Annotated in this window: 100 protein-coding genes and 2 pseudogenes (2 of these 102 only partly in view); 38 read left to right on the plus strand and 64 right to left on the minus strand. The window is 69.7% G+C overall.

Translation table 11 applies throughout. The features are described 5' to 3' along the window. Nucleotides 1–1,946, plus strand: partial view of an ExeM/NucH family extracellular endonuclease gene (locus BKK80_RS28820; protein WP_071072279.1) — the 3' portion only. Its footprint begins 523 nt before the window's first position; only the last 1,946 of its 2,469 coding nucleotides appear in the window; the start codon falls outside the window, past its left edge; its stop codon occupies nt 1,944–1,946. Beyond that, nucleotides 1,934–2,578: a rhombosortase gene (gene rrtA, locus BKK80_RS28825; protein WP_236903816.1), complete on the plus strand. Its 645-nt coding sequence runs from the start codon at nt 1,934–1,936 to the stop codon at nt 2,576–2,578. The genes BKK80_RS28820 and rrtA overlap by 13 nt, the downstream gene beginning before the upstream one ends. Nucleotides 2,579–2,606: 28 nt before the next feature. On the opposite strand, the gene BKK80_RS28830 is transcribed toward rrtA, so the two are convergent. Then, nucleotides 2,607–3,017, minus strand: a complete 411-nt coding sequence (locus BKK80_RS28830; protein WP_071040115.1) for a hypothetical protein — start codon at nt 3,015–3,017, stop codon at nt 2,607–2,609. Nucleotides 3,018–3,119: 102 nt separating this feature from the next. Then, entirely contained in the window at nt 3,120–6,707 is a 3,588-nt protein-coding gene (locus BKK80_RS28835; RefSeq protein WP_071072281.1) for an indolepyruvate ferredoxin oxidoreductase family protein, read from the minus strand. 98 nt (nt 6,708–6,805) lie between these two features. On the opposite strand from BKK80_RS28835, the gene BKK80_RS28840 reads away from it, so the two are divergent. Further along, nucleotides 6,806–7,768 carry a LysR family transcriptional regulator gene (locus tag BKK80_RS28840; protein ID WP_071019442.1) on the plus strand — a complete coding sequence of 321 codons (963 nt, stop codon included), beginning with the start codon at nt 6,806–6,808 and terminating at the stop codon, nt 7,766–7,768. A 109-nt stretch (nt 7,769–7,877) separates the two neighbouring features. Here BKK80_RS28840 and BKK80_RS28845 read toward each other — a convergent pair whose 3' ends face one another. Further along, on the minus strand, nt 7,878–8,333 hold the full coding sequence (locus BKK80_RS28845; RefSeq protein WP_071019439.1) for a DUF2127 domain-containing protein: 456 nt from the start codon (nt 8,331–8,333) through the stop codon (nt 7,878–7,880). A 604-nt stretch (nt 8,334–8,937) separates the two neighbouring features. On the opposite strand from BKK80_RS28845, the gene BKK80_RS28850 reads away from it, so the two are divergent. The 3 genes from BKK80_RS28850 (at nt 8,938) to BKK80_RS28860 (ending at nt 12,674) form a co-directional block, all read left to right on the plus strand. Next, a complete protein-coding gene (locus tag BKK80_RS28850) occupies nt 8,938–10,611 on the plus strand; it encodes a putative bifunctional diguanylate cyclase/phosphodiesterase (protein ID WP_071073400.1) in 1,674 nt (557 codons plus the stop codon). A 30-nt stretch (nt 10,612–10,641) separates the two neighbouring features. Beyond that, entirely contained in the window at nt 10,642–12,111 is a 1,470-nt protein-coding gene (locus BKK80_RS28855; protein ID WP_084085553.1) for an HDOD domain-containing protein, read from the plus strand. Nucleotides 12,112–12,371: 260 nt separating this feature from the next. Beyond that, entirely contained in the window at nt 12,372–12,674 is a 303-nt protein-coding gene (locus tag BKK80_RS28860; protein WP_236903818.1) for a tautomerase family protein, read from the plus strand. A gap of 138 nt (nt 12,675–12,812) precedes the next feature. On the opposite strand, the gene BKK80_RS35920 is transcribed toward BKK80_RS28860, so the two are convergent. The 4 genes from BKK80_RS35920 to BKK80_RS28875 all read right to left on the minus strand — a co-directional run bounded on the left by BKK80_RS35920 (nt 12,813) and on the right by BKK80_RS28875 (nt 15,796). Continuing rightward, a complete protein-coding gene (locus BKK80_RS35920; RefSeq protein ID WP_197523988.1) occupies nt 12,813–13,190 on the minus strand; it encodes a cytochrome c in 378 nt (125 codons plus the stop codon). Between the two features lie 348 nt (nt 13,191–13,538). Next, nucleotides 13,539–13,967, minus strand: coding sequence for a hypothetical protein (locus BKK80_RS28865; protein WP_071072286.1), 429 nt, complete (start codon nt 13,965–13,967; stop codon nt 13,539–13,541). 272 nt (nt 13,968–14,239) lie between these two features. Continuing rightward, the gene (locus BKK80_RS28870; RefSeq protein ID WP_071072288.1) at nt 14,240–14,947 is read right to left on the minus strand and encodes a pirin family protein; all 708 of its coding nucleotides are present in this window, start codon (nt 14,945–14,947) and stop codon (nt 14,240–14,242) included. A gap of 84 nt (nt 14,948–15,031) precedes the next feature. Continuing rightward, nucleotides 15,032–15,796, minus strand: coding sequence for an SDR family NAD(P)-dependent oxidoreductase (locus BKK80_RS28875; protein WP_071019427.1), 765 nt, complete (start codon nt 15,794–15,796; stop codon nt 15,032–15,034). A gap of 153 nt (nt 15,797–15,949) precedes the next feature. Between BKK80_RS28875 and BKK80_RS28880 the strand changes: the two genes are divergently transcribed. Continuing rightward, on the plus strand, nt 15,950–16,867 hold the full coding sequence (locus tag BKK80_RS28880; RefSeq protein WP_071019426.1) for a LysR family transcriptional regulator: 918 nt from the start codon (nt 15,950–15,952) through the stop codon (nt 16,865–16,867). Between the two features lie 264 nt (nt 16,868–17,131). On the opposite strand, the gene BKK80_RS28885 is transcribed toward BKK80_RS28880, so the two are convergent. Both BKK80_RS28885 and BKK80_RS28890 read right to left on the minus strand, forming a co-directional pair. Beyond that, entirely contained in the window at nt 17,132–17,437 is a 306-nt protein-coding gene (locus BKK80_RS28885; RefSeq protein ID WP_071022444.1) for a panthothenate synthetase, read from the minus strand. 378 nt (nt 17,438–17,815) lie between these two features. Continuing rightward, the gene (locus tag BKK80_RS28890) at nt 17,816–19,147 is read right to left on the minus strand and encodes an aminotransferase-like domain-containing protein (RefSeq protein WP_071072290.1); all 1,332 of its coding nucleotides are present in this window, start codon (nt 19,145–19,147) and stop codon (nt 17,816–17,818) included. A gap of 91 nt (nt 19,148–19,238) precedes the next feature. On the opposite strand from BKK80_RS28890, the gene BKK80_RS28895 reads away from it, so the two are divergent. Further along, a complete protein-coding gene (locus BKK80_RS28895) occupies nt 19,239–19,997 on the plus strand; it encodes a sulfite exporter TauE/SafE family protein (RefSeq protein ID WP_071072292.1) in 759 nt (252 codons plus the stop codon). A gap of 174 nt (nt 19,998–20,171) precedes the next feature. Here BKK80_RS28895 and BKK80_RS28900 read toward each other — a convergent pair whose 3' ends face one another. Next, on the minus strand, nt 20,172–20,546 hold the full coding sequence (locus BKK80_RS28900) for a hypothetical protein (RefSeq protein WP_071072294.1): 375 nt from the start codon (nt 20,544–20,546) through the stop codon (nt 20,172–20,174). A gap of 60 nt (nt 20,547–20,606) precedes the next feature. Between BKK80_RS28900 and BKK80_RS38040 the strand changes: the two are divergent. Next, nucleotides 20,607–20,714, plus strand: a pseudogene (locus BKK80_RS38040) (addiction module antidote protein); the annotation flags it as partial. A gap of 50 nt (nt 20,715–20,764) precedes the next feature. Here BKK80_RS38040 and BKK80_RS28905 read toward each other — a convergent pair. Further along, complete coding sequence (locus BKK80_RS28905; protein WP_071040568.1) at nt 20,765–21,244, minus strand: YbhB/YbcL family Raf kinase inhibitor-like protein; 480 nt, start codon at nt 21,242–21,244, stop codon at nt 20,765–20,767. 337 nt (nt 21,245–21,581) lie between these two features. Between BKK80_RS28905 and BKK80_RS28910 the strand changes: the two genes are divergently transcribed. The 4 genes from BKK80_RS28910 to BKK80_RS28925 all read left to right on the plus strand — a co-directional run bounded on the left by BKK80_RS28910 (nt 21,582) and on the right by BKK80_RS28925 (nt 27,471). Next, a complete protein-coding gene (locus BKK80_RS28910) occupies nt 21,582–22,325 on the plus strand; it encodes a DUF3348 domain-containing protein (protein WP_071040124.1) in 744 nt (247 codons plus the stop codon). 10 nt (nt 22,326–22,335) lie between these two features. Continuing rightward, a complete protein-coding gene (locus tag BKK80_RS28915; protein WP_071072296.1) occupies nt 22,336–25,998 on the plus strand; it encodes a DUF802 domain-containing protein in 3,663 nt (1,220 codons plus the stop codon). Beyond that, nucleotides 25,995–26,642, plus strand: a complete 648-nt coding sequence (locus tag BKK80_RS28920) for an OmpA family protein (protein ID WP_071019411.1) — start codon at nt 25,995–25,997, stop codon at nt 26,640–26,642. The genes BKK80_RS28915 and BKK80_RS28920 overlap by 4 nt, the downstream gene beginning before the upstream one ends. A gap of 139 nt (nt 26,643–26,781) precedes the next feature. After that, nucleotides 26,782–27,471: a DUF2894 domain-containing protein gene (locus BKK80_RS28925; RefSeq protein WP_071022436.1), complete on the plus strand. Its 690-nt coding sequence runs from the start codon at nt 26,782–26,784 to the stop codon at nt 27,469–27,471. Here BKK80_RS28925 and BKK80_RS28930 read toward each other — a convergent pair. The 5 genes from BKK80_RS28930 to BKK80_RS28950 form a co-directional block, all read right to left on the minus strand. Next, nucleotides 27,468–28,004, minus strand: a complete 537-nt coding sequence (locus tag BKK80_RS28930) for an SRPBCC family protein (RefSeq protein WP_071019408.1) — start codon at nt 28,002–28,004, stop codon at nt 27,468–27,470. The genes BKK80_RS28925 and BKK80_RS28930 overlap by 4 nt on opposite strands. Before the next feature lie 152 nt (nt 28,005–28,156). Then, a complete protein-coding gene (locus BKK80_RS28935) occupies nt 28,157–29,713 on the minus strand; it encodes an efflux transporter outer membrane subunit (RefSeq protein WP_236903821.1) in 1,557 nt (518 codons plus the stop codon). 31 nt (nt 29,714–29,744) lie between these two features. After that, entirely contained in the window at nt 29,745–32,936 is a 3,192-nt protein-coding gene (locus BKK80_RS28940) for an efflux RND transporter permease subunit (RefSeq protein WP_071019405.1), read from the minus strand. 323 nt (nt 32,937–33,259) lie between these two features. Next, nucleotides 33,260–34,492 carry an efflux RND transporter periplasmic adaptor subunit gene (locus BKK80_RS28945; RefSeq protein WP_071072298.1) on the minus strand — a complete coding sequence of 411 codons (1,233 nt, stop codon included), beginning with the start codon at nt 34,490–34,492 and terminating at the stop codon, nt 33,260–33,262. Between the two features lie 149 nt (nt 34,493–34,641). After that, the gene (locus tag BKK80_RS28950; protein ID WP_071019400.1) at nt 34,642–35,577 is read right to left on the minus strand and encodes an alpha/beta hydrolase; all 936 of its coding nucleotides are present in this window, start codon (nt 35,575–35,577) and stop codon (nt 34,642–34,644) included. Between the two features lie 278 nt (nt 35,578–35,855). Here BKK80_RS28950 and BKK80_RS28955 point away from each other — a divergent pair, with 278 nt between their 5' ends. Next, nucleotides 35,856–36,782 carry a LysR family transcriptional regulator gene (locus BKK80_RS28955; protein ID WP_071019399.1) on the plus strand — a complete coding sequence of 309 codons (927 nt, stop codon included), beginning with the start codon at nt 35,856–35,858 and terminating at the stop codon, nt 36,780–36,782. A 34-nt stretch (nt 36,783–36,816) separates the two neighbouring features. Here the strand turns inward: BKK80_RS28955 and BKK80_RS28960 are convergent, their stop codons facing one another. Then, a complete protein-coding gene (locus BKK80_RS28960; protein WP_084545802.1) occupies nt 36,817–37,326 on the minus strand; it encodes a RidA family protein in 510 nt (169 codons plus the stop codon). Nucleotides 37,327–37,420: 94 nt separating this feature from the next. On the opposite strand from BKK80_RS28960, the gene BKK80_RS28965 reads away from it, so the two are divergent. Further along, entirely contained in the window at nt 37,421–38,092 is a 672-nt protein-coding gene (locus BKK80_RS28965) for a helix-turn-helix transcriptional regulator (protein ID WP_071019396.1), read from the plus strand. 48 nt (nt 38,093–38,140) lie between these two features. Here BKK80_RS28965 and BKK80_RS28970 read toward each other — a convergent pair whose 3' ends face one another. Then, nucleotides 38,141–39,139 (minus strand): isopenicillin N synthase family dioxygenase, encoded by a 999-nt coding sequence (locus BKK80_RS28970; RefSeq protein ID WP_071073402.1) that lies wholly within the window; start codon nt 39,137–39,139, stop codon nt 38,141–38,143. Nucleotides 39,140–39,787: 648 nt separating this feature from the next. Between BKK80_RS28970 and BKK80_RS28975 the strand changes: the two genes are divergently transcribed. The 4 genes from BKK80_RS28975 (at nt 39,788) to BKK80_RS28990 (ending at nt 43,271) form a co-directional block, all read left to right on the plus strand. Next, the gene (locus BKK80_RS28975) at nt 39,788–40,813 is read left to right on the plus strand and encodes an ABC transporter substrate-binding protein (RefSeq protein WP_071040131.1); all 1,026 of its coding nucleotides are present in this window, start codon (nt 39,788–39,790) and stop codon (nt 40,811–40,813) included. 14 nt (nt 40,814–40,827) lie between these two features. Beyond that, entirely contained in the window at nt 40,828–41,844 is a 1,017-nt protein-coding gene (locus BKK80_RS28980; protein ID WP_084085560.1) for an isopenicillin N synthase family dioxygenase, read from the plus strand. Then, the gene (locus tag BKK80_RS28985; protein ID WP_071072300.1) at nt 41,841–42,272 is read left to right on the plus strand and encodes a glyoxalase/bleomycin resistance/extradiol dioxygenase family protein; all 432 of its coding nucleotides are present in this window, start codon (nt 41,841–41,843) and stop codon (nt 42,270–42,272) included. Before BKK80_RS28980 ends, BKK80_RS28985 begins: the two co-directional genes overlap by 4 nt. Before the next feature lie 87 nt (nt 42,273–42,359). Then, nucleotides 42,360–43,271 (plus strand): LysR family transcriptional regulator, encoded by a 912-nt coding sequence (locus BKK80_RS28990; RefSeq protein ID WP_071019388.1) that lies wholly within the window; start codon nt 42,360–42,362, stop codon nt 43,269–43,271. Between the two features lie 153 nt (nt 43,272–43,424). Here the strand turns inward: BKK80_RS28990 and BKK80_RS28995 are convergent, their stop codons facing one another. From BKK80_RS28995 to BKK80_RS29025, 7 genes are all read right to left on the minus strand, one after another. Next, nucleotides 43,425–44,438: a zinc-binding alcohol dehydrogenase family protein gene (locus tag BKK80_RS28995; RefSeq protein ID WP_071072302.1), complete on the minus strand. Its 1,014-nt coding sequence runs from the start codon at nt 44,436–44,438 to the stop codon at nt 43,425–43,427. Between the two features lie 136 nt (nt 44,439–44,574). Then, entirely contained in the window at nt 44,575–44,910 is a 336-nt protein-coding gene (locus BKK80_RS29000; RefSeq protein WP_071019382.1) for a Na+/H+ antiporter subunit G, read from the minus strand. A gap of 13 nt (nt 44,911–44,923) precedes the next feature. Next, nucleotides 44,924–45,199: a K+/H+ antiporter subunit F gene (locus tag BKK80_RS29005; protein ID WP_071019379.1), complete on the minus strand. Its 276-nt coding sequence runs from the start codon at nt 45,197–45,199 to the stop codon at nt 44,924–44,926. Continuing rightward, a complete protein-coding gene (locus tag BKK80_RS29010; protein WP_071019378.1) occupies nt 45,184–45,687 on the minus strand; it encodes a Na+/H+ antiporter subunit E in 504 nt (167 codons plus the stop codon). The genes BKK80_RS29005 and BKK80_RS29010 overlap by 16 nt, the downstream gene beginning before the upstream one ends. A 3-nt stretch (nt 45,688–45,690) precedes the next feature. Next, entirely contained in the window at nt 45,691–47,229 is a 1,539-nt protein-coding gene (locus tag BKK80_RS29015; protein ID WP_071072305.1) for a monovalent cation/H+ antiporter subunit D, read from the minus strand. Beyond that, nucleotides 47,226–47,657 (minus strand): Na+/H+ antiporter subunit C, encoded by a 432-nt coding sequence (locus tag BKK80_RS29020; protein WP_084085562.1) that lies wholly within the window; start codon nt 47,655–47,657, stop codon nt 47,226–47,228. Before BKK80_RS29020 ends, BKK80_RS29015 begins: the two co-directional genes overlap by 4 nt. Next, complete coding sequence (locus BKK80_RS29025) at nt 47,657–50,527, minus strand: monovalent cation/H+ antiporter subunit A (protein WP_071072307.1); 2,871 nt, start codon at nt 50,525–50,527, stop codon at nt 47,657–47,659. Before BKK80_RS29025 ends, BKK80_RS29020 begins: the two co-directional genes overlap by 1 nt. Nucleotides 50,528–50,744: 217 nt before the next feature. Between BKK80_RS29025 and BKK80_RS36780 the strand changes: the two genes are divergently transcribed. Continuing rightward, nucleotides 50,745–50,894 carry a hypothetical protein gene (locus BKK80_RS36780; RefSeq protein ID WP_205683729.1) on the plus strand — a complete coding sequence of 50 codons (150 nt, stop codon included), beginning with the start codon at nt 50,745–50,747 and terminating at the stop codon, nt 50,892–50,894. A 106-nt stretch (nt 50,895–51,000) separates the two neighbouring features. Here BKK80_RS36780 and BKK80_RS29030 read toward each other — a convergent pair whose 3' ends face one another. Then, the gene (locus BKK80_RS29030; protein WP_071072309.1) at nt 51,001–52,239 is read right to left on the minus strand and encodes a serine hydrolase domain-containing protein; all 1,239 of its coding nucleotides are present in this window, start codon (nt 52,237–52,239) and stop codon (nt 51,001–51,003) included. 240 nt (nt 52,240–52,479) lie between these two features. Between BKK80_RS29030 and BKK80_RS29035 the strand changes: the two genes are divergently transcribed. Next, nucleotides 52,480–53,196 (plus strand): DNA alkylation repair protein, encoded by a 717-nt coding sequence (locus BKK80_RS29035; RefSeq protein WP_232346398.1) that lies wholly within the window; start codon nt 52,480–52,482, stop codon nt 53,194–53,196. A 59-nt stretch (nt 53,197–53,255) separates the two neighbouring features. Here the strand turns inward: BKK80_RS29035 and BKK80_RS36785 are convergent. Together BKK80_RS36785 and BKK80_RS29040 are read right to left on the minus strand one after the other, a co-directional pair. Beyond that, nucleotides 53,256–53,339, minus strand: a pseudogene (locus BKK80_RS36785) (IS5/IS1182 family transposase); the annotation flags it as partial. Between the two features lie 13 nt (nt 53,340–53,352). Next, nucleotides 53,353–54,240 carry a DUF3626 domain-containing protein gene (locus BKK80_RS29040; protein WP_084545804.1) on the minus strand — a complete coding sequence of 296 codons (888 nt, stop codon included), beginning with the start codon at nt 54,238–54,240 and terminating at the stop codon, nt 53,353–53,355. A 217-nt stretch (nt 54,241–54,457) separates the two neighbouring features. Between BKK80_RS29040 and BKK80_RS29045 the strand changes: the two genes are divergently transcribed. Then, on the plus strand, nt 54,458–56,053 hold the full coding sequence (locus tag BKK80_RS29045; protein ID WP_205683730.1) for an acyl-CoA synthetase: 1,596 nt from the start codon (nt 54,458–54,460) through the stop codon (nt 56,051–56,053). Between the two features lie 27 nt (nt 56,054–56,080). On the opposite strand, the gene BKK80_RS29050 is transcribed toward BKK80_RS29045, so the two are convergent. Beyond that, complete coding sequence (locus BKK80_RS29050; RefSeq protein WP_071019364.1) at nt 56,081–57,154, minus strand: NAD(P)-dependent alcohol dehydrogenase; 1,074 nt, start codon at nt 57,152–57,154, stop codon at nt 56,081–56,083. 323 nt (nt 57,155–57,477) lie between these two features. On the opposite strand from BKK80_RS29050, the gene BKK80_RS29055 reads away from it, so the two are divergent. Next, a complete protein-coding gene (locus BKK80_RS29055; protein WP_335582960.1) occupies nt 57,478–58,092 on the plus strand; it encodes a GNAT family N-acetyltransferase in 615 nt (204 codons plus the stop codon). A gap of 7 nt (nt 58,093–58,099) precedes the next feature. On the opposite strand, the gene BKK80_RS29060 is transcribed toward BKK80_RS29055, so the two are convergent. Beyond that, nucleotides 58,100–59,344, minus strand: coding sequence for an MFS transporter (locus tag BKK80_RS29060; RefSeq protein ID WP_071072311.1), 1,245 nt, complete (start codon nt 59,342–59,344; stop codon nt 58,100–58,102). A gap of 269 nt (nt 59,345–59,613) precedes the next feature. Between BKK80_RS29060 and BKK80_RS29065 the strand changes: the two genes are divergently transcribed. Both BKK80_RS29065 and BKK80_RS29070 read left to right on the plus strand, forming a co-directional pair. Further along, nucleotides 59,614–59,940, plus strand: coding sequence for a hypothetical protein (locus BKK80_RS29065; RefSeq protein WP_071040139.1), 327 nt, complete (start codon nt 59,614–59,616; stop codon nt 59,938–59,940). Between the two features lie 208 nt (nt 59,941–60,148). Then, entirely contained in the window at nt 60,149–63,670 is a 3,522-nt protein-coding gene (locus tag BKK80_RS29070; RefSeq protein WP_071072313.1) for a pyruvate carboxylase, read from the plus strand. 33 nt (nt 63,671–63,703) lie between these two features. Here BKK80_RS29070 and BKK80_RS29075 read toward each other — a convergent pair whose 3' ends face one another. The 6 genes from BKK80_RS29075 to BKK80_RS29100 all read right to left on the minus strand — a co-directional run bounded on the left by BKK80_RS29075 (nt 63,704) and on the right by BKK80_RS29100 (nt 68,936). Next, the gene (locus tag BKK80_RS29075; RefSeq protein WP_071072315.1) at nt 63,704–64,807 is read right to left on the minus strand and encodes a TIGR02281 family clan AA aspartic protease; all 1,104 of its coding nucleotides are present in this window, start codon (nt 64,805–64,807) and stop codon (nt 63,704–63,706) included. Nucleotides 64,808–64,941: 134 nt separating this feature from the next. Continuing rightward, entirely contained in the window at nt 64,942–65,343 is a 402-nt protein-coding gene (locus tag BKK80_RS29080) for a Zn-ribbon domain-containing OB-fold protein (RefSeq protein ID WP_071019353.1), read from the minus strand. A gap of 4 nt (nt 65,344–65,347) precedes the next feature. After that, nucleotides 65,348–66,514 carry a thiolase domain-containing protein gene (locus tag BKK80_RS29085; protein ID WP_071019350.1) on the minus strand — a complete coding sequence of 389 codons (1,167 nt, stop codon included), beginning with the start codon at nt 66,512–66,514 and terminating at the stop codon, nt 65,348–65,350. Nucleotides 66,515–66,721: 207 nt separating this feature from the next. Further along, on the minus strand, nt 66,722–67,636 hold the full coding sequence (locus BKK80_RS29090; protein WP_071019348.1) for a glutaminase: 915 nt from the start codon (nt 67,634–67,636) through the stop codon (nt 66,722–66,724). A 141-nt stretch (nt 67,637–67,777) separates the two neighbouring features. After that, complete coding sequence (locus tag BKK80_RS29095) at nt 67,778–68,470, minus strand: LrgB family protein (RefSeq protein ID WP_071019345.1); 693 nt, start codon at nt 68,468–68,470, stop codon at nt 67,778–67,780. After that, complete coding sequence (locus BKK80_RS29100) at nt 68,463–68,936, minus strand: CidA/LrgA family protein (RefSeq protein WP_157128602.1); 474 nt, start codon at nt 68,934–68,936, stop codon at nt 68,463–68,465. The genes BKK80_RS29095 and BKK80_RS29100 overlap by 8 nt, the downstream gene beginning before the upstream one ends. A gap of 183 nt (nt 68,937–69,119) precedes the next feature. On the opposite strand from BKK80_RS29100, the gene BKK80_RS29105 reads away from it, so the two are divergent. Further along, entirely contained in the window at nt 69,120–70,010 is an 891-nt protein-coding gene (locus BKK80_RS29105) for a LysR family transcriptional regulator (RefSeq protein WP_071072317.1), read from the plus strand. A 254-nt stretch (nt 70,011–70,264) separates the two neighbouring features. On the opposite strand, the gene BKK80_RS29110 is transcribed toward BKK80_RS29105, so the two are convergent. Then, on the minus strand, nt 70,265–71,533 hold the full coding sequence (locus tag BKK80_RS29110; protein ID WP_071019339.1) for a glutamate carboxypeptidase: 1,269 nt from the start codon (nt 71,531–71,533) through the stop codon (nt 70,265–70,267). 125 nt (nt 71,534–71,658) lie between these two features. Then, a complete protein-coding gene (locus BKK80_RS29115) occupies nt 71,659–72,390 on the minus strand; it encodes a BON domain-containing protein (protein WP_071019338.1) in 732 nt (243 codons plus the stop codon). A gap of 703 nt (nt 72,391–73,093) precedes the next feature. On the opposite strand from BKK80_RS29115, the gene BKK80_RS36790 reads away from it, so the two are divergent. Both BKK80_RS36790 and BKK80_RS29120 read left to right on the plus strand, forming a co-directional pair. After that, nucleotides 73,094–73,237 carry a hypothetical protein gene (locus BKK80_RS36790; protein WP_157903363.1) on the plus strand — a complete coding sequence of 48 codons (144 nt, stop codon included), beginning with the start codon at nt 73,094–73,096 and terminating at the stop codon, nt 73,235–73,237. Nucleotides 73,238–73,426: 189 nt separating this feature from the next. Continuing rightward, nucleotides 73,427–74,143, plus strand: a complete 717-nt coding sequence (locus BKK80_RS29120) for an MgtC/SapB family protein (protein ID WP_418235902.1) — start codon at nt 73,427–73,429, stop codon at nt 74,141–74,143. Between the two features lie 56 nt (nt 74,144–74,199). Here the strand turns inward: BKK80_RS29120 and BKK80_RS29125 are convergent, their stop codons facing one another. Then, the gene (locus BKK80_RS29125; protein WP_071019332.1) at nt 74,200–75,174 is read right to left on the minus strand and encodes a Bug family tripartite tricarboxylate transporter substrate binding protein; all 975 of its coding nucleotides are present in this window, start codon (nt 75,172–75,174) and stop codon (nt 74,200–74,202) included. A 434-nt stretch (nt 75,175–75,608) separates the two neighbouring features. On the opposite strand from BKK80_RS29125, the gene BKK80_RS29130 reads away from it, so the two are divergent. Beyond that, entirely contained in the window at nt 75,609–76,694 is a 1,086-nt protein-coding gene (locus BKK80_RS29130; RefSeq protein ID WP_071040146.1) for a calcium:cation antiporter, read from the plus strand. Between the two features lie 53 nt (nt 76,695–76,747). Then, on the plus strand, nt 76,748–77,437 hold the full coding sequence (locus tag BKK80_RS29135) for a uracil-DNA glycosylase family protein (RefSeq protein WP_071072319.1): 690 nt from the start codon (nt 76,748–76,750) through the stop codon (nt 77,435–77,437). Here the strand turns inward: BKK80_RS29135 and BKK80_RS29140 are convergent. From BKK80_RS29140 to BKK80_RS29150, 3 genes are all read right to left on the minus strand, one after another. Continuing rightward, nucleotides 77,392–77,730 carry a carboxymuconolactone decarboxylase family protein gene (locus BKK80_RS29140; RefSeq protein ID WP_071019324.1) on the minus strand — a complete coding sequence of 113 codons (339 nt, stop codon included), beginning with the start codon at nt 77,728–77,730 and terminating at the stop codon, nt 77,392–77,394. The two genes, BKK80_RS29135 and BKK80_RS29140, sit on opposite strands and share 46 nt — an antisense overlap. Before the next feature lie 128 nt (nt 77,731–77,858). Then, complete coding sequence (locus BKK80_RS29145; protein ID WP_231908102.1) at nt 77,859–78,995, minus strand: OpgC domain-containing protein; 1,137 nt, start codon at nt 78,993–78,995, stop codon at nt 77,859–77,861. A gap of 216 nt (nt 78,996–79,211) precedes the next feature. Beyond that, complete coding sequence (locus BKK80_RS29150) at nt 79,212–80,141, minus strand: LysR substrate-binding domain-containing protein (RefSeq protein ID WP_071019318.1); 930 nt, start codon at nt 80,139–80,141, stop codon at nt 79,212–79,214. Nucleotides 80,142–80,407: 266 nt separating this feature from the next. Here BKK80_RS29150 and BKK80_RS29155 point away from each other — a divergent pair, with 266 nt between their 5' ends. After that, nucleotides 80,408–81,199 carry a crotonase/enoyl-CoA hydratase family protein gene (locus BKK80_RS29155; protein WP_071019314.1) on the plus strand — a complete coding sequence of 264 codons (792 nt, stop codon included), beginning with the start codon at nt 80,408–80,410 and terminating at the stop codon, nt 81,197–81,199. A 60-nt stretch (nt 81,200–81,259) separates the two neighbouring features. Here BKK80_RS29155 and BKK80_RS29160 read toward each other — a convergent pair whose 3' ends face one another. Further along, entirely contained in the window at nt 81,260–81,826 is a 567-nt protein-coding gene (locus BKK80_RS29160) for a winged helix-turn-helix transcriptional regulator (RefSeq protein ID WP_071019312.1), read from the minus strand. 208 nt (nt 81,827–82,034) lie between these two features. Here BKK80_RS29160 and BKK80_RS29165 point away from each other — a divergent pair, with 208 nt between their 5' ends. Continuing rightward, nucleotides 82,035–82,889: an alpha/beta fold hydrolase gene (locus tag BKK80_RS29165; protein ID WP_071072321.1), complete on the plus strand. Its 855-nt coding sequence runs from the start codon at nt 82,035–82,037 to the stop codon at nt 82,887–82,889. 50 nt (nt 82,890–82,939) lie between these two features. Here BKK80_RS29165 and BKK80_RS29170 read toward each other — a convergent pair whose 3' ends face one another. The 3 genes from BKK80_RS29170 to BKK80_RS29180 form a co-directional block, all read right to left on the minus strand. After that, nucleotides 82,940–84,334, minus strand: a complete 1,395-nt coding sequence (locus tag BKK80_RS29170) for a dihydrolipoyl dehydrogenase (RefSeq protein WP_071072323.1) — start codon at nt 84,332–84,334, stop codon at nt 82,940–82,942. Nucleotides 84,335–84,579: 245 nt separating this feature from the next. Then, complete coding sequence (locus tag BKK80_RS29175) at nt 84,580–85,311, minus strand: glutathione peroxidase (RefSeq protein ID WP_071019301.1); 732 nt, start codon at nt 85,309–85,311, stop codon at nt 84,580–84,582. 374 nt (nt 85,312–85,685) lie between these two features. Then, nucleotides 85,686–87,434 carry an FAD-dependent oxidoreductase gene (locus tag BKK80_RS29180; protein WP_071072325.1) on the minus strand — a complete coding sequence of 583 codons (1,749 nt, stop codon included), beginning with the start codon at nt 87,432–87,434 and terminating at the stop codon, nt 85,686–85,688. Between the two features lie 518 nt (nt 87,435–87,952). Here BKK80_RS29180 and BKK80_RS29185 point away from each other — a divergent pair. Then, the gene (locus BKK80_RS29185; protein WP_083384471.1) at nt 87,953–89,008 is read left to right on the plus strand and encodes an EAL domain-containing protein; all 1,056 of its coding nucleotides are present in this window, start codon (nt 87,953–87,955) and stop codon (nt 89,006–89,008) included. Nucleotides 89,009–89,106: 98 nt separating this feature from the next. Here the strand turns inward: BKK80_RS29185 and BKK80_RS29190 are convergent, their stop codons facing one another. Beyond that, nucleotides 89,107–89,823, minus strand: coding sequence for an aspartate/glutamate racemase family protein (locus BKK80_RS29190; RefSeq protein ID WP_071072327.1), 717 nt, complete (start codon nt 89,821–89,823; stop codon nt 89,107–89,109). Between the two features lie 3 nt (nt 89,824–89,826). Further along, nucleotides 89,827–91,107, minus strand: a complete 1,281-nt coding sequence (locus BKK80_RS29195; protein ID WP_071072330.1) for a D-amino acid dehydrogenase — start codon at nt 91,105–91,107, stop codon at nt 89,827–89,829. A 338-nt stretch (nt 91,108–91,445) separates the two neighbouring features. Between BKK80_RS29195 and BKK80_RS29205 the strand changes: the two genes are divergently transcribed. The 3 genes from BKK80_RS29205 to BKK80_RS29215 are packed head-to-tail and all read left to right on the plus strand — an operon-like array spanning nt 91,446 to nt 93,723. Further along, nucleotides 91,446–92,282: a transporter substrate-binding domain-containing protein gene (locus BKK80_RS29205; protein ID WP_071040153.1), complete on the plus strand. Its 837-nt coding sequence runs from the start codon at nt 91,446–91,448 to the stop codon at nt 92,280–92,282. Nucleotides 92,283–92,291: 9 nt separating this feature from the next. After that, the gene (locus BKK80_RS29210) at nt 92,292–92,951 is read left to right on the plus strand and encodes an amino acid ABC transporter permease (protein WP_071019285.1); all 660 of its coding nucleotides are present in this window, start codon (nt 92,292–92,294) and stop codon (nt 92,949–92,951) included. Between the two features lie 4 nt (nt 92,952–92,955). Beyond that, on the plus strand, nt 92,956–93,723 hold the full coding sequence (locus BKK80_RS29215) for an amino acid ABC transporter ATP-binding protein (RefSeq protein WP_071019282.1): 768 nt from the start codon (nt 92,956–92,958) through the stop codon (nt 93,721–93,723). Nucleotides 93,724–93,798: 75 nt separating this feature from the next. On the opposite strand, the gene BKK80_RS29220 is transcribed toward BKK80_RS29215, so the two are convergent. The 13 genes from BKK80_RS29220 to poxR form a co-directional block, all read right to left on the minus strand. Further along, nucleotides 93,799–93,990, minus strand: coding sequence for a 2-hydroxymuconate tautomerase (locus BKK80_RS29220; protein WP_071040154.1), 192 nt, complete (start codon nt 93,988–93,990; stop codon nt 93,799–93,801). A gap of 184 nt (nt 93,991–94,174) precedes the next feature. Then, nucleotides 94,175–94,963 carry a 2-oxo-3-hexenedioate decarboxylase gene (dmpH, locus tag BKK80_RS29225; RefSeq protein WP_071019277.1) on the minus strand — a complete coding sequence of 263 codons (789 nt, stop codon included), beginning with the start codon at nt 94,961–94,963 and terminating at the stop codon, nt 94,175–94,177. 85 nt (nt 94,964–95,048) lie between these two features. Further along, nucleotides 95,049–95,855 (minus strand): 2-oxopent-4-enoate hydratase, encoded by an 807-nt coding sequence (dmpE, locus tag BKK80_RS29230; RefSeq protein ID WP_071019274.1) that lies wholly within the window; start codon nt 95,853–95,855, stop codon nt 95,049–95,051. Nucleotides 95,856–95,863: 8 nt separating this feature from the next. Then, the gene (locus tag BKK80_RS29235) at nt 95,864–97,318 is read right to left on the minus strand and encodes a 2-hydroxymuconic semialdehyde dehydrogenase (protein WP_071072333.1); all 1,455 of its coding nucleotides are present in this window, start codon (nt 97,316–97,318) and stop codon (nt 95,864–95,866) included. Nucleotides 97,319–97,639: 321 nt separating this feature from the next. Beyond that, on the minus strand, nt 97,640–98,572 hold the full coding sequence (locus tag BKK80_RS29240; RefSeq protein WP_071019269.1) for a catechol 2,3-dioxygenase: 933 nt from the start codon (nt 98,570–98,572) through the stop codon (nt 97,640–97,642). Between the two features lie 86 nt (nt 98,573–98,658). Continuing rightward, nucleotides 98,659–98,964, minus strand: coding sequence for a 2Fe-2S iron-sulfur cluster binding domain-containing protein (locus BKK80_RS29245; protein WP_071019266.1), 306 nt, complete (start codon nt 98,962–98,964; stop codon nt 98,659–98,661). Nucleotides 98,965–99,036: 72 nt separating this feature from the next. Next, nucleotides 99,037–100,107, minus strand: a complete 1,071-nt coding sequence (locus BKK80_RS29250) for an NADH:ubiquinone reductase (Na(+)-transporting) subunit F (RefSeq protein ID WP_071019263.1) — start codon at nt 100,105–100,107, stop codon at nt 99,037–99,039. 25 nt (nt 100,108–100,132) lie between these two features. Continuing rightward, nucleotides 100,133–100,492, minus strand: a complete 360-nt coding sequence (locus tag BKK80_RS29255; RefSeq protein WP_071019260.1) for a phenol hydroxylase subunit P4 — start codon at nt 100,490–100,492, stop codon at nt 100,133–100,135. A gap of 41 nt (nt 100,493–100,533) precedes the next feature. After that, the gene (locus tag BKK80_RS29260) at nt 100,534–102,048 is read right to left on the minus strand and encodes an aromatic/alkene/methane monooxygenase hydroxylase/oxygenase subunit alpha (protein ID WP_071019257.1); all 1,515 of its coding nucleotides are present in this window, start codon (nt 102,046–102,048) and stop codon (nt 100,534–100,536) included. Between the two features lie 67 nt (nt 102,049–102,115). Next, nucleotides 102,116–102,388, minus strand: a complete 273-nt coding sequence (locus tag BKK80_RS29265) for an MmoB/DmpM family protein (RefSeq protein ID WP_071019255.1) — start codon at nt 102,386–102,388, stop codon at nt 102,116–102,118. 10 nt (nt 102,389–102,398) lie between these two features. Next, nucleotides 102,399–103,394 carry an aromatic/alkene monooxygenase hydroxylase subunit beta gene (locus BKK80_RS29270; protein ID WP_071019249.1) on the minus strand — a complete coding sequence of 332 codons (996 nt, stop codon included), beginning with the start codon at nt 103,392–103,394 and terminating at the stop codon, nt 102,399–102,401. A gap of 93 nt (nt 103,395–103,487) precedes the next feature. Then, a complete protein-coding gene (locus tag BKK80_RS29275; RefSeq protein ID WP_071019247.1) occupies nt 103,488–103,712 on the minus strand; it encodes a phenol hydroxylase subunit in 225 nt (74 codons plus the stop codon). 767 nt (nt 103,713–104,479) lie between these two features. Then, nucleotides 104,480–106,186, minus strand: a complete 1,707-nt coding sequence (poxR, locus tag BKK80_RS29280) for a phenol degradation transcriptional regulator PoxR (protein WP_071019244.1) — start codon at nt 106,184–106,186, stop codon at nt 104,480–104,482. Between the two features lie 178 nt (nt 106,187–106,364). Here poxR and BKK80_RS29285 point away from each other — a divergent pair, with 178 nt between their 5' ends. Further along, on the plus strand, nt 106,365–107,267 hold the full coding sequence (locus tag BKK80_RS29285; protein WP_071019242.1) for a patatin-like phospholipase family protein: 903 nt from the start codon (nt 106,365–106,367) through the stop codon (nt 107,265–107,267). A gap of 23 nt (nt 107,268–107,290) precedes the next feature. Here the strand turns inward: BKK80_RS29285 and BKK80_RS29290 are convergent, their stop codons facing one another. Next, nucleotides 107,291–107,830 (minus strand): isochorismatase family protein, encoded by a 540-nt coding sequence (locus BKK80_RS29290; protein WP_071072335.1) that lies wholly within the window; start codon nt 107,828–107,830, stop codon nt 107,291–107,293. A 379-nt stretch (nt 107,831–108,209) separates the two neighbouring features. Between BKK80_RS29290 and BKK80_RS29295 the strand changes: the two genes are divergently transcribed. Continuing rightward, nucleotides 108,210–109,427 (plus strand): CaiB/BaiF CoA transferase family protein, encoded by a 1,218-nt coding sequence (locus BKK80_RS29295; RefSeq protein ID WP_071072336.1) that lies wholly within the window; start codon nt 108,210–108,212, stop codon nt 109,425–109,427. Between the two features lie 168 nt (nt 109,428–109,595). On the opposite strand, the gene BKK80_RS29300 is transcribed toward BKK80_RS29295, so the two are convergent. Together BKK80_RS29300 and BKK80_RS29305 are read right to left on the minus strand one after the other, a co-directional pair. Then, on the minus strand, nt 109,596–110,609 hold the full coding sequence (locus tag BKK80_RS29300; RefSeq protein WP_071019233.1) for a tripartite tricarboxylate transporter substrate binding protein: 1,014 nt from the start codon (nt 110,607–110,609) through the stop codon (nt 109,596–109,598). Nucleotides 110,610–110,682: 73 nt separating this feature from the next. Beyond that, on the minus strand, nt 110,683–111,865 hold the 3' portion of the coding sequence (locus BKK80_RS29305; protein ID WP_071072339.1) for an acyclic terpene utilization AtuA family protein. It continues 620 nt past the right edge of the window; 1,183 of the gene's 1,803 nt are visible here — the last part of the coding sequence; the start codon falls outside the window, past its right edge; it ends in the stop codon at nt 110,683–110,685.

Below are 111,865 nucleotides of genomic sequence, written 5' to 3' on the forward strand. Positions count from 1 at the left end.
TCTCCGATCTCGGCCAGTACAACGGCCAGGGCGGTACCACCCCGCCGGTGCAGGCGGTGTGCGGCGCGACGGCAACCGCCATCGCCGATATCCAGGGCAGCGTGGCCCCCTCGCCGATGGCGGGCAAGAGCGTCGAGGTGGAGGCCGTGGTGACGGCCGACTACAGCGGCGCCAACGGTTTCAACGGCTTCTTCGTGCAGCAGGCCGACGCCCAGCGCCGCAAGCTGCCCGGCGTGTCCGAGGGCCTGTTCATCTATGCGCCCGGCGTGACCGCGCGCGCCGGTGACCTGGTCCACCTGGTCGGCAAGGTCGAGGAGAAGTACGGCCAGACCCAGCTCACGCTCGCCACCGGCGGCTTCGCCAGCTGCTCCAGCGGCCACAGCGTCACGCCGGTCGACGTCACCCTGCCGCTGGCCGGCACTCAGGCGCTGTCCGCCTACGAAGGCATGCTGGTGCGCCTGCCGCAGACGCTGACCGTCAGCGAGACCTATGAACTCGGCCGCTACGGCAGTGTGCTGCTCAGCAACGGCCGCCTGCCGCTGCCCACCAACGTGGCCCCGGCCCAGGGCGGCGCCGCCGCGCAGGCCGCCGCCAACGCGCTCAACCGGCTGGTGCTGGACGACGGCTCCAACCAGCAGAACCCGGGCAGCGTGCCCTACCCGGCGCCCGGCCTGTCGGCCGCCAACCCGGTGCGCGCCGGCTACACGGTCAGCGGCGTGCAGGGCGTGCTGGAGATGCGCTACAGCGCCTGGCGCCTGCAGCCCGTTCCCGGCGCCACCGCGCCCGCCTTCAACGCGGCCGGCAACCCGCGTACCGGCGCGCCGGCGCGCCACGCGCAGGCCGACGTGCGCGTGGCCTCCTTCAACGTGCTGAACTACTTCAACGGCGACGGCAAGGGCGCGGGCTTCGACGATCCGAACAACCGCGGCGCCAAGACGCAGGCCGAATTCGAGCGCCAGGAGGCCAAGATCGTGGCCGCCATCCGCGCCATCGATGCGGACGTGGTCGGCCTGATGGAGATCGAGAACGACGGCTACGGCGAACTGAGCGCGATCAAGCGCCTGACCAGCCAGCTCGGCGCCGACTGGCGCTTCGTCGATCCGGGCGTGGCCAAGCTGGGCGGCGACGCCATCACGGTGGCGCTGATCTACAACAGCCGCAACGTGGAACCGGTCGGTGTGCCCGCCACCCTCGCCATCGACGATAAGAACCGCCAGCCGCTGGCGCGCACCTTCCGCCGCATCGGTGGCAGCCACAACGTCACGGTGGTGGTCAACCACCTGAAGTCGAAGGGCTGTACCGGCGCCACCGGCAAGGACGCCGACCAGGGCGACGGCCAGAGCTGCTGGAACCCGACGCGCCTGCGCGCCGCCGGCCTGATCGCCGACTGGCTGGCCACCTCGCCGACCGGCGTGGCCGACGCGGGCAAGCTGCTGATCGGCGACCTCAACAGCTACGCCAAGGAGGACCCGGTGCTGCTGTTCGCCGACAAGGGCTACGCCGACCTGGTCGCCAGGTTCGTCGGCAAGGATGCCTACAGCTATGTGTACGGCGGCGAATCGGGCTACATCGACCATGCGCTGGCCACCGCCGGCCTGGCCGAGCGCGTGCGCGCCGTGCACGAATGGCATATCAACGCCGACGAGCCGATCGCGCTGGAATACTCCTTCGCCTACAAGAGCACCGAGCAGCAGCAGACCTACTATGCGCCGGACGCCTATCGCTCCTCGGACCACGACCCGGTGATCGTCGACCTGTCGCTGAAGACCACGGCAGCCGGCAGCGCCGGCACCGAGGGCAATGGCAGCACCAGCGGTAATGCCGGCAGTGCTGGCAGTGCTGGCAATAGCGGCGACTCGGGCGCCGGCTCGCTCGACCCGCTGATGTGGCTGACCCTGGCCGCCGGCGTGGCCGCGCTGGCACGCCGCCGCTCGTGGCGCGCCTGAGCGCCACGCACGACCGCGCCGGCCGCGCGGGTGTCCCTGCAACGGGATGCCCGCGCCGGACCGGCTGGCTGGCGCGCAGTCCGGTGCATCCCGGCTTCCTGGCGATCGCCGTGCTGCTGCTGGCACTGCAGGCCGGCGGTCCGGCGGTCGCCGCCGCGCTGCGCTACGAACGCGCCGCCATCGCCGGCGGCGAACTGTGGCGGCTGCTCTCCGGCCACTTCGTCCATCTCGGCTGGGCCCACTGCCTGCTCAATGCCGGCGGCCTGCTCGCGCTGGCCGCCATCCTGCCGGCGCCGCTGCGCGCCGGGCGCTGCTGCCTGCTGCTGGGCGGCGCCATCGGCATCGCGCTGTTCGCCGCCTTGCCGGACCTGCAACGCTACGCGGGCTTCTCCGGCATCAACTACGGCCTGGCCACGCTGGCCCTGCTGCCGCGCTGCCGCGGCGAGGCGGTCGCCGTCCTGCTGCTGGCAGCGCTGGTAGCCCGGGCCGCCTGGCAATGGCTGGCCGACGGCGGCGCGGCCGATGCCGCGTGGCTGGGCGCGCCGCCGCTGGCAGCGGCCCATTTCGCCGGACTGGCCGGCGGCGCCGTGCTGGCGCTGGCCGGACCGCTCCGGCGCGCGGCGCTACGCTGACCGCCCCTGCAGCACCGCCCTGCCCCCGTCAAGCCAGCGCGCCGGCGACCGAGCCGGCGGCATGGGACGGCGGGGCGGACACGCCGCGCGTATCCATGCCGGCCAGCTGCCGCGCACCATCCGTGTAGACGTCATAGCGCCGGCCGCGGGCGCCGTCGCTGTACACATCGGGGTGGCGGGCGGGATCGGACGACACGCCGCTGCGGTCAAGGCCGGCCACCTGCCGCGCGCCCTCGGCATAGACATCGAAGCGGCCACGGCGAGCGCCATCGGTAAAGACATCGCGCCTTGTCATCGAGGCTTCCGGGGCCATCGCGGCCGGCATGCCGGCGCCGGTGGCAGCATCGCGCATGGCGGCATGGGCCGCCCCGCCCAGCGGCAGGACGGCGCCGGTCACGAGGGCGGTGGCGAACAGGGTCTTGGCGAACAGGGCTTGCATGGCAGTCTCCGGCAACGGGGGAATGAGCCCATTCGTCGCGCCGGCCAGCGCCCCCTTACAGGCTGCCGCGAAAAAATCTCGGGCAAGCCCCGGGCCGCCGGCTCAAGCGACCGCCTCGCCACGCGCCGCCGCCGGCCGGGCCTGGTAGTCCGCCTGCAGCGCCGTGCGGCGCTGTGCGGCCTGCTCCATGCTGAGCGCCTTCACGTGGCCGTAGCCGCGGATCTGGTCCGGCAGTTCCGCCAGTTGCACGGCAATATCGAGGTTCGCCGCCGACAGGGTGGCGGCAAAGCCATCGCACAGGGCGATATAGTCCTCGACCAGCCGCCGCTCCGCGCGCCGCTCCTCGGTCCTGCCGAAGGGATCGAACCAGGTGCCGCGCAGCCCTTTCAGGCGCGCCAGCAGGCGGAACGCCGTCAGCATGCCGGGACCGAAGCGCCGCTTGAGCAGGCGCCCCTGCGCATCCTTGCGCGCCAGCAGCGGCGGCGCCAGGTGGAAGGCGAGCTGGTAATCCTTGCCCGGTTCGCCCTCGAACTGCGCGCGCAGCTTGTCGAGGAAGGCCGGGTCGGTATACAGGCGGGCGACTTCGTACTCGTCCTTGTAGGCCATCAGCTTGGCCAGGTTGTGCGCCACCGCGCGGGTCAGCGCCAGCCTGCCGCCGCCCGGCAGCGCGGCCTCGGCGGCGCGCACGCGCTCGACCACGGCGCGGTAGCGGGCCGCGTAGGCCGCATCCTGGTAGGCCGTCAGCAGCGCCTCGCGCCGGCGCAGCAGGCCGTCCAGCGTTTCCGGCAGCGGCAGCACCTTGGCCGGCGCCGCCGCCGGCAGGCGCGCGCGCACCGCCGCCTCGCCCAGGTGGGCCAGCGCCCGGCCCCAGGTGAAGGCGGCCAGGTTCTTCTCCACCGCCACCGCGTTCAGCTCGATGGCGCGCACCAGGCTGGCCTGCGCCAGCGGGATCCAGCCCTTCTGCCAGGCGAAGCCCAGCAGCAGCGGATTGGAGTAGATCGCGTCGCCCAGCAGGGTGACCGCCCAGGCATTGGCGTCGAGGAAGGCGCAGGCCTCGCCCACGGCGGCGCGCACCTCCTGCTCGGCGGAAGCGCCGGGAAAGGTCCAGTTGCGGTTGCCGATGAACTCGGCGGTCGGCGTGTTGGCGCTGTTGACGGCGGCGGCGGTGACGCCCTGCCGCATCTTCGACAGCACTTCCGGCGATGCCGACACGATGGCGTCGCAGCCGATCAGCAGGCGCGCTTCGCCGGTGGCGATGCGGGTCGCGTGCAGCCCGGCTGGCGCCGGCGCGATCTGCACGTGGCTGAGCACGGCGCCGCCCTTCTGCGCCAGGCCGGCCATGTCGAGCACGGTCACGCCCTTGCGTTCCAGGTGGGCCGCCATGCCCAGCAGGCCGCCGATGGTGACCACGCCGGTGCCGCCGACCCCGGTGACGAGCACGCCGTAGGGCCGCTCCAGCGCCGGCAGCACGGGCTCGGGCAGCTCGGCCGCGTCCACGCCCGCGCCGTCCTTGCCGGCGGCCGCGCGCGGCTTGCGCACCTGCGCGCCCTCGGCGGTGACGAAGCTGGGGCAGAAACCGTTGACGCAGGAGAAGTCCTTGTTGCACGAGGACTGGTTGATGCGGCGCTTGGTGCCCAGGTCCGTCTCCAGCGGCTCCACCGACAGGCAGTTGGACTTGACCGAGCAATCGCCGCAGCCTTCGCACACCGCGTCGTTGATGAAGGCGCGCCGGGCCGGGTCGGCCATGGTGCCGCGCTTGCGGCGGCGGCGCTTCTCGGTGGCGCAGGTCTGGTCGTAGATCAGCACCGTGACGCCCTCGGTGTCGCGCAGGCGCAGCTGGATGGCGTCGAGCTGGTCGCGGTGGTGCACCGTGACGCCGGCCGGCAGCATGCCGCCGTCGCCGTACTTGAGCGGCTCGTCGGTCACCACCACGATCTCGCGCGCGCCCTCGGCCGCCACCTGGTGGGCGATCTGCGGCACCGTCAGCACGCCGTCGACCGGCTGGCCGCCGGTCATCGCCACGGCGTCGTTGAACAGGATCTTGTAGGTGATGCGCGCCTTGGCGGCGATGGCCGCGCGGATCGCCAGCAGGCCCGAGTGGAAGTAGGTGCCGTCGCCCAGGTTGACGAAGACATGCTTCTCGCTGGTGAAGTGCATCTGGCCGGTCCAGGCCACGCCCTCGCCGCCCATCTGGCTGAAGGTATCGGTATTGCGGTCCATCCACATCGCCATGTAGTGGCAGCCGATGCCGGCCAGCGCGCGCGAGCCCTCGGGCACGCGCGTCGAGGTGTTGTGCGGACAGCCCGAGCAGAACCAGGGCTTGCGCTCCACCGTCAGGCGCGGCCGCGCCGCCTCGCGCTCCTTGGCCTCGATCAGGGCCACGCGCGCGGCGATGCGCTCGCGCACGTCGGCCGGCAGCTCGGCCTTCTCCAGGCGGCGCGCGATGGCCTTGGCGATCAGCGCCGGCGACAGTTCGTAGTGCGCCGGCAGCAGCCAGTTGCCGCGCGGCAGCGACCACTCCCCGCCCTGGTTGCCGCGCTCGTCGAACTTGCCGTAGACCTTGGGGCGCACGTCCTCGCGCCAGTTGTACAGCTCTTCCTTGAGCGCGTACTCCAGGATCTGCCGCTTCTCCTCCACCACCAGGATCTCTTCCAGCCCGGTGGCGAACTCGCGCGCGTCCTGCGCATCGAGCGGCCACACGCAACCGACCTTGAACACGCGGATGCCGATGCGGCGGCAAGTGTCGTCGTCCAGGCCCAGGTCCACCAGCGCCTGGCGCACGTCCAGATAGGCCTTGCCGGCGGTCATGATGCCGAAGCGCGCCTGCGGCGAATCCAGCACCACACGGTTGAGCTTGTTGGCGCGGATATAGGCCAGCGCCGCATACCACTTGTGGTCCAGCAGGCGCGCTTCCTGCGCCAGCGGCGGATCCGGCCAGCGGATATTGAGCCCGCCCGCGGGGACGGCGAAGTCCTCCGGCAGCACCACCTGCACGCGCTCGGGATCGATCTCCACCGAGGCGGTCGACTCCACCACGTCGGTCACGCACTTCATCGCCACCCACAGCCCCGAGTAGCGGCTCATGGCCCAGCCGTGCAGCCCGTAGTCGAGGTATTCCTGCACATTGGCCGGATACAGCACGGGGATGCCCGCCGCCAGCAGCACGTGCTCGGACTGGTGCGCTACCGAGGAAGACTTGGCGGCATGGTCGTCGCCGGCCAGCACCAGCACGCCGCCGTGCGGCGACGAGCCGGCCGAGTTGCCGTGCTTGAAGACGTCCATCGAACGGTCCACGCCCGGGCCCTTGCCGTACCACATCGAGAACACGCCATCGCGCGTGGCGCCGGGGAACAGGTTGACCTGCTGGGTGCCCCACACGGCGGTGGCGGCCAGGTCCTCGTTGATGCCCGGCTGGAACACCACGTCGCTGGCGGCCAGGTGCGGCTTGGCCTTCCACAGCGCCTGGTCCAGGCCGCCCAGCGGCGAGCCGCGGTAGCCGGAGATATAGCCGGCGGTATTGAGGCCGGCGGCGGCGTCGCGCGCCTTCTGCAGCAGCGGCAGCCGCACCAGGGCCTGGGTTCCGCTCAGGTAGACGCGGCCCTTCTGCAGGGTGTACTTGTCGTCGAGGCTGGCGGCCGCCAGGGTGTCGGCGAGCGCTTGCTGCTCGTCGGGCGAGAGGGGACGGTTCATGTGCATTGTCTCCGGCTGCACGGGTTGTCCGGCGAGTGTAGGATTGCCCCTCGCTATCGTAAAATCACGAAATCTCAGCCCTGGTATCCGAAAAACACATGGCAAGCCGGCAATCCCCTCCCCCCGCCAAGGACGCCAAGACGCGCGAGACCCCGCTCTCCAAGGAGGTCACGCTGCGCCAGTTCCGCTACTTCCAGGCGGCGGCGGAAACCGGGCAGTTCTCCATGGCGGCCACGCGCGAGCACGTCTCGCAGTCGGCCATCACCAATGCGGTGCTGGCGCTGGAGCAGCAGCTCGGCGTGCGCCTGTTCGACCGCCTGCCGCACGGCGTGGCGCTGACCGCGGAGGGCAACCACCTGTACCAGCGCGTCACCCATATCCTCGACTCGGTCGAGGACGCCCTGCGCGAACCGCGCTACCAGGTGCGCGAGCTGGCCGGCACGGTGCGCTTCGCCGCCTCCTACACCGTGCTGGGTTACTTCCTGCCCAGCCTGCTGGCGCGCTTTCGCGCGCACTATCCCGACGTGGTGTTCGACCTGTGCGACATGGACCGCCCGCAGATCGAGGCCGCGGTGCTGTCCGGCGACATCGAGCTGGGCGTGGTGCTGCTGTCGAACGTGACGCGGCCCGAGCGCTTCGCCCACCGCACCCTGCTCCGCTCGCGCCGCCAGCTATGGGCGCCGCCCGGCCATCCGCTGCTGCAGGGCGGCGCGCCCACGCTGAAGCAGATCGCGGCCTGGCCCTATATCCTGCTGACGGTGGACGAAGGCGAGGAATCGACGCTGCGCTACTGGCGCAGCAAGCGGCAGACGCCCGCGGTCGCCTTCCGCACGGCGTCGATGGAAGCCATGCGCGGCCTGGTCGCGCATGGCTTCGGCATCACGGTGCTGTCCGACATGGTGTTCCGGCCCTGGTCGCTGGAGGGCAAGGAGATCGAAGCGCGCCCCATCGCCGACGTGATCCCCGACATGGAAGTCGGCCTGCTGTGGCGGCAGGACGCCACGCTGGCCAGGCCGGCCGAGGCGCTGCGCGACTTCCTGATCTACGCCTGCGGGCGGTGATTGGCGGTGATTGGCGGTGATTGGTGTGGATTGGCGGTGATGGGCGGTGATGGGGGTGCCGAGGCGGTGCGGCAGGCCGCACATGGCAGCCGCCGCGCCCGGCCCGCATTCAGTTCTGGCGCCGCAGGCCCTGGGCCAGGTACAGCACCACGGCGGCGTTGGCCAGCGCCAGGCCGATGTGCAGCAAGGTCGGATGCACCACCGCCTGGTACAGCTCCAGCGGGATATAGATGCCGCCCGACCACACGCCCAGCCAGCTCGCCCAGGCGCGCTCGCGCCACAGGCCGTAGGCCTCGGTGAAACGCATCGCGGCATAGGCCAGCGCGGAACCGCCGATGGCCCACAGGCGCGCGTCGCTGGGATGGTCGAACAACTCCAGGAAGACACGCGGATAGTGCATGCCGGGGTTGAGGTGCAGCTTGCGCACGACCTCTTCGGCCGCCGACTGCGCGCCATGGTGGAGCAGCGCGATCAGGCCCAGGCCCGCCAGGATCACCAGCGCGCCCTTGGCGGCCTCGAACAGGGCCACGCCCTTCAGGCCCAGATGCCGGCTCGGCTTTGCCATCGGATTCCCTTCTCTTCTCTGTTGACGGTTGACGGTCGACTGCAGTCAACGGTTGCGATGGCGCTATTGTGCAGCATCCGGCGGGGCGGGGCGCGGCAGAGCCTTGCGTGCGCACCCGCCCGCCGGCGCGCCACAATCCGACAGGCCATGGCATCACCGCAACGTCAAGCGACGCTGAGAAAAAGTCTGCGAGTTGTCAGCGCCTCAATTGCGGCAATGGCTGACTAGACATCTGTAACGCCGACGAGGCGACTGTCTGCGGCCCCCGCGCCCGATTCCTCGGTCCGTCCCCGCCGCAATGGCCCTGCGCATGGAACAGAATTGCCAGATACGGGGAAAAAGCGACCCAGGCAGCACACAACACCCAGTCGCCATACATCCGCCTAAAGCTATTGGGCAACTATCCGTATACCTATGAGTCGCTCTCCTCTTAGTGTCTTCGGCACAAAGAGCAGTCTCCTTTCGGCCTTTTCCTACGCTTTCCGACATGTTACCCGGAGCTTTATCGCAGGACAGCTACGATTTAGCTACAGAGTTGCCGTCCATCTTTGGTGCGGAAGAGAGTCGGCTCGTTGGCGAGGAACCCCGCAGGTTCGAAGGCGCATTGTCCACCTTTGCCGTCAGTGCGCTGCTAGAAGCCTCTGCCGGGCTGGCCGTTCAGGTGAACGAGCAAGGTCACATCGTTGCGGCGTCGCTGAAGTCCGCCGATGTCCTGGAATATTCCCGCGACAGCCTGTTGCAATGCCGCCTGGCCGACCTTGTCACGGGGCAAGACCAGGATCATTTTCTCCGGGCCTTTCATCTGGCTTGGGAACACGGTTCAGCCTCGACCCAGCCGTTGCAGTTCTCCAAGGGCCTGACCGGGTCAGCCTGGCTGGAACTGCGCCTCGTCGTACTCAATACCGAAGGTGCTGCTTCGCTGGTCGTCTATGGTCAGGATGTCACGGCCTGGAAGCAGAACACTGACGAACTGTCTCGGGAGATTTTGCGTGACCCCTTGACTGGTCTGGGTAACCGCCTCATGGTGCGCGAGGAATTGCAGTTGGCGATTGAGCGCACCCAATCCCAGAACACCCACATTGCTGTGGCCATCCTGGACCTGGATGGGTTCAAGAAGATCAATGATTCGCTCGGTCACGATATCGGGGATGAACTGCTGCGACAGATCAGCAAGCGGTTGAAAGCTGCCGTACGTGAACACGATATCGTCTCGAGAGTCGGTGGTGATGAGTTCGTCATCGTGCTGCCCAATCTTTCGACCGAGAAAGAAGCACGAAGCGTGGCAACGCGGATATTGACCACTATCCAGCAACCCATCCCTCTGGCAGGCCATCAACTGCAGATGTCCACCAGCATCGGGCTGGCCTTGTATCCCCAGCACGGAAGCAGCGAAGCCGACCTGATGAAGAATGCTGACGCTGCCATGTACCGGGCGAAGGAGCAAGGCAAGAACGCCTACTGTGTTTACAACTCTGAGATCGGTATTCAGAAGGAACACGCCTTGGCGATGGAGCTGAGCATGTTCCAGGCCATTCGGAACGGTGAGTTCGACTTGCACTATCAGCCCATCTGCAGGGCCATGACTCGGGAAGTGATCGCTGTCGAGTCTTTGATGCGCTGGACGCACGATGAGCAGGATGTTCCTCCGGCCGAGTTCATTCGGCTCGCCGAAGAAAACGGCCTGATTCATCTGTTAGGCGGATGGGCTCTGCGTACGGCGGCGATGCAATTATCGCAATGGGATAGTGTCGGTCTGCGCCTGGACTACTTGACAGTGAACGTTTCACCGGTTCAATTCTTGCACCCTGGCTTCCCGGCAACTGTGTACAAGGCAGTCCAGGACTCGGGTATCGAACCCCATCGGCTGGTGCTGGAAATCACTGAGGGGGCACTGATTCGTGACCCCAAGAAAACCGAAGCCGTGTTTGAGGAGCTGAAAGCCTTCGGTGTCAAGTTTGCGATTGACGATTTTGGTACGGGATACTCGAACCTGCGAAATCTGAAGCGGTTCCCTTTGACCAGCCTGAAGGTCGACCGAAGCTTCGTCAGCGAGGTTTGCGAGTCGTCGAATGATCAAGCCATCGTGTCACTTATCCTGCTGCTGGCAAAGGAACTCGGCCTGACGATCGTCGCCGAGGGCGTAGAAACCGAAGCGCAACTGAGCTTCCTGGTGGAGCGAGGTTGCACCTACATCCAAGGCTGGCTGGTGTCAAGAGCGCTCCCTCCTCACGTACTAGAAGAGCGCATTCATAGTGGAAAACTTAAGCTGGGCTCCTGATTCCAGCATTTCTTATATCGGGGGAAACGGATGACAAGTAAGAACCCAATTTTCAAGACATTGTGGTCGCGCATCAATGAGCGAGGTGACTTTCCCACTCTCCAGCGCAACATCAGCAGTATTGTTTCTGCGATGCACAATGAAGAGGCCAATACCTCTCAATTGGTATCCGTGGTGCTATCGGACTTCACCCTGACCCAGCAGGTGATTCGACTCGCCAACTCAGCCATGTATGCAGCTTTTGGCGGCAATGTGACGACTGTGACGCGCGCATTGTCCGTGCTGGGCGTAGACGCCATTGGACACCTGGCGCTGGGGTTGCAGCTCTTGGAGAACTTCAGCGGACTTGCGGAAACACGCGAAGCGGCTGGAAGCGAACTGCACCGCGTCTTGGTGGCCAGCGAATTTGCACGCAAAATCACGATCAGCAAGGGCCCGAAGGAGGCGGAAGAAGCCGTTGTGTGCACTTTGCTGCGGAATCTTGCGCGACTTCTTGTGGTCTTCTACTTCCCCGAGGAGTGGGTCGAGATTCAAAAGTTGTCGGCGACAGAGGGCATGGCCATCTCTGCCGCATGTGAGCAGGTTCTAGGAGTCAGCCTTGAAGAACTCGGCGAAGAAGTGACGCGACGCTGGAGCTTACCCCCGGCGATCGCTCAAAGTATCCAGCCCAAGCCGCTTGATGTGTCTACGCCTTTAGGCACGCATGTCGCCTGGCTTAATGCTGTGGCCACCCTCTCCAGCGACGTTGCCGAACAATTGCTGGAGCGGCGAGAAGCGGATTCGATTGGCGAAATGCTCACAGAACATGCAGCTTGGCTGGGGGTCGAGGATTCGCTCATGACGGATTCCGCGCTCGACAGTGCTTCGTATCTGACTCAACTGGAACAGGAAGGCATATCGACTCCGACTGCAGGTGGCCCGGTCCCATCCCAAGGAAAACCCGCGGATTCCGAGGCACGGCTGGAACGCAGTCTCGATGAAGTGGCCACAGTGGCATTGACAACACCCGCAGGTGCCTTGACCCCTCTCGTTCTTGAGTCATGGATGCACGCCATGGGCTTCGAGCGGTGCTTCGGCATGTTCCTGAATTACGCGACCAAGCGCTACGAAGCAAAGCTTGGTTTTGGCGCAGATATCCCGGCCAAGCTCTCCAGACTCTCGTTCGAACAAGGCTTTTTCCCGGATGTTTTTCATTTGGCGTTGACACAAATCGCCGCCATTTTTGTAGAAGACGCTGCCAGCAGTCCTATTATCAGTCGACTGCCCGAGTGGTATGTCCGGGAATTCGCGAAAACACGATCATTCATTCTGCTGCCCCTGCAGCTTCGCAATCGAGCAATCGGGCTTTTTTATGGTGATTGGGGACAGACGCCCTGTCCGGCAGTGTCGCGCCAGGAGCTCTCCAAGATGTACAAGCTGGGTGAAATACTGATGCAGAGCTTTGAGCGGGCAGTGCCGGCTGCGCCGCCCCCCGCCTATGCACAAGGTATCGGGGCCTGACGCCCGCACTCTCCCACTTTCCCACTCTCCTACCCGCGCCAACTCACCAACTGCCGAATCGTGTCCGGGTCGGTGACGGACCGACAGCGCGTCAGGACGGTCATGCGGCATCACCCCGGTTTCGGCATTCTGCACCGGATGCCGATATCGGCATAAGGTACACCGTCACGGCGCGGCGTCCCGTATGCCTTTTTCCAACCGCCATCTCACCAGATCATCCGCGCCTGGTCTATCGCGACCTGCCCTCCTTCTATGCCGGCGTGGTGTTCGAGGCCGTGCCGAAGTCCGCGTTCTATATCGGGGGCAAGCCAGCCAATGACTTCGTGCGCATTGCCGTCGATCACATCGCACGCCAGATCAACGACGACGAGACGAAACAGAGATTCCTCGCCGCCGTTGCAAAGCAACTGGCACCGTACATCGCGGAAAGAGGCTTGCGCTGGGAAATGCACGTCGACGAGACACCCTTCAGCCTGTGGACCATCCAGGGCATTCGCCCGCCGGTACCCGGCACGCCGCAGGGTGAAACATGGCGGACGGAGAACAGGCCGTCCGCCTATTGAGCCAGGACGGGGCGGACGGTGCTGGTGGCGGCCGCTGGGCGGGCATGGAATCAGGCTCCTTGATGCGCTCCTCGCAGTCGGCGCTGCCGCCAACCCTGAAATGGCTCGTGGAATCGCGCCCTGCCTCTCATCCCGGAATCATCGGTTTTTTGAGATCACACCACTCATGTATTGATTTAAATCGCGCAGGTCCTTGACGCTCCAAGCGTGGGGCGGCAGCTTTACACCATTCTCCTTCAAAGTCCTGGGGATCAAGTCTCCATTTGGACGGAGGATTACCGATGATACGATCACGCCAGGATAATCGACCAGCCGTTTCCTGAAAGCGGATGTTGTCAGATCAGGCGTAGGGGGATTGCTCTTATTTGCCAATGGCCCTGTCCCTTTGAGATCCGCGCCGTGACACACAGCACATCTCTGCATATAGAGACTTTTCCCATTGACATTTTCCGCGAAGGATAGCGATGCCTGAATCAGCGATGAAATTCCTAGCGAAGCGATGACTAATATTTTCATTCTTATGCAGCCGTTTTACAAATCAGGTCGAATCGATGGCAAACCCTCTAGGTGCCACTGCCACGCACCCCGCACACAGGATGCTGCAATGGCCCGACGGTAAGGCAAAGAGCATAGCCGCGCACGGACTCACGGCGCGAGCGTGATCTTCCCAGTGAGATCCGCCATGCGCGGTGACAGCCCCCTTCGATCAGAACGCAGGCATTGCGTCCTGATACGCCATGGTTCCCTGCATCAGGCGCCACCGGTAGATTGCGTGCGGATTCCCTTGCAGGTACTGCCATCACGCACGCGAGCGTGCGCGAAGCTCCGTGATGCCGTGCCTGATCTCGGGTTGCCCGCCTGCTGTCAGGCCATTTCACTGGCAGCTTCGCCAGCCAGCGCGACTTCCGTCGCGTCGGTCGCGGTGCTTTGCGCGATCGCGTGGTCGACTTCCGAAACCATGTCGCCCAGACCGATGACAACCGTGATATTCGGCGTCCAGTTCTTGCGGTCGGTGCTGGCCTCGGCAAACGTGGTCACCGTTGCCGTGTAGCCCTGGGCCCGTAGGTCAGAGGCCAGCCGCTGCGCGCGCGGCTCCAGCGCTGCCTGGGGGTTGTCTTCGTCGATATCGAGTACCAGCCTGGTCTCGAATTCTTCCTTGCCCTTCTGGATTGCCGTCTGCATTGCCTTGAGCTGCTTGTTCGCGAGCGCGACGAGCTTGCTGTACCTGGATTCTTCCTGGCTGGCGCGCAGTGCCTTGGCAGCGTTGATGATTTCGGTGCGATCCACGAACATGATGGCCTTTCGAGGTGAGGGAGAGAAAGCGCACGCGCCGCGCGGGCTTGGCTTCAGGAGCCAGCTTTTGCAGGGTGCGACGATAACTGTATAAATATACAGTACCCGCCGGCTAACCGGCAAGGGATGGTGCTGTGGAAGGTCACCTTGAGGGGAGCCGACTGGTGCCTTCCGACCCATCTCTGCCATCGGCAAAGCCCGTACCAACGTCTACAGTTCATCTCAAAACAGCCACCTAAACTGCCACCTAAACTCTCGCTGACGCGTTTTCTCTAGCGTAAGAGTTCCACAATCACGACATCTGTGTCGTCTTGCGCTCTCAACATGAGCCACGTTTCACCCCGAATGGCAATGCCATCGCGTCGCGTCAGCCTGATCGGCCCTACGTCCAGTCGCCCATGATCTGCGACCAAATAAGCAGAACCAGGCATCGGCAAAACGTACTGCATCGCCGTGCCTTCACGCAGCGTCGCGATACGCACGCGCGCGTCGGCGTGAATGGGCAAGGCGCCGGCGCGGACATCCTCCGGGTCCCCGCTCGCCAGCGTAACGAATCGGCCCTCGCGACATCCGAGCGAACAGGCTCGCGTCGAGCAGCGCGGCGTACTGGCCGGTGTGCGCGGGCGCAGCCAGATCTGGAACTGCCGTGCGGGTAGATTCTCCTCGTTGCGCTCGGCGCGATGGAGCGCCGCTCCGGCACTCATCACATGGATGGAATTAGCGACCAGACGCGTGCGATTGCCCGCGTCGTCTTCGTGCGTGATTGCGCCCGAACGCACCCACGTGACGATCTCGACGTCGCGGTGAGCCTGCAGGCCGAGGTCCGAGTGCGGCGCGAATTCAACGTCGTTCCACCCGTGGAGCGGACCGAGTTGTCCCTGGTCGGCGCGCCCGGATCCGCCCACGCTGAAATGCTGGCGCGTGTCGACACAGCCGCGCCGGACTGTGGCAAGTGCAAGAAAAGGCCGATGTTCAGTCATGACGGAGCTCGGTTCGAGTACGCTGGGTGCGGATTACGATGGTCAAATACCGCGTCCACCGCACCCCACGCACCCTGGCCACGCTCAGATCTGCTGCTGGCCGCCGTCGACAAACAATTCGATGCCGTTGACGAAGCTCGCATCGTCCGAGGCCAGGAACAACGCCGCGCTTGCGATCTCGCCGGGATCGCCGAGGCGCCCCATCGGGATCTGGGCCGCCAGATAATCGGCAAGCCCCTGGCGCTGGGCAGCATCGTCACCGGCAAGATCGAGCAGGCCGGGCGTGCGGGTCGCACCCGGGCTGATCGTGTTCACGCGGATCTGGCGGTCCTTGAGATCCAGGATCCAATTACGCGCGAAAGCGCGTACCGCAGCCTTCGAAGCCGAGTACACGCTGAATGCCGCCGTGCCCGCGCTGCCGGCCGTCGATCCTGTGAGAATCACCGATGCCCCCTTGGCGAGCAACGGTAGCGCTTTTTGCACCGTGAACAGCACGCCCTTCACGTTGCGATTGAAGGTGTCATCGAAATGTTCTTCGGTGATGCTGCCGAACGACAGCATCGAGCCGCCGCCGGCGTTCGCGAACAGTACATCCAGACGGCCCTGTTCTTCCTTGATTTGCGCATACAGCGCGTCGAGTTCGCCCAGCTTCGTGGAATCGACACGCACGCCGGTGGCTTTGCCGCCGGCTTCGTGGATGCTTTTCACTGCGGCATCGAGTTCGGCCTGACGGCGGCCCGTGAGATAGACGTGTGCCCCTTCGGCTGCAAAGCGCTGGGCGGTGGCGAGGCCGATGCCGCTGCTTGCGCCGGTGACGAGTGCGATCTTGTTGTCGAGTTTGCGTGCCATGGTATTGCTCCTTTCGTTCAGGCCAGTGTTTGCGTTGGTGTTGGGGTGTTGGGGTGTTGCGTGCTGCGATGTGAGGAGAATATCGACGGCCCGATCTTTTCGAAATAGAATTGATTGCAATCCAACGTTGCAAAAATGAAAAGATGAGGAAAAATGGCGAAGCTGCCTGATTTCGAAGGACTCGCGATGTTCGCGAAGGTCGCCGAGGAGGGATCGTTCGCGGCTGCGGCGCGCGCGATGGGCGTGTCGGTGGCGACGGTCTCGCGCGCTGTGGCCCGTCTGGAAGACCGGCTGGGCGCGCGGCTTTTCAACCGCACGTCGCGCCAACTGTCGCTCACCGAGTTTGGCCGGACGATCTGCGAGAAGGCCGGCGAGATCTATCGCCAGGCAGAGGAGGCGGAAAGCGCCGCGCGCGAGATGTCGGTGCAGCCGCGCGGCCTGGTGCGCGTCGCCGTGCCGATGTCGTTCGGGCTGCGCTGGGTCGCGCCGCTCCTGCCGGGCTTCTTTCGCAGGTATCCGGAGGTGTCGATCGACCTCCATCTATCCGATGCGTCGGTCGACCTGGTTGCCGATGGCTTTGACGCCGCGCTGCGCATTGCTGCGTTGCCGGATTCGTCGCTGGTGGCGCGGCGGCTGTGCGCGGTGACGCAATTCGTGGTGGCGTCGCCGGAATATCTACGGCGTGAAGGACGGCCCACGCATCCGCGCGAACTGATAGACCGGCCATGTCTCTCGTACGCATATCGCGCGCGTAGCGATGTGTGGCGCTTCACGAACGACGCGGGCGACGAGGAACCGGTGATGCCGACCGGCCCGCTGCGCGTGACAAATTCCGATGCACTGTTGCCCACGCTGCTCGAGGGCGTTGCGATCGCGGAACTGCCCGAGTTCATCGCGGGCGAATATCTGGCCGACGGCCGTCTTGAGGCGATTCTCACCGACTGGTCGCTGACGAAAGGCGGTCTTTACTTCGTCACGCCCTCGGCGCGCGCGCGGCCCGCGAAAGTCGCGGTGCTGTCGGATTACTTTGCCGAACACCTTTCCGAGCCAACATGGCGATGGCCCAAATGATGCAGCGGCGCAGTGGATCAGCCGGCGTTCATCATTGCATTTATGAAATGATGAATCTCAAACAATTCCATTTCGCGAATAAGTTCGCGAATAAGTTCACGAATATGGTCGGATCCGCATAGATCCGTATTCTCCTTTCCACCGGTTGCACGACCTCATGTCGCAAGCCACTCAGGCAAAAGGAAGGAGAATCACAATGAACACGCAAGCCACCCCGAATACGCCTGGTATCGCCACAGCCGCCTTCCTCAATGCGCTGAACAGCTATTTCCACTTCGATCCGAGATTTTCCAACCCGGCTTTCTTCAGGTCTTCCGGAGCCATCACAACGCGAAACTCGCAGTCAGCGTTGAACATTAGAAACCACGGCTCTACGAGTGCAGGAATCAGCGACGGCTCATCGAGGTTGACGACCAGGATGGCTCCGCGTGCTCCGTTTTGCTCGGTGAAATAGGCGGCTTCCGGCTTTGTTTCTTCTAGTATTCTCGCCATCACTTCTCCGATGGTGCCTTCGCGCACAAAAGCATTAAATGGCTCGTGGGGAATTCGTATGTTGAGAAGCATGCGCATGATCATCTTCCTTGCTTGCTTGAGGCCCTCAATGGGCTCTTCAAGCATAAGGGTTCCCCGACGTTGTTTTAGTGGGCCAGGCAACACAAGGCTAGACTCCTCGCTCATTCGTGCGGAACAGTACTGAGCTTCTAAAACCAGGGAACTGACGCGGGCGATAGACAGCGGCCGACGTCTGCCGTTTGTCGCGAACTGACGCTTGACTGTCAGCCCACGCTCGCCGGCGAACGCCGCAGTTGGTTGGTCGCGGTCGGATACCAGCCGTGAAACGGCGACCGTCTCTGGCCGACCCGTCCCGGCCGTTGGACAAGCCGCAGCAAGCGGCGGCTCCCCGACCGCCAGCGGCTGCCGGCTGGTCATAGAGCAGATATCGAATTTTCAGTAAGACAACGCCGCAACGGTCTTTGCGACCGTCTGCAGCGACTGCCGCAGCGCTTCCCGCGACACCGAAGCCAGCGCGAGGCGTATGGCGTGTGGTACATGCTTTGAAGTCGAGTAGGGATGTGCAGGGGAAACCAAGACCTGCTCGCGTATCAATGCTTTGCAAAGCGCGTCGGCACGCACCTCTTCGGGCATGGGTAGCCACGCGAAGTATGAGGCTGGATGACGCAGAGGTTTTAAATGTCCAAGGATCTCCGTGACCAGGGCTTGCCGTCGACAAGCATCAACGCGCTTCTCTGCTTCCAGCCGGGCTACGGTGCCGTCCTCGATCCAGCCGCAAGCAATTGCCGTCATCATGGCGGGAGTTTGCCAGGTCGTTGCGCGGATCGTGCGTTCCAGAGAGGGAATCCACTGCAGCGGCGCGTGAATCATTCCTACCCGCAGTCCCGCGGCAACGCTCTTGGAGAGGCCTGACACATAAACAGTGAGCTCAGGTGCAAGCGCGGCAAGAGGCGGCGGCGAACTATCCTCGAGGAATGCGTATGCGCCATCCTCGATGAGCATCAGCCCATGTTTTCTGGCGATCGCAACCAACTCACGTCTTCTCTGCGCGGCAATGACCCATCCAAGCGGGTTATGCAGCGTGGGCATGGTGTAGAACGCTCGTACTCTACGACGTTTGCACAACTGCGCCAGGGCATCGAGATCGGTACCCCGGCCAGCCGCGGGAACGGCCACTAATTCGATGCGGCAGGTCTCGGCCGCGAGCTTGAAACCTGGATAGGTCAGCGCGTCTGCCGCGACGACATCGCCGGGCTCGAGCAACGCCATACTCGTCACGCTCAGACCGTGCTGCGCGCCACTGACGAGTACAGTGTTTTCCATCGAAGCCGAGATGCCGCGACTGCTTAGGTGCTCCGCCATGATTCTCCGCTCATGGGCACGGCCGCCGTGCGGTTGATAGCGCAGGAGCGCTTCAACATCGCCCACACTCGCGAGCTGGCGCAATGCCGCCCTCAGCAGTTCCGTCTGACCCGGTACCGATGGACTATTGAAACTAAGGTCGATGGTCGGAGCACTCCAAGCGGGTAGATCCACGCCGTGGCCGCGCGGGAGCGCTTCCTTCACAAACGTCCCGCGGCCTACCTCGCCGCTCACCAACCCCATCGACTCCAGCTCGGCGTAGACGCGTGTAGCTGTGACCAGTGCAAGTCCTTCGCGCGCGGCCAGCTTGCGATGGGTGGGCAACTGAGTGCCGGGCCGCAGGCGTCCCTCGCGGATATCGGCTGCCAGCCGGTCGACTATCTCCTTGTAGCGAAGCTTAGGCATCGGGCAATGTTTGCATGACAATTTTTTGGATGTATTGATTATCAGCGCTACGCTCCGCCCAACAACGTCCGCACGTGTGGGAAAACACATCATGGAACTGAACGCCATCACCACCCTTGTCACCACTCTAGGGGTGTTTCTCATCTGCTTCATGAAGGGGGCGTTCGGTGGCGGCTTCGCCATCGTGGGCATCCCGATCCTCTCGCTGGTGATGGATCCCGTCACGGCGGGCGGCTTGCTCGCCCCATTGTTTATCGCTATGGACATCGCCGGATTGCGCTACTGGAAGCCGTCTACTTGGTCGAAGCCGGATTTGCGCCTGCTGGTACCTGGGCTGGTGGCGGGCATCGGCGTTGGCTACCTGCTGTTCCGCTTCCTCGATCACCGCGCGATCTCGATCGTGATGGCGGCGGTGACGCTGGCCTTCGTGGGGTTGTGGCTGCTGCGCGGCGGCGAGGTGACGGTGCGCCCGAGATCGTCGCCCAAAGCTGTCGCCGCAGGTTTTACCTCGGGCATCACCACGATGGTCGCGCACTCGGGTGGTCCCCCGCTAGCGATGTATCTGCTGCCGCTCGGCCTGAGTAAGTATGTCTATGCGGGAACAACAAGCATGTTCTTTATCGTCGGCAACCTTGTCAAGGCGGTACCCTGGCTCGCGCTGGCGCGCCCCACAGGCCCGGTGTGGATGCTGATGGGCATTAGCCTGCTCGCTGTGCCGACAGGCGTCTGGCTCGGGTGGCGCCTGCATGACAGACTCGATCAGCAGCAGCTTTATCGGGCATGCTATGGCTTGCTCGTCCTCACAGCGGCAAAACTCATGTGGGATGGAGTTGCGGGCTACGCGAGTTGAGGGTCTTCCGCGCGGCGCCGAATTTCGCCCACGCGACTGTTGAGCATACTCCCGCTGCCTCTAGTCCACTGAACTCCAATTCGTCTGGAGGGAGAATAGGACGACGGCAAACACCTAGCGAGAAGGAACGGAGACGGGCATCCACGAGTGGAACTGAGACGACTGCGGCTGGGCTTACTGCCCTGCTTCGATACATTGTTGGCGCGCCGCGGCCTCCTGGATCGCATCGGAGATGCGGGCTGCCTGCTCCGCCAGCGTGCGCGCTGCGGCGGCCACGAGACCTTGCAGCGCGTCGGTGGTCGTCTTATCCAGCATCGCCGGTTCGCCCGCATCATTCGCGGCCTCGTCGTTGATCAGGGCACGCGTGACGGCCTCGATGCCGTAGGCGATCGCCTGCGTCGTGTTCAGCAGATCGATCAGATCATTGGCGCAGGGAAGCGGCGTGCCGTTCGCGCGCGCGTCGGGCGCTACGCCGGCCAGTTGGTGCACGCTGGCGCTGCGCGCGAACTCACGGGGGCAGTTCATCGGCTTGGCGGTGGACTTGGCCATGGTTCACCTCCGCCGGCGTGATGACGGCCTGGCAGACCGCTTCGGCGTGGCGCTCGTGGAAAAGAGGCGGGCAACGATGCCGCTTTCATCGCGCGTGCGCTTGGCGACGTGGCCCGCGCCCGTGGCATGAGCCAGGTGGCCCGCGATGCGGCTGCATCCCGAATTGGCGGGCACCTGACAGCCAGGGGAGGCTCGCCCCGCCTCCGCGCTCCATTCAATCAATGCTTCTGCGCCTTGTAGGTGCCGACCAGCTCCGCCTCGGCCAGCACATGGCCCTGCATGGCGCGTTCCAGCGCGCTGCGGTCGGGCGTGCCGAGGTCCGGCAGCACCACGTCCAAGGCGTACAGGCGATGGAAGTAGCGATGCCTGCCCACCGGCGGGCAGGCCGCGCCGTAGCCGGTGCGCTGCCAGCCGTTGCTGCCCTGGCGCGTGCCGGGCGGCAGCCCGGCGGCGGACACTGCTTCGGGCAGCCCTGCGGTGTCGGGCGGCAGGTCGTACAGGATCCAATGCACCCAGGTCATGCGCGGCGCGGCCGGGTCGGGCGCGTCCGGGTCCTCGATGATCAGTGCCAGGCTGCGCGTGCCGGCGGGCACACCGGACCAGTCCAGCGGTGGCGATACGCCGGCCCCGTCGCAGCTGAAGCGCTGCGGCAGGACGGCACCGGCATGAAACGCGGGAGATGTGAGGGTAAGCGGCATGGCAAGCCTCGTCTGGGCAGGAAGCGAAGCCACCAGCAGCGGGCCCAGTATCAGGACAGCGAGGCGCGATCGGCGCGGCATGGCGGCTCCCGGGCGGTGCGCCGCCGGCATGCGGCGGCACTGATTCACCCTAGGGCGGCGCGCAGCGTCCTGCAAGCCCGGCACGCGCCGCGGGCGGTGCCGGAGCCGGCCGCCGCCCGCGGCGCGCCATGGCGCCTGCCCGCCACTTGGCGCCGGCCCAACCACCGCCGCGCGCACTTTCCCGCGCGGCTGCGCGCCCGCGCTTTGGCCGCCCGGCGCCGTGCGTGTAAACTGTGCGATTTTTCATTCCGGCGGTATGTCGCAAATGCCCCGGCGCACCGGTCTCAGCGGCCCCACGCTCATACGCGTGCTGGCCCGCCTGACCGACGCCGCAGCTCCCGAATCGAAGCGGTCGCTCTCGGACCAGCTCAGCCAGTGGCTGGGCTGGACCGAAGCCATTGCCTTGTCCACGGCCCTGAAAGCCCCTGCGGCCGAAACGGCGGCCGGCGCGCGCGCGCCGTCTGCGCAGTGCGATGCCGAGGCGGCGGAATGTGCGCGCGTGCGCACGGCGCTGGCCGAAGCCGTGCGGGAGGACGGCGCGCTCGCCGCCCGGCGCCGCGCGCCCGCCCGCACGGCGCTGCCGGAACCCGGCGGCACGGTGGCCTATGCGGTCTACCGCCAGCGCTATCTCACGTTGCAGCAGACCATGGAGACCGGCATCGCCGGCCTGCGCGGCCGCCTGCGCACCGCCCTCGCGGCCGGCGCGCCGGGCATGGCCAAGCTGGCCATGGTCGACGCCGTCATGGAGCGCGTGATGAGCGCACACGAGCGCAGCCTGCTCGCCGCCGTGCCGGGGATGCTCGAGACACACTTCACGCGGCTGCGCCAGGGCGAGGAAGTCCGGCTGGCCGCCGCGCTCGCCGAAGGCCGGCCCGCTCCCGTGGCGGCGGGCGCGTGGCAGAGCGCGTTCCGCCGCGATATGCAGAGCGTGCTGCTCGCCGAACTGGAAATCCGCTTCCAGCCCATCGACGGACTGCTGGCCGCGCTGCGCGCCAGCTAACCAGGACATCATGACCCGAACCCTCATTCCCTCGATCGTCTTCTTGGCAGGCCTGGCCGTGTTGGGCTGGGTCGGCGCCGGCTACGCGGCCAGCAACCTGCCGGCCCTGGCCGTCACCCTGCTGATCGCCGCCTGCTACGTGACCGGTGCCGTCGAGCTGCGGCGCTACCGCCAGGCCACCGATTCGCTGGCGCAGGCCGTGGCCGGGCTGGACACGGCCCCGGCCAACCTCGGCGACTGGCTGCAGCGCCTGCATCCGAGCCTGCGCCATGCCGTGCGCCTGCGCGTCGAGGGTGAGCGTGCCGCCCTGCCCGGCCCCGCGCTGACCCCTTACCTGGTCGGCCTGCTGGTGCTGCTGGGCATGCTGGGCACCTTCCTCGGCATGGTCGCCACGCTGCGCGGCACCGGCATGGCGCTCGACAGCGCGACCGACCTGCAGGCCATCCGCGCCTCGCTGGCCGCGCCGGTCAAGGGCCTGGGCTTCGCCTTCGGCACCTCGGTCGCCGGCGTGGCCACCTCCGCCATGCTGGGACTGCTGTCCGCGCTGTTCCGCCGCGAACGCATCGAAGCCGCGCAGGCGCTCGACGCCCGCGCCACCACCACCCTGCGCGCTTACTCCCAACAGCACCAGCGCGAGGCATCGCTGCAGTTGCTGGAGCGCCAGGCCGAGGCGATGCCGGGCCTGGTGGAAGGACTGCAAGCGATGATGCGTGCCGTCGCGCAGCAGAACCAGGAACTGGGCGAGCGCCTGGCCGCCAGCCAGGCGGCCTTCCACGACCGCACGGAGTCCACCTACAAGCAACTGGCCGCCTCGGTCGAGCAATCGCTCAAGGACAGCGTCGCCCACAGCGCCCAGGCCGCCGGCGCGGCGATCCAGCCGGCCGTCGAAACCACCATGGCAGGCCTGGCCCGCGAAGCCGAGACCTGGCGCGACACCGTGACGCACGCCGTGCAGCAGCAGCTGGACGGCCTGTCGGAGCGCTTCGCCACCACCACCGGCGCGGTGGCCGGCCTCTGGCAGCAGGCGCTCACCGAACACCAGCGCGCCGGCACGGCCCAGGCCGAAGCGCTGCGCAGCTCGCTCGACGGCTTCGCCGCCACCTTCGCGCAACGCTCGGCCGGACTGGTCGAGCAGGTCTCGGCGCGCCTGGACCTGGCCGCGGACAAGGCCGCGCAGGCCTGGGAACAGGCCCTGACCAGCCAGCGCGGCCACAGCGAGGCGCTGGCCGCCGACCACCGCGAGGCCCTGGCCGGGACGGCCGCGGCCTTTGCCGGGCAGGCCGAAGCGCTGCTGCGCACGGTCGACCGCTCGCACGCCGAACTGCAGGCACAGCTCGCCAGCCAGGACGCGCAACGGCTCGATGCCTGGACCAGCGCCCTCGGCACGGTCGCCGACGGTCTGCGCCAGCAATGGGAGCAGACCGGCACCCAGGCCGCCGCGCGCCAGCAGGCCATCTGCGACGCCCTGGCCCAGAGCGCCCGCGACATTTCCTCGCAGGCCGAGGCCTACAACAGCAAGACCGTCGCCGAGATCGACCGTCTGGTCCTGGCCGCCGCCGAAGCCCCCAAGGCCGCGCTGGCCATGCAGGCCGAACTGGCCGCGCGCGACGAGCAGCGCCTCGCCACCTGGACGGACTCCCTCGCCACCATGGCCCAAGCCCTGCGCCAGGAATGGGAACAGACCGGCACCCAGGCGGCCGCGCGCCAACAGGCCATCTGCGACGCCCTGGCCCAGAGCGCCCGCGACATTTCCTCGCAGGCCGAGGCCTACAACAGCAAGACCGTGGCCGAGATCGACCGTCTGGTCCTGGCCGCCGCCGAAGCGCCCAAGGCCGCGCTCGCCATGCAGGCCGAACTGGCCGCGCGCGACGAGCAGCGCCTCGCCACCTGGACCGAGTCCCTGGCGACCATGGCCCAGGCCCTGCGCCAGGAGTGGGAGCAGACCGGCACCCAGGCCGCCGCCCGCCAGCAGGCCATCTGCGATGCGCTCGCCCAGAGCGCCCGCGACATCTCCTCGCAAGCGGAGGCCTACAACAGCAAGACCGTCGCCGAGATCGACCGCCTGGTCCTGGCCGCCGCCGAGGCTCCCAAGGCCGCGCTGGCCATGCAGGCCGAACTGGCCGCGCGCGACGAGCAGCGCCTCGCCACCTGGACCGAGTCCCTGGCGACCATGGCCCAGGCCCTGCGCCAGGAATGGGAGCAGACCGGCACCCAGGCGGCCGCGCGCCAACAGGCCATCTGCGACGCCCTGGCCCAGAGCGCCCGCGACATCTCCTCGCAGGCCGAGGCCTACAACAGCAAGACCGTGGCCGAGATCGACCGCCTGGTCCTGGCCGCCGCCGAAGCCCCCAAGGCCGCGCTGGCCATGCAGGCCGAACTGGCCGCGCGCGACGAGCAGCGCCTCGCCACCTGGACGGACTCCCTGGCGACCATGGCCCAGGCCCTGCGCCAGGAATGGGAACAGACCGGCACCCAGGCGGCCGCGCGCCAGCAGGCCATCTGCGACGCCCTGGCCCAGAGCGCCCGCGACATCTCCTCGCAGGCCGAGGCCTACAACAGCAAGACCGTGGCCGAGATCGACCGCCTGGTCCTGGCCGCCGCCGAAGCGCCCAAGGCCGCGCTCGCCATGCAGGCCGAACTGGCCGCGCGCGACGAGCAGCGCCTCGCCACCTGGACGGACTCCCTCGCCACCATGGCCCAGGCCCTGCGCCAGGAATGGGAGCAGACCGGCACCCAGGCCGCCGCGCGCCAGCAGGCCATCTGCGATGCGCTCGCCCAGAGCGCCCGCGACATCTCCTCGCAGGCCGAGGCCTACAACAGCAAGACCATTGCCGAGATCGACCGCCTGGTCCTGGCTGCCGCCGAGGCTCCCAAGGCCGCGCTGGCCATGCAGGCCGAACTGGCCTCCCGCGACGAGCAGCGGCTGGCCAACTGGACCGGCTCGCTGGATGCCATCGCCCAGGCCCTGCGCCAGGAATGGGAGCAGACCGGCACCCAGGCCGCCGCGCGCCAGCAGGCCATCTGCGACACGTTGGCCGACACGGCACGCGGCATCGCCGCCCAGGCCCAGGCCCACCATGACAGCTCGGTCGCCGAGGTCGCGCGCTTGATGCAGGCCGCTGCCGAAGCCCCGCGTGCCGCCGCCGAGACCCTCGGCGAGCTGCGCCAGAAACTGTCCGACAGCATGGCACGCGACCAGGCCATGCTCGAAGAGCGCGCCAGCATGCTGTCTACGCTGGAAACCCTGCTGCAGGCGGTCGGCCAGGCCTCCACGGAACAACGCGCGGCGGTGGAAAGCCTGGTCGCCGGGGCGTCCTCGCTGCTGGAACAGGCCGGCGCGCGCTTCGCCGGCCAGGTCGAGTCCGAAGGCAGCCGGCTGGAAGCCATGGCGGCCCAGGTCACCGGCAGCGCGGTGGAAGTCGCCAGCCTGGGCGAAGCTTTCGGCGTGGCCGTGCAGCTGTTCAGCGAATCCAGCGACAAGCTGGGCGCCCAGCTCCAGCGCATCGAGGCCGCCCTGGACAAGTCGATGGCACGCAGTGACGAGCAGCTCGCCTACTACGTGGCGCAGGCGCGCGAAGTGGTCGACCTGAGCGTGATGTCGCAGAAGCAGATCCTCGACGACCTGCAGCAGCTCGCCGCCACGCAGGCGGCCAACGGCGCCGAGGCGGCATGAGGGAGGACATCGACGCCGGCGTGGAACCGGCCGCCCCGATCTGGGCCGTCTTCGGCGACCTGATGTCCGTGCTGCTGGGCGCCTTCGTGCTGGTCCTGCTGGGCGCCATCGGCATGCAGCTCGAACTGACGGCACGGCTGGAAGACGAGGTCCGGCACCGCCAGGAGGAAATGCAGCGCCGCGAGTCGCTCGAGAAGGCGCTGGCGGTGCCGCTGGCAGCCGGCCGCGTGACCCTGGTCAACGGCCGCATCGGCATCAGCGGCAGCGTGCTGTTCGCCCTCAACTCCGACCAGCTCCAGCCCGAAGGCCGCGACCTGCTGAAGAGCCTGGCGGGGCCGCTGTCGGCCTACCTCAGCGCGCGTGACGAGATCCTGATGGTGAGCGGCTTCACCGACGACCAGCAGGTCAAGGAAAGCAACCGCCGCTTCGCCGACAACTGGGAGCTGTCGGCCCAGCGCGCGCTGACGGTGACGCGCGCGCTGATCGAGGCCGGCGTCCCGCCCGCCTCGGTCTTCTCGGCCGCCTTCGGCGCCGAGCAGCCGGTCACCTCGAACGCCGACGCCGAAGGCCGCGCGAAGAACCGCCGCGTCGAGATCGCGCCGATCCCGCGCGGCTCCACCGGCGCGGCGAAACCTCGTGGCTGACGGCATCATGGACCGTGGCATGGCGGAGCCCGCACAGGGTGCGGCGCACGCGGCGCCGGCCGGCCCGTCAGCCACCGCCCCGCACGATGCGCCGGCCCAGGCACCGACCCCGGCGGGCAACGATGCGCCGCCGGATGCCATGCAACAACTCGAAGCCTGGCAGGCATGCGGCGCTGACCGCCTCGACCCGGTACGCTTCCGCCTGATGCAGGCCCTGGCGCGCCGTGCCGCGCCCCACCAGGGCGCAGCGCGGCGCGTGCTCGACGACAAGCTGGCGGCCCGGCTCTCTGCCTATCGCCTCGCGCTCGAAGCGGCGGGTACCAAGGCGGCGGCATCGACCGATTCCATCCCATCCTCCACGCCCGGCACCGCTGCGGCGGCACCGCCGGCCGCACCGCGCCTGCCCGCACGCGGTGCGCTGGCGGCACTGGCCGACCAGCTCGCCGGCCGCGCCCGGGCCAGAAGCACGGCAGAGCCCCCCGCGACCGCAAGCGCACGGATCGCCACGCCGGCCCGGCCGCCAGTCCCGGCCGAGCCGGAACTGATCGACTACTTCCGCGACACCTGGACCCGCGTCAGCGCCAACCAGCGCGTGCAGCAATCGCTGCAGCAGGTGCCCGAGCATGCCGGCCCGCTCAATTCCCACTACCTGATCCACCGCTCGCTGACGCTGATGCAGGAATTGTCGCCGGAATACCTGCACCAGTTCCTCTCCTATGTCGACGCCCTGACGCTGCTCGAACAGATGCAGCGGGTCGACGCCGCGCCAGCGGCGGAGGCGCCCGCGGGCGCGGTGGTGCGCAAGAAGACGCGGGCCAAGGCGCGCTAGCCTCCCATCCCCTCCAGCCGCGCCTTCAGCCGCACCACCGCCTCGGCCGACTCGGCCTCGACGCGGCGGCGCAGCACCAGCTGATTGAGAATGGCGAAACCGAGCGTGGGCGAACGGTAGCGGAAGTCGCGCGAGAAGCGCGTCTGGTCGCCCTCTTCCCGCAGCGTGTAGGCCACGGTGCCGGCCGGACGGCCTTCGATGGTGCCGGCGATGGCCCAGAAAGCCGGGCGCTGGCGCGCCGTCACGGTCCACACCACGACGCCGCTGCGCCCTGCCACCCGGAAGGTTTCGCTCACCTGCTCGCCCGGCTGCAGCGGATGGCCGGTGGCCCCGGACACGGCCAGCGACGATGGATGCCAGTCGGGCCAGTGGGCGGGCGTGGTGACATAGTCGAACACGTGCTGCGCCGAACGCGCGATCACGACCTCGTTGTGGACCTGGGTGGTCAGGTCCCAGGGCAGCGGCAGCAGGCAGGCGGCAGCGGCCGCGCACAGCACGGCCACGCCGAGCACCCAGGCCTTGCGCAGGGGCATGGTCGGCGCCTCCGGGGCTGGCGCCCCGCGGTGGGGCGCGATGTGTTCAGTGTAGGCGGTGGTGTTGGTGCCGGTGGGCTGGATGCGCGGGTATCGCACCGAGGGCTTGCGGCGGGGGGCTCGCTTGCTGGAGCACACCGGCGGCTTCGCTTTTACACGGCGCCTTGCTGATCCACCCCTCCTCCCAACCCGCTCCCCGTGCGCGCAGAGGGAGCCACGACATCATGCCTGGCCGATGGTGTTGGCGTCTCGGCCTGCCCGTTCGGCGCACCCCAGCCGCCGCCGAGCGCGCGCACCAGCGATACCGTGGCGGCGGCGCGCAGGCCGGCTACCTGGTTGGCTTCGCGCTGGGCCTGCAGCACGGTGCGGTCGGCGTCGATCACGGTCAGGTAGTCGACCGCGCCCGCGTCGTAGCGGCTGCGCGAGATGCGCTGCGCGCGGCGCGCGCCGGCCAGCGCGCTGTCCAGTGCCTGCGCCTGCTGGCTCAGCCAGCGGGTGTCGGCCAGGCTGTCCTCGACTTCGCGGAAGGCCACCAGCACGGTCTGCCGGTAGCGCGCCACGCTCTCTTCGTGCTGGGCGCGCGCGGCCGCCAGGTTGGCGCGGTTGCGGCCGCCGTCGAAGATGGGCGCGGCGATGGTGGAGCCGACCAGCGGACCGATCCCCCATACCGCGGACGACCAGCGGAACAGGTTGGACAGATCGCCCGACTCGAAGCCGAACAGGCCCGTCAGCGTGATGCGCGGGAAAAACGCGGCCTTGGCCACGCCGATGCGCGCATTGGCGGCGGCCATCAGGCGTTCCGCCTGGGCGATGTCCGGGCGGCGCTCCAGCAGGTCCGACGGCAGGCCGGCCGGGATCGCCACAGGCTGGGCGTCGAAGGGCCGCGACGGCATCGCGAAAGCCGACGGCGGCAGCCCGGTCAGCACCGCCAGCGCGTGCTCCTGGGTGGCGCGGCGCCGTTCGATGGCGGCCAGGTCGGCCCGTGCCGTGCCCAGTTCGGCCTCGGCGCGCGCCGGGTCCAGGTCGGTGGTTTCGCCCGCGTCGAAGCGGCGCTTGAGCAGCTTGAGCGCGTCTTCGCGCAAGGTCACCGTGGCCTGCAGCAATTCGCGCTCGCTGTCGAGCGTGCGCAGCGCGAAGTAGGCCTGTGCCACGTCGGCCTGCAACGCGAGCTGCACCGAGCGGAACAGGTCTTCGGCGGCTTCGCCCTCGGCGCGCGCGGCCTGGGTATTGCTGGCCACGCGGCCGAACAGGTCGAGCTCGTAGCTGGCGAAGGCGCGCGCGCGCAGCAGGGTCTGCGCCGGCACCTTGGTGCCGTCGGGCAGGCCGTTGGCGGCGGCCGAGGTCTGCGCCCGGGTCGGGTCCAGGCCCACGCTGAGCTGCGGGTAGAGGTCGGCCTCGGCCACGCCGGTCAGCGCGCGCGCCTGCTTCAGGCGCGCCGCCGCGGCGGCCAGGTCCTGGTTGGCGCTGGTGGCGGCGGTGATCAGCCGGTCCAGTTCCGCATCGGAGAAGACCCGCCACCATTGGCCGCGCTCGGCGCCTTCGGCCGGCGTGGCGGTCTTCCATTGCGCGCCCTCGGCGCGTGCGCCCTCGGCCTCCTTGAAGGCCGGTGCGGCAGCGCTCTCGGGCACCCGGTAGGCCGGGGCCAGCGAGCAGCCGGCCAGCACCAGCGCGGCGGCCAGCGTGGCCAGGCGGGGCATCCAGTTCTGCATGGCAGTTATCCGTGTTGTCATGTCATCTCCCTCACTCGGCCGATGCCGCTGGGGCCAGCGCGGCGGGCGCCTGCTGCGCCGCCCGGCGCCGCTCGCCGCGCGTGGCCCACAGCCGCAGCGCCACGTAGAACACCGGCGTCAGGAACAGGCCGAAGAAGGTCACGCCCAGCATGCCGGCGAACACCGCCACGCCCATCGCATGCCGCATCTCGGCGCCGGCGCCGGTGGAGATCACCAGCGGCACCACGCCCATGATGAAGGCGAACGAGGTCATCAGGATCGGGCGCAGGCGCAGCCGGCTGGCCTCGATGGCGGCGGCCACGATGCTGCGGCCCTGGTGTTCCAGTTCGCGCGCGAACTCCACGATCAGGATGGCGTTCTTGGCCGACAAGCCCACCAGCACGATGAAGCCGATCTGCGTGAAGATGTTGTTGTCGCCGCGCGTCAGCCATACGCCGGTCATGGCCGCGAGCAGGCTCATCGGCACGATCAGGATCACCGCCAGCGGCAGTGTCAGGCTCTCGTACTGGGCGGCCAGCACCAGGAACACCAGCAGCACGCACAGCGGGAAGATCCACACGCCCGCGTTGCCGGCCAGGATGTCCTGGTAGGTCAGCTCGGTCCATTCGAACTTCATGCCCTTGGGCAGCGTCTCGGCGGCGATGCGCTCGGCCGCGGCCTGCGCCTGGCCCGAAGAAAAGCCCGGGGCCGGGCCGGCGTTGACGTCGGCGGCAGTGAAGCCGTTGTAGCGCACCACGCTGTCCGGGCCGAAGCCCTGCCTGACCTGCACCAGCGACGACAGCGGCACCATCTCGCCGGCGGCGTTGCGCGTCTTCAGCTGCAGGATGTCCTCGGCGTGGGCGCGGTACGGCGCATCCGCCTGCACCTTGACCTGGTAGGTGCGGCCGAACTTGTTGAAGTCGTTCACATAGGCCGAGCCCAGGTAGGTCTGCAGCGTGTCGAACACGTCGGTGACGGGCACGCCGAGCTGCTTGGCCTTGACGCGGTCGAGCTTGACATCGAGCTGCGGCACGTTGACCTGGTAGTTGCTGAACACACCGGTCAGCTCGGGCGTGGCGCGCGCCTTGCCGATGAAGGCATTGGTGGCGTCGAACAGCGCGTCGTAGCCGAGCGCGGCACGGTCCTCGATCATCAGCTTGAAGCCGCCGATGGTGCCCAGGCCCTGCACGGGCGGCGGCGGGAACACTGCGATGAAAGCGTCCTGGATGGCCGCGTACTTGGCGTTGAGCTGCTGCGCGATGGCATCGCCCGACAGGTCCTTGCCCTTGCGCTGCTCGAAAGGCTTGAGCGTGGCGAACACGATGCCGGCGCTGGGGCTGTTGGTGAAGCCGTTGATCGACAGGCCCGGGAAGGCCACCGCCGATTCCACGCCCGGGTGCTTGAGCGCGATCTCCGACATGCGGCGGATCACGTCCTCGGTGCGGTCCAGCGTGGCGCCGTCGGGCAGCTTGGCGAAGCCCACCAGGTACTGCTTGTCCTGCGCCGGCACGAAGCCCTTGGGCACCATCTGGAACACACCCCAGGTCAGCGCCAGCATCACCGCGTAGACGCCGAACACCGCACCCTTGCGCGAGATCACGCCCTTGACGCCGCTGCCGTAGCGCTGCGCGCTGGCACCGAAGAAGCGGTTGAAGCGCGCGAAGAAGCCGCCCAGCACGCGCTCCATGCCGCGCGTCAGCCAGTCCTTGGGCGCGTCATGGCCGCGCAGCAGCAGCGCGGACAGCGCCGGCGACAAGGTCAGCGAGTTGAACGCGGAGATGATCGTCGAGATCGAGATGGTCAGCGCGAACTGCTTGTAGAACTGGCCGGTCAGGCCGGTCATGAAGGCCAGCGGCACGAACACCGCGATCAGCGTCAGCGCGATGGCGATGATGGGACCGCTCACCTCGCGCATGGCCTTGTAGGTGGCCTCCTTGGGTGACAGCCCCTCCTCGATGTTGCGCTCGACGTTCTCCACCACCACGATGGCGTCGTCCACCACGATGCCGATGGCCAGCACCAGGCCGAACAGCGACAGCGCGTTGATCGAGAAGCCGAAGGCATGCATCAGCCCGAAGGTACCGACGATGGAGACCGGCACCGCCAGCAGCGGGATGATCGACGCGCGCCAGGTCTGCAGGAACAGGATCACCACCAGCACCACCAGCAGGATGGCCTCGAACAGCGTATGCGTGACCGCCTCGATCGAGTGGCGCACGAACTGCGTCGGATCGTAGACGATGCTGTAGTCGACCCCGTCGGGGAAGTTCTGCTTCAGCTCTTCCATGGTCTTGCGCACGTCATCCGAGATCTGGATGGCGTTGGAGCCCGGCGCCTGGAAGATGGGGATGGCCACCGCGGGCTTGTTGTCCAGCAGCGAGCGCAGCGCGTACTCGGATGCGCCCAGCTCGATACGGGCGATGTCCTTCAGGTAGGTCACGCCGCCATCGGCCGAAGTGCGCACCACGATGTCGCCGAACTCCTCGACGGTGGACAGGCGCCCCTGCGCGTTGACCGAGAGCTGCAGGTCGGCACCGGGCAAGGCCGGCGACGAGCCGATCACGCCGGCCGCCACCTGCACGTTCTGCTCGCGGATGGCCTTGACCACGTCGGAGGCGGCGAGCTGGCGCTCGGCCATCTTCTCCGGGTTCAGCCACACGCGCATGGCGTAGTCGCCCGAGCCGAACAGCTGGACCTGGCCCACGCCCTGGATGCGCGCCAGCCGGTCCTTGACGTTGATCACCGCGTAGTTGCGCAGGTAGGTCATGTCATAGCGGTCGTTGGGCGAGACCAGGTGCACCACCATGGTCAGGTCCGGCGAGCTCTTGACGGTGGTCACGCCCAGGCGCCGCACGTCCTCGGGCAGGCGCGGCTCGGCCTGCGCCACCCGGTTCTGCACCAGCTGCTGGGCCTTGTCGGGGTCGGTGCCGAGCTTGAAGGTGACGGTCAGCGTCAGCACGCCGTCGCTGTTGGCCTGCGAAGACATGTAGAGCATGTCTTCCACGCCATTGATCTGCTCTTCCAGCGGCGAGGCCACCGTCTCGGCGATCACCTTGGGGTTGGCGCCCGGATACTGGGCGCGCACCACCACGGAAGGCGGCACGACCTCGGGGTATTCCGAGATCGGCAGCTTGAACATCGAGATGGCGCCGACCAGGAAGATCAGCACCGATAACACGCCCGCGAAGATCGGGCGGTCGATAAAGAATTTCGAGAGATTCATCTTGGTCTCGGCTAAATCTCAGCTACAACTCGTGAGAGCGGCGAACAGCCGCCCCTGGCGGCCCGCTGGCGGGCGCCATATCGAGGGAACGGCGTACGGGTTTTGGCGGTGGCGGTGGCGCAGGCGTTTGCCGGGCTTCCGGCCTGCTCCCCTTTCCCGCCTGCGGGAGAGGGGTTGGGGGAGAGGGCAGGCATCCGCGCCAGAACGATTGCCTGCGCATGGCGCGAGCGCCCGCCCTCTCCCCCTGCCCCTCTCCCATGAATGGGAGAGGGGAGCCAACCCTCAGCCGTTACGCGCCGGCACCATGCCCACCGGCATCCACATCAGCTCATCGGCTTGCCATCGTCGGCCCCGGTCTTGGCCTGCTTGCGGTCGGCCGACTCCGCACGCGGCTCCACCTCGCGCTTGAAGGCCATGTCGACCGGCTTGGGCGCCACCAGGTCGCCCGGGCGCACCCGCTGCAGCCCGTTGACGGCGATGGTCTCGCCCGCCGCCAGGCCCTTGCGGATCACGCGCAGGCCGTCGTAGGCCGGTCCGAGTTCCACTTCGCGGTAGATCAGCTTGTTGTCGCGGCCCACCACCAGCACGAACTTCTTGCCCTGGTCGGTACCGACGGCGCGGTCATTGACCAGCACCGCGGCATGGGGCGCGGCGCCGCCGAACTTGATACGGGCATAGAGGCCCGGCAGCAGGCGGCCGTCGTCGTTGTCGAACACCGCCCGCACGCGGATGGTGCCGCTGCGCGTATCGAGGCGGTTGTCGACCGACTGGATGCGGCCCTGGTGCGGATGGCCGTTCTCGTCAGCCAGGCCCAGGTAGATGGGCAGGTTGGGCTGGCTGCCGCCGGCGCCCGGCGCGGTGTAGCGCAGGTAGCTCTGCTCGTCGAGCTCGAAGCTGGCATAGACCGGCGACACCGACACCACGGTGGTCAGCGCCGGCGACGCGGCGCCCGCCGCCACCAGGTTGCCGACGGTGATCTCGGCGCGCGAGACCCGTCCGGCCACCGGCGCGGTGATGCGCGTGTAGGCCAGGTTCAGCCGCGCCGCTTCCAGCTCGGCCTGGGCCGCGCGCACATTGGCGGCTGCCTCGCGCGCGCCGTTGTCGCGCTCGTCGAACTCGCGGCGCGACACCGCGTTGTCCTGCAGCAGGCGCTGGGCGCGCGCCTGCTCGGTCTGCGCGTGCGTGGCACGCACCTGGGCCGCGGCCAGCGCCGCCTCGGCGCGTGCCACCTCCGCCGCATAGGGGCGCGGATCGATGGTGAAGAGCAGGTCGCCCTTCTTCACCAGCGCCCCCTCGCGGAAGTGCACCGCGTCGATGGTGCCGGACACGCGTGGGCGGATCTCCACGCGGTCCACCGCTTCGAGGCGGCCGGAGAACTCGTCCCACTCGGTGATGGTCTTGCCGATGGCGGCGGCCACGTCCACCGCCGGCGCGGCAGGCGCGGTGACGGCGCGCGCCTCGCCGCCGTGCGGACGCAGCAGCGATGCCGCCAGGCCGGCGCCGACCAGCGCGACCACGGCCACCGCGATCAGGGTACGTCGAGTTGTGTTCTGCATTTCTTCACTCCGTTTCTGGCTTTCTTCAACCGGAAAAGCAAAAGGCCGAACGCCGCCCTCCGGGCCGCGCAAGGCGGTCCGGCTAACCAGGGATCGGGCTGTCTCTACGCCTGCGGCTCGGGCCGCTCAGCGCCTGCGCCAGGGGCCGCTCAGCCGGCGGGCCCCGCTGCGCGCCGGCCGGGCGGGCGGCGTTCGGTCTGTTTCGAGGCATCGTCGCTTCCTGCCAGGCATTGCCGCAGGAAACGCGCGCCTTCATCTACCCACATTTCACAGTCTTCATGGGTCTCTTCCACCCCGTCGCCACAGGCGCCGGGCATGATCATGGTCTGTGCCGGCACGCCGGCACCGCGCAGGCGCTCGCCGAAGGCCTCGCCCTCGGCGCGCAGGGCGTCCTGCTCCGCCACCTGGATCAGCGTGGCCGGCAGCCCCGCCAGGCGCGACGCATGCGCCGGCGCCGCATAGGGGTGCACGCTGGCCGCCGCTGTCGGCAGGTAGTCGCGGTAGTGCCCGGCGATACGCCGCAGCATCTCCAGCGGCACGCTCGGGCCGTCCGCGCCGCCCGCGCACGATGCGTGCTGCAGGCAGGGATCGGTCAGCGGCCGGATCAGCCACTGCCCGCGCGCCTGCGGCAGGCCGCGGTCGCGCATCATCTGCGCCAGCGCGATCGCCAGGTTGCCGCCGGCCTCCTCGCCCACCAGGGCGAAGCGCTGCTTGTCGACCTTGAGCCGGCGCGCATGCGCCAGCACCCAGGCGACCGTGCTGAACGCATCCTCCGGCGCCGCCGGGAACGGATGGTCCGGCGCCAGCGAATAGGCCGGCACCACCACCACCGCCGGCACCCGCGCCGCCAGGTCCATCGCCAGGCACTCGCTGGACTGCTGGCTGCAATCGACGAAGCCGCCGGCGTGCAGGTAGATCAGCCACGGCAGCGGCGCCGCGCCGGCGGCCGGATAGCCGGCCGGGTAGCACAGCCGGGCGCCGATGCGGCGCGCGCCGCTGGTCAGCACATAGTCGAGCACCTGCACGCGCTCCGGGTGTCCGGCGGGCGGGGCGACGGGGGGCTGGGCATCGAGCGGGCTGGACATCGGCGGCTCCGGCGGCCGACGCCAAAGCGCGGCCTTGTCTTGTTGCGTTGCAACGGATTATGGTGATTGACGAGGGTGGGATAAAGCAAAGGCACACCAACGCACTGTTGCTGCGATGGAATAATCGCCAGCCGACAACCCCACCGCGTGCAAGGTCATCCGATTTGTGGTCCACTCGCGCTCTCCGGCGCGCGCGCCACATGCGCGTGCCGGAGCCAACCGCCGCGCCAGCGGGGCCCACAGGTCTCGCGCCGCGCTTCATCTGCCAGGGAATCACCATGGATCGCTTCATCTCAATGCAGGCCTTCACCCGTGTGGTCGATGTCGGCAGCTTCGCCCGCGCGGCGGAGTCGCTCGACCTGCCCAAGGCCACCTTGACGCGCATGATCCAGAACCTGGAGACCCATCTCGGCGTCAAGCTGCTGCACCGCACCACGCGCCGCATCAGCGTCACCACCGAGGGCGCGGCCTATTACGAACGCTGCGTGCGCATCCTGGCCGACGTCGACGAGGCCGAGCAATCGCTGTCCCACCACAACAACAATCCGCGTGGCACGCTGCGCGTGGACACCATCAGCAGCCTGGCCCAGATGGTGCTGCTGCCCGAGCTGCCGGCCTTCTTCACCGCCTATCCGGACCTCAAGCTGGAGCTGACCACCAACGGCAAACCCATCGACCTGCTGCAGGAGGGCGTGGACGTGGTGCTGCGCGTGGGCGCCCTGGTCGACGAGTCGATGGTGGCGCGCCGCATCGGCCAGCTCAAGCTGGCGATCTATGCCTCGCCGATCTACCTGCGCCAGCACGGCACGCCGCGCACCATGGCCGAGCTGCAGGCGCACCGCTGCATCAACTACGTGTCCCACCGCACCGGGCGCGAGGTCACCTGGGACCTGACGCGCGGCGAGCAGCGCCACGAACTGCTGCTGGACTCGGTGCTGGCCACCAACGACTCCGACGTCTATCTCGGCAGCGCGCTGCAGGGGCTGGGCCTCGCCTACCTCTCCTGCGCGCTGGCCGAGCCCTATGTGCGCAGCGGCCGGCTGGTGGAACTGATGACGGACTGGCAGGGGGAGTCGCTGCCGATCTCGGCGATGTACCCGCAGAACCGCCACCTGTCGGCCAAGGTGCGCATCTTCGTCAACTGGGCCGCCGAGCTGTTCGCGCGCCATCCGCACTTCGGCGAGCCGGCGCGGCAGGCTGCCTGAGCGAGGCATCGCCCCCATCCCCCCACCGCGAGCGCTAGCGCCCGGCCGCCGCGCCCACCGCGAGCGCCTCGACCTCGAACAGCATCCCATCCAGCGCCAGGCGCGGTACCGGGATCAGCGTGCAGGCCGGCGGCGGCGCCTCGCCCCACAGGCGCGCCACTTCCTCGGCCAGCACGCGCAGGCGCGTCTCGTCGTGGTCGACGATCAGCACCGTCAGCTTGGCCACGTCGGCGGGCACCGCGCCGGCCGCGCGCAGCGCCGTGGCGAGGTTGTCGAAGGCCTGCCGTACCTGTCCGGCGAAGCTCGCCGGCAGCGTGCCGTCCTCGCGCTCGCCGCCCTGCCCCGCCACGCAGATCAGGGCCCGCCCCGCCGGCACCAGGGCCAGGTGGGAATAGCCGTTGGGACGCGGATCGTAGAGGCCTGGCGGATTGAGGAAGGCCAGCGCGCGTGCCGGCCGGGTATCGGACGATCCGGCCGACCCGGACGATCCGGACGATCCGGCCTCGTCGAAGGAGGTGAGATGCGAGAAGGTGTCTGGCTGCATGAGGTGGCTCCTTTTTGCCATGCGCCAGGGCCCTCGACAGCGAGGCGGCCCCGGCCTAATATCCAAGAATTCCGTTGGATATTAGGCCTCCCCAGTGAATTACACAACAAATCCCTTGGATAATTCAGGGAATCCGCAGCCGTCGGATCGCATCCTCTTCTTGCTGAAAACGCGCGGACCGGCCTCGACCGCGCAGATTGCCGAGCGCCTGCAGATCACCGCCGAGGCCGCGCGCCAGCAGGTGCAGAAGCTGCTCGCGGCCGGCCTCGTCGAAGGGCGGCGCCAGGCCGCGGCCGGCGCCGGGCGCCCGCGCCAGGAATGGGAATTGAGCGCGGCCGGGCAGGCGCGCTTTCCCGACACCCACGCACAGCTCACGGTGCAGCTGATCGGCTCGATCCGCCAACTGTTCGGCGAAGCCGGGCTGGACAAGCTGATCGGGCAGCGCGAGCAGCAGGCACGCGAGGACTACACGCGCGCCTGCGCCGGCGAGGCCACGCTACCCGAGCGCGTGCGCCGGCTCGCCGCGCTGCGCGAGGCGGAAGGCTATATGGCACGGGTCGAGCGCGACGGCGAGGATTGGCTGCTGATCGAAGACCACTGCCCGATCTGCGCCGCCGCGCAGACCTGCCAGGGCTTCTGCCGCGCCGAGCTGCAGGTGTTCCGCGAGGTGCTCGGCGCGCAGGCGCGCGTCGAGCGCGAGGAGCATCTGCTGGCCGGCGCGCGGCGCTGCGTCTACCGCGTCAGCGCCGCCGGTGAGGTGCCATGAGCGATGCTGCGAGCGATGCCAGGCGCGGCGCCATGATTTCCGGCGCCTTCAGTACGCCTTGAAGTTCGCGCTGACGCGCTGCTTGAGGTAGTCGCCCGCGCTGATCGGCGGGTACTTGCCGGCCGGTCCCGCGATGATGGCATCGCGGTTGGCCTGGCAGAAGAAGGCGATGCTGTAGCGCGCACCCATGGACTCGTGCGGCGCCGGATTCCTGACGCGGTGGAAGTTGGAAGGCAGCCGGTCGTCGCTCCAGCGCATCAGCATGTCGCCGATATTGCAGGTGATGACGGTCTCGTCGGGTTCGATCGAGGTCCATTGCTGCGCCTCCATCTCCTTGCCCGGGCAGACCTGCAGGCCGCCCTGCCCGGTGCGCTGGAACAGCAGCGTCAGGCAGTCGAAGTCGGTGTGGGCGCCGGCGCGCCACAGGCCGAGCTTGTCCTGGTACTCGGGCGGGATCGCATAGTAGTGCAGCAGGCGCAGCGTGCTCTGGTACTCGGGCGAGGCGGGCGCGTGCGCGCGCGTGAAGAAGTCGCTGTCGAAGCCCAGCTTGTCGGCGAAGCACGACAGCACTTTCATGCCTACCTCCCAGCACTGCGCCTCGAAGGCGAGCAGGGTGGACTGGAAGCCGGCCAGGGCTTCCTCGCCCGGCCACAGGCCGTCCATGTGCGGGCGCGTGATCTGGTAGGACTCCTTCTGGTCCGGCGTGCCGGTCGACGGCCGCACCTGGGCCTTGCTCTCCCAGCCGGCATTGAGCGCCTTCTTGAGCGGGTGGCGCGCCTTGACCGCCTCGGGCAGGGCGAAGAAGCGCTCGGTCATGGCGAAGGCCTCGTGCACCCGTGCGAGATCGATGCCGTGGTTGGCGACCTGGAAGAAGCCGACCTCGGTGGCAGCCTGCCAGAGCTGGTCGGCGATCTCGGCCTTGCGGCGCGCGAAGTCGGACAGGTCGATGCGGCGGATCTCGCGCGCATGGGTCTCGGAGCCCATGGCACCCATGCGCGACTCCTTGCGCAGCTCGGCGAGGGCCGAGCCCGCCCCTGCCGCGGTCATGGCGTCGGCATCGGCGGTGGCAAGGGAAACGGCGGGGATGGCGGTGGTCTCGTTCATATGGATTCTCCTGGTACGGGATGAGGATGGCCGGACCGCGCAGCGCCGGCCGACCGGGTACCGGGAGCAGCGTCCCGCCAGCGCGGCCGCATCGCCCCCGGGCCCCGGCGGCGGCGAACACAGTGTTCGCGGCGCGCGGACCGCAAGAGCAATTCCCGGCCTGCCGTCGCATGCCCGGCATGCACACGGCTGGTGAACGCTTCTACTCTTGCCCGGGATCAAGCAGGTTCCGGGCCAGCGCCCGGCGCGCCGTTCGCGCCCATGGCGCGCACCGCCGCGGCGCCACGCCACCTCGGCGGCGCCGCCAGCCGGTGCATGCAGCAGGCGGCCCGCACCAATCCGGCCGGCGGCGCAGCATCCACGCACCGTCAGCGCACCATCAGCGCGCCGCCGGCTCGCCGCTTCACCCCATGGCACGGTTCCTGCAAAAACGCTGCAGGAGTAGAAGCGTTCAGCGGCCCCGCCGCCCGGAAATTGCTCCAACGAGGTGCGACGCCGCCACCCGCCGCCGCGCGACCCCGCGCATGCCATGCCGCTTCCGGCGGCCGCACCGGTGACCGACCGTCATTCGCCACGAGGGCAAGGACCACCATGCAACGACGCTCCCTGTTACGCGCCGCCGGCGCGACCGCCCTGCTAGCCGCCACGCCGTTCGTGCGTGCCACCGGCTCGCAGCAGAAGTTCAAGTTCAACCTGGGCTGGAAGGTGGAAGCCTCCGGCGCCGGCTTCCTGCTCGCGCAGCAGCGCGGCTACTACAAGGCAGCCGGCCTGGACCTCACCATCGATACCGGCAACGGCTCGTCCTCGGCCATCAGCCTGGTGGCCGGGGGCGCCTACGACTGCGCCTCGGCCGACCTGGCCAGCATGATCGAGTTCAACGTCAACAACCCGTCCGCCGCCCTCAAGGCGGTGGCGATCCAGTACGACCTGAACCCCAACGCCATCCTGGTGCGCAAGGGCGGCCCCATCGCCCGCCCGGCCGACCTGGCCGGCAAGCGCATCCTGGGCCAGCCCTTCAATGCCTCGCGCAAGCTGTTCCCGGTGTTCGCCAAGGCGCAGGGCTTCGACGCGGCCGGGGTGCAGTGGGAAAACGTCGCGCCGGACCTCGGCGACACGCGCTTCGCCAAGGGCGACTTCGACGCCGCCGCCTACTTCTTCTTCACCGGCCTGCTCAATCTCAAGGCGCGCGGCATGGGCCCCGAACACCTGACCGTGTTCCGCTTCTCCGACTACGGCATGAAGTCCTACGGCAACGGCCTGGTGGCCAACCGCCGCGCCATGGCCGAGCCGGAGGTCCTGCGCGCCTTCGTCAAGGCGTCCACGCGCGGCTGGCTCGATGCCATCGCCGATCCCAAGGCCGGCGCCGCCGCCGTCAAGGCGCGCGAGCCGCTGGCCGACGAGACGCTCGAACTGGAGCGCCTGCGCCTGATCGTCGACGGCACCATGAAGACCCCCGACACGCGGCGCGACGGCTGGGGCGCGGCCACCACCGCGCGCCTGCAGGCCACCCTCGACGAGACTGCCGGCGCCTTCGGCCTGAAGACGGCGCCGGCCCCGGCCGACATCTGGAGCGAGCAGTTCCTGCCCGCCGCGGCCGAGCGCCGCCTCAAGGCCTGAGGGAGGGACACGCCATGGCCCTTCCCATCCTCGACCTCACCGATGCCCTCGCGCCGGGCGCGCCGCGCAGCGCCGAGGTGGCGCGCCAGCTGCGCGCGGCCGCCATGTCCAGCGGCTTCTTCTACGTGCGCCAGCACGGCGTCGATGCCGCCCAGGTGGCGCGGCAGTTCGCCCTCGCCGAGCAACTGCTCGACCTGCCCGCCGCCACCCGCGCGGCGCTGGCGATGCGCAACTCGCCCACCCTGCGCGGCTTCGAGAACCTCGGCGAGCAGACCCTGGACGAGCACGCCCGCCCCGACCTGAAAGAGAGCTTCTTCTGCGGCATGGCCTATCCGGACCAGCATCCCTATGTGCTGGCCGGCTACCAGTCCTACGGCCACAACCAGTGGCCGGCCGAACTGCCCGGGGCACCGGCGCAGTGCGAGGCCTACATCCAGGCCATGCTGGCGCTGTCGCGCCGCCTGATGCAGCTGATCGCGCTGTCGCTCGACCTGCCCGAGCACTACTTCGACCACACCAGCGACAGTCCCATGGTGACGCTGCGCATGGTCCGCTATCCGGCCCATCCGGCCGATGCCGACACGCGCACCTTCGGCGCCGGCGCCCACACCGACTGGGGCTGCGTCACGGTACTGGCCCAGGACGCGCACGGCGGCCTGGAAGTGTGCATGCCGGACGGCAGCTGGGTGGCGGCCACGCCGATCGACGGCTGCTTCGTGGTCAACCTGGGCGACATGATCCCGCGCTGGACCAACGGCCTCTACCACTCCAACCCGCACCGCGTGCGCAACGTGCATTCGGGCGGCGCGCCGCGCTATTCGATCCCCTTCTTCTACGAACCCGACTACCTGGCCCGCATCGAGCCGGTGCCGGGCGTGGTGCCGGCCGGCGAGGCCCCGCGCTTCGCGCCCTGCACCGCCGGCGAGCACCTGCGCGAGATGTACGACAAGACCTACGGCCTGCAGCGCGGCCCGGCTGCCGCCGGCCAGGCCGGACACGCCGGCGTCGCCGCAGCGGGAGAGCCCGCATGAAGCTCTGGTTCCATCTGCTGTGCCGCGACATCGAGGCCCAGTGCGGCTTCTACGGCGCGCTGCTGGCGCTGCCCGAAGCCGTGGCGAGCCGTTCGCCGATCTACCGCGCGCTGGAGGCGCCAGGCTTCCAGTTCGGCTTCAACGCCGCCCCGGCCTATGCCTTGCTGGCGCTCGAAGACCGCCGCCCGCAGGCCGGCGCGGGCGCGCCGCCGGTGGTGGCCTACCCGACGCTGATGCTGGACGCCCCGCACGCGGTCGATGCCGCGGCGCGGCGCGCAACGGCGCTGGGCGGACGCCTGCGCAAGGGGCCCTATCCCACCTACTACGGGCAATGGCAGGCGGTACTGGAAGACCCCGAAGGCAACGTCTTCCGCGTCGCCTGCATCGGGCTGCCGGACGGCGTCGAGCGGCCGGCGCTGCCAGCCTGAGGCGGTGCGGCGGACCGGCCGCCAGGGCAGGCATAGTAAGATGGCGCCCCGCCCGGCCGCGCCAGGCAGTCCTTTGCGCCACCCGCCATGCTCCGCCTCGACGATCTCGCCATCTTCGTGCTGGCCGCCGACAACGGCAGCCTGTCGGCCGCCGCGCGCGTGGCCAATATCGCGCCGGCCGCCGCCAGCGCGGCGGTCAAGCGGCTGGAGGGCGAACTGGGCGTGCGGCTGCTGGCGCGCTCCACGCGCAGCCTGGGCCTGACGCAGGAAGGCGAACGCTACCTGGCACACGCGCGCCGCGCGCTGGCCGACCTCGATGCCGGCCGCGACGCGCTCGCCCAAGGACGCCAGGCCATCGGCGGCGAGGTCTCGCTGTCGATCCCCTCGGACCTCGGCCGCCACGTGCTGGCGCCCTGGCTGGATGCCTTCCAGCAGGCCCACCCCGCGGTCTCGCTGCACGTGCGCATCGGCGACCGCCTGGTCGACATGTTCCGCCAGCGCGTGGACGCCGTGGTGCGCTACGGCGTGCCCGACGACTCCTCGCTGGTGGCGCTGCCGCTGGCGCCGGACAACCGGCGCGTGCTGGTGGCCGCGCCGGCCTACTTCGCGCGCCACGGCAAACCCGCCACCCCGGACGCGCTGCGCGAGCACAACTGCCTGCGCTTCGCCCTGAGCGACGCCACCCACGACCACTGGACCTTCCACTCGGGCGCGCACACCCGCGTGGTCAAGGTGGCCGGCAACCGCGCCAGCGACGACGGCGAACTGGTGCGGCGCTGGGCGGTGGGCGGGCACGGCATCGCCTACAAGTCGCGGCTGGACGTGCTGGCCGACCTGCGCGCCGGCCGCCTGCAGGCCGCGCTCGAGGACTGGCAGCCGGAAGCTGCGCCGCTGCACCTGATCTGCACCCACCGCCTGGCGCTGTCGCCCACGCTGGCCAGCCTGCGCGACGTCCTGCAGGCACGCATCCGGGCCTACCTGGCGGAGGGCCCACGGTGAACACTGTGGGCCAGGTGGACGAGGTTGGCTCTGCGGCGCCTGGCGCGCCGCGCAAGCGGGTGCCGCGGCGGGCCTAGCGCCACCCTGCTCACACGCCACACTCGCCTCACTCGCCTCACTCGCCTCACTCGCCGCACACGCTGGCGCCCCCGCTCAGAACCCTTCCAGCACGATCTTGCCGCGCGCGCGCTGGCTCTCCAGCAAGGCATGGGCGCGCTTCAGGCTGGCGGCGTCGATCGTGCCGAAATGCTCGCCCAGCGTGGTGCGCAGCGTACCGGCATCGACCATCGCGGCAACCTGCTCCAGCAGCTCGTGCTGCCGCACCTGGTCGTCGGTGGCGAACATCGAGCGCGTGAACATGAACTCCCAGTGCAGCGACACGCTCTTGCGCTTGAGCTTGCGGAAATCGACCAGCTCCGGATCGTCGATCAGCGCAAAGCGGCCCTGCGGGCGGATCGCCTCGACGATCTGGTCGAAGTGACGGTCGCTCTGGTTCAGGCTGGCCACGTAGTCGACCTCGCCCACGCCGACGCGGCGCAGCTCCTCGGCCAGCGGCTTGCTGTGGTCGATCACCTCGTGTGCCCCCAGCTCGCGCACCCAGTCGGCGGTCTGCGGCCGCGAAGCGGTGCCGATCACACGCAGTCCGGTGAGCCGGCGCGCCAGTTGCACCAGGATCGAGCCGACCCCGCCGGCGGCGCCCACCACCAGCAGGCTGCGCCCGCAAGGATCGCGCTGCTGCGCCACCTGCAGGCGGTCGAACAGCAGTTCCCAGGCGGTGATGGCGGTCAGCGGCAGCGCGGCGGCGTGGGCGAAGTCCAGCGAGGATGGCATGTGCCCGACAATGCGCTCGTCGACCACATGCTGTTCGCTGTTGGTGCCCTGGCGCTGCAGCGCGCCGGCGTACCAGACCCGGTCGCCCGGACGGAACAGCGTGACCTCGGCCCCCACCGCCCGCACCACGCCGGCCGCATCCCAGCCCAGCACGCGCGGCTGCCCCGCGGCGGGCGGCATATTGGCGCGCACCTTGGTGTCGACCGGGTTGACGGAGACGGCGCGCACCTCGACCAGCAGGTCGCGCGGGCCGGGCTCGGGCGCGGGGAGCTCGACATCCCGCAGTGAATCGGGGGCCTCGATGGGCAGGTTCTGGTAGAAGGCGACGGCTTTCATGGCGGGCTTCCCGGGATCGGGTCGATCGGGTCGGAGACAGGTGCCCATCTTCCCCGCGCGGCGGCGACGGAAACAGCCCCGCGGCGCCGATTCAGTTTCCGCGCGGGAGCGAAAATCCCCCTCCCGCCCCGGCCCGCTATTCCGGCTCCCAGGCCTTGCCGCGTGTGCGCGCCTCCACCTTCAGGCGCTGCTGCAGCGCGGCCTTGGCCAGCATGTGGGCACTGATCGGCGCGGTCAGGAACAGGAAGGCGGTGATCAGCAGCTCGTGCAGGCTCAAGCCGGCGCCCTGGCTGCTGAAGGCCACCACCGAGCCGGCCACCACGCCGCCCACGCCGAGCGTGGTGGACTTGGTGGGTCCGTGCAGGCGCATGAAGAAGTCCGGCAGCCGGTACAGGCCCAGCGAGCCGACCAGGATGAAGACGCTGCCGATCAGCAGCAGCGCGCAGGCGGCAAGTTCCGCGGCGAACGACATGGCTTCTCCTCTCCTATTGCATCTCGATGATCTTGCCGCGCTGCAGGTACTTGGTCAGCGCGACGGTGCCCAGGAAGCCCATCACGGCGATCAGCAGCGCGATCTCGAAGAACAGCGCCGAACGCAGCCAGATGCCGTACAGCACGATCAGCGCGATGGCGTTGATATTGAGGGTGTCGAGGGCGACGATGCGGTCGGGCAGTCCCGGCCCCTTGACCAGGCGGGCGCAGGCGAGCAGCACCGCCAGGCCGACGATGGCCATGCAGACCGGGATCACGATGGCGAGCATACGAAGATCTCCTTCAGTGGCGCCTCATAGCGCGTCTTGATCAGGGCCGTCAATGCGGCCTCGTCCTGCAGGTCGAGCACGTGCACCAGCAGGCGGCGGCGGTCCTCGCTCAGCTCGACACACAGGGTGCCGGGCGTCAGCGATACCACGCTGATCAGCGCCGTCAGGGCGATCTCGTGGTCGACATCGAGCGGCACCTCGATGAAGGCCGGGCGCAGCCGCGCCGGCGGGCCCAGCACCAGCAGCGCGACCTCCAGGTTGGCCATCACGATGTCGTACAGCACCACCAGCGCCAGCCGCAGCAGCAGCCAGGGGTGGCGCACCTGCACCGGGCGCAGCCACAGCCCCTTGTCCATCACCAGCGCGATGGCCCAGGCCAGCACGGCCCCGGCCACCCAGTCGGCGGCGGAGAAGCCGTTGGACAGCAGCAGCCACAGCAGCAGCAGGATGGCGCTCAGCCAGGGATGGGGAAACAGGCGCTTCAGCATGGTTCAGCCCTCCCTGCCCAGCACGGCCTGCACATAGCCGTTGCGATCGAGCAGCTGCGCCGCGGTGGCATCGAGGTAGGCGGTCAGCGGCCGCGCGAACAGCACCAGGGCCACGCCGGCGCCCACCAGGATGGCGCAGCAGGCCAGGCGCGCGCCATCCGGCTCGGCGTGGCCGCCGCCCTCGCGCGGCAGGCGCCACAGCAGGCGCGTGCCGGTGCGGCTGACCGCCACGATCAGCAGCAGGCTGGACAGCAGCAGCACCGGCCACAGCACCGCCGCCTGCGCCAGCGGCACCGCGCGCATCAGCAGGAACTTGCCGAAGAAGCCCGACAGCGGCGGCAGGCCGACCGCCGCCACCGCGGCCAGCAGGAACAGCACCGCCGGCAGGCTGCCGTGGCGGGCCGGCGGCGGCTCATGCTCGCCATGGCCGCCGTGGCCGCCATGAGCCGGCGCGGCGGCAGGCGCGGCCGCGCTGCCTTGGCCCGGCTCCAGGCAGTCGGCCAGCAGGAACAACGCCGCCGTGCACAGCGTGGTGCTCAGCAGGTAGTAGAGGGTAGCGCTCCAGGCCGCCGCGCCGGCCAGGCAGACGCCGGCCGCCAGCAACCCCACCGAGGTCATCACCAGGTAGGCGGCGAGCTGGCTCAGCCGGGTCGAGGCCAGCGCCCCCAGCGCGCCCAGCACCATGGTCGCCAGCGCCAGCCACCACAGTCCGTGGCGCAGGAAGCCGGCCAGCAGCCCGGCCTCGGCGCCGAACACCAGCGCGGTGAAGCGCAGGATGGCGTAGATGCCGACCTTGGACATGATGGCGAACAGCGCCGCCACCGCGCCGCTGGTGCTGGCATAGGCGCGCGGCAGCCAGAAGTAGAGCGGGAAGACCGCCGCCTTCAGCCCGAACACCAGCATCAGCAATACGCCGGCCGCGCGCGCCAGCGGCAGCGTGCCGGCATCCAGGCGCGCCAGCCGCACGCCGAGGTCGGCCAGGTTGAGCGTGCCGGTGACGCCGTACAGGATGCCGATCGCGACCAGGAAGAAGGACGAACCCGCCAGGTTGATCAGCACATAGTGCAGCCCGGCGCCGACACGCTCGCGCCCGCCACCGTGCACCATCAGCGCGTAGGAGGCGATCAGCAGGATCTCGAAGAACACGAAGAGGTTGAAGAGGTCGCCGGCCAGGAAGGCGCCGTTCAGCCCCATCAGCTGGAACTGGAACATGGCGTGGAAGTTGCGCCCGAGCCGGTCGTCGCCACGCGCGGCGTAGAGTACGGCGGCGGTGGCCAGCAGCGCGCTCAGCACCAGCATCAGCGCGGCCAGCCGGTCGAGCTGCAGGGCGATGCCATAGGGCGCCGGCCAGTTGCCGAGCGCGTAGACCTGGATCGCGCCGCCGCTCGCCTGGGCCAGCAGCCAGGCCGCCAACGGCAGCTGCAGCAGCGTGGCGGCGACGCCGATGCCGCGCCGGTACCCCAACCAGTGCACCGGTACCATGGCCAGCAGGCTGCCGGCGAACATCGGCAGCAGGATGGGAAGCAGCAGGCCGTGGTTCATGCGCCCTCCCCCGGGCGCGCGGCCGGCATCGCGATCGTATCCGCAGGCTCCGCCGCCTTGCCGGCATGCTCGTGCGCCGGTTCCGCGCGCCCCTGCTCCATGCGCTCCGCCATGCAGCCGTCGACATGGTCGCTGTCCGACAGCCCCAGCGAGCGCAGCGCCAGCACCATGACGAAGGCCGTCATGGCGAAGCTGATCACGATGGCGGTCAGCACCAGCGCCTGCGGCACGGGATCGGCATAGGCCGCGCCGGGCGCGATCACCGGCGGCTTGCCGGTCGACAGCCGCCCCATCGCCAGCAGGAACAGGTTGACGGCGTACGACACCAGGGTCAGTCCCATCACCACGGAAAAGATCCGCGCGCGCAGCAGCAGGTAGACCCCGCAGGACATCAGCACGGCCAGCGTCATGGCATAGGCAGCTTCCATCAGGCGTTCTCCTCTTGCACTTGAAGTCCGGGCTGTTCCTGCTGTTCCTGCCGTTCCGGCTGCATTTCGCGATGCTTGACGCCCAGGTGCGACAGGATCAGCAGGGTCACGCCGATCACCGCGAGGTAGACCCCCAGGTCGAAGATCATCGCCGTGGCCAGCTCGATCTCGCCGAGCAGCGGCAGGTGGAAGTGGCCGAAGGCAGCGGTCAGGAAAGGGGCGCCGAAGGCCCAGCTGCCCGCTCCCGCCAGGCCCGCCAGCGCCACGCCGGCGCCGGCCAGCGCGCGGTAGTCCAGCGTGATGCGCGCCTCCGTCCACAGCACGCCGTTGGCGACGTACTGCAGCAGCAGCGCCACCGCCGTCACCAGCGCGGCGATGAAGCCGCCGCCGGGCAGGTTGTGGCCGCGCAACAGGATGAAGACGGCCACCATCAGGGTGAGCGGCAGCATCAGCCGCGCCAGGATCGAGAGCAGCAGCGGATGCCCCTGGCGCGACCACGGGAAGCCGTTGGGCCCCAGGCCGGGCGCCGGCAGCCGCATACCCTTGAGCAGGGCCTGCACGGCCAGCGCGGTGACCACCAGCACGCAGACCTCGCCCAACGTATCGAAGCCACGGAAATCCACCAGGATCACATTGACCACGTTGTGGCCGCCACCGCCCTCCACGGCGTTGGCGAGGAAGAAGTCGCCGATGCTCTGGTAGGGCCGCGTCAGCACCGCATAGGCCGCGCCGCCGAGCGCTCCGCCGGCCGCCAGCGCGATGGCGATGTCGCGCAGGCGCCGCCCCGGCCCGGGCGCCGGCGCGGCATCGACCGCGAGCGTGCTGCGCGGCATGAAATACAGCGCCAGCACCAGCAGCAGCACCGTCACCACCTCCACGCTGAGCTGGGTCAGCGCCAGGTCCGGCGCCGAGAAGCGCGTGAAGGCCAGTGCCACCAGCAGGCCGCAGGCACTCAGCAGGATCAGCGCGGTCAGGCGGTGCCGGTGGCTGGCCACCACGCCGAGCGCGCCCAGCGCCAGCAGCGCCATGCCGGCCGCGGTGGCGCCGTCGAGCGGACCGGCGGCCAGCGGCCCCGCCAGCGGCGCGGAGCCGGCCGCGCCCTGCCACCACGCCCAGGCCGGCAGCAACACCATGGCCGCCGCCAGGCAGGCCAGGTAGCGCTGCACCGAGCCATTCTCCAGCGCGCGCGTGATAGCGCGCGCGGTGCCCTCGGCCCAGGCCACCGCGGCCTCGAAGCGGTCGCGCGCGTTCCACGGCTGCAGGCTGACGAAGTAGCGGTGGAACACGCCGCGCCGGCGGAAGAACAGCACGGAGCCGGCCGCCATCGACACCGCGCTCATCAGCAGCGGCAGGTTGAAGCCGTGCCACAGGCTCAGGCTGTAGGCCGGCGGCGGCCCGCCCAGCGTGGCCACCGACGCCGCCGCCAGCAGCGCGCCGACGCTCAGCGAGGGCTCCAGCCCCACCACCAGGCAGATCACCACCAGCACCTCCACCGGGATCTTCATGTAGGGGCTGGGTTCGTGCGGCGGGTAGTGCGGCAGGTCCTCCGGCCGCGGCCGGCCGTCGAAGAACACACCGTAGATGAAGCGCAGCGAATAGCAGACCGTGAGCGCGCCGGCCAGCGTCGCCAGCGCCGGGATGACCCAGTTGAAGCTGCCCAGCAGTTCCTGCGCAAGGGTCTCGCCGAAGAACATCTCCTTGCTGAGGAAGCCGTTCAGCAGCGGCACGCCGGCCATCGACAGCGATGCCACGCTGGCCAGCAGCGCGGTATGCGGCATGTAGTGGCGCAGGCCGCGCAGCCGGTTCAGGTCGCGCGTGCCGGTCTCGTGGTCGATGATGCCCGCCGCCATGAAGAGCGACGCCTTGAAGACCGCATGGTTGAAGATGTGGAACAGCGCGGCGACCGTGCTGAGCTGGGTGTCGAGGCCGAACAGCAGCGTGATCAGGCCCAGGTGGCTGATGGTCGAATAGGCCAGCAGGCCCTTCAGGTCTTCCTGCAGCAGCGCCATGGCCGCGCCGACCACCAGCGTGGCCAGGCCGGTCATGCTGACCAGGTAGAACCACAGGCCGGTGCCGTCCAGCACCGGGTAGAGCCGGGCCAGCAGGAAGACACCGGCCTTGACCATGGTGGCCGAGTGCAGGTAGGAGGAGACCGGTGTCGGCGCCGCCATCGCATGCGGCAGCCAGAAGTGGAAGGGAAACTGCGCCGACTTGGTGAAGGCCGCCAGCAGCACCAGCACCAGCACCGCCGGATAGAGCGGATGCTTCTGCACGGCGCCCGCCTGCGCCAGGACCGCGCTCAGCTCGAAGCTGCCGGCGATATGGCCGAGCAGCAGCACGCCGGCCAGCAGCGCGAGGCCGCCGCCGCCGGTGACCGTCAGGGCCATGCGCGCGCCCTTGCGCGCGTCGGCGCGGTAGGACCAGAAGCCGATCAGCAGGAAGGAGACCAGGCTGGTCATCTCCCAGAACACCAGCAGCTGCAGCAGGTTCTCCGACAGCACCACGCCCAGCATCGCGCCCATGAAGAGCAACAGCAGGGTGAAGAAGCGGATGGTGGAGCGGCTGCGCGGCAGGTAGTAGCGCGCGTACAGGCAGACCAGCAGGCCGATGCCGAGCACCAGCAGGGCGAAGGCGAAACCGAGCCCATCCAGGCGCAGGCTCAGGTTGAGTCCGGCGGACTCCAGCCAGGGACGGCGCCAGACCAGCACGTGGCCGCCCAGCACGTCTGCGCCGACGCCGGCCAGCACCGCCAGTCCGGCCAGGGGCGCGGCCAGCGCGAGCCAGCTCGCGCGGTCCTCCGCGGCGCGGTACGCCAGCGGCAGCAGCGCGGCGCACAGCACGGGCAGCGCTATCAGCAGGATCATCACCATGCAGTTCTCCCCTTGTCACGCGACATGCCGGCACGGGAGCCCGCGCCCCGGTGGCGGCCTTGCCTGAGCCTCTCCGGGCCGCCGCCGTCCGGGCTCCATCATGACACAGGACGGTGGCCGATCGCGCGCGAAGTGCGCTGCCCGCATCGCCGGCGCTTCCCCCAGCGCCCGCTCGCCCGCCCCAAGCGTCCGCTCAGCGGCGCACGGCGCGCGCGTGGTGGCGGCCGCGTCCGGCGCCGAGGCGGAGGGTGTCGGCGCCTACCTGGTCGACGGCAAGATGGTCGACCGCCCCTTCGTCGAGCGGGCCCGCGCCATCGTCGCCGAGGCGGGCCGGCTCGGGCTGCTGCCGGGGCAGCCCGGCTGCTAGTCCACTGAATCCCTGAAATCGGTCGGTGCCTGCCATGCCAGGCGGGCTCATCGCATCGTTGCAAAGGCCGCTCGATTCCCAGATGCGGTGAGCGACCAACGCGGCCTTAACGAGCAAACCGGTCGACGACCCCGCGCCACAAGGCGTCACGTTCGGCACCCAGGTGGGCACCGCTCGCATCACCCGATGCATCCTGCCCCACCGCGAGATGGACCATAGTCAGCCGTGATTTCGGGTCGACGTAGATCGCCTGCCCATAGACACCCAGCAAAACGAAGCGCCGCGCGTCTCCGGGGAGAATCCAGGTCTGGAAGCCGTAACCGTAGTAGCGGCTGCCGTGATAGACCATCTGCCCCGGGCGAAATGGCGCTGGCTGGCGCGAGGCGTCCGTCATGTCCAGCAGGAAGTCGCGCGCCACCACTTGCCGGCCCTGCACCATGCCGTCGTTGGCGAGCATCGCGCCCAGGCGGGCATAGTCACGCGCGGTCGCGTTGAAACCGCCTTGGGCAAACGCCGAGCCGTCGGACTCGCGCACGAGATAGCTTGCCTTGGATTGCGCCCCCATCGGCATCCATAACGTCTCGTCGACGAAGTCGCACAGGCTGCGATGCGTGGCCGCCCGGAGCACCAGCCCCAGCACTTCCGTTTGCGCCCCCGCATAGTTGAATCGCGCACCCGGCGGATCGGCACGTTCGTTCACCTGCGCGGCGGCCGCGAGCACGCCCTGCCTGGCAGCCGTGGCGAGGAATCGCGCTCGATCGTCGCCGGCAGTGTAGTCCTCGACGTACTTGGCGCCCGAGGCCATGCGCAGCAGGTCGATGATGCGCGTTCCGCCGTACAGGGTGCCCGCCAACTCAGGCACGTACTGGTCGACCTGATCCTGCAGCGAGCGCAGGCTGCCCTCCTCCAGCGCCTTGCCTATGGCAAGTGCCACCAGCGTCTTGGCCATCGAGTTGGACAACATCCGCATGTGCTGCGTGCGGTCGTACCCGTAGTGCTCGGCCAGGATCACACCGTCCTGCACGATCAGGACGGCGGTTGCCCGCTGGTGCTGCATATAGTCCGCCAGCGTGTAATCGTGGCCGCGAAAGCGATAGCGGACGTCCGCTTCCTTGTCTGCACTCATGAGTGGCACCGGCTGATCGGCAGGCGCCAGCTCGCAAGACGGTGCGAGCCGATCCATGCCGCTGAAGGAGCCGACGATGTAAGCGGGATCGTGGATGCGTGCCAGTGTCGGCGCCAGCGGATAGCCTTGCTTCCGGCCCAGCAGCTCTTCGTCGGGGGATGCCGCGGCGACGCGGCAAGCAAGCAGCCCACAGGCCGCATAGAGTGCGAGTGCTTTCATCAATGGCATCGGGATCGGTCGGCTCGGGCCTGGTCCGCTGGATCATTGGATTTCGCTCGAATACTCGCATACGGAACATTGACGGGCGAAATTCAAATCATAAGACGCTTGCGTCCTGGGAGACAATCGTGACTAGCGCCCGGCTTGGTGCGAGGTGCTTCCCGAAACAGTACCAACTGGCTTCCGGTCATGGAATCTTCATATCATTCGCGCTGTGCACAAGCATCGGAGCCGACAACCATGAGGGCACGGCAGCCATCTTCCCCTACCGGCATCACTCCCGAGGCCTACGTCGGGCACGTCCGCCACGCGCTGCAGCCGCTGGCCGATCCGGCCGCGGCCGCCCGAATGCGCGCCTACATGCGCGATCAGTTTCCGTTTCTCGGCATTCCCACGCCGGCCCGCCGGCGGGCACTGCGCGCGCTGCCGACCGTGCCATGGCGCGACCGCGAATGGGTGGCCGTCGCGCAACGGCTTTGGCGCGAACCCGAGCGCGAGTACCGTTATGCAGCCGCGGATCTGTTGCGCAAGTACGCAAAGCGGTTCGATCCCGCGCACATCGCGCCGATCCTCGCGCTCGCCCAAGCCGAGCCATGGTGGGACACCGTCGACAGCCTGGCCGTGACGATCGGCACCGTGATCGCGCGTGAGCGCAAGACCGGCGCCGACGCGCAGGCGCGCGCCGACGCCTGGATCGAGCACCGCTCGCCGTGGGTGCGGCGTATCGCGATGCTCCACCAGCTCGGCTGGCGGCTGGAGACGGACGAGGCGCGCCTCTTCCGCTACGCTCGGACGCTGGCGCCGGAGTCCGACGTCTTCGTCCGCAAGGCAATCGGCTGGGCCCTGCGCGACTATGCGCATTGGAATCCGGCTGCCGTGTCGGCATTCCTCGCCGCGCATCGCGACCACCTTTCCGCGTTGACGGTGCGCGAGGCCAGGAAGCACTTGGAAGCTTGACGACTGGCGTCACGTGGATTTTCAGCGGCGAATGGCGGGGGGACTCAGTCGCCCAGCTGCACGGCCGCGACCGGGATGCCTTGTGCGTCGACGATGAGGTGAGGCCTGCGGCCGAGCTCGCGCCGGTCCGTTGGGTTGTGGCCCGTCAATAGCCTCTCAGGGGTGCCCGAAGCGCGCCAGGCAATGCCACACGCGCTTCAGCGCCTGCGGGTCATGGGCACCGCTGCGCGCGGCTTCGCCCAGCATGGCCGGGGTCAGCACGCCGCCGCGCGCCAGGGCCCGGCCCAGCCGCGCGACGTCCGCGCCGCGGTAGTCCGGGTGGGCGCCCAGCACCTCGGCATGCACGCGGAAGCCTGCGTGCCATTCGATGGCGCACGGCAGCCCCGCCGCCAGCGCCTCGACCTCGGTGCCGCGGAAGCTCGGATCGAGCACCAGCGCCTCGACATCGTCGGCCAGGCGCAGCGGCCCGTGGACATGGGCCTCGATGTAGCCGTCCAGCAGGTCCGCATCCGGCCGCATGCGCGCGGCGGCGACCAGCGGCAGCAGCGCCATGCGGCCGGGCACGCCGAAATGCGCCGGCTCGAAGAAGCTGTCGGGGAAGCAGAACGTGCAGCGCGCCAGCACCTCGGCGCGCAGGCGCAGGTGGGCGGAGCCGAAGCGCGGCGAGCCGCCGGTGCCGCCGCGCCGGTCGTCGAGCGCGCCGTACTTGGGCCGCTGCGCCGCCGGCTCGCCGTCGTAGGCGCCCTCGAAGATACGGCTCTCCCAGCGCCAGCGCTCCCCGCCCGGATGGGCGCTCAGGCCGCCGTTGCTGGTGCCGGTCTCGAACTGCGAGCGGTAGACACCGTCCACCGCCAGCCGGCGCAGGATGGGCTCACCGTCGTGCAGCCGGTCCGGATGGAAGTTCAGGGTGATGCGCAGGTCCGGGGCGAGCGGTCCGCCTGCGCTGCGCGCGGCGACACCAGCCAGCGCCCGTGCCTGCGGCGAGCCGGGTGGCGGCAGCCAGGCGGCAGGGCGGGACGGGCGGGATTCCGTTGCGGGTGGCATCTTCGGCGGCGTTGGACGCAGTTGCCGTCGATTATCCGCAATGGCCCCGCATCGCGCCAGCGCCGGCTCCCTGCCCCCGGCTTCCGCGCCTCCAGCCAGTTCGCGCAAGACATCCTGGCCCGCCTTGCTTAGCCTTTGCAGCCAGCCCGGCTTCCGGCCCCCGACTGCCGGCGGCCGGCGCCGCCAACCCGCCCGCCACGCCAGGAGACACGTACAGATGAGCGCCACCCCGCTGGACCTGCCGGCCGACCGCTTCGGCGGCCAGCCCTCGCCCCTGCCCGCCATCGGCATGGCCCACTGGTTCACCGGCCGCGCCTGCCGCAGCCCCGAGCGCCCCGCGCTGAGCTTCGAGGGTGAGACCTGGAGCTACGGCCGCCTGCTGGCCGAGATCGAACGGCTCGCCAGTGTGCTCGACGCTGGCGGCGTGCGCCCCGGCATGCGGGTCGGCTACCTCGGCTTCAACCACCCTGCCTTCCTGCTGGCGCTGTTCGCCAGCGCCAGGCTGGGCGCCGTCTTCGTGCCGCTCAACTTCCGCCTGACCGGCGCCGAGCTGGCCTATATCGCCAACGACGCCGGCATCCACACCCTGCTGGTCGACGGCGAGCACCTCTCGACGATCGACCCGGTGCGCGACACGCTGTGCTGCGCCCGCTACCTGTGCGTGGAGGGCGAAGCCGCCGACCCGGCGCGCTGGCCGCCGCTGGCGGCCGCGATGGACGCCGCCGCGCCCTGGGCGCAGGCGCCGGTGCCGGTGGCCAGCGACGACGTGGCCGTCATCATGTACACCTCCGGCACCACCGGCCGGCCCAAGGGCGCCATGCTGACCCATGGCAACTTCTGGTGGAACCACGTCGGCGAGTTGTACACGGTGGACGTGCTGGCCGACGACGTGCTGCTGGTGTTCGCGCCGCTGTTCCATATCGGCGGCCTCAACGTGCTGCTGATGACCACCCTGCTCAAGGGCGGCCACGTCGTGCTGCACCGCCACTTCGATCCTGCACGCGTGCTGGCGGACATCGCCGCCTACCGCGTGCGCACCCTCTTCGCGGTGCCGGCCATGCTGCTCTTCATCAGCCAGCACCCCGGCTTCGCCGATGCGCCGCTGGACCACGTGCGGCAGATCGTGTGCGGCGGCGCGCCCTGTCCCGAGCCCCTGCTGCGCACCTATGCCGCGCGCGGCATCGCCGTGCAGCAGGGCTACGGCCTGACCGAGACCGCCGCGCTGGTCACCGTGCTGACCGCGGAGCATGCGCTGGCCCGGATCGGCTCGGTCGGCCACACCGCGCTGCTGATCCAGATCCGGCTGGTCGACCCCCAGGGCAACACGGTGAGCGCGCCGCACGCGCGCGGCGAGATCTGCGTGCGCGGCCCCAACGTGACGCGCGGCTACTGGAACCAGCCGGAGGCCACGCGCGCGGCGATCGACGCCGACGGCTGGTTCCGCACCGGCGACGTCGGCTATGTCGACGAAGACGGCTTCTACTATGTCTGCGACCGCGTCAAGGACATGATCATCAGCGGCGGCGAGAACGTGTATCCGGCCGAGGTGGAAAGCGTGCTGTACGGCCATCCCGCCGTGGCGGAAGCGGCCGTGATCGGCGCGCCGGACCCGCGCTGGGGCGAGACCGTGATGGCGGTGGTGGCGCTCAAGCCCGGCCACGCCTTGACGCTGGAAGCGCTGCAGGACTTCGCCGGCACACGCCTGGCGCGCTACAAGATCCCGCGCCGGCTCGAACTGGTGCCGGCGCTGCCGCGCAACCCGACCGGCAAGATCCTCAAGTTCCAGCTGCGCGAGACCTTCGCGCAAGGCTGAGGACGCGGCCGGGCTCAGGGATGAGGCTCAGGGCGTGATGGCCACCTTCAGCACGCCGTCGCGCTGGCTGCCGAAGAGTTCGTAGGCCTCCACGATGTCCGCGAGCGGGTAGCGGTGGGTGACCAGCGGCCCCAGGTCGAGCCGTCCGCTCTCGAGCACCTGGATCAGCCGGCGCATGCGCTCCTTGCCGCCCGGGCACAGTGACGTGACGATGCGGTTGTCGCCCAGTCCGGCGTGGAAGGCATCGAGCGGGATGCGCAGGTCGCTCGAATACACGCCGAGGCTGGACAGCGTGCCGCCGGGCTTGAGCACGCGCAGCGCGGCTTCGAAGGTGCCCTGCGTGCCCAGCGCCTCGATCGAGGCATCGACGCCGCGCCCGCCGGTCAGCCGCAGGATCTCGCTGACCACGTCGACCTGGCGGAAATTGAGGGTGACGTCGGCGCCCATCTTGCGCGCGATCGCCAGGCGCTCGTCGAGGCCGTCCACCACGATGATCAGGCCGGCCCCGCGCAGGCGCGCGCCAGCGGTTGCGCACAGCCCGATCGGCCCCTGCGCGAACACGGCCACGATGTCGCCGATCTTGATGTCGGCGCGCTCGGCGCCGGCGAAGCCGGTGGACATGATGTCGGGGCACATCAGCACCTGCTCATCGCTGAGCCCGTCGGGAATCGGCGCCAGGTTGGCCTGCGCGTCGGGCACCAGCACGTATTCCGCCTGTGCGCCATCGATGGTGTTGCCGAAGCGCCAGCCACCCATCGGCTTGTAGCCGTGACCATGGCATTGCCCATCCTGCGAGGGCACGCCATCCTGGCAGGCATAGGAATGGAAGCTCGGGCAGATCGCGCCGGCCAGCACGCGCTGGCCTTCCTGGTAGCCCTTGACCTCGCGCCCCAGTTTCTCGATCACGCCGACCGGCTCGTGGCCGATGGTAAGGCCGTGCGCCACCGGGTATTCGCCCTTGAGGATATGCACGTCGGTGCCGCAGATGGTGGTGGTGGTGACGCGCAGCAGGGCGTCGCCCGGGCCCACTTCCGGGATCGGCTTTTCCTGCAGGGCGATCTTGCCGGGACCGAGAAAGACGGTGGCTCGCATGTTTGCCATGGTGCTCTCCGTGGAGACGGTGTCGGGAAGATCATTCTAGGCAGCGGGTGCCGGCGTGAACTTGATGAAAGGCAAGGATGGCGGAGAACGTTCGCGACGGCGGCCCGGCGGCGCGACTGCAATGCGCAGGACTGGCTGATCTGGTATCGCGCAAGGCAGGCCGCGGCCGATGGCAGTGCGTGTGTGGACTAGAATGCGCGGTACCGGCCTCGCCGCCGGCGGGAGCCATCGCCTGTGCGCTGCGCGCCGCCCTGTGCGCCGGAGGCCCGCCTGCCGCGCCGCCCATGTTGCGGCGACCGGTTTCCGCCAGGAGAGATGTCACGATGACCGTGCCGACCACCGACTCGCCTATCGCCTCATCCGCCGCCTCATCCGCCGCATCAACCGCGACCGCCCCGATGCCGGCGCTGCCCATGCGCGTCATGCTGCGCGACGGCCGCGAAGTCGTGCTGCGCGAGATCTGCGGCGCCGACAAGGCGGCCGTGCTCGATGCCTTCCACCATCTGTCGGCGGAGTCGCGCCACTCGCGCTTCATGGCGGCCATGCGGGAACTGCCGGAAGACCTGCTCGAATCGACCACCCATCCCCTGCCGGCGCGGGAATTCGTGCTGGTGGCGGCGGGCAGCGAGGACGGGCACGAGGCGCTGTTCGGCGGCGCCCGCTTCGTGCGGCAGGCCGGACACGCCTGCGAGTTCGCCGTCACCGTGGCCGACAACTGGCATGGCAGCGGCCTGGGGCGCCAGCTGATGCAGGTGCTGCTGGAGGTGGCGCGCGCCCGCGGCTATCGGCAGATGATGGGCTATGTGCTCGCCTCCAACACGTCGATGCGCGCGCTCGCCCATCGCCTCGGCTTCGCCGACGAAGCCTGTCCGCAGGACCCCACGCTGCGCATCGTCACCTGCCCGCTGGCGGAGCCGGCGCCCGGCGCCGCGTCTTAGGAGACCCTTACTCCAGCGCCACGCCCTTCAACTCGGGGATCAGCAACAGCGTGGCCACCATGTCGAGCAAGTACAGGCCGGCCAACAGCGCGATCGCCATCGGGAAGGAGTAGGTGGCGGCCAGCGCGCCCACTACGATGGGACCGAGCCCGCCCACCGCGCGGCCGATATTGAACAGCACGTTCTGCGCGGTAGCACGCGCCGCGGTCGGGTAGGCCTCGGAGATCAGCGCGCCATAGCCGCCGATCATGCCGTTGACGAACAGGCCCATCAGCGCGCCGGCCCACAGCATTGCCAGCGGATCGCTCAGGCGCGCGTAATACAGCACCATGCCGACCGCGCCGGCCTGGAACAACAGGAAGGTCGGCTTGCGGCCGATGCGGTCCGCCAGGTGGCCGAACAGGCAGATGCCGGCCATCATCCCCAGCACCGTCACCGAGGTCCACAGCGCGGACTTGGTCAGGGAGAAGCCCAGGGTCTTGGACAGGTAGGTCGGCAGCCAGATCATGATGCCGTAGTAACCGAAGTTCTGTACCGAGCACAGGATCACCACGCCCAGGCTGATACGCGCGGTACGGGCATCGGCGACCAGCAGCCGGAAGGCGTTGGCGCGCGGCCGTTGCGCCTGGCGCACGAACAGCTCCGGCTCGTGCAGCCGGTTGCGCAGCACCCAGGCCACCAGCGCCGGCAGCACGCCCACCAGGAACATGCCGCGCCAGCCGATCAGCGGCAGCAGCAGCGGCGTCAGCAGCGAGGCCATCAGCACCCCGGCCTGCCAGCCCAGCGCGACATACGAGGAGGCGCGCGCCCGCTTGGCCGCGGGCCACGCCTCGGCGGCCAGCGCCATGCCGATGCCGAACTCTCCACCCAGGCCGATGCCGGCGATGGTGCGGTAGACCAGCAGGTCGTGGAAGCCCTGGGCAAAGGCGCACAGGCCGGTGAACACGGCGAACAGCACGATGGTCCAGGTCAGCACGCGGATGCGGCCGTAGCGGTCGCTGAGCGCGCCGAACAGGATGCCGCCGGCCACCGCGCCGACCAGGGTCCAGGTCACCAGCGCGCCGGACTGCCCGCTCGACAGGCCCAGCGAGGCACTGATGGCAGGCAGCATGAAGCCGAGGATCAGCAGGTCGAAGCCATCCATCGCATAACCCACCGTGGAGCCGGCCAGGGCCTTCCAGGCATAGGCGGTGTGCTGGGGCGGGGACAGTTCGGCGGACGGCGATGCCGCGGCCTTGGCGGGGGCTTGCATGGGGGACGCTCCTCCTGTGTTGTTGGCGTCATGGCAGGATCGCGGCGCGTCCCGGGGGGCGCCGCGGCGGGCAGTGTACCGCATGGCACAGGAGCGGCATGGCGCGGGGCGCGGGCGGCCCTTGCGCCGGCGCCCCGGTAGTGGAAAGATGCCGTGACGCGGCCGGCTCGGAACCTTCTCCGCCTATTTGCGCCCTTCACGGCATCCGCACCCTTCGCGCAGACCCGACGCCACGCCACCCCCTGCCCACTGCACAGGACGAGGCCACCATGCACCTCAAGCAGATCGCAGACGCGTTCGAAGCCGCCGCCCCCGGCACGGACGCCTTCCTGGCCGTCAAGGACGGCACCCGCGCGCTGATCGCACGCGATCCCGCCCACGCCAGCGCCTACTACCTGCTCTACGGTTTCGCGCGCTCCTACGTGCTGCTGCATGAGGACGAAGGCATCTCGCCCGAGTTCGCCGAGGCGGCCAGGCACCAGCTGCTGGGCTATCTGCGGCGCATCGAGGCAGCCGTCCCGCTCGGGCCGGCCGTGCTGCTGGACGTGATGAACGGCGTGGTGCGCGACCACGAGGCGGCGCCGCAGGCATTCTGAGGCGGGCGGGAAGAGCGCCGGCAGCGGCCCGGCGCGCCCCGCCTGAGCATTCCTGCCAAGCGTGCTTGCCGGATCGGCCATTTCCCGATGCGGCAGCCGCCGCTACAGTGGGCCCCGAGCCCCCAGGCGTCGGGCGCGCCACCCCTGCACGACCGGCGCGCCCACCCGGCGCCTCCGCCACCGCTTTCTCCATCGCTAGCCACCGGCCATGAAACCTCCCGCCATCCAATCGCTGCTGATCGCCAACCGCTCCGAGATCGCCATCCGCGTGATGCGGGCGGCGGCCGAGATGAACATCCACACGGTGGCGATCTACGCCAAGGAAGACCGCCTCGCGCTGCACCGCTTCAAGGCCGACGAGAGCTACCTCGTCGGCGCGGGCCGCAAGCCGCTGGAAGCCTACCTCGACATCGCCGACATCCTGCGCGTGGCACGCCAGACCGGCGTCGACGCGGTCCACCCCGGCTACGGCTTCCTGTCGGAGAACCCGGAGTTCGCGCAGGCGGTGATCGACGCCGGCATCCGCTGGATCGGGCCGCCGCCGGACGTGATGCGCACGCTGGGCAACAAGGTCGCCGCGCGCAACGCGGCGGTGGCGGCGGGCGTGCCGGTGATGCCGGCCACGCCGCCGCTGCCGCGCGCGCTCGACGAGTGCCGCCGGCTCGCGGCCGAGGTCGGCTACCCGCTGATGCTCAAGGCCAGCTGGGGCGGCGGCGGGCGCGGCATGCGCGTGCTGGAGAATGAGCAGGACCTCGAAGCCATGCTGCCGATCGCGCGCCGCGAGGCGCTGGCCGCCTTCGGCAACGATGAGGTCTACGTCGAGAAACTGGTACGCAACGCGCGCCACGTCGAGGTGCAGATCCTCGGCGACCAGCACGGCAACGTGGTCCACCTCTACGAGCGCGATTGCACGGTGCAGCGCCGCAACCAGAAGGTGGTCGAGCGCGCCCCGGCCCCCTACCTGGACGACGCCGCGCGCCAGTCGCTGTGCGCCTCGGCGCTCAAGCTGATGCGCGCGGTCGGCTACACCCATGCGGGCACCGTCGAGTTCCTGATGGACGCCGACAGCGGGCGCTTCTACTTCATCGAGGTCAACCCGCGCATCCAGGTCGAGCATACGGTGACCGAGATGGTCACCGGGATCGACATCGTCAAGGCGCAGATCCGCATCACCGAGGGCGGCCGCATCGGCCTGACCGAGGACGAGCACGATGCCGCCGGCACGCTGGTGGCGCGTGCCGCCGGCGTGCCGCCGCAGGAGCGCATCGCGCTGAACGGCCATGCCCTGCAGTGCCGCATCACCACCGAGGATCCGGAGAACGGCTTCCTGCCCGACTACGGCCAGCTCACCGCCTACCGCAGCGCCTCCGGCTTCGGCGTGCGCCTGGACGCCGGCACCGCCTACGGCGGCGCCGTCATCACCCCCTACTACGATTCGCTGCTGGTCAAGGTGACCACCTGGGCCCCCAGCGCCCACGAATCGATCCGGCGCATGGACCGCGCGCTGCGCGAGTTCCGCATCCGCGGCGTGGCCTCGAACCTGCAGTTCCTCGAGAACGTCATCAACCACCCGGCCTTCTCGCCGGGCGAGGTCACCACCCGCTTCATCGACAACACGCCGGAGCTGTTCTCCTTCGCCAAGCGGCGCGACCGCGCCACGCGCCTGCTGCGCTATCTCGGCGAAGTCGCCGTCAACGGCAACCCCGAGATGAAGGGACGCGCCCTGCCGCCGCTGCCGCTGGCCAGGCCGGTGCTGCCCGCGCAGCCCGCCTGGACCGATACCGCCGTGCCGCCGGGCACGCGCGACCGCCTGCGCGAGCTGGGTCCCGAGGGCTTCGCCCGATGGATGCTGGCCCAGCAGCGCGTGCTGCTGACCGACACCACGCTGCGCGACGCCCACCAGTCGCTGTTCGCCACCCGCATGCGCACCGCCGACATGCTGCCGATCGCGCCCTTCTACGCACGCGCCCTGCCGCAGCTGTTCTCGCTCGAATGCTGGGGCGGCGCCACCTTCGACGTGGCCCTGCGCTTCCTCAAGGAGGATCCGTGGCAGCGCCTGGCCAAGCTGCGCGAGGCGGTGCCGAACATCCTGTTCCAGATGCTGCTGCGCGGCTCCAACGCGGTCGGCTACACCAACTATGCCGACAACGTGGTGCGCTTCTTCGTGCGCCAGGCGGCCACCGCCGGCATCGACCTGTTCCGCGTGTTCGACTCGCTCAACTGGGTCGAGAACATGCGCGTGGCCATCGACGCGGTGCGCGACAGCGGCGCGCTGTGCGAGGGCGCGATCTGCTATACCGGCGACGTCTTCGACGGCGCGCGCGCCAAGTACGACCTCAAGTACTACGTCGGCATCGCGCGCGAGCTGCAGCGTGCCGGCGTGCACATCCTCGGCATCAAGGACATGGCCGGGATCTGCCGCCCGCGCGCCGCGGCCGCGCTGGTCAAGGCCATCAAGGAGGAAACCGGCCTGCCGGTGCACTTCCACACGCACGACACCAGCGGCATCTCGGCAGCCTCCGCGCTGGCGGCGATCGAGGCCGGCTGCGACGCGGTGGACGGCGCCCTCGACGCCATGAGCGGGCTCACCTCGCAGCCCAACCTGTCGAGCATCGCCGCCGCGCTGGCGGGCAGCGAACGCGATCCGGGCCTTGACCTGGAGCGTCTGCACGAGGCCTCCATGTACTGGGAAGGCGTGCGGCGCTACTACGCGCCGTTCGAGTCCGACATCCGCGCCGGCACCGCCGACGTCTACCGCCACGAGATGCCCGGCGGCCAGTACACCAACCTGCGCGAACAGGCGCGCGCGCTCGGCGTGGAGCACCGCTGGACCGAGGTGTCGCGCGCCTATGCCGAGGTCAACCAGCTGTTCGGCGACATCGTCAAGGTCACGCCGACCTCCAAGGTGGTGGGCGACATGGCGCTGATGATGGTGACCAACGACCTCAGCGCCGCCGACGTGTGCGATCCGGCCAAGGAGATCGCCTTCCCCGAGTCGGTGGTCTCGCTGTTCAAGGGCGAGCTCGGCTTCCCGCCCGACGGCTTCCCGGCGGCGCTGTCGCGCCGGGTGCTCAAGGCGGAGCCGCCCGCCCCCTACCGCCCCGGCGACCGCCTGCCGCCGGTCGATCTCGACGCGGCCCGGGCGCAGGGCGAAGCCGCCTGCGGCCGCGCGCTCGACGACCAGCAGCTCGCCTCCTACCTGATGTACCCCAAGGTGACGGTCGACTACTTCACGCACCGGCGCAGCTACGGCGACACCTCCACCCTGCCCACGCCGGCCTTCTTCTACGGCCTGCAGCCGCAGCAGGAGATCGCGGTCGACATCGCCCCGGGCAAGACGCTGCTGATCGCCCTGCAAGGCGTGCATGCCGCGCAGGAGGAAGGGATGTTCAAGGTGCAGTTCGAGCTCAACGGCCAGCCGCGCATGGCGCACGTGGAGAAACACGCGGCGCCCGCCGCCGGCGGCCCGGCCGCGGGCTCGCGCAGCCGCCCCATGGCGGAAGCCGGCAATCCGCTGCACGTGGCCGCGCCGATGCCGGGGGCGGTGGTGACGGTGGCGGTCAAGCCGGGGCAGCATGTCAGCGCGGGCAGCGTGCTGGTGTCGCTGGAGGCGATGAAGATGGAGACCCACCTGACCGCCGAGTTCGACTGCGAGATCGCCGCCGTGCACGTGGCGCCGGGCGACCAGGTGCCAGCCAAGGCCCTGCTGCTGGAGTTGCAGCGCAAGTAGGGCGGAACCGCGCCCGCGCGGGCACGCGGGTGCTCAGCGCCCGGCTGCCTGCAGCGGCCCGATGGTCCAGCGGTCCGGACGGAAACTCACCTCGAACTGGGACAGGAAGGACTGGCCCAGCAGGCCGTCGATGTCCGGCCCCAGCGCGGCCCCGCCCCCGCTCATCACCGCGGTCGGCACCGCGGCGGCCTGGGCCGTGCCCAGCGTGACCGTGGCCGCCTCGCTGAGCAGCGCGCCGGCGGGGCCGTTGGCGGTCTGCACGCGGATCCTGCGCGCCTGCGCCAGCGGAATTCCCGCGCGGCGGGCGAAGTCCTCGCTGAGCGCGACGAAGCTGGCGCCGGTGTCGACGATGAAACGGCCTTCGCGCCCGTTCACCGTGGCCCTGGCCACGATCAACCCGTTGCGTGGGCGCGCGAAGGTCTGCGCTGCCGAGGCCTTGGCCGGCTGGCAGGCGCCTTGCCGCTGGTAGCGCTCCACCAGCGCGCGCGCACGCGGCGTGTCGCGCCGGCCCGGATCGCCACCGATCCACATCCGCACCAGTGCACCGGCTTCGCAGGGCTTGCCGGTGCCGGCGCGCGCCTCGGCGGCACCGAGAAAGACCGCGCTCGACACGCGCGACAGGTCAGGCACCAGGGACAGGACCGCCAGGTAGTCGTCCAGCGCCTCGGCCGGCTTGCCGCTTTCGCGCAAGGCCTCGGCGCGCAGGAAGCGCCACTGCGGATGGTCCGGGTCGGACGCCACCAGGCGCTCGGCCACCTGCAGCGCGCCGGCGTTATCGCCGATCGCCTGCAGCAGCGGGATCGCCCCCGGCAGCAGGTCGCGGCCGCGCGGGCAGTTGCCGGCAAAGGCAAGGCGCAGGCCCGCGGCCTCGCGCCGGTAGCCGGCCTCGGCCAGCGCGCGCGACAGCGCGGAGGCGGCCTCGATATCGCACGGCTCGCGCGTCAGCCGCTCGAGCGGCTGGCGCGCGGGCGTGCCGGCCAGCACGCTGCCGGGCACGGTGGCGAGACCATAGCGGGCGATCGGGACCGAGGCGCCGGCGGGCTCCTCCGAGCAGGCCGCGGCAAGCATGGCGCAGGACAAAAGCATGGCGGCAAGCGGCAGGCGCTGGCCGCGCTGGCGGGATCTCTGGAGCGGCATGGATGGCGGCGGCACAGGGGAAACGCGATGCTAGATCGCATGCGTGACAGTCATGTGTCAGCAGCATGACTGCCTGTCTCCCCTGCTCCGCCGCCCGGGCTGGATCGCCCGGGGCCCCGGGCGGCGAGGCCGGCTCAGGCCGGCGCGAAGGTCGGCACCGGCGCGCCACCCTCGGCGGTGGGCGAGAACTTCACCTGGACGCGCTGGCCGATGCGCACCGTGTCGAGGTCGCAGTCGACGATATTGGTCATCATCGTCACGCCTTCGTCCAGCGTCACGTAGGCGATGCAGTACGGGGTGGGACCGGCGCGGCGGGTCACGCTGTACGAGTAGATGGTGCCGCTGCCGCTGGCCGGCTTCCACTCGGTCTCGCCGAGGCAGAAGGGGCACAGCGCGCGCGGGTACCAATGCACCTTGCCGCAGTCCTTGCAGGCCTTCACCAGCAGCCGGCCCTCGCGGGCGGCCTGCCAGAACGGCGCGTTGTCGGGCTGTTCGTCGGGGGCGGCGAGCGGGGCGGGAACGTAGGGAGTCGTCATGTCTTTACTCTCGTTCGAGGATCAGGGTGGCGCTGCCGTGGCGCGAGCCCAGGTAGCCGCCGGTGCCTTGCGCCAGCGCCAGGCCGCAGTCCTTGACCTGCACGGCCGGATGCGCCTCGCCACGCAGCTGGCGCACCGCCTCGATCACCTTGGTGATGCCGCCGCGGTTGGCCGGGTGGTTGTTGCACAGGCCGCCGCCATCGGTATTGATGGGCAGCTTGCCGACGCCGGCGATCAGGTTGCCGTCCATGACGAAGCGGCCGCCCTCGCCCTTCTTGCAGAAGCCCAGGTCCTCGAGCTGCATCAGCACGGTGATGGTGAAGCTGTCGTAGATCGACGCGTAGCGGATATCGGCCGGCGTCACGCCGGCTTCGGCGAAGGCTGCCGCGCCGGAGAACTTCGCCCCCGACCAGGTCAGGTCGACCTCGCCGCCGAGCTGGCCCTTGACGTACTCGCCGGCGCCCAGGACCTTCACCTTGGGCCGCTTGAGGGTGGCGGCGATCTCGGGGCGCGCCACGATCAGCGCGCCGCCGCCGTCGGACACCACGCAGCAGTCGAGCTTGTGCAGCGGGTCGGAGATCATCGGCGAGGCCAGCACGTCCTCCACCGTGACCACGTCGCGCAGCATGGCATTGGGGTTGTGCTGGGCGTGGTGCGAGGCCGCCACCTTGACCCAGGCGAGCTGCTCGGGCGTGGTGCCGTACTGGTGCATGTGGCGCATGGCCACCATCGCGTACAGGTTGACCGTGACCGGGCTGAACGGGGCCTCGAAGGGCTGGTCCGGCAGGTTGGCGCCCCAGTTGCGCGCCTTGGTGCCGCTGGAGCCTTCCGAGCGCGGGCGGCCCGCCAGCGTGATCAGGGCGACGTTGCACTTGCCGGCGGCGATCGCCTGCGCGGCGTGGGAGACGTGGGCGATGTAGGAGGAGCCGCCGGTTTCCGTCGAATCGACGTGGCGCACCTTCAGGCCGAGGTAGTCGACCATATTGATCATGCCCAGGCCGGGGGCGTCGCCCGCGCAGAAATAGCCGTCGACGTCGGCCAGCGTCAGGCCGGCGTCCAGCAGCGCGCCCTTGGCGCATTCCGCGTGCAGTTGCGCCACGCTCTTGTCAGGGGCCTTGCGCGTCGGGTGCTCGTAGGCGCCGACGATATAGGCCTTGCCTTTGATGCTCATCGTGAGGATTCCTTTGCGGCCGCCGCGGCCGCGTGATTTCACCGCCCTGCCCGCGCTCGCGGGCGCCTGCCAGCCGGCACTCCGGCCGGCGGACGTGCGTCGGGAGCCTGCGGGCGATCGTCAATGATGGCGCAGCGGCGCGGCGCTGCCAATGGCAGAAAAGATCAAGGCGATTGACAGAAAGAGACGGCCGGGGCGCGCCGCCGTTCAGAAGATCGACTGCCCGGTCAGCGTGGTCAGCCACTCCAGCGCCTGCACGCCGGCCAGCGAATTGCCGCTGTGGTCCAGGCCCGGCGACCACACGCACACGGCCCAGCGGCGCGGCAGCACCGCGACGATGCCGCCGCCCACGCCGCTCTTGGCCGGCAGGCCCACGCGGTAAACGAAGTCGCCGGCCTCGTCATAGGTGCCGCAGGTCAGCATCAGCGCCGACAGCCGCTTGGTCGGGCTCGGTGCCAGCACGCGCTCGCCGCTCCACGGCACCACGCCGCCGTTGGCGAGGAACAGGGCGGCGCGCGCCAGTTCCTCGCAGCTCATGGTGATCGCGCACTGCCGGCAATAGGCGTCGATCACCGCCTGCACCGGCATCTCGATACGGCCGAAGCTCTTCATGAAATGCGCCATGGCCAGGTTGCGGTCGGCATGGGCCAGCTCCGAGCGCGCCACCTCTCCGTCGTAGTCGATGCCGTCCTTGCCGCACAGCCGGCGCAGGAACTGCACCAGGGCCGACTCGGCCTGCACGAAGCGGCTGCACAGCACATCGGTCACCACCAGCGCGCCGGCATTGATGAAGGGATTGCGCGGCAGGCCCTGCTCGTATTCGAGCTGTACCAGCGAATTGAAGGCATTGCCGGAAGGCTCGCGCCCGACGCGCTGCCACAGGTCCTCGCCCAGCAGTTGGAAAGCCAGCGTGCAGGCGAACAGCTTGGAGATGCTCTGGATGGAGAACGGCACGGTGGCATCGCCCACCGCATGGCAGCGCCCGTCCAGCGTCACCAGGGCCATGCCGAAGTGATCGGGCCGGACCTTGCCCAGCTGCGGGATGTAGTCCGCCACGCGGCCCTTGCCGAGCAGCGGCTGCACGTCGTCGCGGATGCGTTCGAGGATGGCGGTGTAGTCCATGCGGGCTCCGGGCAGGCGGGAATGCAGTCGTCGAGGCGGCACGGCACGGATCGCTCCGTCCGCCCGCCTGCGGGCCCAGCAGGATCCGTGCCGGGCCCGGCCGCCATCGTACCGCGCCGGCCGCGCGGGCAGACGCCGACGCTAGAAGAAACAGAGCCGGATCAGCGGCGCGCCCAGCACGCTGACCAGGCCGGCGATCATCATCACCAGCGAGGCCACCACGCCCTGCACCTCGCCCAGCTGGCGCGCCTTGGCGGTGCCGGCGCCGTGCGCCGCCGCCCCGAAGATGGCGCCGTGGGCCAGGCGGCTGCGCACCATCGGCAGCCACGACAGCACCAGCTCGCCGATGGCCATGCCGGTCAGGCCGGTGATGACCACGAACACCGCCGCGAGATCGGCCGGGCCGCCCAGCGAGCGCACCGCCTCCACCGCGAATGGCGTGGTCACGGATCGCACCGCCAGACCCTTCTGCAGCGCCAGCGGCAGGCCCAGCCAGCGCGCCAGCCACACCGAGGTGGCGACCGAGGTCAGCACCGCCGCCAGCACGCCGAGCGAGATCGACAGCCAGTGCTTGCGCACCATCGCGCGGTAGTCGTAGATGGGCAGCGCGAAGGCCACCGTGGCCGGGCCCAGCAGCCACAGCAGCCAGCGCGTGTCGGCGATGTAGTCGCGGTAGGGAATGTGCGCGGCCAGCACCAGGGCGATCAGCACCGCCGGCGTCGCCAGCAGCGGCATCAGCAGCAGGCTGGCGCGGCGCGCATAGAGATACTTGTTGAGGTAGTAAAGGCCGAGCGTGGCGGCGAAGCACAGGCCGGCCAGCAGGCCGTCAGACATGGTGGCGCTCCCGCTGGCGGCGCGCCAGCATCAGTTCGAGACGGTAGACACGGTCGACCACCAGCGCCGTCACCACCATCACCGCCACCGTGCTGCAGCCGATCACCGCGCAGATGCGCCAGCCATCGTGCCGCACCAGGTCCGGGTACTGCACCACCGCCAGCACGGCGGGAATGAAGAACAACAGCATCTCGCCGAGCAGCCAGTCGGCGCCGCCGCGGATCCAGCCGGTGCGCACCACGCCGCCGAACAGCAGCGCGGCCAGCACCAGCAGGCCCAGCAGGCTGGCCGGCAGCGGCAGGCCGAGGCGCCCGCGCAGCCAGTCGGCCAGCACCCACAGGGCGGACAGCGCCAGCACCTGGACCATGGCCAGCCCTCCCTTGCGCAGGGATGAGGCGACGGCATGGCGGGACGGCGCGGCGGCGGGGCCGGCCGGGTGGTGGGGGGAAGGCGAGAGGGCTGGCATGGTCGGGAAGCGGCCCGCAGGTGGCGGGATCGGTACTGGGGTCGGGGCGGTTACAGCACATCCGGAGGTGGTGCACTGGCCGCACGCTGGCGATGCTCTAGTGTACGAAGCCCGCTCCGATATATAAAATGAATATAAATTATTCATTTGATTCTCATCTGGAATAGAAAACGGGATCGTCCGATGGATATCCGCAGCCTGCGTTATTTCGTCGAAGTCGTCCGCCAGGGCGGCTTCACCCGCGCCGCCGGCGCCTTGCACGTGACCCAGCCGACCATCAGCAAGATGGTCAAGGCGCTGGAGGACGAACTGGGCGGACCGCTGCTGCTGCGGGAAGGCCGCACCGTGCAGCTCACCGATGCCGGCAAGGTGGTGCTGGCGCGCGGCCAGGCGGTGCTGGCCGAAGTGGCACGCCTGCGCCAGGAAGTGGCCGAGGTCGACGGCATGGCCCGCGGCGAGCTGGCGGTGGGCATCCCGCCGATGGCGGGACGCTATTTCGCGCCGGTGATCGGCGCCTACCGCCGGCAATACCCCGGCGTGGCGCTGCGCCTGCGCGAACAGGGCGGCCGGGCACTGGAAGAAGGCGTGGCCTCGGGCGAACTGGACCTCGGCGTCACGGTGCTGCCCGCCACGGTGCCGGGCCTGGGCACGCTGCCCGTGACCCGCCACGCGCTGACGGTGATCTACCCCGCCGCGCGCGCGCCGGCGAGCATGCGCGCGCTACCGCTGGCGGCGCTGGCCGGCGAGTCGTTCGTCATGTACGAGGATGACTTCGTGCTCTACCGCGTCATCCTCGACGCCTGCGAGGCCGCCGGCTTCCTGCCGCAGATCGCCGGCCAGAGCCGCCACTGGGACTTCATCGGCGAACTGGTGGCGGCCGACGTCGGCATCGCCCTGCTGCCCGAGCCGATCGCGCGCAGCCTCGACCCGGCGCGCGTGGCGGTGCGCCCGCTGGCCGCGCCCGAGCTGGCCTGGGAACTGGGACTGGTCTGGCGCGAAGGCTACCTGTCACGCGCAGCCCGGGCCTGGCTGGACGCCTGCCAGCGGGCCTTCGGCACGCCGTCGGCGCCGTGAAGGGCGACCGGGGCGTGCATGGCGCCGGCTGACCGTGGCGGCCGGGATCACACCATCGGCTTCGCTTCTTTGCTCACGTGCTGGATCACACCCTAGGCTTCGCTTGGGTGTGGTGCCTTGCTAGACCACCCCTCTCCTCCGCTCCCCCCGTGCGAGGAGAGGGAGCCAAGACACTATGCTCAGCGTGCTGTGTTGGCGCATCTCGTTTTGGCTTCGTCCAACGCGACGGGGTTCGTGCCGTGCCGCTTGACGCCTCACTCCCGCCCGATCTCCTCCAGCAGCCGCGTGACCAGGTAGAGCCGCGGCACCACGGCTTCGAGATCGACATACTCATCGCGCGCATGGTAGCCGTGACCCGCGAGGCCCAGGCTTTCCAGCACCGCGGCCTTGCCCGAACGCGCGGCGAAGCCGGCGTCGGTGCCGCCACCGGTACCGGGGATCAGCAGCAGCTTGCGGCCGTCGAGTTCGGCGTAGATCTGCTGGGCGCGTCGCGCCAGCGCCTGGCCGCGCGCGTCGGCGACGTAGGCCGGGCGGCCTTCGCTCATCGTCACCGTGGCCTGGGTGTCCGGCACCAGGTGCCCGGCCCCGACCTTCTGCTGCAGGGCGGCCTCCAGCTTCTGCGCGCCGCCCGGAACGCTGATGCGCACGTCGGCCCCGGCCGAGGCGGTCTCGGGGATCTGGTTGCGCGGGCCATCGGCGCTGGCGCTGGTCCAGTTGAGCTGGGTGCCCGGCACGTCCTTGGCCACGTCGCGCGTCTGCTGCAGCTGGTAGGCCAGCTCGAGCAGCGCATTGCGCCCCTGCTCGGGCGCGGCGCCGGCGTGCGAGGCGCGCCCCTTGATGGTCAGGGTCGCCGTGGCGGTGCCGCTGGCGGCCAGCAGCACGCCCTCGGCGCCGGCGGTGGCGCGGTCGGGCGAGGGCTCGAACGACAGCACCACATCGTGCTGGTCGGCCAGCGCCGCGATCCGTTCGCCGGAACCGCCCGACCCGACCTCCTCGTCGGGATTGAACAGCACGCTGAGCTGGGCAAAGTCGCGCCAGCCGCGCGCCTTCAGGATCTCCAGGCTGTGCAGGATCACCGCGATGCCGCCCTTGTCATCGGCGATGCCCGGCCCGTACAGGCGGTTGCCCTCGCGCCGGATCGGCTGGGTCGCCAGCGTGTTGGCCGGGTAGACGGTATCCATGTGGGCGATCAGCAGGATGCGGCGCTTGCCGGTGCCGACCAAGGTGCCCTGGACCAGCGTGCCCGGTCCGCGCGTGGCGGCGAAACGCTCAGTCCTGGCGCCCAGCGCGATGAGGCGCCGCTCGGTGTAGTCCGCCATCTGCGCCAGCCCGGCCGCGTTGGCGCTGCCGGATTCGATCGCGACCATGTCGCGCAGCGATTGCTCCAGCGCCGGCTGGGCTGCGCGGGCGGCGGCAAGCAGTCCGGCATCGGCGGCGGGCACCTTGGCGGCATCGGCAAACGCGGTGCCGCAGCACAGCGCGGCGCAGGCCGCGACCAGGGCGCGGCGGAAGGCGAAGGGCATGGGATCTCCTTTGTGGTTGGCTGGGTCCGCCGCGCGCCCGTCTCCTCCTGCCGGCGCGCAGACGAACGCCCATGCTATCGCCTCCGTGCGCGCCAAGCGAGCACTGCCCAGCCAACCGGCCGGCCTCAGCCGGCCAGCTCGATCCGGTTCACCACGTTCTCCACCCCTTGCACATACCAGGCGTCCTGCTCGGCACGGCGCCGCACCGCGTCGGTGACCGCACAGCCATCCAGCGTCACCACCCGGCCCTCGGTATGCACGCCGATCTGCTCGGCATCGACGAAATCGTCAGTCTCCAGCACCAGCCGCAGCGCCTCCGTGATCTCGGCATCGCTGTCCGCCTCCGCCGGCTCGACCTTCAGTTCGTTGACGACGCAGCGGCAACCTGGCACCCACCACGCCAGCACGCCGGCCAGGCGCAGGTGCGAGAGGCTGATCACATGCCCGCTCAGCGTGACCACGCCGTCGGCGACACCCACCTCGATCTCGCCGGCACTGTCCTCGCCGGCCGCGCGCAGCTCGTTGCTGCGCCCCTTGGCCCGCGCACTGATGCGGCAGTTGCGGAAGTCGATGTCGTCGAGCAGGCGGTCGCACACCGCGGCGCGCAATTCGCCATCGCCCACGGGATTGCTGCCGTCCGCCACGCGCAGGTGGTCGATCACGCTGGAGACGCCATCGACGCGGCGCATCTGCGCCGCGGTGCGCGTCTTGTCGACGATGTCCGCCACCTCGCCCTCCAGCAGCAAGGCGCCGTGGTCCAGGCGCATATGGATGACCGGATGCTGCGGATGGCCATGGAAAGGCACATGCGCCAGGGCGGCACGCGCCTGCGTCAGCACTGATTCGCTACTCTGCATGATGTCTGCCTCCTCTCGACTGCCGTGTGGAATGCCCTCCCGCCGCGCGGCGCACGCGGGGCATGGCGGCGCGGGCCTCGCCCGCGCGGACGGACCCCAACCCATTATAGGAACGGCCCCGGCGCTCTCGCGCACGGCCGTGCGGCTTGACCTTGACAGGCCAACGGGCTATAGTCCTCGCTTCGTTAAAAGTTTGGGGTTCCCAATTGGACACTTCCAGTTGTCCTGATCCGTTGGTCAAGCATTAACCCCCGCCAGACTTTCCGCCGCATTCCCCGGCCACCGTCTGGCAGGACCTGCAAGACGGTGCGCATCCAGCCCTAGTGCCCTAGCGGCTGACCCGCACTCCATACGCTTTACCCGAATCATTCGCAGGCGCTGTGCCGCCCGCGAAGGGATCGGCCTTGGGCCGTCCGCCACGCCAGCGCGTGACGGCGCGTCCCGGGCCATGGCGCGCCGCCCGCGAAACGGCCCGCCGTCCCGGTCGCCCGTGCGCACCATGGTGCGCACGGGCGGGCGCCCCATTTGTTCCACCGCAACCAGGAGGCCAACGATGCCCGACGACCCTTGTAGTCCGTCATCCGAACCGCCGCGCGCCCCATATGGCCGGCGCGCCTGCCACGAACCTGCCCGACCGAGCGCGCCGCTCGCCTGACCGATCCGCCGAGCGACGCCGGGTCCGGGCCCCGACAGGAGAATCCACATGAAATACGCTGTCCTGCTGCCCGACTTCCGTCACCCCGAAATGGCCACCCACGACGCCGACCGCCTGCGCGCCATGCGCCAGGCCGGCGCGCGGCGCGCAGCCGCCTGGCTGCGCCGCCTGCTGAGCGGCTGGCGCGGCTGAACGCCGCGGCGGCCCCGGCGCCCGTGCCGGGGCCGCCCCCTCCGACTTCCCGACTCATCGACCGCACCGCTGGCGCGCCCGCGCGCGCCGGCGGATGCGTCACGCGCCTGCCACGGGCGCCGGCTAGCCTTGCGGGCGGATGCCCGCGACCGCGCCCGCCGACCGGTGGCGGCAAAGGAGAACGTTTCTGTGCGCATGATCAACAACTTCCAGTGGCTGCCGCTGCTGGACACCCTGACCTGCCTCGCCCTCGCATTCGTGCTCGGCTCCGCGATCGGGCTGGAACGCCAGTTCCGGCAACGTACCGCGGGGCTGCGCACCAATGCGTTGGTGGCGGTCGGCGCCGCCGTCTTCGTCGACCTGGCCTGCCGCCTGGGCGGCGGCGACGGTGCCGTGCGGGTGATCGCCTACGTGGTATCCGGCGTCGGCTTCCTCGGCGCCGGCGCCATCATGAAGGAAGGCATCAATGTGCGCGGGCTGAACACGGCCGCCACGCTGTGGGGCTCCGCCGCGGTGGGCGCCTGCGCCGGCGCCGGCTTTGCCGCCGAAGCCCTGCTCGCCTCGCTGTTCGTGCTGGCCGCCAACACGCTGCTGCGCCCGGTGGTCAACACCATCAACCGCGCACCGATCGACGACGCCTCGACCGAAGTCACCTACCAGATGCGCGTGATCGCCCCGCGCGAGCACGGCAAGCAGGCGCTGGCCGCGCTGGAGGACAGCCTCGAGCATGCCAACTACCCGGTGGGCGACCTCGATGTGGAGACTTTCGGCGAGGACGACGTGGAAATCGTCGCCACCCTGCTGAGCACCTCGGTGGACTCGGACGAACTCGACCGCGTGGTCGAGGGACTGGTGCTCAAACCCTTCGTCTCGCAGGCCTACTGGAGCCCCAGCACCACCGACTGACGATGGCCGGCGCCGGCCGGCCGGTCAAAGGGGCCGCCGACGGCCGGCGGCCCGCCTCACTCCTGGATATTGGCCTCGCTGACGATCTTGCGGTAGGCCTCGGTCTCCTTGGCGATGAAGGCGCGGAAGGCCGCCCCATCCTTGGCGTCGATGTCGACGCCCGCCTCGGACAGCCTGCCCTTGACCTCGGGATCGTTGATGGCGTGCGCGAGCGCTTCCGACAGCCGGTCGGTGACCGCCTTGGGCGTCGCCGCCGGCGCGAACACGCCGAACCAGAGCCGCATGTCGATGCCCGCCAGGGCCTTGTTCTCGGCCAGCGCCGGGATGTTGGGCGCCGCGTGCGAGCGCGCCGCCGAGGTCACGCCGATGGCCTGCAGCTTGCCCGACTTGATCTGCGGCAGCGCGGTGGACAGCACCAGCACGCCCAGCTCGATCTGGTTGGCCATCAGGTCGGCAATGGCCGGCGCTCCCCCCTTGTAGGGCACGTGGGCCATATTGACCTTGCTGGCGCTGCGGATCAGCTCGCCCGACAGGTGCAGCGGCGTACCGATGCCCGAGGTGCCGTAGTTGACCGGCTTGTGGCTCTTGGCCAGCGCCAGGAAGCCGTCGATGCCGCGGATGCCCGACTGCGCGCCCGACACCAGCACCATCGGCTGGGACCCGACCATGCGCAGCGGCACCAGGTCGCGCTGGCCGTCGTAGCGGATACGCGGGTTGGTCAAGCGCGCGATCGAGATCTCGCTGTTCGACCCCAGCAGCAGCGTATAACCGTCCGGCGCGGCATTGACGGTCTTGACAGCACCGATGGTGCCGCTGGCGCCGGGCGCATTGTCCACCACCACCGAGACGCCCAGTTCGCGCGACAGGCGCTGGCCAAGCACGCGCGCCACCAGGTCATTGCTGCCGCCGGCCGCATAGGGCACCACGAGCGTGACGGGATGGTCGGGATAGGCGGCCAGCGCCGGCGCGGCGGCGAACGAAGCCGACAGCGCGGCGGTCAGCGCCAGCGCGGCGGCAAGAGACTGTTTCATCGGATTCCTTGTTCTGTGATCCCCGGGGGACCTGTGCCGGACCAGGGGCGCGCCGTCCTGCCCGCCGTTGCGGCTCTTACGGCTCGCGCGCGACGCGGATTGTAGGGCGGACGAATGCGGATTGGGAAGCCGGCAAACCGCCCCGCCAGACCCGCGCGGCGGCGGCACGTGGATGCGCTCAGGCAAAGTTTGCGCCACTTCGCGGATCGATGAAAACCTACCGTGAAACGGCGCCACCCTCCGATCATTCGAAGAAAACTTCCACTATATGAGTCGAAAATCTTCAAATTTCGCGGAACCATAGGCCATCTTCCCTGCCTTACCCCTGGTCCAAGACAGACGCCACGCGGATCTATCGAATCCATCACATGGCGCTGGACAGACATCCGAGAACAACACAAAGATCACTCGACACAGGAAAGGAAATCAACGGGATGGCATTGGCTTCGAACAAACTGCCGGCATGGACGATCTGGGCGCCGCTGGGCGCCTGGGCCGTGCTCGGCGCCCACACCGCCCTGCCCGGCCAGGCCTGGCTGCTCTGGATCGCGGCGCTGGCGCTGGCCGGCGCGGTCTTCTCCGCGGTGCACCACGCCGAGGTGGTGGCCCACCGCGTCGGCGAACCCTTCGGCACGCTGGTATTGGCGATCGCCGTGACCGTCATCGAGGTCTCGCTGATCGTCTCGGTGATGCTGTCGTCCGGCCCCGAGAAGGCGGCCCTGGCGCGCGATACGGTGTTCGCCGCCGTGATGATCCTGTGCAACGGCATCGTCGGCCTGTGCCTGTTCGTGGGCGGCCTGCGCCACCGCGAGCAGGCCTTCAAGGCGCCGGGCGCGACCGCGGCGCTGGCCGTGCTGGCCGCCTTGATGACCCTGACCATGGTGCTGCCCAACTACACCAGCACGGTGCCGGGCCCGGTACTGTCGCCGCCCCAGCTCGCCTTCTCGGGCATCATCGCGCTGGTGCTGTACTGCGTCTTCGTCTTCGTGCAGACGCTGCGCCACCGCGACTACTTCCTGATTGCCGGGGTCTCCGACGAAACCGTGCATGCGCCGCCACCGCCGGTGCGCGTCGCGCTGTCCAGCCTGGCGCTGCTGATGGTGTGCCTGGTGGCCGTGGTCGGCCTGGCCAAGGTGCTGTCGCCGGTGGTCGAATCGGCGGTGGCGCGGGCCGGCGCTCCCGCCGCGGTGGTCGGTATCATCATCGCGGCCATGGTGCTGCTGCCGGAAGGCCTGGCAGCGCTGCGCGCGGCGCAGGCGGACCGCCTGCAGACCAGCATGAACCTGGCGCTGGGCTCGGCGCTGGCCAGCATCGGGCTGACCATTCCCACCGTCGCCGCTGTCTTCATCGTGGTGGGCCAGCCGCTGACGCTGGGCCTCGGTCCGAAGGAGATGGTGCTGCTGGCGCTGACCGTGGTCGTGTCGACGTTGACACTGGGGCTGGGCCGGACCACCATCCTGCAAGGCGTGGTGCACCTGGCCATCTTCGCCGCCTACCTGTTCCTGTCCATCGTCCCCTGAGCCCGCTGAGCCCCCCCCCGACTCCCCCGAGCCGCCGCGCGCGGCACGCGCCCATGCCCCGCCGACCCGACCTGCCCGCCGCGCCCGCGTGCGGCGACCTCGACAGCCTGCTTGCCGAGATCCGCGCCTGCCGCGCCTGCGCCGACGCCCTGCCGCTGGGCCCGCGCCCCGTGCTGCAGGCGGGCGCCGGCGCAAGCATCCTGGTGGTCGGGCAGGCGCCGGGCGCGCGCGTGCATGCCAGCGGCATCCCCTGGGACGACGCCAGCGGCGCGCGCCTGCGGCAGTGGATGGGGGTGGACGACAGCGTCTTCTACGACGCCTCGCGCATCGCGCTGGTACCGATGGGCTTCTGCTACCCGGGCCGCGGCAAGAGCGGCGACCTGCCGCCGCGCAGCGAGTGCGCGCCGCTGTGGCTGGATACGCTGCTGGCCAGGCTGCCCGGGATCCGGCTCACGCTGCTGCTCGGGCAATACGCGCAACGCCGCTTCCTCGGCCGCGCCGCGCGCGCCAGCCTGACCGAGACCGTGGCCGCCTGCGCGGACTACGGACCCGGCTGCATGCCGCTGCCCCATCCCTCGCCGCGCAACCAGGGCTGGTTCCAGCACCATCCCTGGTTCGCGCGCGACCTGCTGCCGGTGCTGCGCGAGCGCGTGCAGGCGGCCCTGGCGGCGCACGGCGCGCCGGCGCCGCAGGGAATTCAGGCAGTACGGGAGGCGAAGGCGTCCATCACGCGCGCCGAGTAGACCAGCGCGGCGCCGGTGTTCACGGCGATCGCCACGCCGAGCGCTTCCATCACCTCTTCGCGCGTGGCACCGCGCTTGGCGGCGGCCTCCGCATGCACGGCGATGCAGCCGTCGCACTGCCGCGTGACCGCCACGGCAAGCGCGATCAGTTCGCGCGTCTTGGCATCCAGGTGGCCGGTCTTGGCGCCGGCCTCGCTGAGATGGCCGTAGCCCTGCACGGTCTGCGGGCTGAGCTTGGCCATGTCGGCGATGGTGGCCAGCAACTGCTTGCGGTAGGCATCCCACTCGAGCATCATGATCGGCTCCCTGCGGACGCGGCCAGGCGCGCCGGCCGCGGTGGCAATGCGCGGCCCGGCAGGGCCGCAGTCACCAAGGAGTCTAGACCATGCGGCGGCGGCCGCTCGGGCCGCTCGCGCCGTGTTCAGGCCGCCTGGCTGCGCGCGGCGAGGCGGCGCGCTTCCTTGCGGCGCCCCCACCAGCCACCGATCCCCAGCAGCAGCGCCACGGCGATCAGGTCGCCGGTGAGCGCGACCGGGCGCGGCGGCCTGCCACCGGCCACGCCGTAGGTGAAGCCTTCGATCACTACCGACAGCGAAGCGCCGAAGACGAAGCAGAACAGGCTGTGCCGGCCGATCTGCACCACCGGCCCCATCCACTGCGCCAGCCGCGCCACCCAGCCGGCGCGGGCCGCCAGGTAGACCAGCCAGGCGATCCCGAGGAAACTGACCAGCCGCAGCGCGGCCAGGCTCTGCTTGGGCAGCGGGAACGCCAGCACCGGCACCCAGGCCGGCAGCCAGGGCTCGTAGACGTGCGGCCGCATCCACAGGTAGGCCAGCAGCACGCTGCACAAGGTGATGCCGATGGCGACGGCCGTCAGCAGCGAACGGCCCAGCACCCGCTGCGGCAGCATCACGTCGGGACGCAGCCGCGACAGCAGGCCCAGGCCGAACATCAACTGCCAGGCAAAGGGATTGAAGGACCAGCCAGTGCCCTCGCTGCTGGGCAGCAGCGGCGTCAGCACCGGCGCCATCAGCCACAAGGCCACGCTGCAGCCGACGAAGGCCAGCGGCCGCGCGCGCGCGGCCCGCACCGCCAGCGGCGCCAGCCCGATGAAGACCGCGTACATCGGCAGCACGTCCGAGACGAAGGGCTGGCGCGACAAGCTGACCAGCTCCAGCAGCGTGGTGACGGGGTGGGCCTGGAACACCAGCGCCTCGGTCGAGCGGATCGCCGGCGCCGGGATGCGGCAGGCCGCCAGCAGCAGGCCGAACACCAGCATCAGCACGGCCGTCAGCAGGAAAGCCTGGTAGATCACCCAGCTGCGCCGGCGCAGGCGGCTGCCGGCGATGCCCGCGCCGTGGCGGGCTTCCATCGCCAGGTAGGCCGAGGCGGCCGAGTAGCCCGCCAGGAAGACGAAGATCTCGGCGGCGTCGAACAAGACGAAGTTGCGGATGGTGTAGTCGCCCAGCACGCTGCCGTTGACGTGGTCCACCACGATGAAGATCAGCGCGATGCCGCGGATCAGGTCGATCTCGGTACGGCGCTGGGACAAGCTCATCACTGCGTTCAATTCCTGTGGTTGGTAGCGGCCGTGCGCCGCTGCTTTCTTCTGAGTTTTTGTTCTACGCCATACCGGGGAGTTCCCGATAGTTGGATTCCGTTTCGGCGGGTTTCAAGCTGTTTCAAAGCCTGGCACGGAGCACATCCGGAGCGTCGCCGGCGCGGCCGGAATCCAGCGGCACCCACCCTCTGCCGCCGAGGCGGGCGGCACGTCTCAGCCGGGCTCGCCGATCACCTGCGCCGCCAGTTCGGCTTCGACCCATTGGCGGAAGCGCGCCACGGCGGGACGCGCCTGCGCCTGCGGGGCCACCACGAAGCGATAGCCGATGCCGTCGGCCGCGTGCTCCGGCAGCACCACGCGCAGGCGTCCCTGGGCCAGCAGCGGCAGCGCCAGCGGCGTGCGGCCGATGGCCACCCCGGCCCCCTGGGCGGCGGCCCGCAGCACGTGCTCGTACTCCGAGAAGTACAGGCAGGGCTGGCCGGGCGAATGCGCCAGGCCCAGGCGCGGGTACCAGTCCGTCCACGACATCCACGGAAAGCGTCCGGCCGGATCGTGGTAGACCAGCAGCGGCGTGCGCAGCAGGTCGGCCGCCGTGCGGATGCGCGCCGCCACCTCGGGCGCCGCCATCAGCATCACACGCTCACGCAGCAGCGGCGCTTCGGAGCCGTCCACGGCGCACAGCCGGATGCCCAGGTCGAAGCCCTCGCGCTCCAGGTTGGCATTGGCCTCCGAGGCATCGACGCGCACGTCGATATCCGGCGCCAGCACCTGGAAGCGCGCCAGCTTGGGCACCAGCCACAGCGCGGCGAACGACGGCGTGGTGGTGACCGTGACCGTGCTGCGCTCGGCGGCCAGCAGGCGCACACAGGCCTCGGCGAGGCCCTCCACGGCGGCCCGCGCCGCCGCGTAGAACTCCCGCCCCTGCGGCGTCAGGCTCAAGCCCTTGCCGCCGCGCACGAACAGCGCCGTGCCCAGCACGTCTTCCAGGCTCTTGACCTGCTTGCTGATGGCGGACTGGGTCAGGCACAGCTCGTCGGCCGCCGCGGTGAAGGACAGCAGGCGGGCGGCGCATTCGAAGCCGCGGATGGCTTCGAGCGACATGGCGCGCAGCGCGGCCGCCGCGACAGGACTCGGCTTGGACATGAGCGGCTGGAATAGCGGAGATGACGACAGTTCCGGGCAGAACGGAACGATCGCGCCAACAATGGCACCACGGCCTGCAGATGACAGCGGAGATATCGCGATGGCGGACGCGCCCGGAAAGCGGGATTCTACCCGACACCGGCGCGTGATGCAGGCCGCACACGTGACGCCAGACGCTCGCCTGCCGGGCCGCTGACAAAGTTTGACTTTCGCCCGTACCGGCCCCAGGGCCAGCCTGCGGACCTTTCCTTCCAGGAGACACCAGCATGACTTCCTACGTCGACACCCGGCAGCACGGCCAGCACGTGCTGCTGACACTGAACCGGCCCGCCAAGCTCAACGCGCTCAGCTATGGCCTGATCGACGAGCTGATGGGACATCTCGATGCGCTCGAAACCGATCCGGCCGTGCGCACCGTGATCCTGACCGGCCAGGGCGAGCGCGCCTTCAGCGCCGGCGCCGACATCGCCGGCTTCGCGCCGGACATCGCCATCTCGCCGGAGCAGGCCCATCGCGAGTTCCTGCTGCGCGGGCAGGCCTTGACGCGGCGCCTGGAGACCTATCCGAAGCCCGTCATCGCCGCCGTCAACGGCCTCGCCTTCGGCGGCGGCTGCGAGGTGGTCGAGGCGTGCAGCCTGGCCGTGGCCGCCACCCACGCCACCTTCTCCAAACCCGAGATCCGTCTCGGCTTCCCTCCGACATTCGGCGGCACGCAACGGCTGCCGCGCCACGTCGGCCGCAAGCGCGCCATCGAGATGATCCTCACCGGCGACGCCATCGATGCCGACACCGCCCGCCGTATCGGCCTGATCAACCAGGTGGTGCCGGCCGCCGAACTGCTGCCGGCCTGCCTGGCGCTGGCCGACCGCATCGCCCGCCATGCGCCGCGCGCGGTGACGGCTGCGCTGCGCGCCGTGACGCGCGGCATCAACGTGACGATCGATGAAGGGCTGGCGATCGAGGGGATGCAGTTCATGATCGCCGCGGCCTCGGCCGATGCGCGCGAGGGCACGCGGGCTTTCCTGGAGAAGCGGGAACCGCGCCTGTCAGGGCTCTGATCCTGGCGATGTCCTGGCGATGTCCTGACGATGTCCTGGCGACGCTGCGGGCGCAGTGGACTAGCTCCCCGACGCCTCCATGACCGGCGCGGCCTCCCCTTGCGCTGCAGGCGCCGCGCCCTCCGAAGCCTGCGCAGCCAGGTGGGAGGCCGCCGCCGCCAGCCGCCGCCGCATGCCCTCGCTGGCCGCCGGCCCTGGCACCAGCGCATGGCGGGCGAAGCCGATCGGCTCGCCGCTGGCGGCATCGACCAGGCGCGGCTCGACCGGGCGGCCGCTGGCCTTGTCGACCAATTGCACGCTGGCGCCCTCGGGCGCGAAGTGCCGGTTGCCCCAGGCCAGCAAGGCGAGCAGCACCGGCTGGAAGTCGTGGCCGCGCTCGGTCAGCACATATTCGAAGCGCGGCGGCCGTGCGGAATACTGGCGCCGCTCCAGCAGGCCCGCCTCGACCAGCCCGGCCAGGCGGCGCGTCAGCATATTGGGCGCGATGTCGAGGTTGCGCTGGAAATCGTCGAAGCGGGTCGAGCCGTACAAGGCCTCGCGCAGGATCAGGATGCTCCACCATTCGCCCACGCGCTCCAGGCTGCGGGCGATCGGGCATTGCATGTCCTTGAAGGTCTTTCGTTGCATGGTCGTGGCTCCTTGGACGGCATCTTAGCAGTCTTCGCGCCAGTGGAATCCATTGCCATTCAAGGGCTTACCGCAGCGTCGCCCCAGCGCGCCGGGCATGGCCGGGCATGCCGGCCGCGCGGCCGGCGCCACGCCCCCGCGCCGGCAAAGGCGGATCTCGGGCAGAATGCCCGCGTGTGCCTTACGCTGCGCCGACACCGGCCAAGACATGACTTCGATCCGCCACATCGCCTCCGGGCGCGCCGAGCTCGCGACTGAAATCGCCGGCAGCGGCGCCCCCGTCGTCTTTCTCCATGCCAATGTATGCGACCGGCGCATGTGGCGTACCGAGCAGGACGCCATCGGCGCCACTCATAAGGCAATCGCCTATGACCGCCGCGGCTTCGGCGGCAGCCGCGCCGAGCCGGAGGATTTCTCGGCCCTGGACGACCTGCTGGCGGTGCTGGATGCCACCGCGGATGGCGCCCCGGCGGTCCTGGTCGGCTGCTCCCTGGGCGGCCGCATCGCGCTCGATGCCGCGCTGCGGCACCCGGCGCGGGTGCGGGCCCTGGTGCTGATCGCCCCGAGCATCGCCGGCGCTCCCGAGCCGGTCCATGCCCCCGTGGTGGCGGAACTGCTGGCCCAGGCCCGCGACGCCGAAGCGTCCGGCGACATCGATCGCCGGAATGCCTCGCAGGCGCGCCTGTGGCTGGACGGGCCGCTGGCCGCGGAAGGCCGCGTGGCCGGGCCCGCGCGCGATCTGTTTCTCGCCATGAACGGCATCGCACTGCGCGCGCGGCCGTTCGGCGCGGACCAGGATATCCAGCCGATGTTCCACCGCCTCGGCGAGATCGCCGTGCCGACCCTGGTGCTGTGCGGCGACCTCGACTTTCCCCACATCCAGCAGCGCTGCCACCACCTGGCGGCGACGGTGCCGGGCGCGGAACACCAGACCCTGGCGGGCATGGGCCACCTGCCCAGCCTGGAAGACCCGGCGCGCATCAGCGCATGCATCGCCGGCTTCCTGGCGCGCCGCGTCGACGGCGGCGGCGGTGGCGACCGCCACGCCGGGCCCGCGCGCTGAGCGCGGCGGCGTTCGTCGCCAGGCCCTCACGCCCTCACGCCCTCAAGCCCTCACGCCGCCTGCAGCTTCGCCGCGGCGTCGCGCAGCGCGGTGCGCAGGCCCTCTTCCACCACCGGGTGGTAGAAGGGCATGGCCAGCATCTGCTCGATGGTCAGGCCCTGCTGGTACGACCAGGCCAGCAGGTGCGCGATGTTCTCCGCGCGCGGGCCGCTCCACTCGGCGCCGAGGAAGCGTCCATCGGCGCGGTCGGCGTAGACGTGCATCAGGCCACGGTTCTTCAGCATGACGCGGCTGCGGCCCTGGTCCTCGAAGCTGACCTCGCCGGTGACGAAGCTGCCCTCGGCCAGGTCGGCGAAGCGCCGGCCCACCATGGCGATCTGCGGATCGGAAAACACCACCGCCAGCGGCGCGCGGCGTGCCAGCGGCTTGAGCGCGGGCCAGGCAGCGGCGTTCTCGCCGGCCGCCTTGCCTTCGTCGGCGGCCTCGTGCAGCAGCGGCAGCACGTCGTTGACGTCGCCGGCCAGGAAGACCGGCGCGCTGCCGCATTGCAGGGTGGCCGCATCGAACACCGGCACGCCGCGCGCATCGAGCGCCAGCCCGGTGTTCTCCAGGCCCAGCCCGCGCACGTTGGGAGCGCGGCCGGTGGCGGCCAGCACGTAGTCGAAGCGCTCCGTGACCTCGCGCCCTGCCGTATCCGTATAGCGGATCACCGCCTCGTCGCCCTCGCGCCGCATCTCGCTGACGCGGGCGTCCGGATCGAGGTAGAAGTCCTCGCGGAAGACCTGCAGGGCCGCCGCCTTGACCGCCGGGTCGGTGAGCGGGCCGACGCCGCCGCGCACGCCGAACACGCGCACCCGCACCCCCAGGCGCGACAGTGCCTGGCCCAGCTCCAGGCCAATCACACCGGGGCCGAAGACCGCCACGCTGCGCGGCAGGTCATCCCAGGAAAACACATCGTCATTGACCACCAGGCGGTCGCCGAACACGCGGAAAGGCTCGGGCACCACCGGGCTGGAGCCGGTGGCGATCACTACGCGGCTGGCCCGCACGGTGACGCTGTCACCGACCTGCAGCACGGTGTTGTCGATGAAGCGCGCATAGCCGCGCAGGCGGTCCGCCTCGTCGAACCCTTCCACGCCGCGCACGACGAAGCCGACGAAACGGTCGCGCTCGCGCTTGACGCGCGCCATCACCTCGCGCCCGTCGATGCGCACCGCGCCGTCCACATGCACGCCGAAGGGCGCGGCATGGCGGATCTCGTGCGCGGCCTCCGCGGCCGCGATCAGCAGCTTGGAGGGCATGCAGCCGACGCGGGCGCAGGTGGTACCGTAGGGACCGCCCTCGATGATCACGGCGCGCTTGCCGGCGGCCTTGGCGGCCCGGTAAGCGGCGAGGCCGGCGGTGCCGGCACCGATCACGGCGACGTCGGTGACGATGGTTTGCATGGATTCTGCTCCTCGAAAGGTACGGATGCCGGGAAGGCCCGGCGGCTCCGGTGGGTTCTGGGGATGGTGCGTGACGGGGGCGATCGGACGGCGGCGCCTGGCGCGCGCGCCAATCGGCGAATCGGCGAATCGGCGAATCGACGGGCGGGATGGCAGCACGCTGCCATCGGGTCCGGCGACTGGGTCCGGCGACTGGGTCCGGCAGCCTGGCCGCGCCGCCGCGGGCACGCGGCGGGCAGCGGCGCTCAGCGTGCCAGGTACTGCTCGAGCGCCTCGGCGCCGCCGACCAGCTTGCCGTTGATGAAGACCTGCGGCGCGGTCATCGTGCCCGACACGGCGCCCAGCACCTTGCCGCGGATCTTGTTCTCGAGCGGCACGTCGATGTAGTCGAAGCCGTTGTCGTCGAGCAATTGCTTGGCCTTGGCGCAGAACGAGCAGCCCACCTTGGAGAACACCACCACCTGGTCGGGGCGCTTGGCGTTGGGCGCGATGTGGTTGAGCATGGTGTCGGCGTCCGACACCTTGAACGGGTCGCCCGGCTCTTCCGGTTCGATGAACATCTTCTGCACCACACCGTCCTTGACCAGCATCGCATAGCGCCAGCTGCGCTTGCCGAAGCCGAGGTCGGCCTTGTCCACCAGCATGCCCATGCCTTCGGTGAACTCGCCGTTGCCGTCGGGGATCATGGTGATGTTTTCCGACTCCTGGTCCTTGGCCCACTCGTTCATGACGAAGGTGTCGTTGACCGAGACGCACAGGATGTCGTCCACGCCATGCCTGGCGAACACCGGCGCCAGCTCGTTGTAGCGCGGCAGATGGGTCGACGAACAGGTCGGCGTGAAGGCGCCGGGCAGCGAGAACACCACCACGGTCTTGCCGTCGAACAGCTGGGCCGTGGTCACGGTCTTCCACTCATTGTTTTCACGCACGCGGAACGAGACGGCGGGAACGCGCTGGCCTTCGCGGGATTGCAGCATGGATATCACTCCTGGTCGGTTGGGTTGTGGCTGCGTGATGCAGCGAAGGCCTCATTGTGTCGATCCCGCCTATATTTGTGAAATTCATTGTATCTAGCGGAGTGATTGCATAAGACTATCAATGGGCGATAGGACGGGACTATCCCCGCCTCGATCGAGGCTCATTCGACACATTGCTTGGTGAAATCACCGCCTGGCAGGCATCCCGCGCATCCTGGGCTTGCGCCCCGCCAGCACCGCCGAGGATGACCCGCACGCCGGCCGAGCGCGCGTCACGCCCGCCCGTGGCACTGGAAGGCGCGCCAGCAGACTCACCAGCTGACTCGCCAGCTGACTCGCCAGCTGACTCGCCAGCTGACTCGCCAGCTGACTCGCTAGCAGACCCGCGCCGGACGTCCCGCCAGCCCGGCCAGATAGGCGTGGATCTGCGCCACCACCGCCGCGCCCTCGCCGACCGCCGCGGCGACCCGCTTGGTGGAACCGGCACGCACATCGCCGATGGCGAACACGCCCGGCACGCTGGTCTGCAGCGGAGCCTCCTGCCCGGCGTCGGCACCGGTGCGCACGAAGCCGTGCGCATCCACGCCCACCGGGCAGTCGCGCAGCCAGGCCGTGTTCGGCGCGGCGCCGACGAAGAGGAAGAGATGGCGCAGCGCGCCGTCGTGCTCGCCGTCGGCGCGGCAGCGCCAGCGGATGTGGTCGAGCCAGGCGCTGCCGTCCAGCCCGGTCACCTCGGTGCCGGTCCACAGGCGCACATTGGGCAGGCCGGCGATGCGGTCGATCAGGTAGCGCGACATGGTGGCCTCCAGACCGGGCCCGCGCACCATCAGGTGGACGCGCGCGGCGTGCGTGGCCAGGTAGACCACGGCCTGTCCGGCCGAATTGCCGCCGCCGACCAGGATGACTTCCTCGTCCTGGCACAGCCTGGCCTCGACCGGCGAAGCCCAGTAGTAGACGCCGCTGCCCTCGAAGCGCTCCAGCCCGTCGATGGCCGGGCGCCGGTATTGCGCGCCGCTGGCGATGACCACGGTGCGCGTCGCCACCTCGCGGCCGTCGGCAAGCACCAGGCGCAAGGGGAAGCGGTCGCAGCGCAGCGCGCGCACGGACAGCGGGATGGCCAGGTGGGCACCGAACTTGAGCGCCTGCGCCAAGGCGCGGCCGGCCAGTGCCTGCCCGGAGATGCCGGTGGGAAAGCCCAGGTAGTTCTCGATGCGCGCGCTGGCGCCGGCCTGGCCGCCCGGGGCGCGCTCGTCCATCACCGCCACCGACAGGCCTTCGGAAGCGGCATAGACCGCGGTCGCCAGGCCGGCGGGCCCGGCACCGGCCACCACCACATCGTAGATGTGTTCGGGATCGAAGTCGGGCAGCAAACCCAGGCAGGAAGCCAGTTGCCCTTCATCCGGCGCGCGCAGTACATGGCCGCCCGGGCACAGTACCAGCGGCAGGTCGGCCGGCTCCAGCGCGCAGCCGCCCAGCAGCGCACGTGCCTGCGGGTCGGCTTCGACGTCGAGCACGGTATGGGGATGGCCGTTGCGGCGCAGGAAGGCCTGCAGCGCCAGCAGCCGCGGCGACGCGCCGCGCCCGACCAGCACCGGCCCGCTGCCGCGCTCGATCAGGCCCACGCGACGCAGGATCAGCGCGCGCATGATGCGCTCGCCCAGTTCGGCCTCGGCCACCAGCAGCGCGCGCAGGCGTTCGGGCGGAATCGCCAGCGCCTCGGTGTCGGCGACCGCGACTCCATCGACCAGCGCCGGCTTGCCGCTCAACTGGCCGACCTCGGCAAGGAACTGTCCGGGCCCTTCCTCGACCACCGTGCTGGAGCGGCCGAGCCCGTCGCGCTGGACCACCGCGACGCGGCCGCTCAGGACCACGAACATGCCGCGGCCGCGGTCGCCGATGGAGAACAGGTTTTCGCCCGCGCGCCAGCGCCGCACCTCGCCGAAACGGCGCATGCGCTCGATGTCCGCCGCCGAAAGTTGCGGGAACATCTGGTGCCGGCGCGACTCCAGCGGCGAAAACGGGGCCTCCGCCGCTTCGCCCGGTACCTCGCCGGATACTCCGCCCGCGCCCCCTTCCTGCCGCGGGGGCTCCCCGCCCGTCCCGCCTGGCCGCCCTGCTTCCATGCCGCCCCCTTGCCGTCCCCGGCCGCATGCCCCGGCCGCGCGGCGCGCATCGCGCGCCCGCCGGCGGGGCCGACTCTAGATACTAGGCAGCGGCGCAGCGGAATGCACGCGCCCCATCCCACCTGCCGCCTGCCAGGTGCCGGGCTCGCCCCTTGCCAGGCCTGGGGCGGGCCTGCCGTGTCCTTCCCTTCGAGTGTGGGGTCAAGTACGAGGCGCGGCGTCCGTTAAAGCATGCGATCTCGACGCTCAGCAAGCCGGCAGGCCGCCTCTCCCGGGCACGCCGCCGCACGCACCCCGGAACCGCCCCTCGCCACCGGCCCCGCCAGGCCGGCGGCCGGCAGGGCCTCCCCCTGACCCCTGCGAGATCGGACAAGAAAGACCGAGACATTGCCATGCCTTCAAGCCGGACGACCCAGTCGCGCAGCCAGCCGTCACCACGGCGGTCGCGCGCGCGCGCCGTCTCCCCGCGCCTCCGCTGTACACGTCCGCCCGGACGTCATTCCTGACGGCGAGGCACCATGCAGCGCATCGAACTCCTCAAACGCGTCGCCCACGGCGCACGCCTGTATCTGTCCCTCACGCCATGGGGCGCGCCGGTCCAGGGCGCGCTGCTGCAGGACGAGTGCGCCCCGAACGGCCACCGCCTGATCCCGGGCACGCAGGTCGAGCGCCTGCTGCGCGCCGGCTTGCTGCGCCGCCGCGGCGTGGCCAACCCGAACGGCGAGACCGACCTGGACCTGACCCCGGCCGGCTACGTGACCGCGTTCGGCCGGCGCCTGGCCGCCTCCATGCTGCGCGAGGCCAATGGCGGCGACGGCGACAGCCAGGCCCCGCCGGCGACGCCGGCATCGCTGCCGGGCGACACCGACGGCCAGGCCTTGCCCGGCTACTCCTTCGCCTTCCAGCCCATCGTCGACGTCCGGCACCGCTGCGTGGTGGCCTACGAGGCCTTCGTGCGCGGACGCCGGGACGGCAACGCGGCGCCCGTCCTGCGCGCGGTGCCGCCCAACGAGATCCATCGCTTCGACGACGAGTGCCGTACCGCCGCCATGCGTACCGCGGCCCGGCTGCGCATCGGCCAGCGCCTGCATATCAACAGCTTCGTCAGCGAGGACGCCGACGCGCAGGCCGCGCTCGCGCGCACCCTGTCGACGGCACAGGCGCTGGGCTTCGATGGCGGCCGCCTGGTGCTGGAAAGCAAGGTCGACGAGATCGTGGAACGCCCCGAAGCCTATGCCCGGCGCATGCAGCCCTTGCGCGAGCTGGGCATGGGGCTGGCGCTCAGCGAAATCGGCGGCGGGCTGGCCGGTGCCAACCTGGTCGCCGCCATCCGCCCCGACTACGTCAAGCTGGGCCGGCGGACTGCGCTGGGCACGCACGTCGACGCGCGCCTGCGCGAGCTGGTGCCGAAGCTGGTGCAGACCTGCCGGACGCTCGGCGTCGGTGTCATCGCCGAAGCGGTCGAGACGGTGGACGAATACCACTGGCTGCGCAACGCCGGCGTCGAGCAGTTCCAGGGCAACCTGTTCGCCCCGCCCACCTTCGAGGCGGTGCCGCCCGCGCAGCTGCCGTAGGCGATCATTGGCGACCGCGGTCCGCCGCGCGGCGCCGCCGTGGCCCGGCGCCGCGCTGGTGCCCTGAATCACGAACGCGTGGACTCAATACATTCTGTCTAGCGTGCTGCCGCGCCGGCCATCAGCTGGCGTGCCAGTGACACCAGGTCGAACACCGGCAGCCGGCAGCGCCGCGCGATCTCGGCCGCATAGGGCGGCATATTGGTGCATTCCAGCACCAGCGCCCGCAAGCGCGGATGCGCGGCGGCAAAGCGCACCGCCGTCTCCACCACCTCCTGCCCGACACGCGCCATATCGCCCTCGGGCTGGTTGCCGAGGATCACGCGGGCGAACTCGCCGGCCTCGTCCATGCCCGCGCGCGGCGAGCGCGCCGATCCGCCGACCGCTTCCAGGTGCGCATCGCTGAGCGCGCCGGCCGAAGCCGTCAGCACGCCGACCGCCTCGGGGCCGCCGCACACCTGGTACAGCGTGGGAAGCCAGCACAGCGCCGAGCTGGCGAACGGCACCCGCAGCGCCGCCGCCATCTCGCGATGGTGCAGCGCAAGGAAGCCGCAGCTGGTGACGATGGCCTGGCAGCCCTGTGCCTGCAGTGCCAGCGCCGCCTCGACGAAGGCACCGCCCAGGCCCTCGGCCTGCCCGAACACCACGCGCCGCGGCGAAGCCGCCGGCACCCGCTGGTAGCGCGTGGCGAAGGCAAAGGTGGCTGGGTTGCCGATATCGCCCGGCGGGCGCGGGAACACCGTGTCGAGCATCACCACGCCCAGCGCCGGCTGGCCCGGACCCGGAGCCCGGCCGTCAGCGATGTCGTCTGCCATGATTCAGTACCTCGCCAGCGTGAGGCCGTCCAGGTCGATCTCCGGCTTGCGCCCGAGCACCAGGTCCGCCACCACGCGGCCGGATCCCATCGACATGGCCCAGCCGGTGGAGCCGTGCCCCACGTTCAGGAAGAGATTGGCGTGCGAGGTCGGGCCGAGGATGGGCGGGCCGTCCGGCGTCATCGGCCGCCGGCCCACCCAGTAACGCGCGCCGGCCATGTCGCCGGCGCCCGGGAACCAGTCCGCCATGACCTGGCGCAGCGTCTTCAGGCTGGCCTCGCGCAGGGCCAGGCGGTCGTCGCCCAGCTCGGCGGTGCCGGCCACGCGCACCTGGTTGCCCATGCGCGTGATGGCCGTCTTGAGCGACTCGTCCATGACGGCGGCGCGTGGCGCGGCCTCGGCATCGGTGATCTGCAGCGTGGCCGAATAGCCCTTGACCGGATAGAGCGGCAGGGCGATGCCCAGCGGGTCCAGCAGGGTGTGGCTGTCGACCCCGGCGGCCATCACCAGCGCATCGCAGGGCAGGCGCTGCGGCCCCGCCTCCAACGGCTCCAGCGGCTCCAGCTGCTCCAGCTGCACCGCACTGACCCGCCCGCCGGCCGCCTCGAGGCGCGCCACGCGGGCGCCGAAGCGGAAGCGCACGCCGCCCTGCTCGCACAAGGCGCGCAGTTCGCGCGTGAAGACCGCACAGTCGCCGGCCTCGTCCTCGGGCAGGTAGAGCCCGGACAGCGGGGCCACCGGCGCGCGCGCCAGCGCCGGCTCGATCTCGACGCACTGGGCGGCATCGAGCAGGCGGTGCGGGATGCCGGCCTCGGCCAGCAAGGCCAGCGCCGGCCTGGCCAGCTCCTCGTCGTAGCGCGAGCGGAACAGCTGCAGGTAGCCTTGGCTGCGGCCGTAGTCGAGGGGGTGGTCGCGCAGGAATTCGTGCAGGCAGGCGCGGCTGTAGTAGGCCACGCGCTGCATGCGCAGCTTGTTGACGCGATAGCGCGCCAGTTCGCAGTTGCCCAGCCAGCGCCCGATCCAGCGCCACTGGCGCAGGCTCAGCTGCGGCCGGAAGATGACCGGCGCGGCCGGCTTCAGCAGGTATTTCAGGATCTTGGCCGGCATGCCCGGCGCGGCCCACGGCGTGACATAGCCGGGCGCGATCACGCCCGCGTTGCCGGCGCTGGTCTGGCGCGCCACGTCGGGCTCGCGCTCGACCAGGGTCACCTCGGCGCCCTGCCGGTTGAGCCAGTACGCCGTGGCCGTGCCGATCACGCCGCCGCCGATCACTACGACTTTCATATCGTCGAACCCGCGTCCGCGCGGGACGCAGCAAGGGTGGGAAGAAGAATGGGACGAAGCGGCCGGGACGCAGCGCGGACGCGGCGCGGGCCTGTGCGTGAGTCTACTGAGCTTCGCCGCCGCGCGGAAGCACCAGGCCGATGCGCGCGGCTGGCGGGCACATGGCACAGAACTCGCTTCCGTCCTTCGGCATGCCGCGCCCAGGGCTGGCAGCCATTCCGCCGGCCGCCACCTTGCTGCTACACTCGGGCCCCAGGATGGCGCCCGGGCAGCCGTACCCGGCCATCGGCACCACAACCACGGCAGCATCCACACGACAGAGAGAGAGGAAACCCGACATGGCGATCACGCGCAGGCAGTTCATCGAAGCCACCCTCGCAAGCGGCTCGGCGCTCGCCCTCCCCCCGGCCTTCGCCGACGAGCCCGAATCGACCATGGCCCGCATCAAGCGCACCGGCCGCGTGCGCCTGGGCGCCATCAACGGCGCTTCGCCCTATTTCAGCAAGGACCTCGCCACCGGCGAATGGCGCGGCTTCTGCATCGATTTCGGGCGCGACCTGGCCAGGCACCTGGGCGCGCAGGTCGAATGGGTGGAGACCACCTGGGGCAATGCCGTGCTGGACGTGCAGACCAACAAGATCGACGCCCAGTTCGCCATGGCGCCCACGCCGCAGCGGCGCGAGGCGGTCGACTTCAGCAATCCGCTGTTCCAGAACCTGCACACGGTGGTGGCGCGCAAGTCGCTGAACATCGAGCGCTGGGAGCAGCTCAACGTGCCCGAGATGCGCATCGCGGTGGACGTCGGCTCCAACCACGACCAGCTCGCCACCCAGCTGCTGCCGCGCGCCAACGTGCAGCGCTTCGAGACCTCGGCGGCCGCCACCATGGCGCTGCAGTCCGGCCGCGTCGACTGCCAGATCCTGGTGGTGCTGCTGTCCACCGCGCTGCTGGCCAAGCTGCCCAATATCGGCCACATCCTCTACCCCACGCCGCCGCAGACCGCGGTCACCAACATCGGCCTGCGCAAGCAGTCCGACCCGGCCTTCGTCAACGCGCTCAATGCCTGGCTGGACGAAGCACGCAAGGCCGGCCGCATCCGCGAGACCATCGTCGGCAATATGCAGAAGCTGGCCAACGTGCCGCCCACCGCCTTCCCGCCGCAAGTCCGCTTCTGAGGGCCGAGCATGTATCAGTGGGATTTCGGTTCGCTGTGGGCGTACCGGGGCATCATCACGGCCGGCGTGCTGACCACGCTGGCCTACACCGCGGTGGTCATCGTCTCCGGCCTGCTGGTGGGGGTCCTGGTGGGCCTTGGGCGGGTCTCGTCGAGCCGGCTGCTGGCGGGCTCGCTGCGCGCCTTCGTGGAAGTGTTCCGCTGCACGCCGGTGCTGGTGCAGCTGATCTGGTTCTACTATGCGCTGCCGGTGCTGCTCGGCATCGAGCTGACGCCCGGCACCGCCGCGGTGCTGGCGCTGACCCTGTACGGCGGCGCCTTCTACTCGGAGATCGTGCGCGGCGGCATCATCTCCATCGATCCGGGCCAGGTCGAGGCCGGCCAGGCGCTCGGCATGACGCGCGGGCAGGTGATGCGCCGCATCGTGCTGCCGCAGGCCTTCCGCCGCATGACCCCGCCGCTGGTCAGCCAGTCCATCATGCAGCTCAAGAACACCTCGCTGCTGTCGGTGCTGGCGGTGCCCGACCTGCTCTACCAGGGCCAGGTGATCGCGCACGACACCTATCGCCCGCTCGAGATCTACACCCTGGTGGCCGTGATCTACTTCGCCATCCTGCTGCCCGCCACCATGCTGGCCAAGCGGCTGGAAGCGAAAACCACGGGAGCCTGAGCCGATGCCAACCGAACCCATGATCTCGATCCGCGGCCTGAAGAAACGCTTCGGCGACGTCACCGTGCTGCGCGACATCAGCCTGGAGGTCGGCAAGGGCGAGGTGGTCGCGCTGATCGGCCCCTCGGGCTCCGGCAAGTCCACCCTGCTGCGCTGCGTCAACCTGCTGACCACGCCCTGCGGCGGCACCATCCAGGTCGGCGCGCACCGCTTCGACTTCGACCAGCCGGGCGGTCCCAGGCTCGGCGACCGCGCCCTGGCCGCCTTCCGCGCGCGCACCGGCATGGTGTTCCAGCACTTCAACCTGTTTCCCCACATGACCGCCGCGGAGAACGTCATGGAGGGCATGGTGACCGTGCTCGGACGCCCGAAGGCCGAAGCCCGCGCGCGGGCGCTGGAACTGCTGGCGCGCGTCGGCCTCGCCGAACGCGCCGGCACCTATCCCGACAAGCTCTCCGGCGGGCAGAAGCAGCGGGTCGCCATCGCACGCGCGCTGGCCATGCAGCCCGAAGTGATGCTGTTCGACGAAGCCACCTCGGCGCTCGACCCCGAACTGGTCGGCGAAGTGCTGGGCGTGATGCGCGCGCTGGCCGACGAGGGCATGACCATGATGCTGGTGACCCACGAGATCGCCTTCGCGCGCGAAGTGGCCGACCAGGTGGTCTTCATGCGCGACGGCGTGGTGGTCGAGGCCGGCCCGCCCGCGCAGGTCATCGACGCCCCGCGCGAGGCGTCCACGCGGGCCTTCCTGGCACGCGTCAGCGGCGGCTGACCGGCGCGGCGGCAGTCCGCGTGGCGGCGCGTCGCCGCCGCCGGACCGCCGGCGTGCCGCCCTCCCGGCTTCGCTTCAGCGTCCCAGCTCCTTGGCTGTCTTGCCGCCGATGCCGAAGTGCTCCTTGGGCATTTCCTGCAGCATCACCCGCACCGTTTCGCGCGGCGCGCCGATCGACTCGACCGCCGCATCGGTCAGCGCGGCGATCAGGCGGGCCTTCTGTTCTTCGGTGCGGCCTTCGATCAGGAAGACTTGCATGATGGGCATGGTGTGGGCTCCTTCAGGTTGGAATGGGTTGGATGGGTGGTCTGGCTGGCCTTGGTCTGCATGATGGGGCTTGCCGGCGCGTGGCGCCAGGGGTGAGGGCGGGACGGCTGGCGCGGGGGTACGACGAAGGCAAATAGGTCTGCGTACGCCTTGCCGCCGCGTGGCACCACCCCACCCCCAAGCCTCACACAAAGCGCATCGACACCGACCCCAGCCGCTGGTAGCGCACCGTCACGTTGTCGCCGGCGGCCACCGCCACCGCCTCCGTCACGCCGCCGGTCATGATGAAGGTGCCCGCCGGCAGCTCGCGCCCGCGCGCGCCCAGCATGTTCGCCAGCATCGCCACGCTGTTGGCCGGATGGCCCAGCACGGCGGCGCCGGCGGCGGTCGCCACCACTTCGCCGTTCTTCTCCAGCACCACGCCGAGATTCTTCAGGTCCAGCCCTTCCACCCCCAGGCTGGTGCCGCCGGTGACGAAGCGCGCCGACGAAGTGTTGTCGGCGATCACGCTCTTCAGGTCGAAGCGGAAGTTCTCATAGCGCGAATCGATCACCTCCACCGCCGGCAGCACGAAATCCGTCGCCGCCAGCACGTCGCCGATATGGCAGCCCGGGCCCTTCAACGGCCGCTTGAGCACGAAGGCGATCTCGGCTTCGACCTTGGGATGGATCAGGCCGGAAGTGTCGATCGCCGCGCCGTCCATGCAGGCGCCGTAGTCGGTCAGGAAGCCGTAGACCGGCTCGCTCACCCCCATCTGGCGCATCTTGGCAAAGGAGGTCAGCCCCATCTTCAGTCCGGCGATGCGCGTGCCACGCGCTTCCTTGCGCGCGCGGATGGCGTCCTGGATCGCGTAGGCGTCGTCCCAGTCCATGTCCGGATGGGCGTCGGTGATCTTGCGTACCGCCTCGCGCTGCAGCTCGGCGTTCTCCAGGTGCTCGGCGAGCTGCCGGATGGTCTCTTGTGTCAGGTTCATGGTCTTTCCTTGTAGCTTGTGGCTCATGGCTCCATGGCTCATGGCTCATGGGCGGTGGCCTGTGGCTTGCGCGGGGACGGCCCCCTCAGACGAAGCGCACGCCGGCCGAGCCGACGCCGCCCAGGCTGATGCGCAGCTGGTCGCCCGCCTGCACCGGCACCATCGCCGCCAGCGAGCCCGACAGGATCACCTCGCCCGCCTTCAGCGCGATGCCCAGCCGGCCCAGCGTATTGGCCAGCCACGCCACCGCATTGGCCGGATGGCCGAGCGCGGCCGCGCCCGCTCCGGTGGCGACGATCTCGCCGTTCTTCTCCAGCGTCATGCCGACCGTGCCCAGGTCCAGCCCGCGCGGGTCCACCGCCGCGTCGCCCAGCACGAACACCCCCGAGGACGCGTTGTCGGCCACCGTGTCCTGGATGCGGATCTTCCAGTCGCGGATGCGGGAATCGACGATCTCGAAGCACGGCAGCACGAAGGCGGTGGCGCGCAGCACGTCGGCATTGGTGACGCCGGGACCGGCCAGGTCCTCCTTGAGCACGAAGGCGATCTCGCCCTCGGCCTTGGGCGCGATCAGCGTGGCAGCCTCGATGGCCGCGCCGTCCGGATAGACCATGCCCGACAGCAGGTGGCCGAAGTCCGGCTGGCGCACGTCCAGCATGTCCATCACCACCTTGCTAGTGACACCGATCTTCTTGCCGATCACGCGCTCGCCGGCATCCAGCCGGTGCTGCACCATGGCCAGCTGGATGCGGTAGGCGTCGTCGATCGACAGCGCCGGCCAGCGCTCGGTCAGCGGCGCCACCGCCTGGCGGCGCACCAGGGCCTGGTGCAGGCTGGCGCCGATCTCGCGCAGTTGCTGCGCCGGCAGGCCTTGTTGCAGGGCTTCTTCCATGTCTTGCCTCACAGTTTCACGCAGATATTGCGCAGCTCGGTGTAGAACTCCAGCGAATGCACCCCGCCCTCGCGGCCGATGCCGGATTGCTTGGCGCCGCCGAAGGCGGTGCGCAGGTCGCGCAGGAACCAGGCGTTGATCCAGCAGATGCCCACCTCCAGCGCCTTGCCCATGCGGTGCGCGGTGCCCAGGTCCGAAGTCCACACCGTGGCGGCCAGCCCGTAGGGCGTATCGTTGGCCAGCGCGATCACCTCCTCCTCGGTGTCGAACGGCGCGATATGGCAGCAGGGCCCGAAGATCTCCTCGCGGATCACCGCCGCGCTCTCGGGCAGGCCGGTCCAGATGGTCGGCTGCACCCAGGCGCCCTCGGCCAGCGCGCCCGGCATCTGCGGCACGCCGCCGCCGGTCACCACGGTGGCGCCCGCCTCGGCCGCCTTGCGGTAGTAGGACAGGACCTTCTCGCGGTGCTCCAGCGACACCAGCGGGCCCATGGTCACGCCGGCCTCGTTGGGCGGACCCAGCTTGAGCCCTTCGGCCTTGGCCTTGAGCGCGGCGACGAAGCGCTCGAAGATGGGCCGCTGCACATAGACCCGCTCGGTGCCCAGGCACACCTGGCCGCTGTTCTCGAAGGCCGAGCGCGTGATGCCGGCCACCGCCTTGTCGAAGTCCGCGTCGGCGAAGACGATGCCGGCGTTCTTGCCGCCCAGCTCGAACGACACCGGGCGCACACCGCGCGCCGCCGCGCGCATGATGGCCTCGCCGGTGCGCGTCTCGCCGGTGAAGGTGATGCCGTCCACATCCGGGTGCTCGGTGAGGAAAGCGCCCGCCGAGTCCGGGCCGAAGCCGTGCACCACGTTGTAGACGCCGGGTGGCACGCCCACCTCGTTCATCACCTCGCCCAGCAGCGTGGCGGTCGCGGGCGTCTCCTCCGAGGGCTTGACCACCACCGTGTTGCCGCAGGCCAGCGCCGGGCCGACCTTCCACGTCATCAGCAGCAGCGGCAGGTTCCACGGGCACACCACGCCGATCACCCCGCGCGGTGTGCGCACCGCGTAGTTGACCGCTTCGCCGCCATCCGGCGTGGCCATGGCAAAGCTCTCGGTCGGCACGTTCTTGATCAGGTCGGCGAAGACCTTGAAGTTGGCCGCGCCGCGCGGGATGTCTACATGGCTGGCCAGCGACAGCGGCTTGCCGGTATCGGCGATCTCCGCCTGCAGGAAGTCATCGAAGCGGCGGTTGATGCCGTCGGCCACCGCGTGCAGCAGTTCCACGCGCTGGGCCACCGTCATGCGGCCCCAGGGGCCCGCGAGCGCGGCACGCGCGGCGGCCACCGCCGCCTCTACCTCCGCGCGGCCGGCTTCGTGCACGCGCCCGATCAGGCTGTTGTCGACCGGGTTGCGGTCATCGAATTGGCGGCCGGTGGCGACCCACTGGCCGTTGATGAAGTTCTGGAAGTCTTTCATGGTGCTTGTCTCGTTATGGCTTGGGGATGGCGGGGGAGGCTTGCTTCTTTCGTTCGCTCGGTTCCCGGTGCGCTTCGCTTTTCCGGGGGGCTGGGAAAACACGCAGGCCTTCGCCACGGCAATCGCCCGCGCTCACCCCCGGCCCCTCTCCCATTGCATGGGAGAGGGGAACAAACCCTCGCCAGAGCGACCTTCCCCGCCCGCGATGAACCTGGCTCCCCTCTCCCGCTCGCGGGAGAGGGGTTGGGGGTGAGGGCTGGCGCCCGCGTCATGCGATGGCCCGCACGATGCCGAGCACCGCCTCATTCGAAAACTCCCCCCTCAGGTCAACACATTCAAGAAGGCATCATTGAGCTTGCGGTCGTGATAGAAGATCGCCCGCCCCAGCTCGTTATCGGTCCAGGTGATGGTCGGCTTGTCCGGGTAATGGATATAGCCGCCGGCGAAGACCTCGTTGCGGTTGCCCGAGGGGTCGAAGAAGTAGATGGTGGCGCCGCGCGTGATGCCGTGCCGGGTCGGACCGATGTCGAGCGATACATCGCGCTTGGAGATGATGTCGGCCGCCTTCAGCACCTCGCTCCAGTTGTCGAGCTGGAACGAAGCGTGATGGAAGCGGTTCTTCTCCGGGTGGCGGATAAAGGCGATGTCGTGCGCCTTGTTCGAGCAGGTCAGGAAGGCGCCGATCACCATCCGCTCCGGCCCCGCCACCACCTCCTCGGCCAGCGAGAAACCCAGCACGTCGCGGAACAGCTTGACCGTGCCGTCGAGGTCGTCGCCGTACAACAGGCAGTGGTCGAAGCGGCTCGGCGCCATGCCGCGCAGGTCGTCCGGCCAGGGGTCCGGATTCAGGTCGCCGGTCTGGCAGCCGAGCTTGTCCTTGTCCGCGAACAGCTCGATGGCATGGCCGGTAGGGATGGTGAAGCGGAAGCGCCGGCCGGTGCGCAGGTGCTCGCCGGCGGGAATCCAGGCGCAGTCCTGCGCCAGCCCGCTGGCGGCCACTTCGCCCGCCAGCCGCTCCAGCGTGGCGTCGCTGTCGACGCGGAAACCCATGTAGTCCATGCCCGGGCTGTCGGCCTCGCGCAGCACCACGCTGTGATGGTCGTGCTCGTCCCAGGCCTTCAGGTAGACGCGGCCCTGCGCGTCGCGGCCGGTCTCCTGCAGCCCGAGCACGTCGATATAGTGTTTCAGCGCCGGTTCCAGTTCCAGCACGCGCAATGCCACGTGCCCCGGGCGCAATACGCCAGTCAATGCCATGTTCGTCTCCTTGATGTCCGGATCTGCGATCCGTGTTTGTCGTCACCGCCCTCGCGGCGCTTTCGCTTGCTCGACAGTCGGCCCCGCTAGCGCGCCTTGTCCAGGCAACGCGCCAGCAGCGCCGCCGGCCGCAAGCGGATATCGCTGTCGGGAAATGCCTTGCAGGCCAGCACCAGCCCCTGCCCCTGCTCCGCCTCCGACAGGCAGGCGCGGCTCATCTTGCCGGTGCGGTAGCGCCCCGACTCGATGCGGACCTTGCAGACGCCGCAGCCGCCGCCGCGGCAGCCCGCGGGGATGCCGCGCTGCCCCAGCACTTCCATGGCACGCAGCAGGTTCTGCCCCGGGTCGCAGGGGTAGCGCTGCCCGCTGTCCGCAATCTCCACCGTATGCATGTCTGTCTCCTTTGCACGCTTGGTGCGCTTTGTGTGCTTTGTGTGCTTGGTGCGCTTTGTGCGCCTTGCCCGTCAGATCTTGAACAGCGGGCTGCGCGCGCTGTTCTGCGCATCGCTCGCGGACAGGAACTTCTCGGTATGGATGTCCGCCTCGAACAGCCGGCCCTGCATCAGGGTGCGGATGCAGGCTTCGATCATCGGCGGCGGCCCGCACAGGTAGGCCTTGTGGCCGCGGAAGTCCGCGCGCCCGTCGCCATCGGCATAGAGCGCGGCCAGCGCCTCGTGCGCGAAGCCGCGCGCACCCTGCCAGGCACTGTCGGCCGGCTCGTCGGACAGCGCCGGCACGTAGCGGAAGTTCGGATGGCGTTCGGCCAGCGCACGGAACTCGTCCTCGCAGTACAGCTCGGCCCGGTTGCGCGCGCCCTGCACCAGCGTGATCGGCAAGGTCTCGCCAGCGGCCAGCAGTTCGCGGATCATCGCGCGCGGGCTCGACAGCCCGGAGCCGCCCGCCAGGAACAGCATCGGCGCCTGTGCCGAGCGGCGCACGAAGAAGCGGCCGTAGGGCGCGGAAAAGCGCAAGGCGTCGCCGACCGCCAGCCGCTCGTGCAGGTAGCCGGTGGCCTGGCCGCCCTCCACCTTGCGCACATGCAGTTCCACCAGTTCCTCATCCGGCGCATTGGCCAGCGAGAAGGCGCGCGGCTGGTCGCAGCCCGGCACCTGCAGGTTCAGGTACTGGCCCGCCTGGAATGCCACCTTCGCACCGCCCTTGACCCGCAGCCAGATGCCACGGATGGTCGGTGTAAGCGCGCGCACGTCCACCACTTCGGCCTCGTAGTCGGCCAACGGTAGGCCCAGCGCATCGGCGTCCTCCTCGATGTCGGCCTCGATGGTCAGGTCCGACTGCGCGGTGGCGCAGCAGGCCAGGCACTGGCCGTTGTCGCGCTCGAAGTCCATCAGCGCGAAGCTCGAAGCCTCGCCCTGGTCGACCTCGCCCTCCACCACCTGCACCTTGCAGGTGGCGCACAAGCCGTGGCAACAGGCGTGCGGCAGCCATACGCCGCTGCGCAGGCAGGCATCCAGCACGGTCTGCCCGGGTGCGATCGGGATGGTCTGCCCGATCGGCTCGATGGTCAGCGAATACATCTTGCGTCTCCTTGCGCGGCGGCGCTCAGCTCGCGCTGCCGCCGATACCGTCCAGGCCGGGCGTGCGGAAGCGGATCACTTCCTTGTGGCCGAGGCCGTTCTCCTCCAGCGTGGCGTCGAGGTCGGGCTGCCAGGGCCGGCCACCGCGCAGCCACTCGACCCGGCTCCAGTCGATGCGGCCGAAGTCGGGGTGGTAGCCATAGACGCCGGGCAGCACCTGCTCGACCACCTCGCGCAGGCGCATCGCGGGCGGGAAGGGGAAGCAGTGCGGCGCGCAGAACAGCAGGTGCTGGTCCCAGCCGACGTAGAGCAGGCGGTTGCCGTGGAACACCGCCTCGCGGTCGGCGGGTTCGAAGCGGTATTCACCGATGGATGCGACGGACATGATGTGTCTCCTTATGCGTGGGGTCCGGGGTGGCGCGGCGCTCAGGCAGCCGGGTGCGGCACGCCCTTCCAGGCATTCCAGTTCTTCTGGTCCTGCGAGCCTTCGAAGTCGAGGTTGTCGGCGCCCAGGTTGAGCCGGTACCACTTGAGCACGTCCTCCAGCGAGGCACCGCCGCAGTTGCCCTGGTAGATCTGGTGCACCGGCAGCCAGGCCTGGGCATACTTCTCGGGCTCGCCGTCGAAGATGTCCTTGCAGCCGTCCGAGCAGAAGTGGAACTTCATGCCGTGGTAGCTGCTCTCGCGATAGCAGGTCTGCGTGGGGTCGTCCGGCTCGGAGAACACCATCGGGATCTGGCAGGTCTGGCACAGCATCGGCAGCGTGCCGTTGTAGAAGCGCTCGCCGGCCTGCTGGCGCTCCTGCCAGTAGTCCAGGCGCGGCTTGTAGTAGCGCGCGAAGGTCTGCGGATACTTCTCGTCCAGCCATGCCATCTCGTCGGGCTTCGGGATCCAGGTGTGGAAGCCGGCGGCGGCCGCATAGTTGTAGAAGGTGCCCCAGGCCTCGTGGGTGATGCGGTCCTTGGTCTTGGTGGCGACGTCGTGGTACTTGGGCAGGCGCAGGCCGTAGCGCTCCAGGTCCTTGAAGAGCGCCCCGCCGGCCTGCTCGAAGTACATCTCCCAGGCCTCGGCCCAGGACATCACGCGGCGCGGCAGCATGTAGTCCATCATCATGCCGACCAGCGTCAGCAGGCGGAAGCCGCGCCAGAACCATTTGTCGAGCCACTTCTGCAGGATCGGGATGTTGTCCGGGTCCTGCTCGCACAGGAACTTGACCACCTCCAGGCCCAGCGTCATGTGGCGCGACTCGTCCGACTGCGCGGAGAAGCCGAAGGTCACTGTGGCCATGTCGCCGTTGTAGGCGGCGCCCGACATGAAGGGCATGAACAGCAGGTTGGTCAGCACGTACTCGAAGGAGAACGAGATCGCGGTGATGAACTCGAACGGCCCCGCGCTCATCGCGTCCTCGAAGTAGGACTTGGGCACCGACAGGTACCAGACGCGGTCATGCATGTGGCGCCACTCGCCGAAGCCGTGGAAATACTTGTTGTAGACCGACAGCGTGTGCAGCTGGGTCTGCGCGTGGCGCAGCTCGTCGATCGATTGCATCTGCGCCGCGACGCGCGCGCCGGCGCCGCGGAAATGGCGCCCCAGGTGGGCATAGCCGCGGTGCGCGGCATACTCCAGCGGCGTCACGCCGGTCAGGAACAGCCGCAGCGCATTCAGGTAGCGCGCGTCCGAGACGTTGAGGTGGCCGTTGTTCTGCACGAAGGAGTCGATGATCGCGTACAGCTTGCGCTCCTTCTCCGACTGGTACTTCCAGTACGCGTCCATGGTCATGCGGAAGGGATCCTCCCACTTGTCCCAGTCGTGGATCTTGATGCCTTCGTACTTGTCGAAGGGAAAGACCTTGTCCATCGGCTCGTAGGTGGTCTCCCAGCCGAGGTCGCGCGTCATCGTCGCGTACTTCTCGCGCAGGTTGAGCTTCTTGCGTGCGTCCATGATGTCTCCGTGTGCTCTGCTATGGCGTGCGGTTGCCGTTGCTTGTGTGCGGGGCGCCGAGCCGTGCTCAGGCGCTCCAGTGCAGCGTGAAGGCTTCGTCGGTCTCGTCGATGTTGCCGGACAGCGAGATCAGGTTCAGGTGGATCTCCTGCAGGTCCCAGTCGCGGCCGAGCTTGTCGGCCACCAGCTCGCGCACGATGGTCAGGCGCCCCGGGGCGTCGATCTTGACCATGGCGGGGAACTGCGACACCACGGCGAGCGGGTTGGCCTCGGCGATGGCCTCGATGATGGGACGGGTGTCGTCGTTGTTCTGCAGGGCGATGTAGACGTTGGCGCTCATGGCATTCTCCTCAGGCGGCCACGCCGAGCTTGGCCAGCCGGGCGTCGAATTGTTCGAGGCACAGGGCGATCGCCTGCTCTCCTTCGCCCCCCAGCAGGATGGCCGCCACCGGCCGCAGCGCCTCGGCCGCCTGCGCGCGTGCCTCGGCGGCCCAGCGCGACAGCAGCGCGCGGTTGGCCTCGGACTCGGCGGCCGCCGTCTGCACCACCGCGTCGACCCAGCGCACGTGCTCGTCGCGCCAGTCGTTCATGAACTCGGTCACCACGGCCAGCCCGGTGCCGCAGGCGCGCACGATGGCCGCGTCGGCATGCTGGTAGACGAGCGGATAGAGCAGCCCGTCGAGCGCCAGGTTCTGCGTGACGAAGGTCTGGAACCAGTCCTCGATGACGAAGCTGTGTTCGACGAAGCGGCGCAGCGGCTGCCATGCCTCGCTCTCCAGCCAGGCCGCGCGCGCCCGCTCCAGCGCAGCACCCGTGTTGCCGTCCAGCAGCAGGCCGATGCGCGACAGGTACTGGGCGATGCCCAGCCGGTCCATCGCGCAGTAGGTGCAGGCCTGCGTGATGGCCGTGCCCCAGCCATAGTCGGCGCAGTAGAAGTTGTTCATGTTCGCCGCCCATTCCACGTGGCGCAGCGGCAGCAGGCCATCGGTGAGGCGCTCGCGCCATTCCAGCGGCAGCGCCTGCAGCAGCCCGCGCTTCTCGACGAAGGCGAAGTTCTTCTCGGCCGCTTCCTGCTGGCGCCCGCGCATACCGACGTAGGCGCCGTAGTAGTACTGGCGCGGGTCCTTCAGCGCATACCAGTCCGCCATCTCGATGGCGGTGCGGCGCTTGTCGTACAGCTCGAACTGCGGCGCCCAGGTCGGGCGGTAGTGGAAGTTGACCTCGGACTGGACGTCGTAGGTCGCCTCCTGGTAGCGCGAGGCCGGCTTGTCGCCGAAGCGCCGCGCCACGTGGCCGTAGGTCTGGCGCAGCGGCTGGATCTGCTGCGTCTTGATATCGACTTGCATCGCGTTGTCTCCTGGTTTGTATCGTGGTGCCGGCGCGGGTGCGCCGGCGGTGGGGGCTCTGGCGGCCCGTCGTGTGTGCCCGGTGGATGCCTGCTAGGCGTCCTCGCCGCTATCGACAGAGGCCGCCTCTGCCGGCAGGAAGCGCACATGGTTGGCGCTGCAGAAGGCTTCGAACATCGGCTCCGGCAGGATGAGTTCGACGTTCAGGTCGGGATCGGCGACGCTGAAGGCGAACAGCACGAAGCCCTCCGGCGTGCGGCCTTCCACGCGCACGTAGCGCGGCGTGGCTTCGAACAGCGGGACCGATTGATTGATCATGGCGTCTCCAGGTGCGTGGCATCCGCGTGCTGCCGTGCCGCATCGCGTTGTGCTTGCCCGGACTATTGCGAAGACCGTGCCAGCCCGCGCAAAGGCACGCCAGATCAGCGTTTGCGGCACAGATGGCGATGCCACGCCCGGCCCATCTCCGTACAAACCCGGAGAGATCGCTGCGCCACCGCTCGATCAATTCATCAAGCTCCGCCGCGCACTTGATCAAATGATCAAAAGCCGCGCCAGGCGGCCGTTTGCAGGCAGCGGCCGCTGCCGCCGCCGTACTTGCGCATCGCAACAACGAAGCCCTGCCAAAAGGGCCCGGGCGCTCAGCTGCCGGGCCGCACGGCGGAACGCGGCGCAGCATCGCCAGGCCGCGCCGCGCCGGACCCGGCGCAGCGCTGACATGCGGGATGCATCAAATGATCAAATCGGAGGAATGCGTGGGGGGCGGCTGGCTCCGGACGGAGCGATACGGGCTGCGCCGTGGCGGCTGTCTCCCCGCTCCCGCTTGCGGGAGCGGGGCCGGGGAGAGGGCAGGCACTGGCTATGCCGTGACGGGCGGGATCGCACCGTCGGCTTCGTTTCCGTGCCCGCGTTCTGGATCACACCGAGGGCTTCGCTCGATGCGACGCCTCGCTAGACCACCCCTCTCCTCAACCCTCTTCGTGCGGGGAGAGGGAGCCAAGACCGTGTGCTTGGCGATTGGTGTTGGCGCATCTCGCCGGCTTCGGCATGCGCGTCGGAGTTCGCGCCGCGCCGGCCGGCTCCCCTCACCCGCGCGTGCCGCGCGTCTTCCATCGGTACGCCAGCTGGGGCCGCGTCAGCCCGAGCAGCCGCGCTGCCTGGCTCAGGTTGCCGTCGGCGCGCTGCATGGCAGCCTCCATCAGCACGCTTTCCACCTCGCCGAGCGCCAGGCCGTTCTCGGCCATATAGTCCAGCAGGCCATGCACCGCGGCTTCGCGCAGGCCGGGCAGCGCGCCCTGCTCGCCCAGCCTGGGCGTGGTGTCGACCCCGGCCGGCGCTTCGGTGCCGGGCAGGAACAATTGCTCGGCGCTGATCTGGCCGCCGTTGGCCGCCAGGATCACGCCGCGCTCGATCACGTTCTCCAGTTCGCGCACATTGCCCGGCCAGTCGTAGCGGCGCAGCTCGGCCAGCGCGCGATCGGTGATGCCGAGGATCTTCTTGCCATGGCGCGCGCCGTAGCGCGCGATGAAGCGCTCCGCCAGCAGCCGGATGTCGTCCAGCCGCTCGCGCAGCGGCGGAATCGTGACCGGGTAGACGTTGAGCCGGTAGTACAGGTCCTTGCGGAAGGTGCCCTGCCTGACCGCCTCGGCCAGGTCCACATTGGTGGCGGCGACCAGGCGCACGTCGACCTTGCGCGCCTCGTTGCCGCCGACGCGCTCTACCTCCCCCTCCTGCAGCACGCGCAGCAGCTTGGACTGCGCCGAGGCGGACAGCTCGCCCAGTTCGTCCAGGAACAGGGTGCCGCCGTGAGCACGCTCGAAGCGGCCGGCACGCGACTGGTGGGCGCCGGTGAAGGCGCCCTTCTCCACGCCGAACAACTCGGACTCGATCAGTTCGTCGGGGATGGCGGCGCAGTTCACCGCCACGAAGGGCTTGTCGGCTCGCGCGCTGACGCCGTGCAGGGCTTGCGCGAAGCGCTCCTTGCCGACCCCGGTCTCCCCCAGCAGCAGCACCGTCACGCTGCTGCCGGCGGCGCGCTGCAGCAGGTTCCAGGCGGCGCGGAAGCCCGGCGAGCCGCCCACCAGGTCGGCGGGCTGGTCATTGGCGCGCTGCAGGGCACGCAATTGCTCCACTTCGCTCTGCAAGGCCAGGATGGTGTCGATGACCGGGTCGGGCTGGTACAGCGCCAGCTCGGCCTCGCCGTCCTCCCACTGCTCCAGCGGCTTGCCCAGGATGCGGCAGTGGGGCTGGCCGCAGCCCACGCATTCCAGTTCGCGGTAGAGGATGGTCTTGCCCATCAGCGCCGAGGTATAGCCGGTGGCGTAGCCGATCTGCATCCAGCACACCGGCGCCTGCGCCACGCCGAACATCTGCCGGTGCACATCGCCCTCGAAGGAGTCTTCCCAGAGGAATTCGCCGTGGTAGACCCCGGCGGCGATATTGATGTCCACGGTCAGCGGCGTCACCCTGACCACGCCCTCGATGGTGTGCAGGCAGGGCCCCATCTCGAGCATGCCGAAGTCGCTGTGGCCCGAGCGCATGGTCTTGGCCAGTTCGGCATCGCGCAGCCCGGAATGGAAGCCCATGCGCATGAACAGGCCGCGCGCACGCTCCATGCCGAGGGTATCCACCAATTCCTTGCGCAGGGCGCCCAGCGCCGCCGTATGCAGCAGGATCATGCGCTGCTCGCCCAGCCAGATCGACCCCTCCTTCATGGCGAAACGCAGCCGGCGGGCGAGGTTGGACAGGCCATCGCGCATGGTGGCCGAGAAATTGTCGGTAGAACTGCTCATCGTCTCCTCTCTTCGCGCCGCTCTGCTGGCGGGCGTACCATTTTTCCACATGGCTATGCACATTATGTGCCATCGCGGTGCCGGCGCCTCCGGGTGCCGGACACTGGCCGTCGGCGCGCGCACGATATACCCTAGTCGCAGACCTCTCCCACTGCGATCTGCTGCATCGCAATACGCCATGGACAAGACAGCCTTCGTTTTCGCCGGCGGCGGCAGCCTCGGCGCCGTCGAGGCCGGCATGCTGCGCGAGCTGGTGGCCTCCGGCCTGATCCCCGACTTCGTCGTCGGGGCCTCGGCCGGCGCCATCAACTGCGCCTATTTCGCCTGCCATCCCCACGCCGAGGGAACGTCGCGCCTGGAAGCGCTCTGGCGCGGCGTGCGGCGCGACGATGTGATGCCATGGTCCTGGCGCAACCTGCTGGGCATGTTCGGCGGACGGCGCGGGCACCTGGTGGAGTCCACCGCGCTGCAGCGCCTGCTGGCACTCCATTTCGGCAACGCCCGCATCGAGAACGCGGCGGTGCCGCTGCATGTGGTGGCCACCGACATGCACAGCGGCGAGGAAGTCGTGCTGTCGTCCGGCAGCCTGGTCGATGCGGTGCTGGCCAGCGCCGCCATCCCCGGCGTGTTCCCACCCGTGCGGGTGGACGGGCGCGCGCTGATCGACGGCGGCGTGGCCAACAACACCCCGGTTTCCACCGCGGTCCGGCTGGGCGCCACCCGCGTGCTGGTGCTGCCGGCCGGCTTCGCCTGCGCGCAGCGGCGCGAACCGCGCGGCGCCATCGAACACGCCTTCAACGCCCTGTCGCTGCTGGTAGCGCGCCAGCTCGTGCACGACCTCGAACGCTGGTCGGACGTGGCCCGCATCAGCGTGGTGCCGCCGCTGTGCCCGCTCGATGTCTCGCCCTACGACTACAGCCGCTGCGGCGAACTGATCGATCGCGCGGCCGAGGCCACCGCCGCCTGGCTGAGCGCCGGCGGACTCGACAGCTGCAAGGTGCCCGGCGCGCTGCATCCGCACGACCACGACGCCGAACACCCGAGCTGCAGCGCGGACCTGCCGGCCTCGGCGGTGTCCTGAGCCTCGAATGGATCGATGAGAGACTAGAAGCGGCACGCCTCGGCAGTGACGAGCTGCGCGAAGGCGCTGCCGAGCGTGCGGTTGTGGTGCGCGATGATGGCCGCCGCGGGCAGGTCCGGCGTGTCCATGCAGGTATGCGCGTCGGCCACCAGCACCGGCCGCAGGCCGAGATCGGCCGCGGCGCGGCAGTTGGCGTCGACACAGTACTGCGTCTTCATGCCGACGATCACCAGCTCGCCGATGCCGGCCTGCGCGAGGCGCGCCTCCAGCCCGGTGCCGACGAAGCCGCTCGGCCGGGTCTTGTCGAACACGATGTCGTGTGCCGCATCCACGTCGAGGCGCGGCAGCAGCTGCCAGGCCGGGCTGCCCGGCGCGATCGGCGAGCCTGCGGGTCCGGTATGGCGCGCGGCGAGGACCGGCGCGCCGGCGGCACGCGCGCGCGCGGCAAGCCGGTTGATGCGGGCGAGCACGCGCTCGCCTTCGTAAGGCGGCTCGTGGCCATCGAAGAGGCCGCACTGCATGTCGAGGATCAGCAGCGCGCGGCGGGCGGAAGGTTCTGGCATGTGTTTCTCCTGCTCATGTCGTCTGGGTGGGGGGCATGCCCCGCGTTGTCCCGGCATGGACGGAGAAACGAAAAGGCCCCGTCCATCGCTGGCGGGGCCTTGAAACAGTATGCCTTCCGACTCGATACCGTCCTCACGACCCGCCTGGCGCGGTCGTGGTGGTAGTGGTCGTGATCGGGGAAATGGCGCGCAGCGCGTCGGAATGCATGAGCGCCATGATGCGCGTGCCGGCGACCCGTCGTCAATCCCCCTGCGAAGCGCACGCCGCCTCGCCACGGCATGCTTCGCCTGCGGCTTACGCACGCTTCGGCACTGAGAAATTGCGTGAACGCGTGCCGCGCTCAATGATGCCGTACACCGACTTCCACGAAAGACATCGATGAGCGCAATCCTCCAGGGCATCAAGGTGCTCGACCTGACCCGCGTGGTCGCTGGCCCCTGGGCCACGCAGAACCTGGCCGACATGGGTGCCACCGTCTACAAGATCGAGAAGCCGGGCGACGGCGATGACACGCGCAAGATGGGGCCCTTTCTCACCGACGCGCAAGGCAGGACCAGCAATGACTCGGCCTTCTACCTGTGCTGCAATCGCGGCAAGCAGTCGATCACGGTCGACATCTCGCGGCCCGAGGGCGCCGAGCTGGTGCGCCGGCTGGCCGCGCGCTGCGACGTGGTGGTCGAGAACTACAAGGCGGGCAGCCTGCGCAAATACGGCCTCGACTACGACGCGATCCGCGCGCTGCGGCCCGACATCATCTATTGCTCGGTGACCGGCTTCGGTCCCGACGGCCCCTACGCCGCGCGCCCGGCCTACGACTTCATCCTGCAAGGCATGGCGGGCCTGATGAGCACCTGCGGCCAGCCCGACGGCAGCGCCGGCGCCGAGCCGATGCGCACATCGATCCCCATCACCGACATCCTGACCGGCCTCAACGCCAGCGTGGCCCTGATGGGCGCGCTCTACCACCGCCTCGCCACCGGCGAGGGCCAGTACATCGATGCCGCCATGCTCGATGCCTCGGTGGCGGCCAACGGCCATCTCGGCCTCGGCTACCTGATGACGGGCAAGGTCCCGGGACGCGCAGGCAACACCAACCCGGTGGCGGCACCGTCCGAAGTATTCGCCTGCCTCGACGGCCACCTGATCGTGGCGGCCGGCAACAACGGCCAGTTCGCGGCGCTGTGCAAGGTGCTGGGCTGCGCCGAGCTGCTCGACGACGAGCGCTTCCGCGAGAACACCGGCCGCGTGGCCAACCGTGCCGCGCTGCGCGATCGCATCGGCGCCTGCGTGGCCGGCTGGCATGCGGCGGAACTGCTGTCCACGCTGGAACGTGCCTTCGTGCCGTGCGGCCCGATCAATGCGCTCGACGCTGTCTTCGCCGACCCGCAGGTGCGCCATCGCGATCTGCTGCTGAAGCTGCCGCATGGCCGCGGCGTGGATGCCCCCTCCCTGCGCAGCCCGCTGCGCTTCTCCGCCACCCCGGTGGAAATGCGCGCGCCGCCGATGCTGGGCGAGCATACCGAGGCGGCGCTGCGCGCGGAACTGGGACTTGGCGACGCCGAGCTGGCGGGGCTGCGCGAGCGGGGGGTGTTGTAGGAGGATGCCGGGGAAGGCATCGCCGTGGCTGGCGCCTGCCCTCTCCCCCGGCCCCTCTCCCGCACGCGGGAGAGGGGAGCAAACCGACGGGGTGCGAAGCCCGATCGCACCCGATAGCGCCGTCGGCCTGATCGGACACGCCAGGACGCCACCGCGTCCCGCGCCACCTCAATCGAGATGGATGTCCGCCTGCTTCACCACCGTGGCCCAGCGCGCCGCTTCCTCGCGGATGAAGGACTGGAACTGTTCGGGCGTGCCGCCGACCGGCTCGATGCCGTAGTCGACCAGGCGGGCATGGACATCGGCTTGCTTCAGCACGGCCGCCATTTCCGCCGAGAGCTTGTCCAGCACCGGCCTGGGGGTCTTCGCCGGCGCCAGCAGGCCGATCCAGCTCGAGGCGGACGCGGCGGGATAGCCGGCCTCGGCGATGGTCGGCACGTCCGGCGCGGTGGGCCAGCGCGCCGGTCCGGTGATGGCCAGGGCCTTGACCTTGCCGGCGCGCACCTGCGGCATCATGGTCTGCACCGAGTCGAAGATCACGGCGATCTGGCCGGAGAACAGATCGGGGAGCGCCGGCGAGATGCCTTTGTAGGGCACGTGGGTCATCTTGACGCCGGCCGCGCGGGCGAACAGCTCTCCCGTCAGGTGCGCGCCCGAGCCGTTGCCGCTCGAGGCGAAGGTGAGGCGCTGCGGGTTGGCCTTGCCCCAGGCCACCAGCTCCTTCACGCTGTTCGGCGGCAACTGGCCGCTGGACACCATCAGCATCGGGATGCGCCCGATCTCGCTGACCCCGGTCAGGTCCTTGACGGGGTCGTAGCTCATGTGCGAGTAGAGGCTCGGATTGATGGCGTGCGCGGCCACCACCACCAGCAACGAATAGCCGTCCGGCGAGGACTTGGCGACATTGTCCGAACCGATCATGCCGTTGGCGCCGGGACGGTTCTCCACCACCACCGGCTGGCCCAGCCGTTCAGCCAGCTTCTGCATCACCAGCCGCGTGACGGTGTCCGACACGCCGCCCGGCGTGTACGGCACGACCACGCGGATGGGCTTGCTCGGGTAAGCCGCCTGCGCCGCGGCGGCGGCCGGCAGCAGCGGCAGCGCCAGTGCCAGCGCGGCGGCGCCCAGCAGCGCGCGCAGGCGCGGTCGTTGCAGGCCTTGCCTGCCTTGGGGGTAAGCCATGATGTCTCCTCCGGGTGTGATGGCGCACCCGTCTCTCGACCGGCGCGCGGTGGCCTGCCGTCCGCAGCCGGGTCTATGCCCAGCTCTGCGGGACGGACAAGGGAAAATCGAGCAGCATCTGGGCGAAGCTCTTGCCGAGCGGGTCGGAGCGCAGGCTGGCCACGCCGCCGCCGCCGAGCGCGCCGTGCAGCAGGAAGTTGAGCGCATGCAGGCCGGGCACCTCGAAGCGTTGCACCGTGCCCTCCCCTGCGTCCCTGAGCAGGTGGGCGAAATAGGCCTGCACCGCCGCCGCCGTCAGCTGCTCGCGCAACAGCGGCAGGTAACGCGGCTCGCGCGCGATCACGCCGATGTTCTCGTCGTCGCCCTTGTCGCCGCTGCGGGCATAGGCCAGCGCCACCAGCGGGCGCGCCACACGCGGCTCCTGCGGCAGCGGCGGTGCCTCCGCCGGCGCGAGCGGCACCGCCGCGACGGCTTCGCCGCAGTGGGCCGCGCAGGCCAGCACCACGCGCGCGCCTTCCATCTCCACCGCCATCGGCACCGTGGCCTTGGGTACCAGGAAGGACGACACCTTGACCACCGGCTGGATCTCGCTGCGCCCCGAGAACGACGAGCGTGTCCCCGCCGCCATCGAGGTGCCGGCGGAAGCCGCCTCGCGTTGCAGGAAGGCCAGGCCGCGTGCCAGCGGGTGGCGCGCGGCGACGCGCAGCACCACCTCGCGTGTCGGCAGCACGCGCGCATGCGGGCCGTACTGCGACTCGCAACCCAGCAGTTCCACCACCGTCTCCGAGTAGTCGGGCAGGCCCTGCTCGGCCAGCAGGCGCCGCGTGCGCGCCAGCAGCGCGTCGGCGGTGCGGCGTGCCTTGGCCGGGGCGTCGATGCCGCGGATGGCCATCATCAGGTTGAGCTGGAAGCCATCCTGCCAGGTCGCGTTGCCCTTGTAGTCACTGCCGGGCGCACGGCCGCGCGCGCCGCTCAGGCGGACCCGGCCGGGGCCGTCCTGCTCGGCCTTGACCAGGCGGAAATCGCAGGTCACGTCCGGCATGCGGTAGTCCGCCGGATCGCCCACTTCGTACAGCACCTGCTCGGCCGCCGCGGCCGCCTCGACCAGCCCGCCGGTGCCCTCCGGCTTGCTCAGCAGCACGCTGCCATCGGCCGCGCAGTCGATCACCGGGTAGCCGATGCGGTCCCAGTCCGCCACGCGCTCCCAGTCGGTGAAGAGGCCGCCGGTAGCCTGCGCGCCGCACTCGATCAGGTGG

Source organism: Cupriavidus malaysiensis (genome assembly GCF_001854325.1).
Classification (GTDB): Bacteria; Pseudomonadota; Gammaproteobacteria; order Burkholderiales; family Burkholderiaceae; genus Cupriavidus; species Cupriavidus malaysiensis.

Coding starts and splice junctions, on each gene's coding strand:
- BKK80_RS28830 (WP_071040115.1), bottom strand. CDS start 3,017: ATGCAAGCCCTGTTCGCCAAGACCCTGTTCGCCACCGCCCTCGTGACC.
- BKK80_RS28835 (WP_071072281.1), bottom strand. CDS start 6,707: ATGAACCGTCCCCTCTCGCCCGACGAGCAGCAAGCGCTCGCCGACACC.
- BKK80_RS28840 (WP_071019442.1), top strand. CDS start 6,806: ATGGCAAGCCGGCAATCCCCTCCCCCCGCCAAGGACGCCAAGACGCGC.
- BKK80_RS28845 (WP_071019439.1), bottom strand. CDS start 8,333: ATGGCAAAGCCGAGCCGGCATCTGGGCCTGAAGGGCGTGGCCCTGTTC.
- BKK80_RS28855 (WP_084085553.1), top strand. CDS start 10,642: ATGACAAGTAAGAACCCAATTTTCAAGACATTGTGGTCGCGCATCAAT.
- BKK80_RS35920 (WP_197523988.1), bottom strand. CDS start 13,190: ATGAAAATATTAGTCATCGCTTCGCTAGGAATTTCATCGCTGATTCAG.
- BKK80_RS28865 (WP_071072286.1), bottom strand. CDS start 13,967: ATGTTCGTGGATCGCACCGAAATCATCAACGCTGCCAAGGCACTGCGC.
- BKK80_RS28870 (WP_071072288.1), bottom strand. CDS start 14,947: ATGACTGAACATCGGCCTTTTCTTGCACTTGCCACAGTCCGGCGCGGC.
- BKK80_RS28875 (WP_071019427.1), bottom strand. CDS start 15,796: ATGGCACGCAAACTCGACAACAAGATCGCACTCGTCACCGGCGCAAGC.
- BKK80_RS28880 (WP_071019426.1), top strand. CDS start 15,950: ATGGCGAAGCTGCCTGATTTCGAAGGACTCGCGATGTTCGCGAAGGTC.
- BKK80_RS28885 (WP_071022444.1), bottom strand. CDS start 17,437: ATGCGCATGCTTCTCAACATACGAATTCCCCACGAGCCATTTAATGCT.
- BKK80_RS28890 (WP_071072290.1), bottom strand. CDS start 19,147: ATGCCTAAGCTTCGCTACAAGGAGATAGTCGACCGGCTGGCAGCCGAT.
- BKK80_RS28895 (WP_071072292.1), top strand. CDS start 19,239: ATGGAACTGAACGCCATCACCACCCTTGTCACCACTCTAGGGGTGTTT.
- BKK80_RS28900 (WP_071072294.1), bottom strand. CDS start 20,546: ATGGCCAAGTCCACCGCCAAGCCGATGAACTGCCCCCGTGAGTTCGCG.
- BKK80_RS28905 (WP_071040568.1), bottom strand. CDS start 21,244: ATGCCGCTTACCCTCACATCTCCCGCGTTTCATGCCGGTGCCGTCCTG.
- BKK80_RS28910 (WP_071040124.1), top strand. CDS start 21,582: ATGTCGCAAATGCCCCGGCGCACCGGTCTCAGCGGCCCCACGCTCATA.
- BKK80_RS28915 (WP_071072296.1), top strand. CDS start 22,336: ATGACCCGAACCCTCATTCCCTCGATCGTCTTCTTGGCAGGCCTGGCC.
- BKK80_RS28920 (WP_071019411.1), top strand. CDS start 25,995: ATGAGGGAGGACATCGACGCCGGCGTGGAACCGGCCGCCCCGATCTGG.
- BKK80_RS28925 (WP_071022436.1), top strand. CDS start 26,782: ATGCAACAACTCGAAGCCTGGCAGGCATGCGGCGCTGACCGCCTCGAC.
- BKK80_RS28930 (WP_071019408.1), bottom strand. CDS start 28,004: ATGCCCCTGCGCAAGGCCTGGGTGCTCGGCGTGGCCGTGCTGTGCGCG.
- BKK80_RS28935 (WP_236903821.1), bottom strand. CDS start 29,713: ATGCAGAACTGGATGCCCCGCCTGGCCACGCTGGCCGCCGCGCTGGTG.
- BKK80_RS28940 (WP_071019405.1), bottom strand. CDS start 32,936: ATGAATCTCTCGAAATTCTTTATCGACCGCCCGATCTTCGCGGGCGTG.
- BKK80_RS28945 (WP_071072298.1), bottom strand. CDS start 34,492: ATGCAGAACACAACTCGACGTACCCTGATCGCGGTGGCCGTGGTCGCG.
- BKK80_RS28950 (WP_071019400.1), bottom strand. CDS start 35,577: ATGTCCAGCCCGCTCGATGCCCAGCCCCCCGTCGCCCCGCCCGCCGGA.
- BKK80_RS28955 (WP_071019399.1), top strand. CDS start 35,856: ATGGATCGCTTCATCTCAATGCAGGCCTTCACCCGTGTGGTCGATGTC.
- BKK80_RS28960 (WP_084545802.1), bottom strand. CDS start 37,326: ATGCAGCCAGACACCTTCTCGCATCTCACCTCCTTCGACGAGGCCGGA.
- BKK80_RS28970 (WP_071073402.1), bottom strand. CDS start 39,139: ATGACCGCGGCAGGGGCGGGCTCGGCCCTCGCCGAGCTGCGCAAGGAG.
- BKK80_RS28975 (WP_071040131.1), top strand. CDS start 39,788: ATGCAACGACGCTCCCTGTTACGCGCCGCCGGCGCGACCGCCCTGCTA.
- BKK80_RS28980 (WP_084085560.1), top strand. CDS start 40,828: ATGGCCCTTCCCATCCTCGACCTCACCGATGCCCTCGCGCCGGGCGCG.
- BKK80_RS28985 (WP_071072300.1), top strand. CDS start 41,841: ATGAAGCTCTGGTTCCATCTGCTGTGCCGCGACATCGAGGCCCAGTGC.
- BKK80_RS28990 (WP_071019388.1), top strand. CDS start 42,360: ATGCTCCGCCTCGACGATCTCGCCATCTTCGTGCTGGCCGCCGACAAC.
- BKK80_RS28995 (WP_071072302.1), bottom strand. CDS start 44,438: ATGAAAGCCGTCGCCTTCTACCAGAACCTGCCCATCGAGGCCCCCGAT.
- BKK80_RS29000 (WP_071019382.1), bottom strand. CDS start 44,910: ATGTCGTTCGCCGCGGAACTTGCCGCCTGCGCGCTGCTGCTGATCGGC.
- BKK80_RS29005 (WP_071019379.1), bottom strand. CDS start 45,199: ATGCTCGCCATCGTGATCCCGGTCTGCATGGCCATCGTCGGCCTGGCG.
- BKK80_RS29010 (WP_071019378.1), bottom strand. CDS start 45,687: ATGCTGAAGCGCCTGTTTCCCCATCCCTGGCTGAGCGCCATCCTGCTG.
- BKK80_RS29015 (WP_071072305.1), bottom strand. CDS start 47,229: ATGAACCACGGCCTGCTGCTTCCCATCCTGCTGCCGATGTTCGCCGGC.
- BKK80_RS29020 (WP_084085562.1), bottom strand. CDS start 47,657: ATGGAAGCTGCCTATGCCATGACGCTGGCCGTGCTGATGTCCTGCGGG.
- BKK80_RS29025 (WP_071072307.1), bottom strand. CDS start 50,527: ATGGTGATGATCCTGCTGATAGCGCTGCCCGTGCTGTGCGCCGCGCTG.
- BKK80_RS29030 (WP_071072309.1), bottom strand. CDS start 52,239: ATGAAAGCACTCGCACTCTATGCGGCCTGTGGGCTGCTTGCTTGCCGC.
- BKK80_RS29035 (WP_232346398.1), top strand. CDS start 52,480: ATGAGGGCACGGCAGCCATCTTCCCCTACCGGCATCACTCCCGAGGCC.
- BKK80_RS29040 (WP_084545804.1), bottom strand. CDS start 54,240: ATGCCACCCGCAACGGAATCCCGCCCGTCCCGCCCTGCCGCCTGGCTG.
- BKK80_RS29045 (WP_205683730.1), top strand. CDS start 54,458: ATGAGCGCCACCCCGCTGGACCTGCCGGCCGACCGCTTCGGCGGCCAG.
- BKK80_RS29050 (WP_071019364.1), bottom strand. CDS start 57,154: ATGGCAAACATGCGAGCCACCGTCTTTCTCGGTCCCGGCAAGATCGCC.
- BKK80_RS29055 (WP_335582960.1), top strand. CDS start 57,478: ATGACCGTGCCGACCACCGACTCGCCTATCGCCTCATCCGCCGCCTCA.
- BKK80_RS29060 (WP_071072311.1), bottom strand. CDS start 59,344: ATGCAAGCCCCCGCCAAGGCCGCGGCATCGCCGTCCGCCGAACTGTCC.
- BKK80_RS29065 (WP_071040139.1), top strand. CDS start 59,614: ATGCACCTCAAGCAGATCGCAGACGCGTTCGAAGCCGCCGCCCCCGGC.
- BKK80_RS29070 (WP_071072313.1), top strand. CDS start 60,149: ATGAAACCTCCCGCCATCCAATCGCTGCTGATCGCCAACCGCTCCGAG.
- BKK80_RS29075 (WP_071072315.1), bottom strand. CDS start 64,807: ATGCCGCTCCAGAGATCCCGCCAGCGCGGCCAGCGCCTGCCGCTTGCC.
- BKK80_RS29080 (WP_071019353.1), bottom strand. CDS start 65,343: ATGACGACTCCCTACGTTCCCGCCCCGCTCGCCGCCCCCGACGAACAG.
- BKK80_RS29085 (WP_071019350.1), bottom strand. CDS start 66,514: ATGAGCATCAAAGGCAAGGCCTATATCGTCGGCGCCTACGAGCACCCG.
- BKK80_RS29090 (WP_071019348.1), bottom strand. CDS start 67,636: ATGGACTACACCGCCATCCTCGAACGCATCCGCGACGACGTGCAGCCG.
- BKK80_RS29095 (WP_071019345.1), bottom strand. CDS start 68,470: ATGTCTGACGGCCTGCTGGCCGGCCTGTGCTTCGCCGCCACGCTCGGC.
- BKK80_RS29100 (WP_157128602.1), bottom strand. CDS start 68,936: ATGCCAGCCCTCTCGCCTTCCCCCCACCACCCGGCCGGCCCCGCCGCC.
- BKK80_RS29105 (WP_071072317.1), top strand. CDS start 69,120: ATGGATATCCGCAGCCTGCGTTATTTCGTCGAAGTCGTCCGCCAGGGC.
- BKK80_RS29110 (WP_071019339.1), bottom strand. CDS start 71,533: ATGCCCTTCGCCTTCCGCCGCGCCCTGGTCGCGGCCTGCGCCGCGCTG.
- BKK80_RS29115 (WP_071019338.1), bottom strand. CDS start 72,390: ATGCAGAGTAGCGAATCAGTGCTGACGCAGGCGCGTGCCGCCCTGGCG.
- BKK80_RS36790 (WP_157903363.1), top strand. CDS start 73,094: ATGAAATACGCTGTCCTGCTGCCCGACTTCCGTCACCCCGAAATGGCC.
- BKK80_RS29125 (WP_071019332.1), bottom strand. CDS start 75,174: ATGAAACAGTCTCTTGCCGCCGCGCTGGCGCTGACCGCCGCGCTGTCG.
- BKK80_RS29130 (WP_071040146.1), top strand. CDS start 75,609: ATGGCATTGGCTTCGAACAAACTGCCGGCATGGACGATCTGGGCGCCG.
- BKK80_RS29135 (WP_071072319.1), top strand. CDS start 76,748: ATGCCCCGCCGACCCGACCTGCCCGCCGCGCCCGCGTGCGGCGACCTC.
- BKK80_RS29140 (WP_071019324.1), bottom strand. CDS start 77,730: ATGCTCGAGTGGGATGCCTACCGCAAGCAGTTGCTGGCCACCATCGCC.
- BKK80_RS29145 (WP_231908102.1), bottom strand. CDS start 78,995: ATGAGCTTGTCCCAGCGCCGTACCGAGATCGACCTGATCCGCGGCATC.
- BKK80_RS29150 (WP_071019318.1), bottom strand. CDS start 80,141: ATGTCCAAGCCGAGTCCTGTCGCGGCGGCCGCGCTGCGCGCCATGTCG.
- BKK80_RS29155 (WP_071019314.1), top strand. CDS start 80,408: ATGACTTCCTACGTCGACACCCGGCAGCACGGCCAGCACGTGCTGCTG.
- BKK80_RS29160 (WP_071019312.1), bottom strand. CDS start 81,826: ATGCAACGAAAGACCTTCAAGGACATGCAATGCCCGATCGCCCGCAGC.
- BKK80_RS29165 (WP_071072321.1), top strand. CDS start 82,035: ATGACTTCGATCCGCCACATCGCCTCCGGGCGCGCCGAGCTCGCGACT.
- BKK80_RS29170 (WP_071072323.1), bottom strand. CDS start 84,334: ATGCAAACCATCGTCACCGACGTCGCCGTGATCGGTGCCGGCACCGCC.
- BKK80_RS29175 (WP_071019301.1), bottom strand. CDS start 85,311: ATGCTGCAATCCCGCGAAGGCCAGCGCGTTCCCGCCGTCTCGTTCCGC.
- BKK80_RS29180 (WP_071072325.1), bottom strand. CDS start 87,434: ATGGAAGCAGGGCGGCCAGGCGGGACGGGCGGGGAGCCCCCGCGGCAG.
- BKK80_RS29185 (WP_083384471.1), top strand. CDS start 87,953: ATGCAGCGCATCGAACTCCTCAAACGCGTCGCCCACGGCGCACGCCTG.
- BKK80_RS29190 (WP_071072327.1), bottom strand. CDS start 89,823: ATGGCAGACGACATCGCTGACGGCCGGGCTCCGGGTCCGGGCCAGCCG.
- BKK80_RS29195 (WP_071072330.1), bottom strand. CDS start 91,107: ATGAAAGTCGTAGTGATCGGCGGCGGCGTGATCGGCACGGCCACGGCG.
- BKK80_RS29205 (WP_071040153.1), top strand. CDS start 91,446: ATGGCGATCACGCGCAGGCAGTTCATCGAAGCCACCCTCGCAAGCGGC.
- BKK80_RS29210 (WP_071019285.1), top strand. CDS start 92,292: ATGTATCAGTGGGATTTCGGTTCGCTGTGGGCGTACCGGGGCATCATC.
- BKK80_RS29215 (WP_071019282.1), top strand. CDS start 92,956: ATGCCAACCGAACCCATGATCTCGATCCGCGGCCTGAAGAAACGCTTC.
- BKK80_RS29220 (WP_071040154.1), bottom strand. CDS start 93,990: ATGCCCATCATGCAAGTCTTCCTGATCGAAGGCCGCACCGAAGAACAG.
- dmpH (WP_071019277.1), bottom strand. CDS start 94,963: ATGAACCTGACACAAGAGACCATCCGGCAGCTCGCCGAGCACCTGGAG.
- dmpE (WP_071019274.1), bottom strand. CDS start 95,855: ATGGAAGAAGCCCTGCAACAAGGCCTGCCGGCGCAGCAACTGCGCGAG.
- BKK80_RS29235 (WP_071072333.1), bottom strand. CDS start 97,318: ATGAAAGACTTCCAGAACTTCATCAACGGCCAGTGGGTCGCCACCGGC.
- BKK80_RS29240 (WP_071019269.1), bottom strand. CDS start 98,572: ATGGCATTGACTGGCGTATTGCGCCCGGGGCACGTGGCATTGCGCGTG.
- BKK80_RS29245 (WP_071019266.1), bottom strand. CDS start 98,964: ATGCATACGGTGGAGATTGCGGACAGCGGGCAGCGCTACCCCTGCGAC.
- BKK80_RS29250 (WP_071019263.1), bottom strand. CDS start 100,107: ATGTATTCGCTGACCATCGAGCCGATCGGGCAGACCATCCCGATCGCA.
- BKK80_RS29255 (WP_071019260.1), bottom strand. CDS start 100,492: ATGTCCGTCGCATCCATCGGTGAATACCGCTTCGAACCCGCCGACCGC.
- BKK80_RS29260 (WP_071019257.1), bottom strand. CDS start 102,048: ATGGACGCACGCAAGAAGCTCAACCTGCGCGAGAAGTACGCGACGATG.
- BKK80_RS29265 (WP_071019255.1), bottom strand. CDS start 102,388: ATGAGCGCCAACGTCTACATCGCCCTGCAGAACAACGACGACACCCGT.
- BKK80_RS29270 (WP_071019249.1), bottom strand. CDS start 103,394: ATGCAAGTCGATATCAAGACGCAGCAGATCCAGCCGCTGCGCCAGACC.
- BKK80_RS29275 (WP_071019247.1), bottom strand. CDS start 103,712: ATGATCAATCAATCGGTCCCGCTGTTCGAAGCCACGCCGCGCTACGTG.
- poxR (WP_071019244.1), bottom strand. CDS start 106,186: ATGAGCAGTTCTACCGACAATTTCTCGGCCACCATGCGCGATGGCCTG.
- BKK80_RS29285 (WP_071019242.1), top strand. CDS start 106,365: ATGGACAAGACAGCCTTCGTTTTCGCCGGCGGCGGCAGCCTCGGCGCC.
- BKK80_RS29290 (WP_071072335.1), bottom strand. CDS start 107,830: ATGCCAGAACCTTCCGCCCGCCGCGCGCTGCTGATCCTCGACATGCAG.
- BKK80_RS29295 (WP_071072336.1), top strand. CDS start 108,210: ATGAGCGCAATCCTCCAGGGCATCAAGGTGCTCGACCTGACCCGCGTG.
- BKK80_RS29300 (WP_071019233.1), bottom strand. CDS start 110,609: ATGGCTTACCCCCAAGGCAGGCAAGGCCTGCAACGACCGCGCCTGCGC.